This window comes from Arundinibacter roseus, from assembly GCF_004348825.1.
Classification (GTDB): Bacteria; Bacteroidota; Bacteroidia; order Cytophagales; family Spirosomataceae; genus Arundinibacter; species Arundinibacter roseus.
Genome location: NZ_SMJU01000008.1, coordinates 173014 through 288356, shown reverse-complemented (window position 1 = coordinate 288356; position 115343 = coordinate 173014). Strand labels below are relative to the sequence as shown.

100 protein-coding genes and 1 pseudogene (1 of these 101 running past the window's edge) are annotated in these 115343 nt (G+C 46.6%); 47 read left to right on the top strand and 54 right to left on the bottom strand.

The window, feature by feature from the left end:
* A protein-coding gene (locus EZE20_RS14635) for a GNAT family N-acetyltransferase (protein ID WP_132118917.1) crosses the window boundary here: on the top strand, positions 1-517 show its 3' portion. The gene continues 2 nt to the left of window position 1, outside the view; only the last 517 of its 519 coding nucleotides appear in the window; only part of the start codon is in view: it crosses the left edge, with 1 base visible at position 1; its stop codon occupies positions 515-517.
* 120 nt (positions 518-637) lie between these two features.
* Here the strand turns inward: EZE20_RS14635 and EZE20_RS14630 are convergent, their stop codons facing one another.
* The 3 genes and pseudogenes from EZE20_RS14630 to EZE20_RS14620 form a co-directional block, all read right to left on the bottom strand.
* Positions 638-1264, bottom strand: coding sequence for a hypothetical protein (locus tag EZE20_RS14630; RefSeq protein WP_132118915.1), 627 nt, complete (start codon positions 1262-1264; stop codon positions 638-640).
* An 85-nt stretch (positions 1265-1349) separates the two neighbouring features.
* Positions 1350-1927: pseudogene (locus EZE20_RS14625) on the bottom strand (Crp/Fnr family transcriptional regulator).
* A 331-nt stretch (positions 1928-2258) separates the two neighbouring features.
* A complete protein-coding gene (locus EZE20_RS14620) occupies positions 2259-3551 on the bottom strand; it encodes an acetyl-CoA hydrolase/transferase family protein (RefSeq protein WP_132118913.1) in 1293 nt (430 codons plus the stop codon).
* 293 nt (positions 3552-3844) lie between these two features.
* Between EZE20_RS14620 and EZE20_RS14615 the strand changes: the two genes are divergently transcribed.
* Complete coding sequence (locus EZE20_RS14615; protein WP_132118911.1) at positions 3845-6295, top strand: TonB-dependent receptor plug domain-containing protein; 2451 nt, start codon at positions 3845-3847, stop codon at positions 6293-6295.
* A gap of 113 nt (positions 6296-6408) precedes the next feature.
* Positions 6409-7389 (top strand): sugar phosphate isomerase/epimerase family protein, encoded by a 981-nt coding sequence (locus EZE20_RS14610; RefSeq protein ID WP_132118909.1) that lies wholly within the window; start codon positions 6409-6411, stop codon positions 7387-7389.
* A 77-nt stretch (positions 7390-7466) separates the two neighbouring features.
* Here the strand turns inward: EZE20_RS14610 and EZE20_RS14605 are convergent, their stop codons facing one another.
* A complete protein-coding gene (locus EZE20_RS14605; RefSeq protein WP_132118907.1) occupies positions 7467-8618 on the bottom strand; it encodes a Gfo/Idh/MocA family protein in 1152 nt (383 codons plus the stop codon).
* A 188-nt stretch (positions 8619-8806) separates the two neighbouring features.
* Between EZE20_RS14605 and EZE20_RS14600 the strand changes: the two genes are divergently transcribed.
* Positions 8807-11569, top strand: coding sequence for a M14 family metallopeptidase (locus EZE20_RS14600; protein WP_228713765.1), 2763 nt, complete (start codon positions 8807-8809; stop codon positions 11567-11569).
* 75 nt (positions 11570-11644) lie between these two features.
* Here EZE20_RS14600 and EZE20_RS14595 read toward each other — a convergent pair whose 3' ends face one another.
* Positions 11645-11839 (bottom strand): hypothetical protein, encoded by a 195-nt coding sequence (locus EZE20_RS14595; protein ID WP_132118905.1) that lies wholly within the window; start codon positions 11837-11839, stop codon positions 11645-11647.
* 148 nt (positions 11840-11987) lie between these two features.
* Between EZE20_RS14595 and EZE20_RS14590 the strand changes: the two genes are divergently transcribed.
* The 10 genes from EZE20_RS14590 (at position 11988) to EZE20_RS14545 (ending at position 24997) form a co-directional block, all read left to right on the top strand.
* Positions 11988-12422: a CBS domain-containing protein gene (locus tag EZE20_RS14590; protein WP_165933484.1), complete on the top strand. Its 435-nt coding sequence runs from the start codon at positions 11988-11990 to the stop codon at positions 12420-12422.
* 233 nt (positions 12423-12655) lie between these two features.
* Positions 12656-13696 carry a DUF4097 family beta strand repeat-containing protein gene (locus EZE20_RS14585; RefSeq protein ID WP_132118903.1) on the top strand — a complete coding sequence of 347 codons (1041 nt, stop codon included), beginning with the start codon at positions 12656-12658 and terminating at the stop codon, positions 13694-13696.
* A gap of 163 nt (positions 13697-13859) precedes the next feature.
* Positions 13860-16286 (top strand): ABC transporter permease, encoded by a 2427-nt coding sequence (locus tag EZE20_RS14580; protein ID WP_132118901.1) that lies wholly within the window; start codon positions 13860-13862, stop codon positions 16284-16286.
* Positions 16287-16429: 143 nt separating this feature from the next.
* Positions 16430-17815: a GH1 family beta-glucosidase gene (locus EZE20_RS14575; protein ID WP_132118899.1), complete on the top strand. Its 1386-nt coding sequence runs from the start codon at positions 16430-16432 to the stop codon at positions 17813-17815.
* Positions 17816-17888: 73 nt separating this feature from the next.
* Positions 17889-18257, top strand: a complete 369-nt coding sequence (locus EZE20_RS14570; protein WP_132118897.1) for a hypothetical protein — start codon at positions 17889-17891, stop codon at positions 18255-18257.
* A gap of 220 nt (positions 18258-18477) precedes the next feature.
* A complete protein-coding gene (locus EZE20_RS14565) occupies positions 18478-19140 on the top strand; it encodes an ABC transporter ATP-binding protein (RefSeq protein WP_132118895.1) in 663 nt (220 codons plus the stop codon).
* 59 nt (positions 19141-19199) lie between these two features.
* On the top strand, positions 19200-20564 hold the full coding sequence (locus EZE20_RS14560) for a TolC family protein (RefSeq protein ID WP_228713763.1): 1365 nt from the start codon (positions 19200-19202) through the stop codon (positions 20562-20564).
* 261 nt (positions 20565-20825) lie between these two features.
* A complete protein-coding gene (locus EZE20_RS14555; RefSeq protein WP_132118893.1) occupies positions 20826-22577 on the top strand; it encodes a cellulase family glycosylhydrolase in 1752 nt (583 codons plus the stop codon).
* A gap of 236 nt (positions 22578-22813) precedes the next feature.
* Positions 22814-23515: a GDSL-type esterase/lipase family protein gene (locus EZE20_RS14550; protein WP_132118891.1), complete on the top strand. Its 702-nt coding sequence runs from the start codon at positions 22814-22816 to the stop codon at positions 23513-23515.
* Between the two features lie 123 nt (positions 23516-23638).
* Positions 23639-24997, top strand: coding sequence for an FGGY-family carbohydrate kinase (locus tag EZE20_RS14545; protein ID WP_132118889.1), 1359 nt, complete (start codon positions 23639-23641; stop codon positions 24995-24997).
* On the opposite strand, the gene recG is transcribed toward EZE20_RS14545, so the two are convergent.
* Complete coding sequence (gene recG, locus EZE20_RS14540) at positions 24990-27092, bottom strand: ATP-dependent DNA helicase RecG (protein WP_132118887.1); 2103 nt, start codon at positions 27090-27092, stop codon at positions 24990-24992. The two genes, EZE20_RS14545 and recG, sit on opposite strands and share 8 nt — an antisense overlap.
* 158 nt (positions 27093-27250) lie before the next feature.
* On the opposite strand from recG, the gene EZE20_RS14535 reads away from it, so the two are divergent.
* The gene (locus EZE20_RS14535; RefSeq protein WP_132118885.1) at positions 27251-27757 is read left to right on the top strand and encodes a DUF2911 domain-containing protein; all 507 of its coding nucleotides are present in this window, start codon (positions 27251-27253) and stop codon (positions 27755-27757) included.
* Positions 27758-27811: 54 nt separating this feature from the next.
* Here EZE20_RS14535 and EZE20_RS14530 read toward each other — a convergent pair whose 3' ends face one another.
* The 5 genes from EZE20_RS14530 to EZE20_RS14510 form a co-directional block, all read right to left on the bottom strand.
* Positions 27812-28282 carry a hypothetical protein gene (locus EZE20_RS14530; protein ID WP_132118881.1) on the bottom strand — a complete coding sequence of 157 codons (471 nt, stop codon included), beginning with the start codon at positions 28280-28282 and terminating at the stop codon, positions 27812-27814.
* 153 nt (positions 28283-28435) lie between these two features.
* Positions 28436-28813, bottom strand: a complete 378-nt coding sequence (locus tag EZE20_RS14525) for a diacylglycerol kinase family protein (RefSeq protein ID WP_132118879.1) — start codon at positions 28811-28813, stop codon at positions 28436-28438.
* A gap of 22 nt (positions 28814-28835) precedes the next feature.
* Complete coding sequence (locus tag EZE20_RS14520; RefSeq protein ID WP_228713761.1) at positions 28836-29810, bottom strand: SMP-30/gluconolactonase/LRE family protein; 975 nt, start codon at positions 29808-29810, stop codon at positions 28836-28838.
* 73 nt (positions 29811-29883) lie between these two features.
* Positions 29884-30567: a thioredoxin family protein gene (locus EZE20_RS14515; protein ID WP_132118877.1), complete on the bottom strand. Its 684-nt coding sequence runs from the start codon at positions 30565-30567 to the stop codon at positions 29884-29886.
* Between the two features lie 14 nt (positions 30568-30581).
* Positions 30582-31136 (bottom strand): TlpA disulfide reductase family protein, encoded by a 555-nt coding sequence (locus EZE20_RS14510; protein ID WP_165933483.1) that lies wholly within the window; start codon positions 31134-31136, stop codon positions 30582-30584.
* Between the two features lie 203 nt (positions 31137-31339).
* Here EZE20_RS14510 and rplU point away from each other — a divergent pair, with 203 nt between their 5' ends.
* The 3 genes from rplU (at position 31340) to EZE20_RS14495 (ending at position 32724) form a co-directional block, all read left to right on the top strand.
* Positions 31340-31651 carry a 50S ribosomal protein L21 gene (gene rplU / locus EZE20_RS14505; RefSeq protein ID WP_132118873.1) on the top strand — a complete coding sequence of 104 codons (312 nt, stop codon included), beginning with the start codon at positions 31340-31342 and terminating at the stop codon, positions 31649-31651.
* Positions 31652-31705: 54 nt separating this feature from the next.
* Positions 31706-31978, top strand: a complete 273-nt coding sequence (rpmA, locus tag EZE20_RS14500; protein WP_132118871.1) for a 50S ribosomal protein L27 — start codon at positions 31706-31708, stop codon at positions 31976-31978.
* 149 nt (positions 31979-32127) lie between these two features.
* On the top strand, positions 32128-32724 hold the full coding sequence (locus tag EZE20_RS14495; RefSeq protein ID WP_132118869.1) for a NifU family protein: 597 nt from the start codon (positions 32128-32130) through the stop codon (positions 32722-32724).
* Between the two features lie 22 nt (positions 32725-32746).
* Here the strand turns inward: EZE20_RS14495 and EZE20_RS14490 are convergent, their stop codons facing one another.
* Complete coding sequence (locus EZE20_RS14490; protein ID WP_132118867.1) at positions 32747-35143, bottom strand: gliding motility-associated C-terminal domain-containing protein; 2397 nt, start codon at positions 35141-35143, stop codon at positions 32747-32749.
* 211 nt (positions 35144-35354) lie between these two features.
* Between EZE20_RS14490 and EZE20_RS14485 the strand changes: the two genes are divergently transcribed.
* Both EZE20_RS14485 and EZE20_RS14480 read left to right on the top strand, forming a co-directional pair.
* Complete coding sequence (locus tag EZE20_RS14485) at positions 35355-37151, top strand: acyl-CoA dehydrogenase (RefSeq protein WP_132118865.1); 1797 nt, start codon at positions 35355-35357, stop codon at positions 37149-37151.
* Between the two features lie 275 nt (positions 37152-37426).
* Positions 37427-38674: a cation:proton antiporter gene (locus tag EZE20_RS14480; RefSeq protein ID WP_132118863.1), complete on the top strand. Its 1248-nt coding sequence runs from the start codon at positions 37427-37429 to the stop codon at positions 38672-38674.
* A 54-nt stretch (positions 38675-38728) separates the two neighbouring features.
* Here EZE20_RS14480 and EZE20_RS14475 read toward each other — a convergent pair whose 3' ends face one another.
* Positions 38729-39448 (bottom strand): hypothetical protein, encoded by a 720-nt coding sequence (locus EZE20_RS14475; protein WP_132118861.1) that lies wholly within the window; start codon positions 39446-39448, stop codon positions 38729-38731.
* A gap of 75 nt (positions 39449-39523) precedes the next feature.
* Here EZE20_RS14475 and EZE20_RS14470 point away from each other — a divergent pair, with 75 nt between their 5' ends.
* The 3 genes from EZE20_RS14470 (at position 39524) to EZE20_RS14460 (ending at position 42231) form a co-directional block, all read left to right on the top strand.
* Complete coding sequence (locus EZE20_RS14470; RefSeq protein WP_132118859.1) at positions 39524-40627, top strand: hypothetical protein; 1104 nt, start codon at positions 39524-39526, stop codon at positions 40625-40627.
* Between the two features lie 119 nt (positions 40628-40746).
* Positions 40747-41562 carry a nucleoside triphosphate pyrophosphohydrolase gene (gene mazG / locus EZE20_RS14465; protein ID WP_132118857.1) on the top strand — a complete coding sequence of 272 codons (816 nt, stop codon included), beginning with the start codon at positions 40747-40749 and terminating at the stop codon, positions 41560-41562.
* Complete coding sequence (locus tag EZE20_RS14460; RefSeq protein WP_132118855.1) at positions 41563-42231, top strand: thiamine diphosphokinase; 669 nt, start codon at positions 41563-41565, stop codon at positions 42229-42231.
* Here EZE20_RS14460 and EZE20_RS14455 read toward each other — a convergent pair.
* The 3 genes from EZE20_RS14455 to EZE20_RS14445 form a co-directional block, all read right to left on the bottom strand.
* Positions 42205-43380, bottom strand: a complete 1176-nt coding sequence (locus tag EZE20_RS14455) for a hypothetical protein (RefSeq protein ID WP_132118853.1) — start codon at positions 43378-43380, stop codon at positions 42205-42207. The two genes, EZE20_RS14460 and EZE20_RS14455, sit on opposite strands and share 27 nt — an antisense overlap.
* 2 nt (positions 43381-43382) lie before the next feature.
* Complete coding sequence (gene porU2, locus EZE20_RS14450; RefSeq protein WP_132118851.1) at positions 43383-47294, bottom strand: putative type IX secretion system sortase PorU2; 3912 nt, start codon at positions 47292-47294, stop codon at positions 43383-43385.
* A gap of 62 nt (positions 47295-47356) precedes the next feature.
* Positions 47357-47875: a dihydrofolate reductase gene (locus EZE20_RS14445; protein WP_132118849.1), complete on the bottom strand. Its 519-nt coding sequence runs from the start codon at positions 47873-47875 to the stop codon at positions 47357-47359.
* 262 nt (positions 47876-48137) lie between these two features.
* Here EZE20_RS14445 and EZE20_RS14440 point away from each other — a divergent pair, with 262 nt between their 5' ends.
* The 6 genes from EZE20_RS14440 (at position 48138) to EZE20_RS14415 (ending at position 53731) form a co-directional block, all read left to right on the top strand.
* Entirely contained in the window at positions 48138-48497 is a 360-nt protein-coding gene (locus tag EZE20_RS14440; protein WP_132118847.1) for a PadR family transcriptional regulator, read from the top strand.
* A gap of 33 nt (positions 48498-48530) precedes the next feature.
* A complete protein-coding gene (locus tag EZE20_RS14435; RefSeq protein WP_132118845.1) occupies positions 48531-51062 on the top strand; it encodes a PspC domain-containing protein in 2532 nt (843 codons plus the stop codon).
* A gap of 92 nt (positions 51063-51154) precedes the next feature.
* Positions 51155-51847, top strand: a complete 693-nt coding sequence (locus tag EZE20_RS14430) for a head GIN domain-containing protein (RefSeq protein WP_132118843.1) — start codon at positions 51155-51157, stop codon at positions 51845-51847.
* Positions 51848-51888: 41 nt separating this feature from the next.
* Positions 51889-52191, top strand: a complete 303-nt coding sequence (locus EZE20_RS14425) for a nucleotidyltransferase domain-containing protein (protein WP_132118841.1) — start codon at positions 51889-51891, stop codon at positions 52189-52191.
* Between the two features lie 121 nt (positions 52192-52312).
* Positions 52313-53167, top strand: a complete 855-nt coding sequence (locus EZE20_RS14420; protein WP_132118839.1) for an outer membrane beta-barrel protein — start codon at positions 52313-52315, stop codon at positions 53165-53167.
* Positions 53168-53212: 45 nt separating this feature from the next.
* On the top strand, positions 53213-53731 hold the full coding sequence (locus tag EZE20_RS14415; RefSeq protein ID WP_132118837.1) for an acyl-CoA thioesterase: 519 nt from the start codon (positions 53213-53215) through the stop codon (positions 53729-53731).
* A 227-nt stretch (positions 53732-53958) separates the two neighbouring features.
* Here EZE20_RS14415 and EZE20_RS14410 read toward each other — a convergent pair whose 3' ends face one another.
* Both EZE20_RS14410 and EZE20_RS14405 read right to left on the bottom strand, forming a co-directional pair.
* Positions 53959-54525 carry a hypothetical protein gene (locus tag EZE20_RS14410; RefSeq protein ID WP_132118835.1) on the bottom strand — a complete coding sequence of 189 codons (567 nt, stop codon included), beginning with the start codon at positions 54523-54525 and terminating at the stop codon, positions 53959-53961.
* Between the two features lie 130 nt (positions 54526-54655).
* Positions 54656-55414, bottom strand: a complete 759-nt coding sequence (locus tag EZE20_RS14405) for a 3-keto-disaccharide hydrolase (protein WP_132118833.1) — start codon at positions 55412-55414, stop codon at positions 54656-54658.
* Between the two features lie 164 nt (positions 55415-55578).
* Here EZE20_RS14405 and EZE20_RS14400 point away from each other — a divergent pair, with 164 nt between their 5' ends.
* Together EZE20_RS14400 and EZE20_RS14395 are read left to right on the top strand one after the other, a co-directional pair.
* The gene (locus tag EZE20_RS14400; protein ID WP_228713759.1) at positions 55579-57420 is read left to right on the top strand and encodes a family 16 glycoside hydrolase; all 1842 of its coding nucleotides are present in this window, start codon (positions 55579-55581) and stop codon (positions 57418-57420) included.
* A gap of 92 nt (positions 57421-57512) precedes the next feature.
* Entirely contained in the window at positions 57513-59450 is a 1938-nt protein-coding gene (locus EZE20_RS14395) for a c-type cytochrome (protein WP_132118831.1), read from the top strand.
* Positions 59451-59598: 148 nt separating this feature from the next.
* On the opposite strand, the gene EZE20_RS14390 is transcribed toward EZE20_RS14395, so the two are convergent.
* From EZE20_RS14390 to EZE20_RS14370, 5 genes are all read right to left on the bottom strand, one after another.
* Positions 59599-60474: a dienelactone hydrolase family protein gene (locus tag EZE20_RS14390; RefSeq protein WP_132118829.1), complete on the bottom strand. Its 876-nt coding sequence runs from the start codon at positions 60472-60474 to the stop codon at positions 59599-59601.
* A gap of 98 nt (positions 60475-60572) precedes the next feature.
* Complete coding sequence (locus EZE20_RS14385; protein ID WP_132118827.1) at positions 60573-61076, bottom strand: heme-binding domain-containing protein; 504 nt, start codon at positions 61074-61076, stop codon at positions 60573-60575.
* A gap of 138 nt (positions 61077-61214) precedes the next feature.
* Positions 61215-62633: a SusD/RagB family nutrient-binding outer membrane lipoprotein gene (locus EZE20_RS14380; protein ID WP_132118825.1), complete on the bottom strand. Its 1419-nt coding sequence runs from the start codon at positions 62631-62633 to the stop codon at positions 61215-61217.
* Between the two features lie 28 nt (positions 62634-62661).
* The gene (locus EZE20_RS14375; RefSeq protein WP_132118823.1) at positions 62662-65784 is read right to left on the bottom strand and encodes a SusC/RagA family TonB-linked outer membrane protein; all 3123 of its coding nucleotides are present in this window, start codon (positions 65782-65784) and stop codon (positions 62662-62664) included.
* Positions 65785-66025: 241 nt separating this feature from the next.
* Positions 66026-67858, bottom strand: a complete 1833-nt coding sequence (locus tag EZE20_RS14370) for an ABC transporter ATP-binding protein (RefSeq protein ID WP_132118821.1) — start codon at positions 67856-67858, stop codon at positions 66026-66028.
* 155 nt (positions 67859-68013) lie between these two features.
* Here EZE20_RS14370 and EZE20_RS14365 point away from each other — a divergent pair, with 155 nt between their 5' ends.
* Both EZE20_RS14365 and EZE20_RS24400 read left to right on the top strand, forming a co-directional pair.
* Positions 68014-68271, top strand: a complete 258-nt coding sequence (locus EZE20_RS14365) for a DUF6364 family protein (RefSeq protein WP_132118819.1) — start codon at positions 68014-68016, stop codon at positions 68269-68271.
* A 1-nt stretch (position 68272) separates the two neighbouring features.
* Positions 68273-68704, top strand: coding sequence for a type II toxin-antitoxin system VapC family toxin (locus tag EZE20_RS24400; RefSeq protein ID WP_132118817.1), 432 nt, complete (start codon positions 68273-68275; stop codon positions 68702-68704).
* A gap of 30 nt (positions 68705-68734) precedes the next feature.
* Here the strand turns inward: EZE20_RS24400 and EZE20_RS14355 are convergent, their stop codons facing one another.
* From EZE20_RS14355 to EZE20_RS14340, 4 genes are all read right to left on the bottom strand, one after another.
* Entirely contained in the window at positions 68735-69196 is a 462-nt protein-coding gene (locus EZE20_RS14355; RefSeq protein WP_132118815.1) for a DUF4112 domain-containing protein, read from the bottom strand.
* 339 nt (positions 69197-69535) lie between these two features.
* Positions 69536-70615 carry an aminotransferase class V-fold PLP-dependent enzyme gene (locus tag EZE20_RS14350; protein ID WP_132118813.1) on the bottom strand — a complete coding sequence of 360 codons (1080 nt, stop codon included), beginning with the start codon at positions 70613-70615 and terminating at the stop codon, positions 69536-69538.
* Positions 70616-70713: 98 nt separating this feature from the next.
* Positions 70714-72618, bottom strand: coding sequence for a phosphoglycerate dehydrogenase (gene serA, locus EZE20_RS14345; RefSeq protein ID WP_132118811.1), 1905 nt, complete (start codon positions 72616-72618; stop codon positions 70714-70716).
* A gap of 183 nt (positions 72619-72801) precedes the next feature.
* The gene (locus EZE20_RS14340; RefSeq protein ID WP_132118808.1) at positions 72802-73779 is read right to left on the bottom strand and encodes a YheT family hydrolase; all 978 of its coding nucleotides are present in this window, start codon (positions 73777-73779) and stop codon (positions 72802-72804) included.
* A 138-nt stretch (positions 73780-73917) separates the two neighbouring features.
* Between EZE20_RS14340 and EZE20_RS14335 the strand changes: the two genes are divergently transcribed.
* Complete coding sequence (locus tag EZE20_RS14335; RefSeq protein ID WP_132118806.1) at positions 73918-74331, top strand: LolA-like protein; 414 nt, start codon at positions 73918-73920, stop codon at positions 74329-74331.
* On the opposite strand, the gene EZE20_RS14330 is transcribed toward EZE20_RS14335, so the two are convergent.
* From EZE20_RS14330 to EZE20_RS14285, 10 genes are all read right to left on the bottom strand, one after another.
* The gene (locus EZE20_RS14330; protein WP_132118804.1) at positions 74332-74757 is read right to left on the bottom strand and encodes a DUF4174 domain-containing protein; all 426 of its coding nucleotides are present in this window, start codon (positions 74755-74757) and stop codon (positions 74332-74334) included.
* Between the two features lie 23 nt (positions 74758-74780).
* Positions 74781-75161 carry a co-chaperone GroES gene (locus EZE20_RS14325; RefSeq protein WP_132118802.1) on the bottom strand — a complete coding sequence of 127 codons (381 nt, stop codon included), beginning with the start codon at positions 75159-75161 and terminating at the stop codon, positions 74781-74783.
* A gap of 118 nt (positions 75162-75279) precedes the next feature.
* The gene (locus EZE20_RS14320) at positions 75280-76749 is read right to left on the bottom strand and encodes an MBOAT family O-acyltransferase (RefSeq protein WP_132118800.1); all 1470 of its coding nucleotides are present in this window, start codon (positions 76747-76749) and stop codon (positions 75280-75282) included.
* Positions 76739-77701 carry a glycosyltransferase family 2 protein gene (locus tag EZE20_RS14315; RefSeq protein ID WP_132118798.1) on the bottom strand — a complete coding sequence of 321 codons (963 nt, stop codon included), beginning with the start codon at positions 77699-77701 and terminating at the stop codon, positions 76739-76741. Before EZE20_RS14315 ends, EZE20_RS14320 begins: the two co-directional genes overlap by 11 nt.
* Before the next feature lie 63 nt (positions 77702-77764).
* Positions 77765-79468 (bottom strand): hypothetical protein, encoded by a 1704-nt coding sequence (locus EZE20_RS14310; protein ID WP_132118796.1) that lies wholly within the window; start codon positions 79466-79468, stop codon positions 77765-77767.
* Positions 79452-80897, bottom strand: coding sequence for a hypothetical protein (locus EZE20_RS14305; protein ID WP_132118794.1), 1446 nt, complete (start codon positions 80895-80897; stop codon positions 79452-79454). The genes EZE20_RS14310 and EZE20_RS14305 overlap by 17 nt, the downstream gene beginning before the upstream one ends.
* Positions 80890-81840: a glycosyltransferase family 2 protein gene (locus EZE20_RS14300; protein WP_132118792.1), complete on the bottom strand. Its 951-nt coding sequence runs from the start codon at positions 81838-81840 to the stop codon at positions 80890-80892. The genes EZE20_RS14305 and EZE20_RS14300 overlap by 8 nt, the downstream gene beginning before the upstream one ends.
* A 109-nt stretch (positions 81841-81949) precedes the next feature.
* A complete protein-coding gene (locus tag EZE20_RS14295; RefSeq protein WP_132118790.1) occupies positions 81950-82846 on the bottom strand; it encodes a DMT family transporter in 897 nt (298 codons plus the stop codon).
* On the bottom strand, positions 82843-83925 hold the full coding sequence (locus tag EZE20_RS14290; RefSeq protein WP_132118788.1) for an LptF/LptG family permease: 1083 nt from the start codon (positions 83923-83925) through the stop codon (positions 82843-82845). Before EZE20_RS14290 ends, EZE20_RS14295 begins: the two co-directional genes overlap by 4 nt.
* 15 nt (positions 83926-83940) lie before the next feature.
* Positions 83941-84627, bottom strand: coding sequence for a metal-dependent transcriptional regulator (locus EZE20_RS14285; RefSeq protein ID WP_228713757.1), 687 nt, complete (start codon positions 84625-84627; stop codon positions 83941-83943).
* A gap of 253 nt (positions 84628-84880) precedes the next feature.
* Here EZE20_RS14285 and EZE20_RS14280 point away from each other — a divergent pair, with 253 nt between their 5' ends.
* Positions 84881-86821 (top strand): KUP/HAK/KT family potassium transporter, encoded by a 1941-nt coding sequence (locus EZE20_RS14280; protein ID WP_132118786.1) that lies wholly within the window; start codon positions 84881-84883, stop codon positions 86819-86821.
* Positions 86822-86833: 12 nt separating this feature from the next.
* On the opposite strand, the gene EZE20_RS14275 is transcribed toward EZE20_RS14280, so the two are convergent.
* The gene (locus EZE20_RS14275) at positions 86834-87787 is read right to left on the bottom strand and encodes an aldo/keto reductase (protein WP_132118784.1); all 954 of its coding nucleotides are present in this window, start codon (positions 87785-87787) and stop codon (positions 86834-86836) included.
* 193 nt (positions 87788-87980) lie between these two features.
* Between EZE20_RS14275 and EZE20_RS14270 the strand changes: the two genes are divergently transcribed.
* Together EZE20_RS14270 and EZE20_RS14265 are read left to right on the top strand one after the other, a co-directional pair.
* Entirely contained in the window at positions 87981-89042 is a 1062-nt protein-coding gene (locus tag EZE20_RS14270; protein WP_132118782.1) for an NAD-dependent epimerase/dehydratase family protein, read from the top strand.
* A gap of 60 nt (positions 89043-89102) precedes the next feature.
* Positions 89103-89948, top strand: coding sequence for a hydroxymethylglutaryl-CoA lyase (locus tag EZE20_RS14265; protein ID WP_132118780.1), 846 nt, complete (start codon positions 89103-89105; stop codon positions 89946-89948).
* A gap of 32 nt (positions 89949-89980) precedes the next feature.
* Here EZE20_RS14265 and EZE20_RS14260 read toward each other — a convergent pair whose 3' ends face one another.
* The 3 genes from EZE20_RS14260 to EZE20_RS14250 form a co-directional block, all read right to left on the bottom strand.
* Entirely contained in the window at positions 89981-91540 is a 1560-nt protein-coding gene (locus tag EZE20_RS14260; RefSeq protein WP_132118778.1) for an Rne/Rng family ribonuclease, read from the bottom strand.
* Positions 91541-91832: 292 nt separating this feature from the next.
* Positions 91833-92684: a tetratricopeptide repeat protein gene (locus EZE20_RS14255; RefSeq protein WP_132118776.1), complete on the bottom strand. Its 852-nt coding sequence runs from the start codon at positions 92682-92684 to the stop codon at positions 91833-91835.
* Between the two features lie 36 nt (positions 92685-92720).
* Complete coding sequence (locus EZE20_RS14250; RefSeq protein WP_132118774.1) at positions 92721-93026, bottom strand: HU family DNA-binding protein; 306 nt, start codon at positions 93024-93026, stop codon at positions 92721-92723.
* Between the two features lie 173 nt (positions 93027-93199).
* Here EZE20_RS14250 and mutY point away from each other — a divergent pair, with 173 nt between their 5' ends.
* The 4 genes from mutY to guaB all read left to right on the top strand — a co-directional run bounded on the left by mutY (position 93200) and on the right by guaB (position 97904).
* Complete coding sequence (gene mutY / locus EZE20_RS14245) at positions 93200-94282, top strand: A/G-specific adenine glycosylase (protein WP_132118772.1); 1083 nt, start codon at positions 93200-93202, stop codon at positions 94280-94282.
* 72 nt (positions 94283-94354) lie between these two features.
* On the top strand, positions 94355-94822 hold the full coding sequence (locus EZE20_RS14240) for a single-stranded DNA-binding protein (RefSeq protein ID WP_132118770.1): 468 nt from the start codon (positions 94355-94357) through the stop codon (positions 94820-94822).
* A 181-nt stretch (positions 94823-95003) separates the two neighbouring features.
* Positions 95004-96326: a transporter associated domain-containing protein gene (locus EZE20_RS24395; protein ID WP_228713754.1), complete on the top strand. Its 1323-nt coding sequence runs from the start codon at positions 95004-95006 to the stop codon at positions 96324-96326.
* A 105-nt stretch (positions 96327-96431) separates the two neighbouring features.
* A complete protein-coding gene (gene guaB / locus EZE20_RS14230; protein ID WP_132118768.1) occupies positions 96432-97904 on the top strand; it encodes an IMP dehydrogenase in 1473 nt (490 codons plus the stop codon).
* A 75-nt stretch (positions 97905-97979) separates the two neighbouring features.
* Here the strand turns inward: guaB and EZE20_RS14225 are convergent, their stop codons facing one another.
* The 5 genes from EZE20_RS14225 to EZE20_RS14205 all read right to left on the bottom strand — a co-directional run bounded on the left by EZE20_RS14225 (position 97980) and on the right by EZE20_RS14205 (position 102610).
* Positions 97980-98891, bottom strand: coding sequence for an SDR family oxidoreductase (locus tag EZE20_RS14225; RefSeq protein ID WP_132118766.1), 912 nt, complete (start codon positions 98889-98891; stop codon positions 97980-97982).
* Positions 98892-98924: 33 nt separating this feature from the next.
* A complete protein-coding gene (locus EZE20_RS14220; protein ID WP_132118764.1) occupies positions 98925-99647 on the bottom strand; it encodes a peptidylprolyl isomerase in 723 nt (240 codons plus the stop codon).
* A 2-nt stretch (positions 99648-99649) separates the two neighbouring features.
* The gene (locus tag EZE20_RS14215) at positions 99650-100252 is read right to left on the bottom strand and encodes a hypothetical protein (protein ID WP_132118762.1); all 603 of its coding nucleotides are present in this window, start codon (positions 100250-100252) and stop codon (positions 99650-99652) included.
* Positions 100253-100320: 68 nt separating this feature from the next.
* The gene (locus EZE20_RS14210; RefSeq protein WP_132118760.1) at positions 100321-101760 is read right to left on the bottom strand and encodes a BamA/TamA family outer membrane protein; all 1440 of its coding nucleotides are present in this window, start codon (positions 101758-101760) and stop codon (positions 100321-100323) included.
* A gap of 211 nt (positions 101761-101971) precedes the next feature.
* Complete coding sequence (locus EZE20_RS14205; RefSeq protein WP_132118758.1) at positions 101972-102610, bottom strand: carbohydrate-binding family 9-like protein; 639 nt, start codon at positions 102608-102610, stop codon at positions 101972-101974.
* A 194-nt stretch (positions 102611-102804) separates the two neighbouring features.
* Here EZE20_RS14205 and EZE20_RS14200 point away from each other — a divergent pair, with 194 nt between their 5' ends.
* Complete coding sequence (locus EZE20_RS14200; RefSeq protein WP_132118756.1) at positions 102805-103746, top strand: carbohydrate kinase family protein; 942 nt, start codon at positions 102805-102807, stop codon at positions 103744-103746.
* Positions 103747-103818: 72 nt separating this feature from the next.
* On the opposite strand, the gene EZE20_RS14195 is transcribed toward EZE20_RS14200, so the two are convergent.
* Positions 103819-104421, bottom strand: a complete 603-nt coding sequence (locus EZE20_RS14195; RefSeq protein ID WP_132118754.1) for a hypothetical protein — start codon at positions 104419-104421, stop codon at positions 103819-103821.
* Between the two features lie 128 nt (positions 104422-104549).
* On the bottom strand, positions 104550-105386 hold the full coding sequence (gene lgt / locus EZE20_RS14190) for a prolipoprotein diacylglyceryl transferase (protein WP_132118752.1): 837 nt from the start codon (positions 105384-105386) through the stop codon (positions 104550-104552).
* 120 nt (positions 105387-105506) lie between these two features.
* Here lgt and yidD point away from each other — a divergent pair, with 120 nt between their 5' ends.
* The gene (gene yidD, locus EZE20_RS14185) at positions 105507-105716 is read left to right on the top strand and encodes a membrane protein insertion efficiency factor YidD (RefSeq protein ID WP_132118750.1); all 210 of its coding nucleotides are present in this window, start codon (positions 105507-105509) and stop codon (positions 105714-105716) included.
* A gap of 85 nt (positions 105717-105801) precedes the next feature.
* On the opposite strand, the gene EZE20_RS14180 is transcribed toward yidD, so the two are convergent.
* Together EZE20_RS14180 and prmC are read right to left on the bottom strand one after the other, a co-directional pair.
* Positions 105802-106758, bottom strand: a complete 957-nt coding sequence (locus EZE20_RS14180) for an AAA family ATPase (RefSeq protein ID WP_132118748.1) — start codon at positions 106756-106758, stop codon at positions 105802-105804.
* A gap of 97 nt (positions 106759-106855) precedes the next feature.
* Positions 106856-107716, bottom strand: coding sequence for a peptide chain release factor N(5)-glutamine methyltransferase (gene prmC, locus EZE20_RS14175; protein WP_132118746.1), 861 nt, complete (start codon positions 107714-107716; stop codon positions 106856-106858).
* Between the two features lie 170 nt (positions 107717-107886).
* Here prmC and ribD point away from each other — a divergent pair, with 170 nt between their 5' ends.
* Positions 107887-108972 (top strand): bifunctional diaminohydroxyphosphoribosylaminopyrimidine deaminase/5-amino-6-(5-phosphoribosylamino)uracil reductase RibD, encoded by a 1086-nt coding sequence (gene ribD, locus EZE20_RS14170; RefSeq protein ID WP_132118744.1) that lies wholly within the window; start codon positions 107887-107889, stop codon positions 108970-108972.
* Positions 108973-108979: 7 nt separating this feature from the next.
* On the opposite strand, the gene nagA is transcribed toward ribD, so the two are convergent.
* The 4 genes from nagA to EZE20_RS14150 all read right to left on the bottom strand — a co-directional run bounded on the left by nagA (position 108980) and on the right by EZE20_RS14150 (position 112479).
* A complete protein-coding gene (gene nagA, locus EZE20_RS14165; protein WP_132118742.1) occupies positions 108980-110119 on the bottom strand; it encodes an N-acetylglucosamine-6-phosphate deacetylase in 1140 nt (379 codons plus the stop codon).
* A complete protein-coding gene (locus tag EZE20_RS14160) occupies positions 110107-110880 on the bottom strand; it encodes a shikimate dehydrogenase family protein (protein WP_132118740.1) in 774 nt (257 codons plus the stop codon). The genes nagA and EZE20_RS14160 overlap by 13 nt, the downstream gene beginning before the upstream one ends.
* Before the next feature lie 172 nt (positions 110881-111052).
* Complete coding sequence (locus tag EZE20_RS14155) at positions 111053-111706, bottom strand: DedA family protein (RefSeq protein WP_132118738.1); 654 nt, start codon at positions 111704-111706, stop codon at positions 111053-111055.
* Positions 111685-112479: a phosphosulfolactate synthase gene (locus EZE20_RS14150; RefSeq protein WP_132118736.1), complete on the bottom strand. Its 795-nt coding sequence runs from the start codon at positions 112477-112479 to the stop codon at positions 111685-111687. Before EZE20_RS14150 ends, EZE20_RS14155 begins: the two co-directional genes overlap by 22 nt.
* A gap of 173 nt (positions 112480-112652) precedes the next feature.
* Here EZE20_RS14150 and EZE20_RS14145 point away from each other — a divergent pair, with 173 nt between their 5' ends.
* The 3 genes from EZE20_RS14145 (at position 112653) to EZE20_RS14135 (ending at position 115295) form a co-directional block, all read left to right on the top strand.
* Positions 112653-113111 carry a PaaI family thioesterase gene (locus EZE20_RS14145; protein WP_132118734.1) on the top strand — a complete coding sequence of 153 codons (459 nt, stop codon included), beginning with the start codon at positions 112653-112655 and terminating at the stop codon, positions 113109-113111.
* Between the two features lie 102 nt (positions 113112-113213).
* A complete protein-coding gene (locus EZE20_RS14140) occupies positions 113214-113831 on the top strand; it encodes a TetR/AcrR family transcriptional regulator (RefSeq protein ID WP_132118732.1) in 618 nt (205 codons plus the stop codon).
* A 93-nt stretch (positions 113832-113924) separates the two neighbouring features.
* Positions 113925-115295, top strand: coding sequence for a TolC family protein (locus tag EZE20_RS14135; RefSeq protein ID WP_132118730.1), 1371 nt, complete (start codon positions 113925-113927; stop codon positions 115293-115295).
* The last annotated feature ends 48 nt before the right edge of the window (positions 115296-115343 follow it).

Here is a 115343-nt window from a genome sequence, read left to right as displayed (position 1 = left end):
GGAACTTGTCCTCGAAACCGAACGATTGCTTTTACGAAAACTTACTTCTACCACCGACACGGCCTTCGTGCTCGAACTATTGAATAGCCCGGGGTATTTGCAATTTATTGGCGACAAAAATGTAAAAACGACCGAGCAGGCAGCACAATTTTTGGAAAATGGACCGCTCAAAAGCTACCGGGAAAACGGATTTGGTATGTACGCCGTAGTACAAAAAGAAAGTCAAATTCCGATTGGAATGTGTGGCCTTCTCAAACGGGATTTGCTCGCACACCCGGATCTGGGCTATGCCTTTCTGCCCGGATTTCATGGAAAAGGCTACGCTTTGGAAGCTGCACGGGCAACTCTGAGCATAGCCTTCGATAGTTTTAAAATTCCACTTGTATATGCCTTTACCGATCCCGACAATGCACATTCTATCGGCTTGTTGGGTAAACTTGGCATGCAGTATCAGGGCCCATTTTTTTATACGGACAAAAATAAAGAGCTAAATCTGTACGCTGTTTCAGTTTTGTAATGGATAAATTAACGTGAAAATCATTTGCTAAAAGGAACTATATTTTAGTTTGGCATTTGGTAAATTTTACCGTTTCATTGTTTTGCAGATTCGCATGTCAGTGCATGTTGCCACTAGTTTTTAAAAATTAAACCCAAAATGAAATCCCGGTTCTCCAATGATGAACTTAGACCATTTGTCATCCAACTGCTTAAATCCATCAGGTAATTTCGTGTGATAGGCACGGTGTGTAATTGCTACGGAAGGTTGAATAAAGAACCTGTCTCTAAAAAGTTTGATGTGATAACCAACACGGTAGGTATTGAAAATCTGAAAACCAGAATCAATTTTCTTGCCGTCCATATTCACAAAATCCTGCAAAGAAGGCATTACATTAAGTTCGGCATATAATCCTTTCCACAAAAATCGTTGGTAAGCCACCGACAAGCCATACTCACGAACATATCCCGGAAATTGTTCTTCCGGCTTTCCGTACGCTTTATTTAAAAAGGGATGAATGCCATTGGGCCAGGCATATTTCCAGGTTTTTGGTTCTAATGTAATTACATCTTTTCCGGTAATCCGGTAACCGACATTGAGTTGAGCGAAGTTTGGTGGGTTTACCGGTGCTAAATTACCTAATATAAAGATAGTGCTACCCACGAACCACCGTTTGTATGTGCTGTCAGTCTTACTATATTGTGCTTGTAGATTCAGTGAAAAAGCACCTAAAAGCGCAATGACGAGAATAATTTTTTTCTTTTGCATATCTATTTTTGCTGATTTTAAATGATCCTGCAAAAGTAGATGGGCGAAATGCCCTAACTCCTTCACCTAAGTTAAGAAATACGTTTTAGCCCTTTTTTTCAAGAATCCTTGCTCTTAATCTACTCAATGACTGAGGCTTAATGCCTAAAAAGCTCGCTAATTGGTGCTGTGGTACACGCTGAATAAGGTCAGGTCTTTTTTGCAATAAGTTCAGGTATCGTTGTTCGGGGGATGAAGTCTTAAACTCGTCAAAAGTGATTTGTTGTTTGGCTAATAACTCTTCCGAAAATAGTCTACACATGATTTCAAACTTTGGAAATTTGCTGTTTATTTCTGCTTCTATATCAGAATTTGAAACGAGAAGTATACTATCTTCAACACAACTAATGTAATAGTCAGAAGGAGTTTTATTTATAACGCAATGAGGTGTCAAAGCTTCCATTTCTGTAAAAAATGCGGTAGTTTTTTCTTCACCATCTATGATGTAGTATTTCCGAATACAGCCTTTTAAAACAAAGTAGCTATCATTGATTTTTGTCCTTCTTTGAGTAAAGCCGTCCCTTTCTTTACCGCATGAAAGAGGTCTAGCGAAAGTAAAGCGTTCTTCTCATCATCTGTTAGAGAAATGTATTTTGAAATAAAGTCGAATAGTATGTCCTGCATTGTTTTTGTCGTGTTTTTATTTTCTGGTACACTTGTTGCCAGCCTTTTGTTATGGCTTGGTGAAGGTGAGGATTTTCAGTATTTGATGATATATGATTGGACTTTTAAAGAAAAATATAGGGTTTGACTGACTTCGACTTCGCTCAGCCTGACAAATTTCCTGAACTTTATACTTTCTTTACAAATCTACTCACGTATCAATAATTTAATTCACTCATCAATAACAGTCGTCTAAGAATATTCCCGACTTCTCTACAGTAATCTCTACCCAAAGACGTATAAAAATCTTCGGGTAGAGTAGGAGGAGGGCTGTTTCGTCAAAAAAAATAGACTAGGAAAAAGAAATTAATTCAGGCCCGAAGCGGGTAAAGGCTGCCTTTTCCAGGGCCTCCTGATGGTCTGCGTGGGCAATGGCAATCAACGCCTGCGCGCGTTGTTTCAGGGTTTTTCCGTACAAATCGGCCACGCCATTTTCTGTGACAATGTAGTGGGCATGCGCTCGTGTTGTAACCACTCCGGCGCCTTCTTTTAAAAGCTGCACAATCTTGGATTCACCCCTTGACGTGACGGAAGGCAACGCAATAATCGGCTTGCCACCTGCCGAAAGTGAGGCGCCACGAATAAAATCCATTTGTCCGCCAACACCCGAATAAAGCCGTGTACCGATAGAGTCCGCACAGATTTGCCCGGTAAGGTCCACCTCAATTGCGCTGTTGATGGCCGTCACGCGCGGGTTGGTCCGGATCACGGCGGTATCGTTGGTGTAGGAGGCTTCCAGCATCGAAATCATCGGATTGTCGTCCATGAACTTGTAGAGTCGTTGGCTGCCTACGGCAAAACTTGAAACGAGTTTGCCCCGGTGCTTTTTCTTCTGACTGCCATTGATAATCCCTTTTTCGACGAGATCAATAATGCCATCCGAAAACATTTCGGTGTGCAGACCCAGATTTTTGTGATTGTGCAGGTATCGCAGCGTAGCGTTGGGAATGCCGCCAATGCCGACTTGCAGCGTGGCGCCGTCTTCTACCAATTCCGCCACATTGCGCCCAATCGCCATTTCCAGCGGGGTTGGCTCGGTTGGTTCGTGGGCATATATTGGCGTTTCGTGAAAACAAAGGGCTGTAAATTTACTGACATGTACTTGTCCGTCGCCGTGGGTGCGGGGCATTTGTGGGTTCACCATCGCAATCACCGTCGGGGCGGTATCAACTGCCGCGCGGGCTACGTCTACGGACACACCCAAAGAACAAAATCCATGCTGATCGGGTGGCGAAACCTGCACAAGGGCTACGTCGAGCGGCCAGATATTATGACGAAAAAGCAGCGGAGCTTCGCTCAAAAAAATGGGCATATAACTAGCCCGACCGGCGGCTACTGCTGCCCGCAAATTGGCTCCAATAAACAGCGCGTTGGGGTGAAAAGACTCCTCGTTTCCGGCATCGGCCAGCGGCATCGGGCCTTCCAGGTGTAGGTGGATGGTTTGTACATTTCGCAACTCAGAGGCGCGGGCGGCCAACGCCTGCAACAAATGCGTAGGTGTGGCTGCTGCACCGTGTACAAAAACCCGGTCGTTGCTCTTTATGAGCGAAACAGCTTTTTCAACAGATATAAATGAATAATTCATGGCAATTTTAGTTGGTAAATAAAACAGAATTTCGATCAGTTTTGTGACTGCAAAGCACTATAATTAAGTAGGTAACCTGTATGACGCAGGTCATGTTTTGGACTGCGCCGTCGCCTTGCTGTTTACCCTTTATTTTTGCACACAGATGCCGTTTTAGTACCTTTTTTTCGTTTAGAAATCAATAAGTATAATTTGGTGAATAAAAAAATAGTGATTATTTCGCATCCAATTGTCTGCCTTTTTTGTGTAAAAGGTAACATGTGTTTTTTCATCTATCCCTAACTATTTCGTCTATGTTTTTCCCTACCTCTCTATTCAAAAGCAGTCTTATCGTTTTGGGCCTGGTTTTCTTCATGGCTTTTCGGTGGCTCGACGATGATTTCTCTCAGCAGGTTCTTGAAAAAATCAAAACCTACCGGGAAATGTTCCCGCAGGAAAAAGCCTATTTGCATCTTGATAAATCGACTTATATCGCTGGCGATACGCTGTGGTTCAGGGCTTACCTTGCCGAGGGCGCCGGCCATCAGATTGATAGCGTGAGTCGCGTGGTTTATGTTGACCTTGTCGAAAAGCAATCCGGGAAAATCATGACCGTTCGACAAATCAGGATGGAAGAGGCAGCGGGGCGCGGCGACATCCCCTTACCTGATAGCCTGCGGGCGGGTTTTTATACGGTTCGTGCCTATACAAACTGGATGCGCAACTTTTCGGATGATTTCTTTTTTCAGAAAGACATCCGGGTCGTGCGTACGGGAGAGGAAATGGCAGCGACAGCGGCAGTTACGCCTGCACCTGATGTTCAGTTTTTTCCTGAAGGCGGACAGTTGGTTGCCGGCTTGCAGGGACGTGTAGGTTTTAAGGCTATTGATGCATCCGGGCTTGGGGTAGACGTGGAGGGTTTTATTCTCAATCAAAAAAATGATACGATCTCAGGATTCAGCAGTAAGATTAGGGGTATGGGCCTGATGAACTTCAAACCTATGCCCGATCAGCGTTATAAGGCTATGATCAAACGCTCCGACGGAAGTTTTGCAACCTACGATTTTCCGGCGGTACAGCCCGAGGGCTACGTCATGATGGTCGATAATGTTTCGAATCCCAACACAATGCGGGTGTTTATTTACAACAACCGACCAACAGGAGTCACGGGACAACTTACCTTGCTGGGCCACACCCGCGGATTGGTAGCTTTTGCGGCCAAAGGCGACGTAACCCGAAAGTCATTTATCATTACGATACCCAAAAAAGAACTGACGGAAGGGATTCTTCATCTTACCTTATTCAACGAGAATAATAAGCCTGTGTGTGAGCGGCTAGCGTTTATAAATCATCAAAATCAGCTAAAAATAGCAGTCAAACCATCAAAACAGGTATATGCGCCACGAGAAAAAACGGAGGTAGAGCTTATGGTGACGGATTCTGCCGGGCAACCCGTACAAACCACGCTCTCGGTGGCAGCGGTGGATGCTGCCCAAGCGGGAAAAACACCTTTTGAAATGAATATGGTGTCCTATATGTTGCTTACCTCAGACCTGAAAGGATACGTGGAAGAACCATCCTACTACCTCGATGGTGGCTTGGCAGATGCCAAAATTAATGTGGATATTCTGATGATGACTCAGGGATGGCGGCGGTTTCGGTGGGAAGATGTTTTTGTTGAAAACCTGCCCACGCCCAGTTATTTTGTGGAGCAAAGCCTGGTGTTAAAAGGAAAGGTAATGAAGCTAAATCGGAAGGAACCCGGCGAAGTAGATTTGTCGCTGATTCTGACCATCGACGGTGCCAAGGCGTTCTCAGAAGCCACCACTGACGCTTCCGGCGATTTTCTTATTAGCGGTCTGACCAATCAGGATACTGCGCGGGTGCTGATTCAGGCGGCTACCAAAAAAGGGAATAAGAGCCTTTTGATTGAAGTTGATGAGTTTTCTGCACCCAAAGCCCAGCCCAAACCGCTGGATATAGCCTTGTTTTTGCGGAATAATCTGGACAAAGAACGGCAGAAAAAAACGCAGGAGTACCTGGATATTGAACGGCAGATTCGCCAAAATCGAGAAAAACTTTTACAGGAAGTGGTCATTAAAGGCAAAAAAGAAAAAGAACCCGATTCCCGAAAATTATACACCCGCGCCGATGCGACTATCACACCAAACCTGGGTATGACCGCCGGAGCCTTGACGATTTTTGACATGTTGCGTGGACGCGTAGCGGGCTTGCAGATTACGGGAGCCGGCCAAAACGTGACGGTGCAGATTCGGGGCTCTACCAACCTGAGTGGGGTAGTGGAGCCACTCTTTTTACTCGATGGTATGCCCGTTGACAAAGAAGCAATGTATTCCATTTCGGTGCAGGATGTAGAGTCTATTGACGTACTGAAAGGACCGTCGGCTGCTATCTATGGAAGTCGGGGAGGTGGCGGGGTCATTGCTGTATTGACCAAACGGGGCAATAGTAACTACGACTATACACAGGAAGCCTCCGAAGGAGTGAAAGTAGTGAAAATGCCGGGTTTTAGCCGTGAGCGTGAATTTTATGCACCAAAGTATGATGTAGTCCGTCCGGAGCACGTTCGGCCCGATTTCCGCTCGACGCTTCTGTGGATGCCTATGGTCAAAACCAATGCCGAAGGAAAAGCGACAATCAGCTATTATAATTCTGATGCGGCCACAGACGTACTCATTCAGGCGGAAGGGCTTACATGGCAGGGTTTGCCCGGCTCAACTACTGCGACCTATCAAGTAAGGTAACCCGTTTTTACTTTGTGAAGGAATAAAAAAAGATTTTTGATTAAGTCCCGGCGGATCGTGTCTTATATGAAAAGGAGAACATTATCTTTTTCAATAGCAATCATATTAATCCTATGGAATCTAAGGACATTTCCCGTCGGGGCTTTCTCAGCGGTTCGCTAGCGGTACTTTCAGGTGCTTTGCTGGTTTCTGACAACGCATTTGGCCTGCCGGCCTACATCAAAAATCTGGGCAAACCCAATTCGCTTTTCAACGGAGTGCAGGTTGGCGTCATCAGTTATTCATGGCGAAGCCTGCCAAGCAGCGCCGAGCAAGTGCTGCAATACTGCATCGACTCCAACATCAGCGCCATAGAACTAATGGGTCCGGCGGCTGAATCTTTTGCCGGAGCGCCCGAATCCCCTGCCTTTATCCGGGGAAATCTGACGGATCAGCAAAAAGCAGAACGTGCCGAGTACGCAAAAAAAATGGCCGAATGGCGGGCATCAGTTTCGATGGATAAATTTGTGCAGCTGAGGAAAATGTACAAAAATGCCGGAGTAAGTATTTATGGCTACAAACCCAATGCGTTAGGGCCAAATAATACCGATGCGGAAGTTGATTACACCTTCCGCGCAGCCAAGGCACTTGGAGCCAATCAGGCGACGGTGGAGCTACCCACGGATTCTGCCCAAAGCAAACGGCTGGGGTTGATTGCCGCCAAACATAAGATTTATGTGGGCTATCACGGACATTTGCAGCAAACCTATACCGCATGGGACGAAGCTATCCAACAATCCAAATATAACGCCATGAATTTTGACATGGGGCATTACGTAGCCGCAGGCCATGACCCCATCCCGCTATTGACGGATAAGCATCAGCACATTGTCAGTATGCACACCAAAGACCGCAAATCCAAAGCAAATGGAGGCGCCAATGTGCCCTGGGGCGAGGGCGATACGCCAATCGTGGAGGTTTTGCAGATGATGCGTAAAAATAAATACAAGTTTCCGGCAACCATTGAGCTGGAATATCCCGTGCCCGATGGGTCGGACGCGGTGAAAGAAACCGCCAAATGCGTGGAATATGCACGTAAAGCGCTGGGAGCGTAAGTTTTTATTGCTAATAAATTACAACAAAGTCCCGGCGTTTGCGCCGGGACTTTGAATTAAAAAACAATAGCCATTTTTTACTTCGGCAACGTTACTTTTTGTGCCTGAGCCTGCGCTTTCAGGGCGAGCTCGGTGGCCAGAAAACAATGCGCCTGGGACATGGCGGTTTCGGTGCGATTCACAATGTCATCTACAAGTTGTCGTCCGTAGGGTAGGTCAACGTCCTTGGAATCAATATAGTTGGTTCCTTCCTGATTGACCAGGAACAGGTGGTTGGAACCTTCACGTCCGCCAATATCAATATTTTTACGAATTTCAATAAAGCCCTCGGTGCCAAGAATCGTGAGTCGGCCATCGCCCCATGTTTTGAGGCCATCGGGCGTAAACCAATCCACCCGGATATAGCCCATGCCGCCATTGCCACGCAGCATGGCATCGCCAAAATCCTGCAAGCCGGGATACTGCGGATGGTTCACATTTCCGACTTGTGAAGCCACAATGTCGGCTTCCGTGGAGCCCGTAAAATGAAGGTACTGATCAAACTGATGCGAGGCAATGTCACAGATAATGCCGCCGTAGCTTTCGAGGTCAAAAAACCATTCGGGGCGTGTTTTGGGATTCATGCGGTGCGGCCCGAGCCCGATGGTCTGCACCACTTTGCCGATAGCCCCGGCTCGTATGAGCTCCCCGGCTTTTACGGTAGCCCGGTTTTCGAGCCGTTCGCTGTACATAATGGAGTAAATTCGATTGGTCGCTTTCTGCACTTTTCGAACTTCCGCCAATTGTGCCAAAGTAGTAATTCCGGGTTTATCCGACATATAATCTTTGCCACTTTGCATCACCCGAATTCCCAGGGGCGCACGATCTTTGGGGATACCCGCACTCACCACGAGTTGTAGCGAACTATCTTTCAGTATTTCTTCTTCACTCGCGGCGGCTTTTGCCTGCGGATATCGTTTTTGAAAAGCCGTCCGCAAATCTGCCTCTTTGGCATAGTAGGAAACGAGCTCTCCGCCACCCCGAATAACGGCCTCTACCTGCGAGTAAATATGGCCGTGATTCATGCCAATTACCGAAAAGCGTATGCGCGGAGCCGCCCACTGAACGGCTTTGGCCGGGTGCGTTGCCGACAGCGCCGCCTTTCCTGCGAGAGGAATAAGCATAAGCCCGGCAGCCGATTGCATGGTGTTTAACAGAAATTTACGGCGATTTTCATTTTCAATTTTCATACAGGAATATGGTTTTTAAATAATAAGGTCACAAGGATAAAATTTCTGTGGGCAGGAATAATTTTATTCATAAGGTACCTGAACCATAATTATTACTTAAAAATATGAAGATTTGTACGGGCAGGCGGGCAGCTTTGCTATATTTGTTTAGTTGATAAAACAAGTATTTATAACCTGACTAAACCGATATGCAGCTGCTGAAAATGACCGTTCGGGGAGTGTTTTTCCTGATGATGACCCTAACCCTGGCCAACGCCCAGAAAATCCCTGCTCCCAAAGAACATTTTGGGTTTAGCATTGGAGACGACTATCACCTGGCTACCTACACCCAAACCGAGGCGTACTTCAAAAAACTGGCGGCTGCCTCCAATCGGGCAAAACTCGTGGACATGGGCCTGACCGAAGAAGGGCGGCATCAGTACATGATGGTGGTTTCTTCTCCTGAAAACCTCAAAAAACTGGATCAGTACAAAACCATTTCTCAAAAACTCGCCCGTGCTGAGGGTGTAACCGAAGCGCAGGCACGCACGCTGTCGCTGGAAGGAAAAGCCGTTATCTGGATTGACGGTGGCCTGCACGCGACCGAAACCGTAGGCGCTCATCAGTTGATCGAAACGATGTATCAACTCGTCAGCCGTCAGGATGCTGAAACAAAACGTATACTGGACGAGGTCATTATTCTCCTGGCTCATGCCAACCCCGACGGGCAGGAATTGGTAAGCTCGTGGTACATGCGGGAAGAAAAACCTGAGAAACGAACGCTGGATTTTCTGCCGAAGTTGTACCAAAAATATATCGGCCACGACAACAACCGAGATTTTTTCATGATGAACATGAAAGAATCCTGGAACATTGGCCGTCAACTGTACGTCGAGTGGATTCCGCAAGTGGTTTACAATCATCATCAGGCAGGCCCGGCGGGCTCGGTAGTGGCTGGTCCGCCCTACCGTGATCCGTTCAATCATGTGTATGACCCGCTCATTATCACGAGTTTGGATGCTTTGGGAGCGGCCATGAACTCACGCCTCAATGCCGAAGGCAAGCCCGGCTATACGCAACGCGCAGGCTCGGTGTATTCTACGTGGTGGAACGGCGGCTTGCGCACGGCTCCTTATTTTCATAACATGATCGGAATCCTAACCGAAATTATTGGCAGTCCCACGCCTTCTGAAATTCCATTAGTTCCACAGCGACTGATTCCAAATGGTGCTACACCTTTCCCGATTACTCCCCAAAAGTGGCACTTCCGGCAGTCAATTGATTACTCAGTGTCACTTAATTATGCCGTATTAAACTATGCCGCCCGCCACCGTGACGAACTGCTTTACAACAGCTATCGCATGGGAAAAAATGCCGTAGACCGGGGAGCTAAAGATACCTGGACATCCTATCCCAAGCGCGTAGAGGAGATTACGAAAGCCTATCGGGAAGATCAGAAAAAAGCAAAGGTTGTTTCGGCGGGTTCGGGCATCCCGTCCAAATACTACGACAGTGTCATGACGAATCCGTCCTTGCGCGATCCACGGGGCTATATTTTGTCAGCCGCTCAGCCTGATTTTCCTACGGTTGCCAAATTCATGAACGCTCTCATTAAGTCTGGCGTACAGGTACATCAGGCCACGGCGGCCTTTGATGTAGCTGGCAAAAGCTATCCAGCGGGCTCGTATGTGGTCAAAACCGGGCAGGCGTTTCGACCACACGTGCTGGATATGTTTGAGCCGCAGGATCATCCCAACGATTTTCAGTATCCCGGCGGCCCGCCCGTGCGGCCCTACGATGCCGCAGGCTGGACATTGGCTTATCAAATGGGCGTACAGTTTGACCGGATTCTGGATGCATTTGATGGTCCTTTCCGGGCGCTACCCTACGGTGAACTGCAATATCCCAAAGCAAATCTTGTGAGTAAAGCCGGACTTACAGGCTACACGCTTGACCCCCAAATTAACGATTCGTATACGGTTGTAAATGATTTACTTCGTGAAAAAATTGATGTGTATCGAACCTCCACCGGAAGCTTTTTTGTCCCGGCAACAGATCAATCGAAACAACTGCTGGAAAAAACAGCCTCGCCGCTTGGAGTGGCAGTTACCGGCGTCTCCGAACGCCCTGCGGGCACGCTGGAAAAAATCAGCGCTCTGCGGGTTGGTTTATGGGATACGTACGGCGGTTCTATGCCTTCGGGCTGGGTACGGTGGCTCACGGAGCAGTTTCATTTTCCGGTGGAAGTGGTTTTTCCTAATACGCTCAATGCCGGAGAGTTATCAAAGAAATTTGACGTACTGGTATTCGTGACGGGTGCAATTCCCGCGGTTGCCGGTGGCGATAGCGGCGGGCGAAGTTATACCCGAAAAGAACCTAAGGAAAGTGAAATTCCGGAAGAATATCGCGGAATGTTAGGGAAGATTTCGGCAGATACTACGCTGGTTCATTTACAAAAATTCATGCAGGATGGCGGTACGGTATTTACCATTGGGAGCAGTACAAACCTGGCTTTTCACCTCAAATTGCCCGTACGAAATGCCCTTGTCGAGATTATGCCGGATGGAACCGAAAAACGCCTTGTGAGTGAAAAGTACTTTATTCCCGGAAGTATCCTGCGTGTGCAGGTAGATTCTACGCAGTCGGTCAGTTGGGGAATGCCCGGCTCCTGTGATGTCTATTTTGACAACAGTCCGGTGTTTAGCATTGCACCCGATGCCCTGGCAAAACAGACCGTTAGGCCTTTGATGTGGTTTGCCAACGGCACGCCGCTCCGGAGTGGCTGGGCCTGGGGGCAAGCCTACTTGCAGGGCGGAGTAGCGGCCTTTGAAGCTTCGGTTGGTGCCGGAAAACTATATGCTTTTGGCCCCGAAATTACCTTTCGGGCGCAGTCACACGGTACGTTCAAGCTGTTGTTTAATGTGATGTATTCCAGCAAAAAAGCTGGTGGCATGACAGCTACCGGGGAGTAGGCAGAGAAAAAAGGGAATCCTATTTCCTGAAAAAAGTAGCGCAGGTTCGTTGATTTCAAAACGACCTGCGCTTTTTTATTTCTCTTCCGCACAGGCTTCGCCTGCGGTGCGTCCACACACTCCGCACGTAGCGCCGCTGTTCTGCAGGTACGGGTTGTTGTTGGCACAGGTTCCTTTAAATTCGCCGTTTTTTACAAAAAGCAGTCGCACGCTAAACAGAAAAAAGCCTGCTGCTACGAGTACAATGGAAAGGATTACTATCGGAATCATACTATTTTTTTATTTACAAGATACAAAAAATACAATGGAAGAAAAAATCTGATTCTATTTTTCGTAGAAAAACTTGTAATTAAAATAGCAAATTGATATATTGATGTATCAAATCTATTCCTACATCTGCTCAAAAAAACTTTTACGTATGATCTCTGTAAAGAAAATTCTGGAAGACAAACCAATCTCGGTTGTATTTAGTGTGCCCCCCACGGCCACAGTTATTGAAACGCTGCATTTGATGGCAGAAAAAAATATTGGTGCGGTGGTTGTCCTTGAAAATGAAAACCTTGTCGGTATTTTTTCGGAGCGGGACTACGCACGGAAGGGGATTATTCAGGGAAGAAAAGCGAAAAGTACGCCGATTTCGGAGGTTATGACGCCCAAAGTTTTTACGGTTTCGTGTGATATGAGCATTCAGGAATGTATGCAGCTATTTAGCCAAAAGAAAATCAGGCACTTGCCCGTTGTCGAAAACGATCGGGTGGTGGGAGTTTTAAGCATTGGCGATATTGTGAATTCGATCATGTTTGAACAAAAGGTACATATTCAGTTTCTGGAACAATATATTACCCAATCCTGAGTCTAAATTAGCGTTTTTGTAAAGTGTATTTTTTGATGGAGCTCAGCTGATGAGCTCCATTTTGTTGAAATGTAGAAACGAAAATTTTGCGTCTCTACGAATGAATCAACATAAAAATTATTTTAACTAATTGAAAATAAGGATATTATAAATAATTTATTAAAAAACTAACTTCTGGTGCAACGTCAGTGGCGGCTTTTTCATCATTAAGAAAAACCATAATCGTATAGACCATGAAAAACGTAAAATTTTACCTGCTCCTGAGCCTTGCGCTCCTTTTTCTACATGCCGAAGCACAAAAAAGGGACGATACACCCTACATGACCAAAGACTTTGCCGAGAATAACCTGAGCAACCTGCGCGTACAAACATCAGGTGGTTCCATTCAGGTAGAAGGCACCCGAAACAGCGGTGTACGGGTAGAAATGTACATACGGGGCAACAGCTGGAACGGAAACGATATTAGCGACGAAGAACTTAAAGAACGCCTTGACGACTACGAACTCGTCGTACGCCGCGAAGGTACCACGGTAGTAGCAATGGCCCGTCCGAAAGACTCGAATGGCATGAACTGGAAAAAAGGTTTGTCGATTTCGTTTAAAGTTTTTACGCCCCGCAGCATGACCACCGATCTCAAAACAAGCGGTGGTAGTATTCGCATGGCTTCTCTGGAAGGCGAGCATTCTTTCAAAACGAGCGGTGGCAGTATTAAAATTAAGGATATGAAAGGCAAGATGCAGGGACGTACCTCCGGCGGTAGCATTGAGGCCTACGACTGCTCCGACGAAGTAGATTTGATTACGAGCGGCGGTAGTATTAAAGCAGGTAGTATGATCGGGAACATTCGTCTCGTAACTTCCGGCGGCAGCATCACGCTGGGACAAATGGATGGAAATGTAGTGGCAGCTACAAGCGGCGGAAGCATCAAAGGCGACGATATTACGGGTGAGCTTGATGCCAAAACTTCGGGAGGGTCGATTCGCCTGACTAAAATGGCAGCAAGTGTGAAAGCCCGCACGAGCGCCGGCAGCATCGACGCTGATTTTGACTCACTTGGTAAGTATTTGAGCTTATCGACTTCCGCCGGTAGTGTCAACGTTTCTATGCCACTCAACAAAGGAATGGACCTGGATTTGCGGGGAAATAAGGTGTCAATTCCTTTGAGAAACTTTAATGGAACCTCCGAAAAAAACCGGGTGCAGGGAAGCATGAACGGCGGCGGGATTTCGGTTCAGCTGTCAGCAAGCAGCGGCAGCGTGAATGTAAATCAATAAGTTAAGCAGCCATTTTTTAGTAAATCAAAAGCCGTTCATACCCGAACAGAAGTGTCCAATTGCGGACACTTCTGTTTTTTGTTTGGAAAGTAATTTATTGAAAATAAGGAAGTTGAACTTTTGGCATGGCTTTTTCATCTATTTAAGCAAACATCTATTAGCCATGATACAAAACTACCTGAAAATCGCTTTCCGAAATCTGCTGCGCAACAAAGTGTACACGTTTATTCACGTCCTCGGACTAGGACTCGGAATTTCGGCCTTTGTGTTTATTCTGGAATATGTGAGCCTTGAAAAAAGCGTCAATCAGTTTCACACCAACGTTGACCGCATGTACCGCCTGGTAAATGTAGCCACCGACGGAGCGTCGTGGGGCGAGGTGGAGCCGGGCTGGGCGGCTTTGGCTAAGGAACGATTTCCGGAAATTGAAGACTACTGCCGCTTTGCCGACGGAATCGCCTCGGGCGTGATGCAAAAAGCGGAGGGAGGAGAGTCATTTAAGGAAGAAAGCATTGGGTATGTGGAAGGGAATTTCTTTGAATTTTTTACTTTTCCCTTGCTTAAAGGTTCCGCAGAAGCGCTGAAACAACCCAACGTGATTTTTTTATCTGAAAGTACGGCTGCCAAATATTTCGGAAAAACCGAAGCGCCAGGCAAGACCTTGCTGCTTCATAATCAGTTTGGCAAAACGACTTTTACTGTCGGAGGAATTTATAAAGACATGACCGATTTGTCAGATATTCGATATGACATGGTTTTGTCTCTGGAAACACTGAAAAGTCCGGCAAATACCAACGGTAACGATTGGGTTCGGCTGGATAATCTTGATAATCAATACATCAACGCTTTTTTTCTGGTGCGGGAACAGGCAAATTATCAGGAGCTGGAAGCAAAATTTAATACCTTACGGAACGAACTGAGTCAGGAAAACGACGGCATAGTGTTTCGGTTGCAGGCTGCTACCAACATTCACCTGGCGCCTTCGCTCAACGACCCGCTGCTGACCACCGGAAACGTCAAATATGTGTACATGCTGGCCGGAATCGCTCTGCTAATTTTACTCATTGCCTGGTTCAACTACATCAATCTTTCAACGGCCAATGCCCTCAAACGCGCCAACGAAGTCGGGGTTCGGAAAGTCATTGGCGCTACGCAGGCCCATCTCATCGGGCAGTTTCTGGGTGAGTCGCTGCTTACCAACGGCCTGGGTTTTTGCTTTGCTCTGATGCTGGTAGGTACCTTGCAGCCGCTGTTTGCCGAGTTGATCGGGAAACAGGTTTCACTACAAATTCTTGGGAACACGCCGTTTTGGATGTACGGCCTTGGGCTTCTTTTGGCTGGTTCGGTGCTTTCGGGGCTGTATTCGGCCTGGATATTGTCTCGATTTAAAGTAATTGAAACCCTGAAAGGAAAACGCACGAGCAATAGTCGGGGTATTTGGCTGAGGAAAGGGCTGGTAGTGGGTCAATTTGTTATTTCAACCAGCCTGATTCTGGCCACAATCGTGATTTATAGTCAGTTACGCCACTTACAAACCGGAGAGCTGGGCATCAACACGGAACAGCTTCTGGTAGTTTCGGGACCGCAGATTGGCAAGGATAGCACCTTTGCAACCCGCAGCAATGCGTTTGTTCAGACGCTGGCGGAGCAAAGTTTTGTACAGGAATATGCCACTTCTAATGTCGTGCCAAGTCGTTATTATAACTTTCGTACATCAGGCTTTACACAACCCGGCTCGAAGCCCAAAGATGAACTGAAATCGTATGCGTTTGCTGTGATTGGCGACCGGTACCTCAAAACCTACGGAATAAGTATAAAAGCTGGCCGGAATTTTACGCCTCAGGAAACCGATGTCGAATGGAACAATAATTCCAAGGTAATGCTCAACGAACGGGCCGTGGCAGAACTCGGATTTTCCTCGCCAGAAGAAGCCATACAAACCAAAATTAAATGGGACGAACGCTACCTGGAAGTGATTGGCGTGGTGGCTGACTATCATCATACAAGCCTGAAAAACAGCATTGATCCCATTATTTTTTATCCACAAAAATCAGCGGTTTATTACAGCATTCGTCTGACGCCCGAAGGGATGGGCGATAAAGTAGCCAAACTCGAAAAATTGTACAAAACGAGCTTTCCCGGAAATCCTTTTGATTTTTTCTTTATGGACGAAAATTATCAGAAAGCGTACTACGAAGAGCAACAGTACGGTAAGCTTTTTACGACCGCTTCATTACTGGCAGTTTTTATTGCCTGCTTGGGTTTGTTCGGATTGGCTACCTACACGGTTGAGTCACGAACTAAGGAAATTGGTGTGCGGAAAGTGCTGGGTGCAAGTGTGTCGAGCGTGGTGATGCTCCTCAGCAAAGATTTCCTGGCCTTAGTTGGAGTGGCGATTTTGATTGCATCGCCCGTGGCGGCATATTTTCTGAATCAATGGTTGCAGGATTTTCCCTACCGGATTGCGATGGAATGGTGGATTTTTGTAGCAGCAGCGGGTTTGGCGCTTCTCATTGCTTTTGTTACCGTCGGTTTTCAGTCAGTTAAAGCAGGCTTGATGAATCCGGTAGATTCGCTGCGATCTGAATAGCAGAATCGTGGCTCTATGAGAGCCAATGTTAAATTTTTAGCAATGTTACCAAATTGTTAAGAAAAGCGAAATTAATCACCTCGGGAATGCGTTTTTAACTTCCATGCTCACCATCGAGCAGCTCAAAAAATGCATCATTACTTGTGGAATTAGTTGATTATACCCGTGCAAATTCGTTCTGTGCCGACCCGGAAGGTGTTGAGACAACCTTTACAAGAAACGATTTTGGAAAAGATTTCTACTGGGGAACTGCCACCTCAGCATTTCAAATAGAAGGCGCCGCTGCTGATTATGGACGCGGACCTTCTATTTGGGATAAGTTCACCAAACTCCCCGGAAAAATAAAAAACAATGCCTGCGCCACCCGCGCCTGCGACCACTACCACCGCTACGAAGAAGATCTTGATCTGCTCAAAACGCTGGGTTTTACATCCTATCGTTTTTCCTTATCCTGGTCGCGGATTTTTCCTGACGGCACCGGGCGCATAAACCCCGAAGGAGTCGCTTTTTATCATCGGCTCATTGATGCCTGCCATGAACGTGGCATTGAACCCTGGATTACGCTCTATCACTGGGATTTGCCGCAGGCGTTGCAAGATCGGGGCGGATGGGAAAGCCGGCAAATTCTGAATTGGTTTGCGGAGTATGTTTCCTTCTGTGCGACCGAATTTGGCGATATAGTAAAAAAGTGGATCGTACTAAACGAACCCATGGCGGTGGCGGCTTTGGGCTACACAAGCGGGCTGCACGCGCCGGGGCGTAAGGGCCTGCACCGTTTTCTGCCCGTTGTGCATCATTTGGCGTTGTGCCAGGCCGAAGGGGGGCGTTTGCTGCGGCAGTTGGTACCCGGAGCTTATGTGGGCACCACTTTTTCGTGTTCGCCGGTGCTGCCCCACTCGCCTTCTCCGCGCGACGTCCGGGCGGCCAAACGGCTGGATGCTTTGCTTAATCGGCTGTTCGTAGAGCCCACACTCGGTATGGGCTACCCAACCGACGCCTTTCCATTTTTGAAAAATATCAGGTACTTTATGAAACCCGGCGATGCCGAAAAACTAGCCTTTGATTTTGATTTTATAGGTCTGCAAAACTACTTTCAGGTGGTGGTTCGGCATTCGTGGAAAAAGCCCCTGCTGTGGGCCGAGGAAGTAAAACCAACCGGAACTCGTACTGCAATGGGTTGGGGTGTTGCGCCCGAAGGTTTGTATAAAATCCTGACACAATTTGGGGCTTACGAGGGCATTAAAGAGCTCATTATCTCTGAAAATGGTGCGGCTTTTCATGATGAAATAAAGAATGGCGAAGTGCATGACCCCCAACGGATCGGTTTTTTTAGAGATTATCTGGAAAACGTGCTGCGTGCCCGGCAGGAAGGCGTGCCGGTAAACGGCTATTTTGCCTGGTCATTGCTCGATAATTTTGAGTGGGCCGAAGGATACGACGCTCGATTTGGGCTGGTGCACGTGGACTACGCAACGCAAAAGAGAACCATCAAAAGTTCGGGCTATTGGTTCGCTGAGTTTTTGGCATAATTAATCTCGGGTCATTCCAACCTTTCAGTCCGTTGATCGGGTCTTTATGTATTATGAATGAACCAAAAAAGCTATGAAAAAGATACTGTTTGTTATACTAATGCTGGCCGTATTTGGCTGTGAAAAAGAGGAACCTATCCCGACAGGTGAGGTGTTTGAAACATCGGCCAAACTTGTGAACGATCTTGCCGTTGATGGTTGCGATTGGCACTTTCAGATTGTTCAAAGTGATTCCATTCAAATCACAATAGTAGTGCCAACTCGGGCTACGGAAGCAAAAGTGAAGGATGCTTTGCCTGAATACGGTACCGTTAATAGCTATTCATTTACACCTGTTCAACTAAAATATCGCCCTACGGGAACCAAACGCACCATTTCCTGTGGTTGGGGCCAAACACCCGAAGTGGATGAAATTGAGGTGATTGAGGTTAGTAAAAAATAGAGTAGGGAGCCGGGTATTGTCAAAAAGACGAATGCTCAACGCAAAGTGCCGAACGTCCGAAAGTGTACAAATACTGTACGCTTTCGGACGATTTTTTTTGTTAAATTATTGTAATTAATTGATAGTCAGCACTTTTTTACTGCTGGTACGCATTTAGCTTATTTAACTATAAATACATCTACCGTAGATTTTGTAAATCTTTCTATTGAAAACTCCAATCATGATTAAGCTTAACCAAATTGCCAAACATTACCCGGCCGGATTCGGGAAAGTATATGTTCTCCGTCAAATAGATCTCACGATTCAGGAAGGAGAATTTGTGTCGATCATGGGGCCTTCCGGTTCGGGCAAATCTACCCTGCTCCATATTCTGGGCCTGCTCGAAGAACCCTCCGAAGGTGAGTATCGCTTTCTGGATGAACCCGTACAAAAACTGAGCGAGAAAAAACGAACCGAACTGCACCGGCACCACATCGGGTTTGTGTTTCAGGCCTACCATCTCATTGACGAACTGACAGTTTATGAAAACATCGAAACGCCGCTGCTGTACAAGGGCGTGTCGGGCTCGGAGCGCAAAAGTCGGGTAGCTGAACTGCTGGATCGATTCAATATGGTAGCCAAAAAAGACCTTTTTCCCAGTCAGTTGTCAGGCGGACAGCAACAGCTTGTGGGCGTGGCGCGGGCGCTGGTCCATCAACCCAAAGTGATTTTTGCCGACGAACCCACCGGCAATCTTCATTCTGAGCAGGCGGACGAGATTATGGAGCTTTTTCAAAAATTAAATAAAGAAGATAAAGTAACGATTGTGCAGGTAACCCACTCCGAAAAAAACGCTACTTATGGTACTCGCACCATTCGTCTGAAAGATGGCTGGATGGCCTAGTAAGAAGGAATAGCGTGCCAGTTTTTTTTCCAAATAATGTATAATTCCTGTCAAAAGCCATGATTTACCTGATTCAGTATTTAGTAAAATTTTTCTTAATCCGGCCCGGACTACCAATGCTTGCGGGTAGTTTAATTCTAACCGTTTTGCCGGCTGTGGCTCAGCAGTCAATCGGTTTAAAAGAGTGCGTAGAACTCCTGACAAAAAATAACCTGACCTACCGCGAAGGAATGTTGCAGGCCGAAGCGGCGCATGCCAACTGGCGGCAGGCGCGCTCGCAGCAACTGCCCCAAATGAGCCTGGATGTGGGCCAAAGTGTCAATTTGGGCAGGAGTATCGACCGTTTCACCAATGCTTACATTGATCAGCTCTATAATTCCAATTATGTAGGAGCAGGCGTGCAGGTGCCTATTTTTCAGGGTTTTAGAATGCAACACCAAATTAGGCAAAATCAACTGCTCAAAGAGGCGTCGCTCGAAAATACGTCTGCCGTGCTGAACCTGCAAATCCTGAATATGATGCAGGCTTACGTACAGGTACTAGCCTCGCAGGCGCTCCATAAAGCGGCGCAACAACAGGTAGCTTCGTCAAAAGAGCAGGTGCATCGGGTTCAGAAACAGGTTGATGCCGGGGTCGTTGGCGGCAATGCACTTTATGATATTAAAGCGCAGCTCAGCATTGATACCTTCGACGAAGTGACGGCCTTGAACACCTACCGCATGGCTCGTTTAGCGCTCTTTCAATTATTAAATATTTCCCCAAACGATACGCTGGAATTGCAGCCTTTGGATGTTCCTAAGAATGTATCAGGAGCGGCAATGGACGCAGAAACGATGTATACAGAAGCGCAGCGACTTTTCCCGGATATTCGGGGAGCCGAGTTGAGTCGGCAGAGTTTTGCCTATCAGGCCAAGGCGATCAGAGCGCTTAACCTGCCTTCTCTAAATGTTGCTACTAGTTTGGGCGCATTTTATGCCTCAACCAACGCCAACCTCGACTACTTCAAACAGCTGAATGCTACCCGAAACGGATCTTTGAGTCTTGGCCTTTCGATTCCGATTTTGGGCCGTTGGCAAACCGGCCCACGGGTAGAGTCTGTAAAAGTGCAGGAGCGTCTGGCTCAAAATCAGTTGGATGTTAGCAAGTTGCAGCTTCGTCAGGCCATTGAGCAATGCGTACTTGACGTTACGGCTTCTGCCGAAAGATATCAGGTAGCAAGCGAACAGTTTGAGGCACTTTCGGCGAGCTATGCCCTGGTAGAAAGTCGCCTGAATGCAGGAACGGCCACACTGTTTGAGTATTCGCTGTCCAAAGCAAACCTGGCGCGGGCGCAGGCCAACGCCATTCGGTCGGGTTATGAGTACGTGATGAACCAAAAAAAGCTTCGCTACTATCAGCAGGGAAACTGGAATGGGATTTTGTAATGATAAGGAATTTTTTTTGAGAATGTTAAACTGAATAGTATTGAAAAGAGCAGGTCGTTGGCCTGCTCTTTTTTTTTGGTTTGCTTTAAAAAAGGCTTGGAAGATTTTCTTATTTGCAATTCAATTATACGTTTTCCTACACGGGTAATAGAACTGTGAAGGTGTCAAAACTTGCTGATTTTTAAACCATATTCCAGGTTGCCCATAGGTAAGTTGATCTATAATTCCCCTACATTTGAAAGTAAAAACAACGAAAAAGTCATGCGATATTTTGGAGTACTGATCCTGGGAATAGGGCTTGTGCTGAGCGGATACACAACCCATGCACAGCGTACGGCTTTTGAGCTCAATAAAGCCCTGGGTCGTGGCATCAACATGGGCAACATGTTTGAGGCACCCACCGAAACAGCCTGGGGCAATCCCTATCGCGCCGATTATTTTCAGCGAATCCGTACACTTGGTTTTCAGCACGTACGAATTCCGGTTCGCTGGGATACACCCGAACGTACTTCATTTACAGAGCCTTACAGGGTTGATCAAACGTTTTTGAATCGACTCAGGCTAGTTGTGGATGAGGCGCTGCGGCAGGATCTGCACGTAATCATCAACATGCATCATCACGACGAACTTTTTTCAAACCCCACGGGTGCAAAACCCCGCTTTCTGGCGCAGTGGCGGCAGATTGCCGATTACTTCAAGGGCTATGATCAACGTCTGCTTTTTGAGGTGCTCAACGAACCGCACGATCAGCTCACACCTACGCTCTGGAACGAGTTTTTCGCCGAAGCCTTGCAGCAAATCCGGGTGTACAGTCCCACGCGGGCGGTGCTCATGGGGGCGCCTCTTTTTGGCGGACTTGCCGGAGTACCATTCCTGCAACTGCCCGATGACAACTACCTGATCGTGTCGCCGCATTTTTATAATCCGTTTCGTTTTACGCATCAGGGCGCCGAGTGGGTGGGCGAAGAAGCGCAGTCGTGGCTGGGCACGGCCTGGCGGGACCTTTCTACGGAGCGGGAAGTGCTGATACAGGAATTTGAGCCCGTGCTGGCTTTTCAGAAACAACACAATGTGCCCATTCATATTGGGGAATTTGGCGCTTATAGTACAGCCGATTTAGCGAGCCGAGTCCGCTGGACTACTTTTCTGGCCCGTTGGTTTGAATCCCAGGGATTTAGTTGGGCGTACTGGGAATTCAGTGCAGGATTTGGGATTTTTAATCCTGTCACGAATCAATACGTACAGCCGCTGGTCGATGCGCTGCTTTCCAATCCGTTGCCGCAGCCCGTGGAGCCGCTCACGACGGTGGTGTATTCGTCGGATGATGCCTATTCGGGGTGGAATGTGTACGTTAACAGTGGTGCAGAAGCTACTCGGAGTACTGTCGAAGGCCAACTTAGGATTCAGATTAACAAAAAAGGAACGGAAGATTGGCACGTACAGGTAGTCAAAGGAAACATACCTCTCCAAAAAGACGTGCTGTATCGCGTTCGGTTTAAGGCTGTTTCTTCGGCGGCTTCACCGCATCCCGTGACGGTCTATACAGGCAGGTCAGTATCTCCCTGGGACAGCTATTCAGGATATAGTCGGGTGGAGATAGGGGCGCAGGAAAAAGAATACGCCATCATGTTTGATATGAAAAATGAAACAGATCTCACGGCTCGCCTGGTGTTGGATGCCGGGAGTACGGAAGGACTGTTATCTGTGAGGGATGTCGTGGTAGAGCAAGTTTGGCTGGATGTAGACGTGCTGACTTCTTTGCCGGCTCAGGAGTTTTTACCGCCGGTTTTATACCCGCTGCCCGCCACCGATCTGGTGACGATAGTCCACGGATGCTTGTATGATGCGCTGAACGTATATGATGCCCGTGGGCTTTCTGTTTTTGACAAAAAATTATCAAAAGATTTAGAATGCAAAGTTGCACTGGACGTTCGCAACTGGCCGGCGGGACAGTATTATTTTTACTTTATTTCAAACGAAAAAACTACCGTTAGAAAATTCATTAAATATTGAGGATTCAATACGTAGACAGTCAATCTGCACGCTGTCAATCTCGGACAGTTTCGTTGAGTAATGAAATTTTCACGAAAATCACTCACCATTATTTATCTTTTGGAAAAGCCCATCGTTTGGTAAGCATTATAATTTACGCCTAATCACCTTTGGATAAATGGCAGGTTCTGTTTGTAGGCCTCACGTTTTCTATGTTTCAAGAGGTAAAATCATCTCAATTATCAATTAAGTTTTTCATGAAAAAATACAGCACAATTTTATTTGCAATAGCCCTTTGCTCGTTCGTGGCGTGCCACAAACCTTCCTATCAGCAAATGGCCCCACCCTGGGAACCGGATTTTGCCATTGACCGATTTGAAAAGGAAATTAAGGATTTTGAAGCAGAGGATGCCCAAAAAATGCCCGCTGCTGGCGGCATTGTCATGACGGGCAGTTCGAGCTTTCGACTCTGGAAAACAGCCGAAGAGGACCTGGCCCCGCTGCCGATTATTAACCGGGGATTTGGCGGCTCTACGCTTTCCGAAGTCCTGCACTACACCGACCGCACGGTGTTGAAATACAAGCCTGCTACCATTGTGGTGTACTGCGAAAATGATCAGTTTGGCAAAAAACCTAAAACTCCGGAACAAACACGTGATACTTACGTAACATTTACCCAGAAAGTACGCGCTCAACTGCCTGACGTACAGATGTATTTTGTGTCTTTGAAACCGTCTCCTTCCCGATGGGACCGGCGCGAAGAAGTGAAAAGAACGAATCAGTTAATCAGGGAGTTTGTCAAATCTGACCGTCATCATGAGTACGTTGATGTGTGGCCAACGATGCTAAAAGATGGACGCCCTGACGGCAGTATTTATGTAAAAGATAGCCTGCACATGAATGCCGAAGGCTATCGCCGCTGGACCGAAGTGATTAAGCCGGTGTTGAGTAAAAAGTAAATTTCGGATCATCATACCGGCGTACAGTCAATCTGACCACAATCATGACGGCTTTTTAACCGAAAGTACTTATCTTAACCACCGAAATAATTAACCTCTAACACCAAGTCTTACACTAATCTAATGAAAGTAACCGCTGTATTTGATATTGGCCGGACCAACAAGAAATACATCCTATTCGACGAGTCGTTTCAGGTCGTGAGAGAAATTAAGGAGGTACTGCCCGAAACTACCGATGAAGACGGCTTTGCCTGTGAAGATATTACGCTGCTGACTCAGTGGGTTCAGAAGCACTGGGAGGAATTGAAGCACGACGATAGTTTCGAGATTCAGGCTGTAAATGTTTCGGGCTATGGCGCAAGTTTCGTTCATCTGGACGCGCGCGATCAGCCTGTGGCCCCGCTTTACTCGTACCTCAAACCTTTTCCGGAAGCCCTGGCAGCGCAATTTTATAGCGAGTACGGCGAGCCGATGCGCCTGGCGCTGCAAACGGGATCGCCGCCTATGGGCTTGTTAAATTCCGGCCTGCAAATGTATTGGCTAAAATATGCCCGACCCGAAACCTACGCTCAGGTCAGAACGTCGCTGCATTTGCCGCAGTATATCCTGTTCCTGCTAACGGGCCGCAAGGTAAGTGATTTTACTTCTTTGGGGTGTCACACGGCCCTGTGGAGTTTTGAAATGATGGACTACCACGAATGGGTAAAAGCCGAAGGTATCCATAAAAAAATGGCGTCTTTGCTGGCAGCCTCGTCGTTTATTTATCGTTTTGACAACAAAGTAATTCAGTCAGGATTTGGCCTGCATGACAGTTCGGCGGCGCTTGTTCCGTATCGGATGGCGTTCAAAAAACCGTTTATTCTGTTATCAACGGGAACGTGGTGCGTCAATTTTAATCCTTTTGCCAACAATCCTTTAACGTCCGATCAGCTCGAACGCGATTGCCTGCATTTTATGACACCCGAGGGCAGTGGCGTCAAAGCTTCGCGGGTTTTTATGGGCCGTGAGCACGATTTTCAGGTGGTTCGCATTGCGGAATATTTCAAAGTTGCTCCTGATTTTTATCGCTCCATAACTTTCAATCCGGCAGAGCTAAAGGCGGATGCTCCGCCGTTTTATCCGGCCTGCATGGAAGGTAACGGTCCGTTCCCTGAGCACCAACCCGGCGAATGGCAGATCAGTGCCTTTGCTACGGCAGAATCAGCCTATCATCAATTGATGATTGCCCTGACGCATATCGTAGCCACTTCGCTCAAACTCATTGGAGCCGAAGATGTACCGACGCTATTTGTGGATGGTGGTTTTGCCAAAAATCAGATTTTTACGCAATTGCTGGCGCGGCATTTCCCCTCGCACGAAGTATATACTACGCTGTTACCTTATGCGGCTGCCTTAGGCGCGGCGCTACACGTAACCCGCCCGCAGACGTTTGAATTTCCGGGCGAAATCGTTAAAGTTGAAGTACTTGACTCCGTTAGCTGATCCGGCTCCAATTGGTTTCGGACTGCCGCATATTATCCAAATGTCCCCGAATGGCTGCGTGTTGGGGAGTTTCTAATTCTGGATCTTCTTCTAAAATGGCCTGGGCAGACGCCCGGGCCGCTTTTAGTATTTCACCATCTTTGGCCAAATCCGCAATCAATAAATCCATTATCCCGCTTTGTTGTGTACCCGTCAGGTCGCCGGGGCCCCGCAGTTGCAGGTCTACTTCCGCAATTTCAAAACCGTTATTGGTTCGGCACATGGTGTCGAGCCGGGTGCGGGTTTCTTTGCTGAGTTTAAAATCCGTCATCAGTACACAAAACGACTGTTCGGCTCCGCGGCCTACCCGGCCACGCAGCTGATGCAGCTGAGAAAGGCCAAAACGCTCGGCGTTTTCAATGACCATCACGGAGGCATTGGGCACATTTACGCCAACCTCGATAACCGTCGTAGCCACCATAATTTTGGTTTCATTTTTTACAAAACGCCCCATTTCATACTCCTTATCGACGGGCTTCATTTTTCCATGAAGAATACTGATCGGGACATCCGGAAAGGAACGACTGATGCTTTCGTAGCCATCAGTAAGGTCTTTCAAATCCATTTTCTCGGATTCTTCAATCAGCGGGTACACAATATAGACCTGCCTCCCTTTGGCGATTTCATCCTTTAAAAAACCAAAAATAGTGGCTCGGTGCGCATCGTAGCGATGCACGGTCTTGATGGGCTTCCGCCCGGCCGGAAGTTCGTCAATGACTGAAATGTCCAAATCTCCATAAAGCGTCATGGCCAATGTACGGGGAATAGGCGTGGCGGTCATGACCAGAATATGCGGATGAATGCGTTCATTTTTGGCCCAAAGCCGGGACCGCTGCGCCACGCCAAACCGGTGCTGTTCGTCAATGACGCACAGGCCGAGGTTCTGAAACTGTACTTCGTCTTCGATGAGCGCGTGAGTGCCGACCAAAATATGCAAACTGCCATCCCGCAAAGCTTCATGCAGTACGGTTCGTTCCTTTTTTTTGGTAGAACCAGTCAGTTTTGCAATCGTTACACCGAGCAGATCTGCGTATTGTTTGAGCCCTTGAAAATGCTGATCGGCAAGAATTTCGGTAGGCGCCATCAGACAGGCCTGGGCATCGTTGTCGAGCGCCATAAGCATGGCGATAAACGCCACGATGGTTTTTCCCGAGCCTACATCGCCCTGCAAGAGGCGGTTCATCTGCTTTCCTTTTTGAAAATCTTCCTTAATTTCCTGTAAGACCCTGTGTTGAGCATTGGTCAGGGCAAAGGGCATATGCTTTTCATGAAAGACGGTCGTGCGGTCGGTCTGATCAAAAATCTGACCCGGAAATTCGTTTTGGAGCAGAATTTTGCTCTTGATCAGCCGCAACTGATTGTAGAAAAGTTCTTCAAATTTGAGCCGGCGCGTAGCCTGATGCAAATGCGCCGGACTTGGTGGAATATGAATGGACCACAGCGCGTCGGCTTTGGGCATCAGGCGGTATTTCGTCAACAACCAATCGGGAAGCGTTTCGCGGATATGCGGCGTGGACAATTCGAGCAGCGTACGTACCCATCGGCCAATGCTCCGGCTGTCTACAAATCGTTTTTTTAGTTTTTCAGTCAGGTGATAAACCGGCTGCCAGGTGCCCGCCTTTTCATTTTCGGGGGTAAGTGGGTCAATCTCGGGGTGCGTGATGCTGTATCTTCCATTAAAAAAAATGGGCTTTCCGTAGACGACGTATTCGCTGTTTCGGCGGAGTACTTTTTCAAACCACGGAATACTTTGAAACCATACGAGCTCCATACTGCCGGTGCTGTCGGTAAAACTCGCCACCATTCTTTTTTTGTGGCCTTCGCCCAGCACCGTCCAGTCTTTCAGCCGGCCTTTGATCTGCACGGCGGGGAGTTCTTCCGAAATAGCCTGAATATAATGAAATTGGGAGCGGTCTTCGTGCCTGAATGGATAATACTGAATCAGGTCACCGTAGGTAAAAATGGACAATTCTTTATTAAGCAGGGGGCCACGCTGCGGCCCAACTCCTTTCAGGAATTCAATTTTTGTTTCAAAAAAAGTACTTCGTTCAGACATGGCAAGCGTATACTGATTAGTCAAAGTTAAGAAAAAAGAGCTTCGTAAGTTTGATTGTTGGAGCCTGATCCGGCGTTTTGTTGGCGACTTTACAACTTTTTGGAAGGCAGTAACGTTTGTTCAGAAATAACAACTAAACTACATTCATTTAATCGATCATGAGAAAAACAGGAGTACTCTTCATTTTGGCGTTATTTGCCGTTTCAGCCGCATTTGCCCAAAAGCCCAGCCCAAAAGTGACCGCCGAAGGCAAAAATGTAAGTATCGTTTACGGCCAACCTTCTAAAAAAGGCCGCGTGATTTTTGGTGCCGATGGAAGCAATAGCCTCGAAAAGTATGGAAAAGTATGGCGCACCGGCGCTAACGAAGCTACCGAAATTACATTCAAAAAAGACGGTACGTTTGGTGGAAAGCCTGTAAAGGCCGGAACTTATACCTTGTTCTCAATTCCCGGAGAAAAAGACTGGACCATTATCCTGAACAGCGAATTGAAGCAGTGGGGTGCTTATGGCTATGACAAAGTAAAAGATAAAAATGTTCTGGAAGTAACCGTACCAACCAAAACTTACAAAGATGCAGCCGAGCAGCTGAATTTTACTGTAAAAGATAACATGATTGGTTTTCAGTGGGATACCATGGGTTTTGAAGTGCCCGTGAAATTCTAAAAACGAAATGTTTTCACTAATTCGAGCCTGATTCTGAAAAGAGTCAGGCTCGTGTTATTTTTGGCTTTCGCTAAAAATCATGGCATCACGATTGCGAAGCCAAACCGCCTGATTGAGCTGAGCATTGGCGCGACTGTTGAGTGCGCCGGAAGCAAGCCCTGTTCCCAAAGACACCCAAAAGAAGGTACGGAAAGCATCGCGATTGCCCGAAACCAATGTGTAAATTGTACCTGCTGAGCCTGCTAATGAAAACACAAGCGCAATGGAGCGAGTGCGCCGTGAGCGAACGTACAGCTGCATCCCGCCCGGCGAAATCATGAACTCGCGTCGGAGCTGATTCCCGCCGGCGTACACCATATTATTGCGTACGTAACGATTAGGACTAAGCAAATATATCGTTTCCCGGTCGTACCATTGTTTGGCCGGATCGGGAGTAATAGCTCCCTGTCCAAAGCAAGTCTGATGAAGACTTAAACCAAGAAACAGGAACGGAAAAATCAACCAGCGAAGAATAGAAAATAGCATGCACTTTTTTTATTATAATTTTGGCAAAGGTATACACGTGAAACTCTATTTTGGGGCTGCAACGTAAACTCACAGGCGAAGCTTGTTGGTTGCGTGTGATCCAGCAGTTGCTATTACACAAAACCCTTAATCTGCTTAAATTCTTAATGGGTACTAGATAAAATACTGAGCCAATTTTGGAAAAAAAATCAGCAGGCCTACAACTACTGCCGAAATCGCCATGATCAGTACTGCGCCTGCAGCCAGATCTTTCACAGACTTTATAAGCGGATGATACTCAGGCGAAACTACGTCAGCTAATTTTTCCAGCGCTGTATTGAAAGCCTCAGCGGCAACTACCAGAGCGATTTGGGTCACAATCAAAGCCCATTCGAGCGAAGAAATGTGAAGAAAAAAACCTAAAATTATGGCCAGAATCGCTGCCACGAAGTGAATCCGGGCATTGTTTTCAACTTGAAAAAGGGAAATAATTCCCTGAAAAGCATATCGAAAACTTCGCAGAGCCTTGCGAACCTGAATGGGTGGCGTCATATCTATTTTTGGGGCTATCCGGTTAGTTGGGCTTTTTTGTAAACTCACGCATCATGACCCATTCCCGGCCAGGATTCTTGACCGAAAATGTTTCCAGACATCCCCGATCCTGTAAAGTAACGTAACAGGTTTTTCCTTTCCGGCCACCAAAACAAATATTTGATACCTTTTTACCAATTGTCTTAATCGTAGAAAGTGCCTTGCCCTCAGGCGATATTACGGCTACTTCGCCCTTGCCATGCCGCGCAATGTATAAGTCGCCGCTAGCTGAGCAGCGCATGCCATCCATGCCGCCATCTTCAAATTCGTGCAGCAGTCGTTTGTTGCTAAGCGTGCCGTCGGGAGCCAGGTCAAACGCCCACACCTTGCGTTGCACACTTTCATTGACGTACAGCGTTTTTTCGTCCGGACTGACCTCGATGCCATTGGTTGTTCCCATGTTTTCAGCCACCAGCCGGACGGTTCCGGCAGGACTTACGTGCCAGACTTGTCCGGTACTTTTTTCCCAATTCGGATCTGAACAAAAAATATGTCCGGAGCGGGTAATCGCCAGGTCGTTTGGTTGATTCATGCGGGGCTCGTGCGCAAATACTGTTACTTCGCGTGTGTTCAGGTCTGCTTTCAAAACATTATGTCCGGTGAAGTCGGCAATGTAAAAAGTATTTTTATCACCAAACCGAATGCCATTTCCGGTACTTCCTTTGGGCAATGTAATAAAAAAACTTGTGCTGCCACGGCGGCTGATTTGGGCAATTGTACCATCCTGAGCAAAATTGACGGCATAGATGTTTCCCTCAGCGTCTACGGCGGGGCCTTCACAGTTGGCCGTAAATTCTCCTTCGTTGGTGAAGGTTTTACTTTGGGCGTAGGTCAGTTGAGAGAGTACAAGCAGGCTCCACAGACCGCCAAGGGTGAGGAAGGTTTTTTGGGTAGCAATCATAGGACTAAATGCTTTACGGATGAGCTGGAATCGTGTTTCAAGATATTGAGTAATCATGAAATGTCAAAAAAACCGGGACGATTGCGTCCCGGTTTCCGGTATTTTTTTAAAGAATAAAATCTAAAAACAATTAGACATCTTTCCACTTAATGGCACAGCCAATCGCCTTTGTGGTCGTAGTAACGACGGGCTTACCTGCCAGCAGATTTGTCACGGCGTCGTCAACATAGCGCTTCGACACGCCGGAAGGATCCTGCGGGTTGTCGTCAATTGTTCCAATGTAACGCACGGTAAAAGTGCCGTTGTTATTTGTTAAAACGAAAACGTGCGGAGTACGAGTCGCACCAAAGGCTTTTGCTACCGTTTGGGTAGCGTCGACCAGGTACGGGTACGTAAATCCTTTGGACCTGGCGCGCGCCTGCATTTGTTCAAACGTATCATCTTCATAGGCAGCGGGATCGGTAGGATTGATGGCAATTACGGGAAAACCCTGACCGCCAAATTTACGATCCAGAGCAATGACCCGCTCTTCATACGCTTTGGCAAACGGGCAGTGATTGCAGCTAAAAACCACAATAACGCCTTTTTGCGACGAATAATCTGAAAGAGAAATCATTCGACTGTCCACATTTTTTAAACGAAAATTGCTGACGGCATCGCCAATCTGATAGCCTTCTGAGAGGACTTTTGAATTTTGGCTGGCAGAAAATCGCTCGCTCGCAGTCGAGAAAGAAACACTTCCGATTGCCACAAGCAGAAGTAAAACTCCAAAAAAGCTTACGTATTTTTTTATAAGAAATGCGTCATACTTCATAGTTCTTTTGACGGTTAATAGTCTAAAAAGTAGCTTAAATCCCGCGCCAGGGTTTCGTAATCCAATGCTTTTTCATAGAATACCTTCCGGGAACGTGCCGGATTAATAATCAAGGTAGCCGGTAAAGCACCTGTCCAGGTCGAATCTACCCGTTCAATCCAGCTGTTGGCGTCGGGTTCGTTGAGCAGCCAAACCGGATTGGTAAGTTTCATACGTTCCACAAAAGGAATCACGCGGTCTTCCATATCTTTTACAAAATCCATGCTCACCAGCACAACTTTGACTTTTTGGCTGGCATAATGACGGTTCACGGCTTCAAAATGCGGCAGTTCGGCTACGCACGGCCGGCACCAGGTTGCCCAGAAATTAAGCACGTACGTGGTGTCAGAGGAAGAGGAAAGAATATTCTGCAAAGCATTCCACTTTACTTCGGCCACAAGTGGCTGAGCCGTCGAAACGTCAGACAAACCACCTGACTCCTGAGTTTGGGTACTTTCAAGTGAAGCAGTTTCCTGAGCAAACGAAGTGTGTGCGATGGCTAAAAGCCAGAGTATGAGTAGTTTTTTCATGGGTGCTGTCATTCATTTCGTATGAGTACTTAATGGGTAACTCAAACACCATGCCGAAAATATCAGGCAACTAAGATACGTAAATTTGGGGTTGGAATTGTGCTGATAATCAAAATAATTCGTAGTAAACCATTGGGAATTAATGGGGGAGTGGCTATCTTTGCACCTCATTTCAAAAAACGAAGTTTAACGAATTTATAACCATGTACGCAATCGTAGAAATCGCAGGTCAGCAATTTAAAGTTGAGAAGGGTCGCGAAGTCTTCACGCATAGGCTTGAAGGTGACGCGGACGCTGCACTTGTATTCGACAAAGTCCTACTCGTTGATAACGAAGGCACGATTCAGATTGGCGCTCCTGTATTGGCAGGTGCCTCTGTAAACGCAACCATTATTGAGCACCTGAAAGGGGAGAAGATCATCATCTTCAAAAAGAAACGCCGGAAAGGATATCGCGTTAAAAACGGACACCGTCAGTATCTGACTAAAATCCGGATCGACGAGATCATTTTTTAAGTTTAGGAGTTTTTTAGGTTAAGAAATTACGTATCAGATAAATACAAAGAAAACATGGCACATAAGAAAGGTGTAGGTAGCTCCAAAAACGGCCGGGATTCAATGAGTAAGCGCCTTGGCGTAAAACTTTTTGGAGGTCAGGTAGCCAAAGCTGGTAACATTATTGTTCGTCAGCGCGGTACAAAACACAACCCAGGCCGCAACGTAGGTGTTGGCCGGGATCATACGTTGTTCGCTCTTGTAGACGGCCACGTGGTATTTAAGAAAAAAGCAGGTAACAAATCATACGTTTCTATCGAACCCGTAGTTGTTGCCGCAGAAGCATAAGTTTTTATCAACTTTTGGATAAAATATTTTTTGCCGAAAGAAAAGCCCGCTCCGATGCGGGCTTTTTTGCGTATAAACCAAATCCGCCCTTTTGGTGTTCTCTGGAAGATATAAACAATCCTTTTACTTTATTACCCCATCGAAAACATATGTTAGCGCGTCCAATTTATATTTATACGGAGTTGAGTCCCAATCCGAATTCAATGAAATTTGTCCTGAATTTTGAATTGGTTCCCGACGGTCTATCGTTTGACTATCCTTCACAGGCAGCCGCCCTCGAACCCGGCAAAGCGTCTCCCCTGGCGGCTGATTTATTTCAGTTTCCGCACGTACAGCGGGTTTTTATTGCCAGCAATTTTATTACGATCACCAAGTCCGAAGATTTGCCCTGGGAGGAAGTGCTGCCGGATACCAAGAAATTCCTTAAAATATATTTTGACGAAAATCAGCCGGTATTTGAGCCGCAGACCATCGAGAACAATACGCTGATCGTTGACGCAAACGACACGGAATCTGTGCAGAAGATCAAAGCGGTGCTTGATCAATACGTGCGCCCGGCGGTAGAATCTGACGGTGGAGCCATCAATTTTCATTCATATGATGAAGAATCAGGTGCAGTTAAAGTTTTATTGCAGGGCTCGTGCAGCGGCTGTCCGTCTTCTACCTTAACGCTAAAAGCGGGTATCGAAAATCTTCTGACCCGCATGGTGCCGGGAGTTAAAACCGTAGTAGCCGAGGGAGTTTAAGCAGGAAAAATAAGCTTTTTTGTTACCGGAAAATCGTGATACTCCCACTTCGCACGGGTAAGTCCGGATGAAGTTTGATGACATAATAATAGGTGGCAGCGGGCAGGTCTTCCTGCCCAAACTGCCCATTCCAGGGCGTTTGGTAGCCGTTGGACGAAAATACCCGGTTGCCCCATCGATTGAAAACGCTTACTTCACAGGCAGGGTAGGCTTCGCTGTTTTCCAGAATCCAGGTATCATTGGCGCCATCACCGTTGGGTGTAAAGCCATTGGGGATTTTTACGAGGGGCAAAACTTCAATCCGAATTTGGCTTTCCGAAAAACAACCATTTGCGGTTGTTACACGTAGTGTATAGGTGGTTGATTGGGCTGGTGAGGCGGTCGGTTGCGCGATTGTCGTGTTGCTTAGCCCTTCTCCGGGTGTCCACTCATAGATAGCATCGGGGGTTACAGAGCTTCGCAACTGTACGCTGTCGCCTGCCAGAATCACCCGGTCATTTCCTACAATCGCCCGGGGCGCGGCAACGACCTGTGCCATTTGGGCAGCCGTGCCGGTGCAGCCATTAGGCGACGTATACCGATAGGTGATTTCATGACTGCCAATTCCGGCTACGAATGCGTCAAATAACGATCCGGTAATTCCTTTGCCCTCAAAAACGCCACCTGCGGGTGTACCGATCAAGTCAATTTGGGCGAACCCCTGCCCGCAAAGCACCGGAATTGAATCCAGGGTAATTTGCGGAACAGGCCGCACTAAAAGTGTCAACGAATCGGATTGACGGGTACAGCCCGTGGCGGTATCCGTAACGAGTACCGAATAAAGACCTGGCAAGGAAACTACCTGAGAGGCAGACAAAGCAGTAGGAAGCGGGAAATCGTCCCGATACCATACATAGGTTAAATTACTTCCTGAATTGATTAGCAGCATACTCGAATCGCCTTCACAGAATTCCAGCTTGCTTGCCGTGAGGTTTGCGGGCGGGCGTGGATTTTGACTTACCGCTACGGTGTCTGCACTGACACAGCCACTGACTACATGAAACCCGTGTACGCTATATGAACCCGGTTCCTGAATCGCACTTAATTGATTTTGAGTAGCATTGGTGAGTAAAACTCCATCTTTTTTCCATTGAAAAGTCCAGTCCGGTGCGTTTGCGTTTACGGCCAAATCCAGCGGACTACCCTCACAAATACTGGCTTTGGGGCCGGGGGTGATGGCCAAAGGCACCAAAGAACGGTACGTTACCCGAAACTTTTCGCCCAGTACGCTGGCATTGCCACAGCGGTCGGCAAAAGTTTTCACAACAGAATAGACTCCTTCCTGCGTAATTTGAATAGCCGGACCAACGCCATCATCCAAATTAACGCCATTGCGCTGCCATTGATAAAACCAACGGCTGTCTTCCTCGGCTTTTAGGGAAATTGTATCGCCGCTGCAAATGCCCACCTCGATTGTGTCACCCGGAACAATAGACGTGCCGGGCGGGTAAAGTGCCTCGGTAAGCGAAACGGGCGGCGGATTTTCGTCGGAGCAGTCAATGACCAGCAGCTGATAGTCCCGGTGCACTTCGCCAATTTTTTGTCCATTTCTGAATTCTTCCACCACAACCCGATACACAAAAAGGCCGGTTTGAGTAGGAGTAAAACTAATTTGCCCGCTTTGTGGGTCGAGCCGAAACGAGGGACTGCCCGGTACGGGTGTTGATGTTTGAAAGCCATCGGCCCATTCACTTCTGAGATAAGGGCCGGTAGTGGGTGGTGCGAGTGGATCAATGCCAAAGGGTGGGCGCGTGCTATTAAAAGGAGTTTCAAGACGATAGCTCAGGCGATCGCCATCGGCGTCTGTTGCGCCTGATTCGAAGGTGTAGGGAGTGTTTGTGCATAAAATCTCTCCGTTGGCCGGGCGAAATTCCGGGCTATGATTGACCTGACTGAGTGGGGGGAATTCGGTGTAAAGGACCAATGAAGACGTTCCGGCACCTTTCAGATTACTGACATCTCCGCTACGACAGCAGCGCTCCCAGCTCAAATAGTAACCTTCTGCATCGGCGAATTGCGAGGGTGACAGCCGAATGTCTGCGGCAAACTTCACCACATTTATTTCAAGATTTCGGGATTGGGCACAGCCGGGGTTTGTAAATGCGAGCGGCTCTTTGCTGACAAGTTTCAGACGCAAATCCTGTTGGCGGGCGTTATCCCGTTTCCTGAAAAAAGAAACAGTAAGCTCACTCTGTTCTGCGTTTGGGTCGGTACTGTTGGCGTCGTAGTAAAGAACTACACAGACCGTGTAGAAGCCCGGACTCCCGGTTTTTGGATTTAGCGTAATGTTCCCTCCAACAATATGTGCGCCATGAGCAGTGCCTGCCAGCCCACAAAAAACCAGGATCATCCACCACATCCAAACCTGCGCTCGCTTCATTTTCTTGATTGTTTCCAGGAGAATTTTACAAATTCAGTGCCAATGTACTCAAAATGTGGTGAAGGTAAAACGCCTGAAAAGAAGGATATTCTCAATTTTTTTCAAAAAATAGTACAAAACGCAGATATTTTAAAAAGGAATTGTATATTTGACTAATAGTATGCTTGCATACCTATTAAAATAGACCTTATAATTTAGCTCCTATAAATTCATGGCAACCTATTTCAGCAGACGAAATCTTGACTTTCTATTATACGAAGTATTTCATGCTACCGAGCTAACAAAATATCCTTACTTTGAGGCGCATGATCGCGAGACTTTTGACATGGTGCTGGACTCAGCTACGCATATTGCTGACACGCTCATGTATCCGTATTATCGTGATGTGGACCGAAATCAGCCGGAATTGAAGGCCGGAAAAGTAACGGTTCATCCAAAAATAAAAGAATTTCTTACGGCCGTGGGCGATGCCGGGCTTATTGGCGCAAGTTTCCCGTTTGAACAGGGAGGGCAGCAATTACCCGAACTGATTGGTTCGTGCATGGGCTTTATAAAAATGGCAGCCAATAACGGCATGATGTACATCGGCCTGACGTCGGGCGCGGCTAATCTGATTACTACCTTTGGCTCCGAAAACCTCATTTCTACCTATGTACCCCATTTATTGAGCGGGAAATGGCAAGGTACCATGGCTCTGACCGAACCGCAGGCAGGAAGCTCACTGTCGGACATCACGACCTCTGCCGAGCCACTTGAAAATGGATCGTACCTGATAAAGGGTCAAAAGGTGTTTATTTCGGCGGGTGACCACGATGCCGTGGATAACGTCGTGCACCTGATGCTGGCGCGAATCAAGGGAGCACCCAAAGGAACCAAAGGCATTTCGTTGTTTGTGGTGCCAAAATCGCGACTAACGGACGACGGCACTTTTGTAGATAACGACGTGGCTTCTACCGGGATTTATCATAAACTCGGGCAACGAGGCACACCGGCGATGCACCTCACAATGGGTGAGGAAGATAACTGCTACGGATGGCTCGTGGGAGAACCCAACCGTGGGCTGAACTACATGTTTCAGATGATGAATGAAGCCCGGATCGGAGTTGGTATGACAGGGGCGGCTATCGCCTCAGCGGCTTATTATGCTTCGCTGGAATATGCCAAAGAACGTCCTCAGAGCCGTCGGCTCAATGAAAAAAATCTGCTGGATAGCCCGCAAACGATGATCATCAATCACCCGGATGTGAAGCGGATGCTTCTGTTTCAAAAGGCAGTAGTAGAAGGTTCACTTTCTCTGCTGATGGAATGCGCCCGTTTGTCGGATTTGGTACACGTTACGGAAGGAGAAGAAAAAGAAAACTATGAACTTCTGCTTGATTTACTGACGCCCGTAGCCAAAACTTTCCCAACCGAAATGGGCGTGCGCGCTGTAAGTGAGGGCTTGCAGGTTCTGGGCGGCTATGGATTTACAGAAGATTTTCCGCTGGAACAAATGTACCGCGATATTCGGATTACCCCTATTTATGAAGGAACTACGGGAATTCAATCACAGGATTTGCTGGGACGAAAAATGACCATAAAGAATGGGAAAGCACCTCGACTGCTGTTTGCAGAAATTGCCAAAACGCTCGAAGAAGCCCAAACTTATGATGAACTGAAACCCTATGCTGAACGTCTAAGAAAAGAAACCGGACGGATTCAGGAAGTAACGGCTTCTCTGCTGCCTTTTGCTATGCAGGGCAACATCGAGCGGTTTTTGATGGATGCCACACTTTACATGGAAATGTTCGGGATTGTGACGGTAGCCTGGCAGTGGCTAAAACAGGGAATTGCAGCCAAAAAAGCGCAGCTTACGCTGGGAGATACCGAAGACGCTTTTTACGAAAGCAAACTGCACACCATGAAATTTTATTTTCATTACGAAGTTCCCAAAACCAAAGGGCTCGCTACGAGGTTATTAGATACCGAAGTGCTGACGCTGGAAACTGGAAAAGAAGTCATTCTTTAATTTGATAAATCACGTATTTTCTTAACCTAAACTATATACAGGTTTTCTCAACAACAACAACTAAAACCATTGATAAGAAAAATAGACCCCGCTTTTGGCGGGGTTTTATTTTTGTGTAAAACCTGAATATTTATTTTTTGTCAGAAATTCTGATAGCCTGATCTGCCCGCAATCAATAAACAATTCAGGAATTAAAAGAAAGTTGCCCAAGATAAATGCCCTATATTTGGTCTGTTTAAAAAGAAAAAATACGTCAAGCAAAACCTCGTTTACTGATGGATCTATTTACCATAATTGCCATTCTGACCACCATTTGCGCCTTGTTTGCCTATGTCAATTTTAGGTTTTTAAAACTCCCAACCACCATCGGCCTCATGCTGATCGCGCTCATCAGTTCAATTCTGATTATGATTGTGGGGCAGTTTAATACCTTTGTCCTTGAAGAAGTTACGCTGTTAATCAGTAATATAGATTTCCCGCAGGTACTGCTGGAAGTCCTGCTGAGTTTTCTGCTTTTTGCAGGTGCCCTGCATACCGACATGGACCTGATGCGGGAGCAAAAGTGGAGTATCCTAAGCTTTGCTACGTTGGGAGTTCTGATATCAACGTTTTTGATGGGCGGGCTCTTTTTTTATATTCTGCCCATTTTAGGTTTTCAATTGCCATTCATTCATTGTCTGCTGCTCGGAGCACTGCTTTCGCCCACGGATCCTATTGCCGTTCTCGGGATTTTGAAAGAAGCTAAAATTCCTAAAAAACTCGAAATTGTAGTAACCGGCGAGTCGCTGTTTAATGACGGTGTGGGTGTTGTCATTTTTCTCACAATCCTGCAAATTGCCACCTTAGGCCCAACGGAGGTAACTCCCGCCGAAGTGGCTTTACTATTTGGCGAAGAAGTAGGTGGCGGAATTGTCCTGGGTTTTGGCCTGGGGTATATCACCTATCTGCTGATGCGTTCCATTGACCATTACCAAACGGAAGTACTGCTCTCGCTGGCACTTGTAATGGGCGGTTACTCCCTTGCTTCGGCTCTTCATTTTTCGGGGCCATTAGCGGTTGTAGTAGCCGGACTTTTTATAGGAAACCGAGGACGGGCAGAGGCTATGTCCAGCGAAACGGTCGAGTATCTGGATAAATTTTGGGAGCTCGTGGACGAATCGCTCAATGCGCTTTTGTTTGTTTTGATTGGCCTGGAAATGGTCATTATTCCTTTTTTGGAAAATTACTGGATTGCAGGCCTTGTTGGCATTGTCATTGGTTTGGCAGCCCGCTTCGTGTCGGTTTATTTGCCAATTTTGTTCTTGCGCCGATCCGTAAATTTTATGCCTCGCACGCCGCTTATTATGACCTGGGGTGGGCTGCGCGGAGGAATTTCCATCGCGTTGGCGCTGTCGCTACCGTTGGCTATGGACCGTGGAATAATATTATCAATTACGTATTCCGTTGTGATATTTTCAATTCTTATTCAGGGGCTTACCCTTGGGCCAATTGTCAAGCAGATCAAAGTTAAATATGGGTTGTGAGCCAGAGAAAGGCGTTTTATGTTTGTTTTAGGGGAAAAATGTAAAACTTTTACCCTAAAACAAAAAGCTAAATCCACCACCTAGCGTCAGCAATCCGGTTGGTTGGCTGGACGGCAGGATTTCGGTAGAAAGCTGCGAACCAACCTGAATTTCCTGAACAAGATTGTCATATTTCAGATCTGCCGTGATGTACTGCGCCGTGGCCTGAAGCGCCAGCCAACGGTTGAGTTTGAAACGGGCCGTAAAACCAGCTCCTGCCGCCAAAGCGCGGGTGGTTTTGGAAGGCGTTGTGAAAGTTAGCGGTATTTGCTGATACTCGGTATTCATTTCCATGTGCGAACTTTTGGCCTGCGCCAGTCCACCTGAAAGTTGGAAATCAAAGATGAATCGTCCGGCAGGTACGCTGAGCAGAGGTCCCACCATCAGGCTTTGAAAGGTACAGTTGGTGGCTTGTGCATTCCAGGTAGATTCGAGATCGTTGGCGAGCGAATGAATCATGACATCCTTACGAATGGTATTGGTCTTGTACGAATACGAACCGGCAATGCCGAGTAGTCGCCCAAACCGATAACCCATCGAAGCCTGCGCTGACTGACCATTGCCCATGAGGTTTTGAGAGTTTTTACCAAAGACCGAAAATGTAGGCATACTGTTACCTGCCGTTACATTTATAAAGCCTCTATGGTCAATTCTTGATAAAATAAACGATTGTTGCGCACTGGCTTTTCCGGTAAAGATTGCCGCAATTCCAAACAGAAGTAGTAGTCGTTTCATAGCAGAAATACATAAATGGGTTCAGAGTTATTTAGTTTTAAACAATTTCTGTGCCAATTTTATAAATAACTGAATATGAGTAGTTTGATAGACTTTTTTATTCGTAAGATTGAAAATGAGCAGTCGGCAGGAACAGCCATTTTTCCGGCGGGGCTTTTTCCTGCCCATCGTTCCAATGATTTGATCGGTTACTCTCGTCCGGATACCACGCTGTTTTTTTCTACAATTATCTGCTTTACCTTACAGAAAATTTTCCACGATTTACCAGAAGTTTATCAGGAAAGAATTCGAAAGGTTGTGGACAAGGTGACGCCCAACTACGAAGATTTTAAAAACAAAGACGGTTTAAAAACCTATAATTTTTGGAAAACCAAGCCCTCACGACACTTTCCGAATGGCTATCTGTTCCGGCATTTTGAACATTTTCGTATTCCCGACGACCTGGACGATACCGCTTTTGTGTACCTGACGACGGCACCGTCCGGGGATGAACTGCTTTGGCTTAAACAAAAATTGACTCAACACGCCAACGGCCACAGGCAGTGGATACGCAATACCTATCCGGAATATAAACCCCTGCGCGCGTACTCCACCTGGTTTGGCAAAAACATGTACATAGAGTTCGATGCCTGTGTACTGAGCAATATGCTCTACCTGATTTTTGAGCGTAAACTTCCCCTCAATGACCATGACCAAGACAGCCTGACGTACATTCGGTCGGTGGTCGAAACCAGGCGTTACTTGCGGGAACCGTTTCGCTGTGCGCATCAGTACCCGCACACGGCGCTGATCATCTACCACGTGGCCCGACTTATGGCTGCTTTTGATCCCCCTGAATTGCAGCCTGTCAAGTCAAGATTGATCGCAGATTGCCGTGCGTTGCTACAAACCGAACCGCACGTGATGTGCAGAATACTGCTGGCAAGTTCGCTGCTGCGGCTGGGCGAAATGGCGCCAAAAATAGATGTATCTACTTTTACGGAAGAGACCTTCAAAGGCTTTTATTTCTTTATTGCCGGTTTGCTTACCGCTTATGAACATCCGCTGCTCTATCGGTTGGCATCCAATCGTCTTTTCCACATGTACTGGACGTGCCCGGCCCATGCCTGGGTTTTATTGCTTGAATACGAAGTACTTTATGAAAAAAGTCAGGTATTTCCGGCGAAAATAACGGCCTGATTGGCTGATTTTCCAGTACTCAGCTGGATTTTAGTACCTTTGAAATGCCGGATGTTCTACCCAAACAGTAGTTTTTTTGGCACCACATGCAGGGCGTGAACTCTGCTTTATTTTATCGTATGGAAAAACAATTTAATCAATTAACCCCTCGCCGTCAGGAACAACTGATGGCTTTTGAGCGCCTGCTGACAATCATGGACGATCTTCGCGAGAAATGTCCGTGGGATCGGAAACAAACGCTGGAAAGTCTGCGGCATTTGACCATTGAAGAAACCTATGAACTATCGGATGCGATTCTGGAAAATGATCTGCCCGAAATTCGGAAAGAGATTGGCGATTTGATGCTGCACATGGTTTTTTATGCAAAAATCGGATCAGAAACCAACCATTTCGATATGGCTGATGTACTGCATGGAATTTGTGAAAAATTGATTTCCCGTCATCCGCATATTTATGGAAATGTAGTGGCCGAAACCGAAGAACAGGTCAAGCAGAATTGGGAGCAACTTAAACTTAAAGAAGGAAATCGCTCTGTATTTTCAGGCGTGCCGCAATCATTACCGGCCCTGGTAAAAGCCATGCGAATTCAGGAAAAAGCTCGTGGGGCAGGATTTGACTGGGACGAAAAACGGCAGGTTTGGGAAAAAGTAGAGGAAGAAATGCAGGAGTTTAAAGCGCACATCGATCTCGAAAATGGAGAAGTGCTGGATGCCAAAGAAGCCGAAGCTGAGTTTGGCGACCTGCTGTTTTCGTTGGTAAATTATGCCCGCTTCGTAAACCTGAACCCCGAAACGGCGCTGGAAAGAACGAATAAAAAATTTATCAAACGCTTTCAGTTTATGGAAGAACACGCGTTGGCAGATGGCAAAAACCTGTCGGATATGACGCTGCCCGAAATGGATCATTACTGGAACCGCGCCAAAACAGAAGCCTGAATGTCGTCGCATCATATTGTCAGAGAAAAACAGGAACCGGCCCTGATCATTGCCAACGGAGAAGCCTGTTCGGAAGAGCTGCTGGGACAACTGCTGGAATGGAGTCCGTACGTGGTAGTGCTAGACCATGCCATGCACCGAGTGCTGGATTTGGGAATAAAAGTAGACGCCTGGCTGGGTGATTTTGACCAAACGCAGGATTTTGAATACGTACGTGAGCGGCAGCATCCGCTGGAAATTATTCATACGCCCGATCAGGATAAAACGGATCTGGAAAAAGGAATTGATTTCCTGATTGAGCGGGGCTTTCCGGCTGCCAACATTGTGTGGGCCACCGGTCGCCGCGCCGACCATTCGATCACGAATATGACCAATTTGGTTCGTTACAAGCACCGCATTCGGTTGGTTATGTTTGACGATTATTCCCGAATTTTTCCGATTACGGATACTTTTGAAAAGTGGTATACTGCCGGCACGCCTCTTTCGCTTATTCCGGTGGGAGAGGTGCAGGGAATTACTACAACAGGTTTAAAATATAATCTTTCCAGCGAAAGTCTGACGTTGGGCTACCGGTCGGGAAACAGCAACGAGGCCGATAAAGATGGGTTTGTGCATATTCGCGTTCAAAAGGGCGATTTGCTGCTAATGGAATGCCAGGATTTGCCTTAATAGCGCAGCTCCGGCGGCGAGTTTGGTATTCAGGTTAGTTTGGGGGAGAATATGTAGCCAGGATAAAAGGAGTAAACCAATTGCTGCCCAGCTGCTGGTTTTTGTAAAATTAAAACTTTCCAGTTTAAACATAATTCCCCAATAAACTAAAAAAGAAAGTGGCGAAAGTAAGCGGAAGCCGGGTGCGTCAAAAGGACTGATTAACCGCAGAATCAACAAAAAAATGAGGTAGAAAAAAGCCGGAATACTTACAAATTGCGGTGGTTTTGGCCAAAAATGCGTTGCACGCCATTGGTTTATCAGAATAGAAAATAGTAAGATTTGGGCAAGTAGTGCCAGCCAGAAAAGCAGATCAGGCGAAGTGAAATCGCTATCACGTGCCAGCAAAAGTTCGTTGAGCAGGCCTTTTCCAAAAAGCAGGAATGTATCGCTTAGCGGGACATCGCCACTAAATCGCTCACCACCAAACCACAAACCACTTTTCTGAAAATTTAATACTAAATAACTCCCAAAAAAAACCAACCATATGAGCGTCAAACCCAGGCGAATTTTACCAACGTTTACGCGCATTTGACGAAAATCCTGAATAGCCATCAGCCCACTCAACGAAATAATGAATAGTCCCGCATAGCGCACTAAAATCAAGGACAAACCCAGAAAAAAAAGGGGTAAGTAGTGGGACGGATGGTTAAAAAACAGATAGGCCCAGCCAAACAAAAGAACCAGAAACAAAGGCTCCGACCAGGTATGCGCCCACAGTTTGAGAAAAGGTCCCAAAAGTAAAATCAGGCCGGAGAAAACAGCCCGGCGTGTTCCAAACCAACGGTAAAGAAGTCCTAAAAAGGTGCCCGAAGCCAGCAGATTGACCGCCTTTGACGCCCACAGAACTGGCAGCCCGCTCAGCCACGAAACCGCAGCAATAGCAGCCGAATAACCCATCGGAAAGATTCCATTCCAAATCAGTTGTCCCTGATCTAGATACGTATATCCTTTTCCCTGCAAAAGCATGGAGGCCGATTGCAGGTAAAATCCGGAGTCAATTGTGGTGAAATGATTGGGATTAATAGCCGTTAGAAAAAGCACAAAACTGACCTGAACCAGCCATAGAACCACTAATGGAAGCGGATTTTGTTGATTCAGGAGTTTCATAATCAATGAGATACCAGAATTTTACCTTGTTCTACGGCCGCCGTTGGCCACTCCGCGCCTTCCAGAAACAGGGAGTAAAAATACAGACCGGCGGCCAGGCCGGCAGGTTCCCAAAGGAGTTCATTTAACCCCAAATGCGCAGGTTTTGAAAGGTTGGCAATGCTTTTTCCATTTGAATCATATACCTGAACATGCCAGCGGGAAGGTGAACTTTTGCCTTCCAGATTCAATGAGAAAGTAACCCATTTTGTAACAGGATTAGGCGATGCGATAACGGCAATAACCTGATTTTTGTCCGCAATTCTGAATTGAATCTGATAGGTAGCGGCGTTGCCGAAGGCGTCTTTTCCTTCTATATTCAACTCATAGTCACCTGCGGCTAATGCAGGAAGATTGGTTTCAAGCTGAATAGTAGTTGGTGAAAGTCGGGTTAAAAGTGCATTTTGAAGTTCGATTTCTACCAGCGCACAGCCCGCACAAAGCGGAAGAATTTGTACGTTAAAACCAGAAACATCCGTTGGAAGTGCAAAAGGATTTGCATCTGTTAACCGAATCTGAACCGTAGCCTGTGACGAAATAGCCTCCCGATTGGTCAGCCGTCGGCCATCTACTGTTACATCCAACACCGGCAGGCTACGGTCGGGGAGCACCGTGTAGCGCAGACCAATGCTGTTATTTGAGTACAGTTGTTCGGGAAGTTGTGTGGTATTAAAGGTGATAAAAATCTGCTGCAACCCTGAAAATCCGGCGGTAGCGCGGCTAATTTTGAATGAGCTTTTCCCCAGCCCGGCCACAGGCGCAATTGCGAAGGTGTCTGTTAGCCAGCGCCCCGCTCTAAACTCCCGGCTTTGTATTTGAATTGAATCTTTGAATGCTTCCTGACTACTATTTTCAAATGTTACCTGTGTTTCAAACGGGGCTCCTTCGGTTAGTTCCAGGGGAGAGATTGGCGTGGCATACGCAATCCCTTCGGGAAGCTGCGGCGTAGCGGCCAAATCGTCGCCAAAGCGGAATGAGCGGAGGCGTTGCGCAGAATCTCCTTTCATAAAAACCCGCCAGAAAATCCGGGCAGAATCCGGTAGGATGAGCGTGTGCCGGACAATTCGGGCGTTGGTGGTATAGCTCGCCTGACCCATTAGTTTTTGGAAATCAGCTTCCGTTGCCCATTCAAAAACCACTTCTTCGCCCAGTCTTTCTTCCGGAATTTGCGCTACCAGAAGGATTGGTGAGCGATCGATACGCGCACCGTCTTCGGGCAGCAGCGGCACGGCGCCGCCTTCACCAATTTCTACCGGTATTGAAATTTCATTATTGTTTTCGTCCTCTTCATCAATCTCATTTTCAGGATCCAGCGAAAGTTGCCAAAGTTCGGTTCCGGATTGTCGGCTCAGGTTTGGTATGGTAAAGTTTAGTGTGTCGCGAATGTAAATAGGTTGTTGATGAAGTAAAATTTCATCCAAAAGCGCATCGCCCAAACTTCGACGGAGGCGAACAGTATAGGTCTGTTGCCGAAACCGGCCATTGTTTTGCACCACTGCCTGCACCCGCAGAGAATCGTCCAGCGCCGTGAGTGCGGTGCCTCTAAAATTTGAAATCCGCAACGAGGGTTCGTCCCACTGATAATCGGGTCGGGTAGCTGGAAAAATCCGAATCGCAGGATCGCCCTGAAGGTTCATTTGCTGCACCGTGATGCGGTCGGTTAGTAAAGTTCGTGACCGCATGTAGCGCCGCACGGCTTCTTTCATGATGGTTCCAAAAGGCAGGCTCGTAAAAGCAGAATCAGCGAGTACTTCATACATCCATTGACTATACGCGTGCATCGGCCCCACGAGTCCATTGTGGGTGTGTGCCAGAAATAGAATAGCTCCCCGATTGGGCGTCAAAACCCAGTCGGTGCTTAGGGGAGTAGGGCCAAAGTAAAAATTCCCAACGGCGCATCCATTGGCAATAACCGCCGGATAGCGCCCCTGATTGCGATAGCCGAGGGCATCGTTTGAAGCAAAACCTACGTCAATGTCAGTGACGGTAAGGCTCGAATGCCCAAAAAGTGTGACTAAGGCTAACCCTTGATTAACCAGTGGCGCAATGTCAAACTTCTCCACCGGATCGGTGGTTTGTTTGGAGATTGTCTGTACGGCGGGGGCCAGGCCGGAAGCAATGATTTTGGATTGATAGGTATTCACGAATCCTTTAAAATTACTAAGCTCAGGTACCGAACGCCCGCCGCTGAGGTGCAGGATATTTTTGCGCCAGGGAGCCGTCGAAGGCGCTGATTCATGCTGTTTTACCTTTTGGAAATAATCCCAGACATTTTGGGAGGTGTAGGCATTCAACCGACCAATAGGAACCAACGGTACATTCGGGTTAGCGGCGTCAAGATTCATACCCAGCGCAATGTCCGAATCGGGCCAACCAGCGCTTGGCACCATGTCTTCCTCGCGGGCGTTGGTTTGCGGGCGTACAATTTGAGGCGACCGTGAGCGGCCAATGATAAACATAAATTCCAGTTTTCCCTGTTCATGCAGCCAACGCAGTGCGCGCCGGATTCCCAACGGTCCGGGCTCCCCGTAGTTAAATCGATCCGCTACTTCGTCAGCATTCAGAATCAAAGGAGAAAAATTTCCCCCGGCAGTACTTGCCCGGTAGGCTGCATAATCGGCCACGGGATCGGCGCTACCAGCCACGGGCTTTCGCATCAGCGGATGCGTCAGGATGAGGTAATTATAATTTGCAGCAAGAACCGTTTTAAACTCAACTTTCCGCAGATTTGTAACAGCAAGCGGCTGCGAAACCAGCAAAATATCCCGATCATTTTGGGGAGAAAAGCGAATACCAGTTGAGGTAGAATTGTACAAAAGTTGCCGTGGATTTTCAGGATTTGACACATCAAAAAAACGCACATCCTCAGAGATATTCTCAAAGGATAAATCTCCACTTCCTGTCGGATAAAAGTGTTTTTGAGAAGTATTTTCAGGAAGCAAAAGTTGCTGCGGATATTCCCAGGCAACGTACGAAGCTGACACCGATTCGCCGGGTTTTCGAGGGACAAAAGAAATTTGTACCGTACCATCGTCAAGTAAATCCTGCGGTTGAAGCGAAGCCTGAAAAAGAGTTGTATTGTAATCTTTCCACGAAATTTCGCCCAATTTCCGGCTTTGTTTCGTGGCATTTCCTACCCAAACCTCCACGAGGTGTTCGCCTGCAAAGCGCCCAACAAACAGGATTTTAACCCGGGCCTGAGCAAATGCCTCACGCAGCGGATTGACCGTTTGCAGCCGAAGCGTTTCCCATTGATTGGTTCCTCGTGCCGGGCCGGTCCAGCCTTCGCCTACGTCGTAGGGAGTTAGAATGTAGCCATCGTCATACCACGCCCCGTAGGGATAAATGGCACCGGCGGGGTAATCTCTCGTAAAAATCTGCCGTACTTTTTCGGTATGAAAGGAAGCTTTTTCAGCGGTTGCAGAAACCGCAGTTGTGGTGATTCTTCGGCCGGGCAGTGCATCAGTTCGCCAGGTCAGGAAATAGGCGGCGGTATCAGAGTAAAGACTGTAATGCGGATGCGGCATGGCCGCTGAATTTACATATAGAAGAGAATCGGGTTGCCCGTCGTTGGATTGGCCATAAAACTCAATAAAATCTTCGGAATCCAATTGCCCGTCGGCTTCGCCCTTCACATGAATAGCCACTTCCTTTCCCCGGCGAAAAAGTTGCAGCGAATGCGCCGGAATGGAATCAGGATGGAACCCATGTTTGCGCAAATCCGCCACTCCCAGCCGATACCAGCCTTCCTGCCTGATGCCCAGCCGCAGGTAGTTTTGCTCCGGGTTGATCCATTCGTTTCCGTACGGTGCCTGGGCAATAGCCTGAAAGCCAACGAATAAAAAACATAAAAACAAACGGAAGGCCAGGGGCATGGGAGTGAGAATTTATTTAAATTCCTGTAAAATAATGGAATGAATTGTTTTAAATGTACGGATTATTTTTTCCTGCGAACATACTGATTCATCGAAAAAGCATAGGAATGTTCCGCATCTGCTTCATGAAAAATATGCTGCGTCAGCTGCCAGTCTTCCCAGTTTATTTCCGGAAAATAGACATCTCCTTCAATGACAGTATGAACAATGGAAAGATATAATTTTTGTACATGAGGGAGCAGTTCTTCAAAAACCGCTACACCGCCCAGTACAAAAATCTCTTTTTCGTTTGCTAACAGATCAAACGCTTCATCCAGACTTTGGGCCTGTTCAGTTGGGCCGGTTAGTTTTAATGATTTTCGCTTGCTTAGCACCACATTACGGTAGGAAGAATACAGGCCATCGGGTGATTCGTAGCTCCGGCGACCCATCAGAAAAGGGGCGCCGTCGGTCACCTGTTTAAAGTACGCCCATTCGTCGGGTAGCCGCCACGGCAGGTGGTTGTTTTGTCCAATACAGCGATTTTCGCTCATCGCTACAATGATGGATACGGTCGCCGGAGGGGGAATGGAAAAGGCCATAATCAGGTAGAAATAATTCAACTCAACAAATTTAACCATCTAACCCTTTTTTTCAACCATTCATCATAACGGAATCTCAAATTCAACCAAGTACCTTGCATAGCAAAGTACCTTTGCATACCTTTGTAAAGTCGGAAAGAAGGAGGGAATTATTTTGCAGTATAGCTCTTCTAAAACCGACATCTAATTAGCCATGAAAAAAATTAAAATGATCATTTTGGATTAACCCGTGCGCAAGCACCCTCAAACTCATGAAACACATATGAACATCGAGAACGCCCAAGTGCAAATGCGGAAAGGGATTTTGGAATTCTGCATTCTGCACGTCATCTCGCGCGGAGAGGTGTACGCTTCCGACATGTTGGACGAGCTGACCTCAGCCCGGATCATGGTGGTGGAAGGAACCCTATACCCGCTGCTGACCCGGCTCAAAAACGCCGGACTTTTGGATTACAAGTGGGTGGAATCCTCGTCGGGACCGCCGCGTAAATACTACGTGCTTACCGATGATGGAAAGCAGTTTTTAACGGCAATGCAGGAAACATGGCTGGATTTGGCCGACTCCGTGCAAACGATTATTCGAAAGACCAATGACGCCATTCAGACTCAAAAAACGTCCTGATCCTGTTCACCCTGACATTCAGTAAAAATCACCATGAAAAAAACTATTAGTATCAATATAGGCGGTATCATTTTTCATATTGAGGAAGATGGATACGAAAAGCTTAAAAGTTATTTAGGCTCTATTCAACGCTATTTTTCGTCCTTTGCCGATAGCAAAGAAATCCTGTCTGACATAGAAGGACGTATTGCCGAGCGTTTTCTGGCGCGTCAAAAAGCTGATAACAAGCAGGCTATTTCCCTGGAAGATGTTGAAGAGCTCATCGCAGCTATGGGTACGGTGGCTGACTTTGAAGCCATTGAGCAGGCCGAAGATTTACTGACCGAGCCGCTTCAGGCCGCTACGCCGGGAAGCAGCTCTACCGGGTATCAGCCACCAGTATCTTCATTTGATCCTGCTTCGGAAAAGAAAACAGCTACTCCCAATCCACGGCGGCTCTTCCGCGACATGCAGCGTAAGCTGATTGGTGGTGTGGCTTCGGGGCTTGCGCACTATTTCACCATTGATCCTCTGTGGGTTCGGTTGTTATTCTTGTTTTTTGTCATTGGCCTGCCAGCCAGCAGTGGTATTTTTGATGCCGAGGATGTTTTCGGACCGCTCAGCGGCATAGTGGTTATCCTGTACATTGCCATGTGGGTGGCGTTTCCGGGTTCGGTTACGCTGGAAGAAGACAAAAGCATCAAGAAATTTTTCCGCGATCCCGACCGCAAAGTTGTGGGTGGTGTGGCGGCCGGTGTGGCTTCTTACTTTGGAGTAGATGTAGGCGTGGTGCGGTTTCTGTGGGTACTTTCTATCTTCTTTTTCGGAACCGGTTTTCTGATTTATATCATCTTGTGGATTATTGCGCCAGCGGCAAATACCCTGACCGAAAAAATGGAAATGCAGGGCGAGCCTATTACACTCACCAACATTGAATCAAATATTAAACGGGGTCTTAATCTGGAAGAAACCGCCAGCGGCGAACCTCCTTTAACCCGATTGTTGCTATTTCCTTTTCGTGCCATTGCCATTATAATCAGTGGATTAGGGAAATTGCTTAAAGGGATAGGACCTATTTTACGGGTTATAATCGGTGCGCTGCTGATTGCCTCGGCGGTGGCTTCTCTGCTCGGAATTTTGATTGGTGGAGGAGTAGGGCTAGGTATGCGGAATATGCTTCCTTTTGGAGAAATTCCTCCCCTCTTGCTTTTGCAGGAAGCGCCTTCCACGCTCATCTTGTCTATTGTCCTGTTGGTAACAATTCCCTTTATCGTAATTCTATTACTCGGTCTCACGCTCATCGCCAATCGCCGTGTGGCAAGCGGAACTCTTTGGCTGACGTTGGCGGGCCTTTGGGTGGTAGGCATTATCGGGGCGGCTATTTCTGGTGGTGTGTATCAGCAAAAATTCTCTAAACGAGGCGAAATTCAGCAGGTAGATCTTTTTCCCTGGATCGGAACGCCAATTCTGGATGAATACGACAACGACGAAAGCAATGATTTTGACTGGAATATCCGCATGGTGATTGAAGGATATACCGGCGACAGTATCAAGATTGAGCGTGAAATTACTTCTCGCGGTAGCTCTACACAGGATGCACGCAGCAACGCCATGGATATGACCTACCGGGTTGTTCAGAAAGATTCGGTGATCCGGTTTGATGAAGAACCAACGTTGAATTCTGACGGACGTTTCCGTAATCAGCGGGTAAATATGCGATTGCTGATGCCGTATGATCGACCATTCATTATTTCTCCGGAGTTCTTTTATGGAAAGTTTACCGATTGGCGTACCCGCGATAAATACCGCGAAATGTTTGACGATCAGGAGGGAACTGACTGGCGGCAACTCCGCTGGGCAATCAAAGCTGACTCAGGGCTTGTGTGCCTCAATATGCCCGCCAAATATTTGAAATCACTGGAAGAAAACACGGAAAGTGAAGAAGATGATAGTTACGAAGAAAGCGAGAACAATGAAATTGGAAGCCTGAATCTGGGAGAGCGTGGAGAACATGTAAGGCAATTTTCGGCCAATAATTTTCAACGAATAGAAGTTGGCGGCGCCTATGCCATCGAAATCCGCAAGGGAAATGACTTTTCGGTAGCAGCGGATGGCAAACGAGAAGACGTGGAAAGCCTGGAAGTCTATGTCAAAAATGGAACGCTCCACGTAGAAAAACCCGGAGAATTTAATTTCTTCAAAGATCGCTCCAAGAGAATCGGGTTGGTTATCACGATGCCAACACTTCGTGGAGTTCAGCTATCGGGTGCCACTCAATCCCGCATTTCGGGTTTTGAGAGTTTGGATCGTCTGGATGTAGATCTATCGGGCGCTACAATATCTGAGATTGATGTAAAGACGAACCAACTGGATCTCAGCCTTACGGGCGCGTCGAGTGCGAGGCTGCGAGGCAGCGCGCGTACCGCCGATTTTGCCCTCACCGGTGCTTGTGAATTGAATGCCAAAGCCATGACAATTGACGAAGCCGATGTAGATGCAACAGGCGCGAGTCGGGCGGTTTTGGGGAAAGTGCGGTCGATTCGGAAAATGACGACAGGTGCAAGCCGGATCGATACCGAACAATAAAAAAAAGAGTACGTGCAACTTTTTACAGGGAAGCTGCATCTTTTGCCAAACCAATTGATTTGTCATAAACCTGAAATTACAACTAAAAGACCATGAAAAAACTACTTGCTCTTACCCTGATCTGGCTGTCGGCCACTGCCTTTGCCTGGGCCCAAACCACTACCCGCACGCTCAAAGTATCTGATTTTTCCAAACTTTCCATGGGAAGTGCTTTTCGGGTGGATGTAAAAAAAGGAAGTTCGTACAAAGTAACGGTAGCGGGCAGAAGCGAAGACCTGAACGACCTGGAACACAGCGTAAGTCGGGGAGTTTTTCAATTGGGCTATAAGAATAACGGCTGGAAGAAAAATCGCGAACGCGTGGATGTAACAATCACAATGCCCGCTTTGGATGGTGTCGATTTTTCGGGAGCTTCCATCGTGCGTGTCAATGGCTTTGAAGGCGGCAGGGCCATGGCCATAGAGGTTTCCGGTGCTTCCAAGGTAGAAATGAACTTTTCAGCATCCAAAGTTACCGTAGACTTGTCCGGTGCTTCAAAGCTCATGTTGATTGGCAAAGCGGACATTCTGAATGGCGATCTGTCTGGTGCGTCGCAGTTTAACGGCAAGGACTTTCCGGTAAAAGAAGCTAATCTGGAAGCTTCCGGTGCGAGCAGTGCTTCGGTGGTGGCCAATTCTACCCTGACTGCCGACGCAAGTGGTGCCAGCAAGATTAGCTATGCTGGAAGTGCGCGCGATGTTCGTTCCAGTTCGTCAGGGGCTAGTTCTATCCGACGCGCTAATTAATAAAATCAGGTGTTCCATCCGTGTAACCCGCCTGTATTACTATGGATAGAAACGAAGCTATTGCCAAAGTAAAAGCTTATAAGCAATTACTTGAAAGCCATTTCCACCTCGAACAGGTCTATCTGTTTGGCCCGTATGCCTCCAATACACAGGCTGCCGATAGTGATATTGACGTTGCGGTGGTTGTAAAATGCATCGAAGGCGACTATTTTTCAGTGAGTCCTTTGTTGTGGAAATTAAGAAAACAGATTGACGATCGTATCGAACCTATTCTGATTGAAAGAGAATTTGATGACGCTGTTTTTCTGGGAGAAGTACGAAAATACGGGATCGAAATTCCCTGATATTTCTCACCTGAAAAAACGACAAAAGCCGGAAATATTCCGGCTTTTGTCGTTTTTTGGCAAAATACACCTCATATTTACAGGACACTTCGTTTCAACTGAAAGAAAATCCCGCACAGACATGAAACATTTTTTACCTGTCATTCTGCTCAGTACGTTCGGCTTTTTTGGCCCAAAAACGATCCCTGCACTCGCGCAGGCCCGCATTGAAGGCCTTGGGAGCCATATTCCGGCGCGGGGAGTTATTAGCCTTACAGGCGGCGCCGGAGTCGCCTACTATATGGGCGACCTCATCGACGGCGTCGATTTTGATAATTTAGGTTTGGGGCCATCCATTTCATTAGGAGCCCTGTATCGCATGTCCGAACACCTCAGCCTGCGCTCCGAAGTTCGTTGGTATCAGGTGCAGGCCGACCAGAAGTTTTCCCGCAATTTTGTCAATAACCTTTCTTTCCGAACCCGAAATCCTGACTTTTATATAGGTGGGCAGGCCGATCTTTTTTCATTTTCCAGGCAGGCACCCGTTAATCCTTACTTCATGGCAGGCGTTGGCTTTACGTACCTTTCTCCCAAAGCCAATCTGAACGGCGAATGGATTAGCCTGGCGCCGCTTACAACGGAAGCGGTCAAGTATTCCCGTACACCCCTGCTGGTCATGGCGGGCATTGGCGTGGCGTTTAAACTGACCGACCGGTGGGGATTGGGCGTTGAGCTGTGCAATAATTTTCTGAATTCGGATTATCTCGACGACGTAAGTAGTTTTTACCCTCAACCCGATGCTCTGCCTAATGATCTTGCCCGGCAATTGTCAGACCGCAGCCCTGAAATCGGTGAACCTGCCCGGCAACCCGGCTGGCAGCGGGGCAATCCCGGTGTGAAGGATACTTATATCTTCATGAGCCTGAAAGCTAACTATCTGCTCACTACCCGATTTTTAGCCCAACAACGCAAAAAGACGCGCTGCCCGCGCCTGTAAATTTCTGTTTTACAAAATTCACTCATCAATTTTTCTTTCCATTACATGCCAAAGCCCAAAAAAGCCCACGAGTCCGAAGTTACTATGACCGAGATGGTTTTACCCAACGATACCAACACGCTGAACAACCTAATGGGAGGCCGCCTGTTGCATTGGATGGATATTTGCGCAGCTATTTCTGCCCAACGCCATTCTAACCGGATCGTTGTGACTGCCTCGGTGGACAATGTGTCTTTCAGCGAACCCATTAGACTCGGCAATATCGTAACCATGAAAGCCCGGGTTACCCGCTCGTTCAACTCTTCTATGGAAGTATTTCTGGAAGTGTGGGCTGAGGATATTCCGGCGGGAGAGCGGCTCAGCACCAACCGGGCCTTTTACACCTTTGTTGCCGTTGATCAAAACGGCCGGCCTATTGAAGTACCTGAACTGATACCGGAAACGGATGAAGATAACGAGTTGTTTGCGAGTGCTTTGCGTAGAAGGCAGTTGCGGCTTGTATTGGCCGGCCGCATGAATCCCGGCGATGCAACGGAGCTCAAAGCTTTGTTTGATTTGCCCTGAGTATTATCAGATTCAATCCATGTAAACAGGAGCATCTCTATGAAGGGAGTTAGCTCCTGTTTTTGTTTGTGGCAAGGTTGCTTTATGAAAATTCCTGGAAATGAATCAGTTTTGCTTTTTTGTAAAATACTTTTTCAGGAACCATAATCCTGCAAAAAAACCTACTAAAAAAAGTATAGCCGTAATCATAATCTGATAATTTGGTAGTTTGTCCGGTTGTAACTTAGCTAGGTTAACCGACGAATCATGAGACTATTGACAAGTTGATAAAAAGCGTGGGGCTGCATCGTGCGCCAATGTTCAAGTTGGAGCGTACCGCCAAAGTTAAGGTAATAGTCCAGCCGAAAGCGTTTCCATTGCTGCTCCACATGCTCCCGAAAACTAACAGCAGCAATCCAGCCATCTTCCACATCCTCAAACCATTCGGCATAGTAATCGTCTTCTGCACCATGGAAATCCAGGACATTTTCGCCAATCAAAATGAACTGCCTGATTCCTGCTGCTACAAACTCATCAACCACGTTTCGTTTCAGAAACATGATGTCATTGTGCAGCGTGTCGTTCCATTCGCCAAAAAGCTCGATGACCACAAAGTGTTGCTTATAGTCAGCAAAAAGTACTTTTACATAGAGTGTTTCTGAACCGATTTCGTCCCAAAGCGGATGAATGTAGTAGCCATAAATATCATTTTCGTACTGATTCAGATTTGGTTCACGGCCAAAGAAAGGGGATTTATTGTCGCGATTAGACACATAATGCTTTTCCCAGTTATAGAAAGGTTCAATATCCTGCATGAAGATTTTACTATCGGTTGCTGTTTTGGACGATAACGAAAAAAGCCCCGGCTACATTCCCCTAGGGTGGCCAAAAAAAGAGTCATTCCCAATATTTGAGAATGACTCCTTCGTAGTTTTTTTAAGAATGTTACAATTCACGAATCCAGATATTTCGGAAACTTGTGGGATTGCCGTGGTCTTGTAATTTGATAGGACCACGTCCGTGGGGCTGAATCGTCGGGCGTCCCACGTAGGGCGTTGTGCCCTGAATCTGCGTGTGATTCTGAATCAAAACACCGTTGTGAATAACCGTTATATAGGCCGGAATCAGAATTTGCCCGTCTTTATTAAACCGTGGGGCCGTGTAAACTACATCGTAGGTTTGCCATTCGCCGGGGCCTTTGGTGGCATTCACGAGCGGCATCGTTTGCTTATATATTGAGCCGGCCTGTCCGTTGGAATACGTGCGGTTGTTGTAGCTGTCAAGTACTTGTAGCTCATAGACACCTTGCATAAAAATGCCACTATTGCCCCGGCCTTGCCCATTGCCTTTTACTTCGGATGGGGCACGCCATTCGATGTGCAGCTGAAAATCGCCAAATTCCTGTTTGGTTTGAATGTCGCCCGCACGTGGTGTTACGGTCATAGCGCCATCGGCAACAGTCCATGCCGGGGCGGCGCCATTGGTCGCTTGCCATTTGTCCAGATTTTTTCCGTCAAAGAGTACAATTGCGTCAGAGGGTGCAGTAAAACCTGAGACGGCATTTGACATGCCACCGGGAGTAACAATTCGGGGCACGGGGCTCCATATTTCGCTGGATTCAGGAGTCATTTTGGAAGGCTGTAGCTGCGCTTGTGCTGTAAGAAGGGAGCCAAAAGCAGCAGCGAAAAGAAATACTTTTTTCATAGGTACTAATTATTTTGAATAAAAAAATGCGGGTAGAGGACTAATTTTGACTGCAAAAGTCAGCAACTTTGACATTCTAACCAACTTGGGTATCGAATTCCGGATTCTTCCTTGTAATTTTCGTTTTTAAATTTTTTTCATAAATATCTAAGCTAAAATAGTGTATGCTTAAACGTAAAGTTTTTTTGTTAAAAGGGTTGATTTTTGGTGCGGGCCTGATGGCAAGTCAGGCACTTTATGCCCAAAAGCTGCCTTTAAACGATCTTTCGGCATTTACCGTCAAGTCCGACAACTGGCGCATTGTTGGAGATGCCACGGTGGATATTTCAAAAGCGAATACCCTGACAACCGCTCCCGGCAAAGGAGTATTGGCTTGCATTCATAAGCAGGGGACCTACGGAAATCAGTACGAACTGATCTCTAACTTCACACATGGCGACCTCGACATTGAGATGGATTTTATGCTGGCCAAAGGATCCAACTCCGGGATTTATCTACAAGGAAACTATGAGATACAACTTTTTGATAGCTGGGGTAAAAAATCAGCCAAATACAACGACTGCGGAGGGATTTATGAGCGCTGGGATGACTCCAAACCCGAAGGCCAAAAAGGCTATGAAGGCTATGCGCCCCGCCTGAATGTAGCCAAAGCGCCGGGCTTGTGGCAGCACATAAAAATCTCGTATCAGGCGCCGCGCTTCGATGCCGCCGGAAAGAAAATTTCTAATGCTGTTTTTCTGAATGTAGAGCTAAACGGCATTACGATTCACGAAAATGTGGAGGTAAGCGGACCTACGCGTGGCGCGCTGTCGGCAGATGTGCCCATGGGCCCGCTTCGTATTCAGGGTGATCACGGCTCGCTGGCAATCCGGAATATGGTTGTGAATAATTTTGATAAAAAACCCGGTACACTCACCAACCTGACTTACAAAACCTACTACGGAAATTATTCGCAGGATCTTGACCCGGCTACGCTAACCGTAGCCGAAACCGGAAAAAGCGAAGCCCTCACCTGGGATGTACTCAAAGAAAATAATAACTATGTGCTGGTTTATACCGGAACGTACAATGCCCCAACGGCAGGTGACTACACGTTCAAAATTCAGGCATCGGGCAATAGCTACCTCAAAATTGACGGTAAAGAAATTCTGCCCAACGAATGGAAAACGGCCAATGATTTTCGGATTGGGAAAACATCGCTAACGGCGGGCGATCATTCTGTTTCTATTTATTTGAATAAGCGTGACGGCTGGCTCAAACCTGTTTTGGGTATGTGGGTAGCCGGGCCGGGCTTCCGGGAGGTTGCCTACCATAGCCTGGGTTCTACACTGGGTGGCAGCCCCGCTGACCCGATTCTGGTTCATGCCGCTACCAACACCGTGCTGCGTAGTTTTATGGATGTTCGCCCTGCGGACGGAAAACGTCAGCGGATTGTGCACAACGTAAACGTGGGCAGTCCTGCCAATCTGCACTACTCCTATGACCTCGACAAAGGTTCGGTGTTTCAGGTGTGGCGCGGGGAGTTTCTGGACGCCTCGCCGATGTGGAACGACCGGGGCGATGGTTCTTCGCGGCCACGTGGCAGTGTGACGCTGCTGAACGATGCGCTTCTACTGGGAAAAGCTACGGGCCAATCGGCCTGGAATACCGATACGACGGGGAGCGGCTTCCGTCCCAAAGGGTATTCGTTAGATGAAAATGACCTGCCAACGTTTCACTATGAAGCTTTTGGAACTTCCGTTTCGGACCAGGTAAAAATTGTGGATGGCGCACATTTTGACCGTACTGTAAAACTGTCTAAGCCTGTGAAAGGATTGATGGCTCGTCTGGGCGAAGGAAAGTCTATTGAAAAAGTTTCGGACGGTCTGTATGCGTTTGATGATAAATCATACTACATACAGGTTCCCGCTACTGCGGCTGCACCGGTGATTCGGGAAGTAAACGGAAAGAAAGAATTGCTGGTACCTTTTGAAAAAGAGCAGCTAAACTACGCTATTCTTTTCTAAACCGCATAATAAGAACCTTTTCACTGAACATTCAGTAAATCATCCATTCAAGCCCGTCGTTGGTTCGGGACAAAAATTTTTAACTAAAAGAAATGAAGAAAATTATTCAAATCACCTGTTTGATTCTGGCGGCTTTTACGGTTTTGAAAGCGCAGGAATCGCCTAAGGAAGAGGATTTTTACAAAATTCTTACTCCGCCAATTCCCGAAGGAATTATCCTGGAAGTGGGCGGCCTTACCACCTTACCTAACGGTTCGCTCGGTATGTCCACGCGCCGGGGTGAAGTGTGGATCATGGAAAATCCAACGAGCCGCACGCCTTATTTCCGGAAATTTGCGAGCGGTTTGCACGAAATTCTGGGCCTTGCCTGGAAAGACGGCGCCCTCTATTGTGCGCAACGCGGCGAGCTGACCAAGCTGATTGATAAAGATGGCGACGGCAAGGCCGACGTCTACGAAACGGTGTATGCATGGCCGGTTTCGGGACATTACCATGAGTATTCGTTTGGGCCAAAAATTGCGCCCGACGGCAGCTTTTTTGTCAGTGGAAACGTAGCCTTTGGTGATGAAGAATGGTGGCGGGGCGAAAGCCGCGTACCAAGCCGTGGCTGGATATTCAGGATTACACCCGATGGAAAATACGAACCCTATGCAACGGGCGTGCGCTCTCCGGCAGGAATCAGTATGCTGGATGGCGAGCTTTTTTATACCGACAATCAGGGCGATTGGATGGGTACAGGTGGTATTTTTCATGTAAAAAAAGGGAGCTTCATGGGCCACCCGGCAGGTTTGAAATGGGCCAAAGAAAATGGCTCACCAGTAACGCTGACTGAGGAGCAGTTTTTTAGTGAAATTGACAACCGTAAAGTGAAAGATGCCAACGGGCGGTACATCAAACCCGAAAATATTGCCGATGAGGCAAATCCCCGGATGCTGTATCAGTTGAAGGAAAAATACCCTTCCGTGCAACTTCCAGCGGTGTGGTTGCCCTATGGTGTACACGGCGTGTCGACGGCAGAAATTATCAAAGATGACACGCAGGGCGGTTTTGGGCCCTTTGCCGGACAATTTTTTGTGGGCGATCAGGGACAAAGCAAAATCATGCGGGTGTTTCTTGAAAAAGTAAACGGCGAATATCAGGGTGCGTCTTTTGATTTCAGAAGTGGGTTTCAGTCGGGTGTGCTGCGGATGTCGTACGCCAAAGATGGCTCCATGTTTATCGGCGAAACCAACCGTGGCTGGGGCTCGGCGGGAGACGCCAATCAGGGATTGCAGCGCCTGGTGTGGAATGGCAAAATGCCCTTTGAAATGTACACCGTGAAAGCAATGCCCGATGGCTTTGAAGTGAATTTTACTCTGCCCGTTGACCGCAAGTCTGCCGAAAACCCGGCGTCTTATTCGCTGACGAGCTACATTTACAAGCATCATGCGGTGTATGGCAGCCCACCGATCAATCAGAAAGAAGTGGCGATCAAGGGAATTAAAATTTCGGAAGATGGAAAAACCATTCGTATCGTAACCGACGGCCTGCGTCAGTACTATGTGCATCACCTCAATCTGGACGGAATCCGGGCGGCAGGTACGTACTACTCACTGGTGCATCCTTCTGCCTACTATACGTTGAACAATATTCCGACGGGAGAAAAATTAAAAGTGTCCGAACTGAAAACATTCAGTGCCGGAACAACCAAAGCCGCCGCTGCCGCCAAAGCCGCTGAGCACGTGTCGCCCGATGCAAAAAATAAAGCCACAGCAGCTACCGGCGGCAAAGTGCCAACGTATGCAGAAGTGAAGCCACTTTTGGAAAAGAATACCTGTTTGGCCTGTCATGCGGTTGATAAGCGTGTGGTTGGCCCGGCTTACGTTGATGTAGCCAAGCGGAAATATTCAAATGAGAAAATTGTAGATTTGATTTATAATCCCAAGCCCGAAAACTGGCCGGATTATGCCACCCCCATGGCTGCAATGCCTCAGGTGCCAAAGGCTGATGCCATGAAGATTGCTGCCTGGATTAATTCGTTAAATAAATAACATTCCAGATATTCTTAGTTTAGCCCAATAAGGTTTCAAAAGAAATCTTATTGGGCTTTTTTTGTGAATTAGCAGTGGTATTTTTCGCCACAAAAAAGGCCCACAAAGTTTCAAAAACTTTATGGGCCCACTTCATAAAAAATAGCATCTACACCTTCAGGCGTTTCTTCAAATAGCTCAGCGCCATGCCGTAGGCTTCTTTGGCACCGGCTTCGTCGAATTTTGGGTTACTCGGATTGGCAAAACCATGTACACCGGGAAAAATCTTGTAGGTCAGGGTTTTACCGGCTTTCTTCATGTTGGCATCAAACTGCGCGATTACCTCTTTTGAAATCCGCTGCTCGGTAGCAAAAAGCCCCAATACATCGCTGTTGAGCGTTTGTAGCCATTCGGTATCCTGCGTAGGCATGCCGTAGTACATCACCGAACCCACGTTATTTTTGCCGCCAAGCAAAGCTGAGCGCAGCGACCACCCGCCACCAAAACACCAGCCAACGCTTGCTACCTGCGCTTTGGTGCCGGCATAGGCATAGCCACCCTGTACGATACTCGTCAGGCGGGTTTCGCTCGTACCAGACATTAATTTGCCGGCTTCCTGCGGATTATCTGTCGATTGGCCATCGTACATATCCAATGCAAGTACGTTTACATCTTCGCCCAGATCTTTGTAAAATGTATCCGATTGTCGCCGAATGTAGTCATTGAGTCCCCACCATTCCTGATACACAAAAAGCCATTTGTCGCTTTTCTTTTTGGCCTTGATAAAATAGCCGGAAGCGTCTTTTCCGTCGGGAGCAGTAAAGGTTATCTTTTTGCCAATGCCCTCATAGTCAAGCGGTAGTGGGGTGAGGTGAAGCGCCTGAAAAGCCGGATCGAGCGCAAATTGCTTCATGCCATCGGTTTCAGGTAGAATGGTATGACAAATCGGAATTGGTGCCGAATCGGCATCGGGCTGCCCGGGCATGAAAATGATCCCAAAAGTGCTGATCAGAAACAGCGGAATGAGCGCAAGAATTTTTGTCATAAGGTCGGTTGTGATTTAAATGATTTACCAGTGCTTTCCAAACTACTTATTTAGAAACTTTTTGTTTAAAACACCACATTTGCCTTCCCGGAAAAAACTCAAGAAGTAGGCTTGCGGGGCTTCATTTTAAGACTATCGGCGGGATAGTTAGCCTTCAAAGTGTCCATTTGCGCGCGTGCCCACTGAATAATGGCCTGCCGCTGCTCGTAGGTGATTTTTGCCTCTGGATGTAACCCAAAATTGGTGTACGATTTCAGCGGCATTTCTCCCGCTTCTACCATTTCGAGGGTTTCTTCCAGCTTATGGTTCTGAACGGCAATCGGAAGTTTGGTAAAGGTCGAAAAGTTAAGATGCCGCTTTCCGTCCTGCACATGATCGTCCAGAAACCACGCCACGGGCTGAATCTCAGCGTACCACGGGTAGCGGGTTTTGTTGCTGTGGCAGTCGTTACAGGCCACTTCGAGGGTGTTTGCCACATCGTCCGGAATAGCGTAGGCCGTCGAAATATCATAGGTGCGGTCATCCGAAACGTTCTTTTCAGGCCGAATAAACTGGATCATCACCAAAATGGCGAGCAGGCCAAGAGCTATTTTCTTAATCATAACAAAGAAGAAGGTTAAGTGAGAGTTAGGTAGAAATGTAGGTAAAAGCCGCCACCAAAAAAAATCTATGCTTTTGGGAAAGGAAAACAACTCCTTTTTCCAAAAGCATAGAGATTCAATTTACCTGAAAGCAGGCTGTTACTTATCCCACCAAAGCTCATCCGAAAGTGCTCCCACGTCGGGTACATTTTGCCCGTTTTCGGCCAATTCGGCACTTGGATATGCTACCCTGCGGATAAACGTTGGCAATGCTGCATTTACTGGCAACGTGAAATCTTTGTACTGATAGTCAAACCGGCGGGCGTCGTTCCAGGCTTCGGGATTAAGGTAAGTTACTACGTATTTTTCCTTAAAAATCAGCGCCAAAGATAGCGCTCCGGCGCCAGGCGTAACGGTCGGATTGGCGAGGTACCCGTCAATAGCCGCAGCTGCTACCTGCAACTTTTCCATGTGCGCGCGAATTCCTTCCTGATAGGCGGCATAGGCACGGGCGCGATCTCCGGCCCGGAAGGCCGCTTCTGCTTCGACCATCTTCATTTCGGCGTAGGTCACGATCAACAGCGGGGAGTCGTCGCCGGTTAATGGTGAGTTCAAAGAAATATAGCTTTCATCTTTCACCGTATTATTTCCTCCTACATTGCCTTGTCCATTCACGGTTCCTTTATAGACATCATTGATTGTTTTGTCCGTAATTTTTTCAATTCTTGGATCAAACACCCCGTAGGTAGTCCCGTTCAGATGATCGACGAGTTGCTCCGAAAGCCATCCATTCAGCACCAAAGCAGCATTGTTTCGGGCAACCTGTGCCCATGGATTGCGTAATAAGAAAGTGCTCATCTGCGCGTCGTCGGCCTTGGATGTATAGGATTTTTCCACGGCAGCCAGAACCGCCTGCGGGTTGTAGGCACTTTGGCCGGAGATTTTGTTAAGCATCCGGGCTTTGAGGGCGTAGGCCGTTTTGATCCATTTGGCAATGTTTCCCTGATGAATAAGGTCGTCGGCAGCACTTAGCCGAATATTTGAATCCGTGCGCGACAGCTCGGTTATTGCGTTATCAAGCAATCCCATAGCCGTGGTGTACATTTCTTCTTCCGAATCGTAGGGCGGAATCAGCGGGTCTCCCGTGAAAGCAGCACTGAACGGCCCGCTGCCAAAACTATCAGCGATGAGATTGAGATGATAAGCCAGCAACACATTGGCTACGCCTGCGTACTCAGCGGCATTTTGCTCGTCGGCTAGCCGTTTCATATCGGTCAGGTCGGCCATTGCGTAGTAAATAGCGTCCCAGGTGCCTGTATAGTCGGTTTCCTGATACGTATCGGTAGATCCACCCGAGCCCGGACTTGCCAGATATTGCACAAAGTAAGAGGTGATATTAGCCATACTTTGCGAGTTTAGTGCCGTCTTTTGAGTAGTTGTAGACAGCAGCGAATTGAGCGGCGGGTTAGAAATCAGGTTTGGATTTTCGTTTAAATCAAAGTAATTCTCGCAGCCGCTGAGCCCAGCTGTGAGGAGCAACGCGAGCGTAAGCAGTATATATTGACTATATTTTTTCATAAGATCAATTTTTTTCAAAAATGAATTTTTAGAATCCTACATTTAGCGTAAACAAAAAGCTACGCACTGCGGGATAGGTAAAACCGCTGAAACCGTCTACGTTGCTGCCACTGGAATTGGAACTTGTTTCGGGGTCGTAGCCTGTGTACTTAGTGCCAAGCCAAAGATTGTTTCCGGTTACGCTCAGCTGAATACTACGAAACAGACTCTTTTCCAATAAACTTCCGGGCAAATTGTACGCAAGCCGCAGCGACCGCAGCCGTACCCACGATGCATCTTCAATGAAGTTTTCGGACAGCGTTCGGTGTACGTTTCGGTAGTAGCCGTTGCCATAATTAACGCCATCGGGCCCAACGCCCTGTCCCAAAAAGACAGGTTTTGTATTGGGTGTGCCATCGGCCAAAACCCCATCAAATACGATAGTTTCGTCGCGATTTTCGGTATACTTTGCAATACCAAAGGCCGAGAAGAAATTGCCCAACTGATTGTAACGCTCCTGTCCTACGCGGGCGTCAAACAAGGCTGAAAGCGTGAAGTCGCGGTAGCGGAAATTGTTGTTGAGGCCGCCAATCCAGTCGGGCAGCGAGTTGCCAAGAAGTTTTTGGGTAGTATTACGCACCGGAAATCCATTGGCACCAATGACGATTGGCCGGCTTCGGTCCAAAAGCAGCGGATCTTCTTCGGCGCTGTTTTCGTAGTAGCGCTGCATGCTCGTCCCGTATAGATTTCCGTAGGCTTGCCCAGCCAGGAGTTTCATGGTCGTGGTAGCACCCGAATAGCCAAATTGCGACGCATAAGTTATTTCAGTAAGCCCCTCGCGAATGCTCAGAATTTTGTTACGATTGGCGGAGAAATTTAAGTTTACATCCCACGAAAAGTTCGTTTTCTGGATCGGTCGACCGCGCAGGACAAGTTCCACTCCCTGATTTCGCATGGTGCCTGAGTTAATTGCTGCGCGAACATAACCTGTTGATGAAGAAACATTTACATTGATTATCTGATCTTTACTCAACGAATGATAGTACGTCAAATCAACGCCCAGTCGATTTCCGAAAAAGCCCAGTTCAAGTCCGGTTTCGAGAGTTTCAGTAAATTCCGGCCGTAGGTTAGGATCGCCTAGCAGGGCGCCGCGGGTAAAGCCCGTCAGGCCGGTGGGGAGGTTGGTATATGACGCAAAGCCCGTGGTTGTAGAGTAGGGGAGCGCATCTTTTCCGATTTTGGCATACGAAGCCCGCACTTTCCCAAGACTTAGGTAAGTAGGTAAATCAAAGTGCTGTGAGAAGACATACCCAACGCTCGCGGAAGGATAAAAGAAAGAATTATTGGGCTGCCGAAGCGATGAGGTAATGTCATTTCGTCCTGTAAAAGTGAGGTATAAGAAATCTTTGTAATCAAAAGTTAATTCACCAAAAACCCCCATCAACCGGTAATCTTCTGCCCCTTGTGCGGGTGTGATAGTCTTGGCGTTTCGGAGATCAAAATAATTGTAAACCGTTAGTTCGTTGCCTTCTGCTCCAAAGCTGCGAATGCGGCGTTCGTACAAATCATGTCCTAAACGCAGCGTTCCTTTTAGGTTTTCGCCCAGCTGTGTGGTGCCGCTTGCGGTAAAAGTTGACGTCAGCGACCGGAAGGAGGTATTGTACTGATACACAAAACCCATACCGTTGTCTTCGTACACATATTCATCCGCAAATCCTCTTGGACCGGGTGCAGTACGAGTCCGGTTTTCTGAGTAAGTGTCGATACCGACCCGGTAGTTGAATGATAGCCAATTGAGGGGAGAGTAATTAAAATTGAGCCCGCCAATGAGTCGGTTTACGTTGTCTTCCAGCTTGTTAGTCAGTGCGCCATAGAGCGGATTATTGTTGCCATAGGTGTTCATCGTACCGTCGGGTTTGATATAATCGCGCACATCGTAGCGAGGCGACCAATAGCTGAGGCTTTCACTGAACCGATCGGCATTGTAGCGCTCACCACCCGAATTTACAAAATTAAGATTGGCACTTGTGGAGAATTTTTCGGTGAACTTTACCTGCGTATTTAGCCGTATGGAGTATTTGTCGAAGCTCGTAAACGGAATAACCCCTTCGTGGTGGAGATGTGAAAGCGACGAAAGGAACGTTACTTTATCGGTTCCGCCGGAGAACGAAAGATTATTCTGAAACTGCTTTCCGGTTTGGTAGGCATCCTTAAAATGGTTGTATAGTTTTTCAGGATGCGTGGGATCAATCTGCCGGGCTTCGGCGATAGTTGGTCCCCAGGAAGGGAAAAAATCCTGTGGATTATATACCCCGCTATAACCGATTGTGTACTTATCTTGTACTTCCGGAAATTTATTAACGTTTTCTGTGCCAAAAGTGCTGCTGAAATTGGCCCGAAGCGAACCGGATTTTCCCGATTTTGTCGTAATAACTACTACACCATTGGCTCCCCGCAGACCGTAAAGTGCCGTTGCGGCACCACCTTTAAGTATATTTATGGTTTCAATATCGTCAGGATTTATATCTGCGGCACGGTTGGACATGCCCCGAAGTTCGGCACTTTGGCCAAAGGTCGAGGTGCTGTTGTCGAGCAGGATTCCATCAATTACAAACAGCGGCTGATTGTCGCGGTTGACGTCGATTGAGTTAATCCCCCGAATCAAAATCCGGGCACCTTGTCCCGGTGCGCCGCCCGTACTTGTGATCGTTACGCCGGCGACTTTCCCTTGCAGGGCATTTACAAGGTTGGGCTGCCGGTTTTGGACAAGTTCCTCGCTGTCTACCTGTTGCGATGCGTAGCCGAGCGCTTTCTTTTCCCGGCTGATACCCAATGCCGTAACTACCACTTCATTCAGGATTTTGGCATCTTCGGCCAGCGAAATCGTGAACGACGTGCGGGTCCCGACGGGCTCTTCTTTGGATATAAATCCAATGGAACTGAAAACCAAAATAGCGTTGGAATTAGGTACCATTAGCCGGAAATTTCCATTTTCATCGGTCAGTGTTCCCTGCGATGTGCCTTTGATTCCTACACTAACACCGGGCAGCGTAGAGCCGTCTTTTTCGGTGGTGACCTTGCCCGTTACGTTGATCTGCCCTTGCTGCGCCAGGGCAATTGGCCCCAACAGCAGAAGCAGGCAACTCATGCAAAACTGTACAATTTTCTTCATGTGCTTGTTTAGTTTGGATGAATTTTAAATAAAAAAATGGTTTCAAATATAGTGAAATGTATTGTTTAAGTTAAAAAAGGTTTCAAAAATTAGCAAAAAGTCCATCATTTGTATCGGCAAATCGAGTATTTCCCCAAATATTATACGGAGAATGGAAATTGTATTACTAAAAAAGTCTGCCAATCCAGACGGAATCAGCAGACTTTCGTGCATGTGTTATTTTCTCAAAACATCGAGGATTCTACAAATACCCCTGCGCCTGCAAATGAAATAGTTCGGCGTATTTCCCATTTAGTAGTAGTAGTTCTTCGTGAGAACCGAATTCGAGCAATGTGCCATTTTCCAGAAATAAAATCCGGTCAGCCATGCGGACGGTCGAAAAACGGTGGGAAATAAGTACCGCCATTTTGCCTTTTATTAAGGTACTAAACCGCTGAAAAACCTCATGTTCGGCACGGGCGTCAAGAGCTGAGGTGGGTTCGTCGAGTACCACAAGTTGTGCGTTGCGCATGTAGGCACGGGCGAGCGCCACTTTTTGCCATTGCCCGCCCGATAGCTCCTGTCCATCTTTGAATCGTTTGCCCAAAACCTGCTGAAAACCAGCGGGTAGCTGAGCGACAACATCGCTTGCAAGGCTCTTTTGGGCTGAATCGGCAATGAGTTCTTCGTCGAGCCGATGATCAATATCGCCGACGGCGATGTTTTCGGCCACGGTCATTTCGTAGCGAATAAAATCCTGGAAAATAATTCCAATGTTAGCCCTAAGATCAGCCAGACTATAAGCATCCAGGGGAAGGCCATCGAGCAGAATTTGGCCTTCGGTAGGAAGGTAGAGCCGGGCCAGTAACTTGACGAGTGTTGTTTTTCCAGCCCCGTTTTCGCCCACAAGTGCCAGTTTTTCATTTGGATTTAGCGTAAAACTCAGGTTTCGTATTGCCCAGCGCTCGCTATCCGGATATTTGAAACTGACATTCTCAAACCGAAATCCTTTTTCAATCGGATCCGGTATTTTCAGACCAGCCGCATTGGCCGTAATCGTTGGCTCTATGGCGAAGAAATCAAATAAATCCTGTAAGTAAAGCGCACTTTCGGCAATACTCGAAAACCGGCTCATGATACCCTGCAACATGCCGTGCATGCGTTGAAAAGAACCCGATAAAAACGTCATAGTTCCGACCGTCAGGAGCCCGCTGATGGTTTGAAAAAGCACAAATACGTAGGCACCGTAGTACGCAAACGTTCCGAGTGCAGCGAGCAAATAGCCCCAAAAAGCCCGGCTAATGGCTATTTTTCGATTTTCGAGATAGTATTTATCCGAAAGCATTTTGAATCGTTCGGTCAGGTATTTTTCCAAACCAAACACCTTGATTTCTTTGGCAGTTTCGGCGCTAGCACCGATGTAGCGCAGGTAGTCCAGCTCGCGTCGCTCGGGTGTCCAGCTGCGGGTAAGGGAGTAGCTGCGTTCGTTGAAATGGGTTTCGCCCAAAAAAGAAGGAATGACAGCTACCACCAGTATGAGGATTAACCACGGACTGAATGCAATTAATCCGGCGCCAAGCAGTAGCAGGGAAAGGATATCCTGCATCTGCGACAACACCTGCGAGAGCAACACCGTGCGGCTCGTGGTTTGACGGCGGGCACGTTCGAGTTTATCGTAAAATACGGGATTTTCAAACTGATACAGGTCGAGCCGGGCGGCGTGATGCACCAGGTCTACGGATGTTTTATTGGCGACAAGATCGCCCAACAAGCTGTCGCAAAGGCCAATCAGGCGGTTTAGTATATCTGAGAAAACCGTCAGGCCGAGTTCGGCAGCTACCATCATCCACAGATACCGCTGTGAGCCGCCTGCATCCAGCAGGCGAATAATTTCGTCAATAATTTCCTTGCCGATGTACAGCATGGCCAACGGAATTCCCGATTTCAGCAGTCGAAACAGGATGTTTCCCAATGTCAGCGATTTGTTGGTATTCCAGACTAATCGGAAAAAGGGCGGTAAATTTTGCAGGGCCGAAAAACGCTTTCGCAATGACTGCGTAGTAGAGTCTTTTTTAGGGGGTAAATTGGGACGCAAATAGGTGATGATTAGTACTATTAAATTAAATCAATTGTAGGGTGGAAAAGTTCGGGATGGGGGTTCTATCCCAGTATTCCAGATCTTTCTAATTTTTCACTCTTGATACATCGAAAATTATACGTATCTTTCAACATAACTTACACGTGTTACTTATGTCGACTAAACTAACGCTAACGCTTGAAAAAGAGGTGATTGAGAAAGCAAAAGAATATGCTCACGAACAAAAGCGCAGCTTATCGAACCTGATTGAAGAATATCTTCGCAGTATTACGGAAGGTAAAGAAGCGAAAGATATTGAATTAACGCCACTTGTGAAATCTTTAAAAGGGTCCGTGAAAATTCCGGAGTCCGGATCGTTTGATGAAAAGCAAATACTTGAAGATGAATTGATTAAAAAATATTTGGGTTAAGATGAAAGAGGCAGTTTTTGTAGATACTGATGTCATCGTAGACTTTTTGATAGATCGCGTGCCTTTTTCTCAGAAATCTGCTGAGGTATTTGTATTGGCAGAAAAGGAAGAAATAGTAATTTATGTGTCTTCGCTTTGCTACTCAAATATCTTCTACATTTTGCGAAAATTGGCGGGATTAAAAAAAGCAATGGAACTGTTACAAAAACTAGAAAGCCTGACAGAGATTTTACCCGTAGGCAAAATAATCATTCGACAGGCTTTGGCCGAACGATTTGAAGATTTTGAAGATGGTATTCAGAATTTTACAGCCCTGCAAGAGCCTCTCATCAGGAAAATAATTACGCGGAATGTCAAAGATTTCAAAAAGAGCGAATTGAGTATTGTAACTCCGGATGAATATATTTCTATGTATTTGAGTGGAAAGAAGTGAGACAACCGCAAAAGTCAGCAACTCAAAAAACTAATTGACAACCCACATGATAAGTGTATAGCTTAGCCATGCCAACGCTCCCAACGCTAAAATTAACACTCCCAAAACAGGAACTACAATTTTCCAGGCTCCTCCCTGATGCCGGCCTTCCACGTAGTGTTCCCGCATGAGCTTAACGTTGCGTAAATTTGCTTTGAAGGCTACATCAAAAATATCACCCACCAAAGGAATCGATCCCAAAAGTGCATCAATCAAAATGTTGAGAGCCATTCGGGCAATGATAAAATTGCTTGCTCCGTTCCGGGCCAAAATCGTAACCATATAGCCCGATACGCACAAAGTGGCAAAGTCGCCGGCGCCGGGGACAAGCCCCAAAAGGGGATCCAAACCGAACCGAATGTTGGTGCCGGGGATTCTAAATCTGGAATCCATTAGACGAGCCAATGATTCCATGTTCGCTATGGATGACTTTTGTTCTGATAGTGCCTTCATAGGTAGTTGTATCAGGTTAGTAACAACAGGTTTTTTGCACGATTAATTTATTTCCATGCCGAGTCAACTATTTATAGTTCATTGGTTTAATAAACTAAACTCCGTCAAGAGTAGCTCAAAGTTGTTGCAAATGGGCCACTCCTAACGGAGTTGAATGGGATTTACAGGGCTACACTCTACAAACGTATCGCCTCGCTGAGGCTATTTTCATGTAAATTGATAAACCCTTAAAAAGTATACCTGTTCCTTTATTCCACAGAAAATGTTTTTTCCAACTGCCCCTATTAATTAAATAAGATACATTCCATTTAAAAAACCACAACATCTACCCTGCGGCCCTTACACCTCGTTCAATGCGCGGGCAAGTGTATCAATTTGCTCGAAAGAGGTTGCCGGGAAATTGGCAATCCGGATTTGCTTTCCTTTGTATGGGCCATAGCCACTACCTACCATCATTCCTTTCCCTTTCAAATTGCTGATTACTACCGACGAGTCTTTGCGCGTGTTGGCCACTACAACCGTTTGGGACTGATGCCGGGTTTCGGTCACGAAGGGATCAAAAACGCTGCTATTTTTTAGGGTATTGTATAAAATTGCGGCTTTTTGTTCGGTTTCTTTCCGTATCGTTTCAATACCGATTCGGTTCAAATCCTCCGCTATTTTTCCTAATAAATAGATACTCATCACGTTAGGCGTGGCGGGCGTTTCGTTCTTCTCTGCGTTTTTCCACAGCGTAGGCAGGTCATGATGTGCCCCAATCGTGAGGCTATCATACTGTCGCAGGCGCTCGGCTTTGGCCAAACAGGCTTCATTCACAATCCAAACACCCAAACCGGCCGGAAGTCCAAACGCTTTCTGAACGGAGAAAAACGCAGTATCGACCAAACCAAAATCCAAAGCCGGATAGGGCGCCGATGATACCATATCTACCGCTATCAGCTTATCCGGATGGCGATTTTTCAGTTTATGGATATCGGCAGGCTTCATCTGCACTCCGGCGCTTGTTTCGTTGTGCGTGGTACAGATTAGCTCAGCGTAGGCCGGGACTTCGATTTCAGCGGCATCAAAGCCCTCACCCATGGGTTTCTCGTAGATGTGCGCAAACTTGTGCAGCGCCTGAGCGTAATCGTAGAACTTCCGCGAAAACGAACCGTTGACCAAATGAAAACTTTCGTGCTCTACACAATTCAGCAAAATGCGTTCCCAGGCTTCGGAAGCTGATCCCAAAAACAATACCTGATGCGTAGTTGGAATCGACAGGAGCGTACGTAGTTGCTCCACGGTAAAGCGATGCAGGTCGCGGTATTGCTGACTACGATGGGAAATAGAACCCAACTGCCGGTCAATAAATGATTTTATGTGTTTTTCAAACGTGGGGTAAAGAGCCGCCGGGCCGGGAGTAAAGTAGATGTTTTGCATAATGTCTATAAATGCGGAAAGGAATGAAGCGGGCAAATCGGAAACGCCTGTTCCCTGCTTTGGTCTCTCATTCCTTTCCTGCGGTTATTTTGTATTTTCTAATAAAGCATTCTAAACCGGATCGTACCTTCTACGGCTTTTATTTCCTGAATAAATTCTTCGGTATATGTTTTTGAAATATCAACGATTACATAGCCAATCTGCTCATTGGTTTTGAGATATTGGCCCGTAATATTGATATGATGTTTGGCAAAAATACTGTTCAATTTGGCCAGAACTCCCGGAACGTTCGCATGAATATGCAGCAGCCGATGCGAGTCTCCCAACTTGGGCAGTTGCACTTCGGGGAAATTAACGCTGCCATACGAACTGCCGTTGTTGATGTATTCGAGCAATTTCCCCGGCACAAAGTAGCCAATATTCGCCTGCGCTTCCTCGGTACTTCCGCCAATATGTGGAGAAAGAATTACGTTGGAAAGACCCACCAATTCGCTTTCAAAAGCTTCATCGTTGGTTTTGGGCTCTTTAGGGAAAACATCCACGGCAGCACCTGCCACTTTTCCACTCCGAATCGCTTCGGCCAGGGCAGGAATATCCACCACATGCCCACGGGCAAGGTTCATGAAAATCACGCCGTCTTTCATTTGCTCAAATTCCTTTTTGCCAATGATGTTGGTGTTTTCCTTGCGGCCATCTACGTGCATACTCACGACATCTGCCAGATTCAGTAACTCTTCCAGGCTGCGTACTTTCCGGGCATTTCCGATCGCTAGTTTTTCCACAACGTCATAGAAATAAACTTCCATGCCGAGCGCCTCAGCCACCACCGAAAGCTGCGTACCGATGTTGCCGTAGCCTACAAGGCCAAGTTTTTTTCCACGTACTTCAAAGCTTCCGTTGGCCGATTTGTCCCAGATTCCCTGATGCATCTGATTGCTCTTGGTCACGATATTTCGGATCAGCAGGATCATTTCACCAATTGCGAGCTCTACTACGGAGCGGGTGTTGCTATATGGTGCGTTAAAAACGGCCACGCCGCGTTCAGTTGCCGTTTCGAGGTCAATTTGGTTGGTGCCAATGCAAAACGCTCCAATCGCCATCAATCGGTTGGCGCTTTCGAGCACGCGCTTGGTGATGATGGTTTTGGAACGAATCCCGATGATCGATACATCTTTGATGCGTTCGCAAAGTTCATCTTCGTCCAGGGCCCCTTTTACAAATTCCACCTTAAAGCCTTCATCTTCAAACGCCTTTACGGCTGCCGGATGCACATTTTCCAACAATAAGACTTTGATACGGCTTTTGGGATACGATTGGCTGCGGCTCAGTCGGTTGTCGTACAGAAACTCGTCGAGAGAACCCGACACGTGGTCGGCCACTTCAACAACGCGCGGGCGATTTACATTTTCAGTAAAGGCATAAAAACGGTTGGCAAGGCCCGATTCACGAAGTTCGTAGTCGGTATAGCCGTCGCCAATTACGTACACATCGCCCGTCAGGTTGAGGCTACGAAGCAGCTTGATTTTGCCGCCATCACTTGCCAGTACGTTCGCTTCGTCGATGCCGATTATCGTACCATCGGCATCAAATATAAATTCGTTGGCAAAGACGTGATCTTCCCGCACGCCCAATTCCGTAACGATTGGCACGATAAACTCTTTAAAACCGCTGGAAACCACATAAATATGGTCGGTATTGTCGGCTATAAACGCTTTGTTTCGTTGAAAAGAATCCGAAATTTTGGTTCGTAAGTACTCAATCAGAAGGTCAATGTGCGAGCGGTTTCCCGAAAGCAGGCTAATGCGACGGCGCAGACCATCGGCAAAAGACATTTCGCCGTTCATGCCTTTGTCGGTTAAGTCGCGGATTTGCTGAACCAGATTTTCGCGGTCAGGATGACCCGCCAAAGCAATGTGGGCCAGCTCGTCGAGGCCTTCCACTTTGGTAAATGTGCTGTCAAAATCAATGACAATGTACGTGGGATTGAGTGTTTGCGTTAGCATGCAGGATGGTAAAAATGGGTAAGCTACCTCGTTAATTTGGAATGACTACTACTATTCATGCAAAATTACAAAACCTATGTAGAACTGACTATAATTTAGTGGGTTTAGTACTAATCCGCTGAGTTATATTCAATTAAATAGTCTATTAGTATAAAAACAGACGGCAATAGAAATTTAATTTTTTCAAATTTCACTTGAATCCAGAAAATTTAACGCTCTTTGCTCAGACCAGTACAGGCCATCAACAACCCGCTGTGGCCTGAAACCACAATGCCCGCCGGCTTCGGTAAGTTCCAGCCATACATGTTTGAGTTGGTTAATTTCTTTTTGGGGCAAGCTGTCGGGAGGTACCAGCGGGTCGTTTAAGGCATTGACAATGAGCGTAGGAATTGAAATATCCTGCACAAAAAAGCGTGCGCTGTTTCGGGTATAGTAGTCGTCGGCTCCGGCGAATCCGTGCAGGGCGGCGGTGTACAGGTGGTCAAAATCATAAAAAGTCTTTACCTGTGCGTAGGTTTCCAGGCTGATCTTATCGGGAAAAAGTTTTGCTTTGGCACTCACTTTGGGTTTAAGGGAGGAAAGAAACCGACGGAGATAAAGTATGTTTTCAGGCTTTTCAATGGCCCGGCTGCACGCCAGCAAATCCATCGGTACACTAAATACAACGGCTTTTTTTATTTCCGGTGTGAGGGCATTTCCTTGTTCCCCGAGATATTTCAGCGTAAGATTTCCGCCCAGACTAAACCCCATCAGGTGCAGTGTTTTGTAGCCTTTTTGCCGGGCATACTGTATCACAAAATCGAGATCGTCGGTGGCTCCGCTGTGATAAAACCGCAGCTGTTGGTTCATTTCTCCGCCGCAACTTCGGTAATTCCACGCCAGGCAGTCGTAGCCGTGGCGGGTGAGGCCGCGCACCATGCCCAGAATGTACTGCCGTTGGCTGTCACCTTCCAGCCCGTGCGACAAAATTACGAGACCTTTGGCGGCCTGCGACGTACGAGCCCAATCCAGGTTTAGAAAATCGTCGTCAGGCGTACGTATTTTTTCACGAGAGTAGGCCACATCTGTAATTTTTCGAAACAGAGATGGGTAAATGCTTTGAAAATGACCATTGGGAAGCCAGGAAGGCGCGCGGTGAGTGTGTGTGAAAATTACGGGCATACAAAAAATGTGCTACTTTTTGGCAAAGATACACGGATTGAAGTCAACTTCCGGGCCTTTGCATCTAACTGACTTTTTCCAAGTCCTGTTCCAACTTTTGTTCACAAATCCGACTCTCATACAGGAAAGCAAAAGATTATGAAAAAGATAGCGTTAGTATTTGCTCTGATGAGCCTGCTCGGATGCAGTCGGGAAGAAGCCACTCCCGAAGAAAGGTTAATTTATGGCAAGTGGCAGCTGTTGGAGTTTTGTGTGAGTCCGGGAAATGGAAGCTGCGATCCACAACAAGCGACCGCAGTGAGAACCCAAAGTCTGGAATTCAAGAAAAATGGCTCTTTCATTCAACGCATTCCGCAGCCCGGCCAATTTTCAACACCCATCGTAAGTTCGGGGGATTTTAGCATTAAAACACCGGGCCGAATCAATTTTAATTTTGACAATAAAACCACTTTTAAAGAAGAAGTTAGCTGGCTTTATGAGCTTTCGGATACCCTGCTGACGATTCGGCCTCAGTGCATTGAAGGTTGTGCCTATACCTACGAGCGGCAGTAATTATTTGGGATCATTGCGGCGAGCCTTTTCGCTCTGCCGCATCGGCATGCTGTCGATCAGCGCCCAGAATTTTTCGGCAGGTACAGTGCTGGAACTGCTCAGCTTGGTACCGCCATCTTTTCCTACAAGCCACACGCCAAAGCGGGTAAGATCGTGGTTGAAATGGCGGTTTATATACACTTTGTCTTCCCTGGTCAGTTTTGAACTGAGGCACTCGATAATCACAAGATCACGTTCTTTTTGCTGCGCAAGGGTATTGGCCAAAAGCTGCCGTTGCTGGTTCAATTCCAGGTTTCCGGACTCAGGGGCATAAATTACTATCACCCGATTTTTCCAGGCAAGTCGTTCCATTTTTTCCCAGAGAGGGGCATCCGTTCCAGACATCCAAAGCGAGGCAATAAGCGTGAGACCAAAGAATGAGAACATACGCAGGGCCGTTTTAATGAGATTTAATCGAATAGATTTTCAGTTCGATCCAGCATCAGGATAGATGCCTGTGGTAGAATAACGTACTTTTCGCCATCATATTCCAGATCAATGGCGTTGCGCTGCAAATAAATGGCAAGGTCGCCCTCCTTGGCTTGCAGCGGCATATACTTCACTTTTTCTTCGGTTTCTTTCCAGGGCTCGTCTTCTGACGAAGAGGGAATAGGATAGCCGGGGCCGACTTTTATGACGTAACCCGTCTGAACCTGCTCTTTTTCCGTAACTGTGGGAGGCAGATAAAGACCGCTGTTGGTTCGGTCGGTTGGGCTTTTGGGTTTAATAAGGACGCGGTCGCCCACGACAATCAGACTGCGTAAGCGGTTATCAGAGGTTATTTCAATCATTGCAAAAGGTGATTTTTATAAAGTGAGAATTTTTAAACCCGCCAAACGGGCCAACAAGTGCCTTTTCACAATTCAGAAAAAATTGTACGACCCCGACTAAAATGTCAAAATGTCAGAATCAAAACTGGAAATAGATGAATTGGTTGGAAGTAAACACGCCAAAGAAGTAAATGATTACGCACAAAACCCCAAGAATCAGGTAGAATGAACCGGTGTTTTGGGTCGGGATTTTGAGGTAAAAATGCTCTTTGAGCAGTAAGAAAGCAATCAGAAAAACGCAGAACCACATTTCGACGGAGTTGAGTGGCGAGCGCAGGGTTTCATTCCAGGAGAGCGTTGCTATTTTGCCTAAAATATCAAAAGCCTGCTTAACGGGCGCTTTGTCGTTTCGGAAAAAGACCCACGTGAGAGCAACCAGGAAAAAGGTAATCAGGACATTAAAAAACCGCAAAACTGGATGTTGTGGAATTTCAATACCCAATTTTTTTAACCACTTGTCACGTACCACCGCCGCTACGAGATAAAACCCGTGGAGCCCGCCCCAAATGATGTAGTTCCAGCTTGCTCCGTGCCACAATCCGCTGACCAGAAATACGGTAAATTGGTTAAAATACCGCCTGAATTCTCCCTTGCGGTTGCCGCCGAGAGGAATGTATAAATAGTCGCGAAACCAGGTGGAAAGCGAAATGTGCCAGCGTGACCAGAATTCTGAGATAGAGGCAGCTTCGTAGGGTGTGCGGAAGTTTTCCATCAATGTAAAACCCATTACCCGCGCTGCCCCAATGGCAATGTCGGAATAGCCGGAAAAATCGCAGTAAATCCGGAAGGTAAAAAACAAGGTGGCAACCAGCAGCGTAAGCCCATTTTGCTCGTAGGGATTGGTGTAGGCATAGTCTACGACAAGTGCCAGGCGGTCACCGACCACTACTTTTTTGAACATACCAAAAGCCATTTGCATCAGACCGGCTTTTACCTGTTCAAAATCATATTTGAAATAGGAGTGAAACTGAAAGAGCATGTTTTGGGGCCGCTCGATTGGGCCCGCCACGAGTTGCGGATAAAACATGACATACAGAGCATAAATGCCGAAATGATGCTCAGCAGGCTGATTTTTACGGTACACCTCAATAGTGTAGCTCATGGCCTGAAACGTGTGAAACGATAGACCGATGGGAAGCAGCACTTTGCCAGCGCCGTTGGTCATCCATTCGGCCAAAGCCTGAGGCACAAGCCCACCCAAAGGAGGAACAAACGGGGGAAGGTTGGTCAGGCTAAGAAAACCATTGACCGAATCGGCCAGAAAATCGTAGTATTTGAAGAATGCCAGAATGCCAATATTGGAAATAAGACTGATTACGAGCAAGGCTTTTCGCCTCGGCTGATCCTCCGTTTTTTCAATCCAAAGGCCTGCGTAGTAGTCAATAATGATGGTGCCAAACAGGATCAGAATGTACACGGGTTTGAACACCATGTAAAAATAGCAGCTCGCCGCCAGCAGCAACATCCATCGTCCGCGCCACGACAGGCTGAAATAAGCAACCGTGACGACGAGAAAAAAAATCAGAAATTGGAGGGAGTTAAACAGCATCTCTTCCTACGTACGCTCGGTTGACGATTTCTTCTTTAATGATAAACAGGGGACGATTTTTGGACTGAAAGAAAATGCGAAGGACGTATTCGCCGATGATTCCCAGCGCCAGCAGCTGTACGCCACTAAACAAAATGACCACGAAAAGCAAAGCTGTGAATCCTTCGATTACTTCGGTAAAGAATAATTTTTTTATCACAACGGTAATAAAATAAATCAGGGAAATAAGAATGGACAGCGCACCTGTGCGGGTCATGAATTTTATGGGAAATTCGCTGAAATTAAAGATTCCGTTATAGGCGAGCCCAAACAGCAGTTTGAAGGAATATTTTGACTCGCCCGCAATTCGCTCGTCGCGTTCGTATTCAAATCCTTTTTGCTTGAAACCTACCCACGAACGCATACCGCGCAGGTAGCGACTCTCTTCGGGCATCTGAATGAGCACATCGGCTACGCGGCGACTGATCAGGGCAAAATCGCCGCTATCGAGCGGAATTTCTACGTAAGAAATTGATTTGAGCAGGCGGTAAAAAAGGTAATAGGCTGTTTTTTTGACGATATTTTCCTTCCGTTTTCGGCGTACTGCGTACACCACGTCGTTGCCATCACAAAGTTCTTTATAGAAATCCGGCAGTAACTCGGGAGGATCCTGCAAATCTCCATCAATGATAAACAAAGCCTCACTTGCCCGCGCCGAGGCAATGCCCGCCGTGAGCGCCAGCTGATGTCCATGGTTGCGGGAAAGAAATACGCAGTGGTAGCGGTCATCCAAAAGTGCCAGCTGACGCATGAGCACCGGGGTGTTGTCGCGGCTGCCATCGTCTACCAGCACCACTTCGATTCGAAGGGAAAGGTTGTCCATGAGCGTATTGAGCCGTTCCACAAGGTGCGGAAAAGAATCGGACTCATTATAGAGCGGCGCAATAATGGAGATTTGTGGCAATGTTTTCAAAGGAATAAAATAGAAATCAGGTTCCGTGGACAAAAATACGTGTTACGATTCGTAAGATGTTTTCTAAGGTAAGGTTATTGTGCCAACGACACCAGCCGTTTCTTTTTCTGCATCATGAATCAGCACGCCCCATTCGTACGTACCCGCAGGTATGGCAGCTGTTGGGACGGTTACTTCCAGACCTTCGTCATAGCGAATGAGGAGGTTTCTACCAGTATATTTTTGTTGATTTAGCTTAAAAACGTAAATCTTTTCAGCCCTACGAAAAAAGACATACCCACCCGTAGCGTAGCCCGAAGGTATCACCGCCGCAGGCTCCGTAACTGCTAACCCATCGGCAACCGGGCTGAGCGAAAATTGAAGCGAATCAGGCAACGCTTGCTTTACCGTTTGCATGCGTTGAATGTATGGATTCAGTTCGTTTGGAAACTGATAGATGTTTCGGGAAGTAGTGAAATTTGCTAATGAATCAATGTAAACGGCTGCTTTTGAACCCGGTTGATAGCCTAGCCCAAAGGCATGCTGCTGCTGATTATAGGCATTGACAAGCAGGTACTTGCGGCGCTCCGAAATGGCAGGACCGTAATGAATCAGCGTTAGTACCCAAATACCTACGCTCAAAACGAGGCCTGCCTTAAAACCAGTTGGACGAGTACCCTTTGCGCTGGCGGATAAAAAGGAAAGGTACGTAACGGTCAGAAATAAAGCCGGATAGAGCTTATAATTGCTAACAACCATGACGTAAAACCCAAAGCGTGGACGCAGCAGGGCGATCACGGCAGCATTGGCCAGAACAAAGAGCATTATGCCCAGTGAAAAATAGCCTAACTGCTCAAATTGGGGTTTTATACCAAAGTTTAACCAACGGTTTGAAGTAAAAGCAGGTCGCTTGAAAACGTCGCCCAACCAGCCCGCAACGATACTGAATAGCCAGAGAAGTACCCAAATCATGAGCAAAAAAGCCATGAGAATTGGCAGCGCCGTTCGTACCTCAATGGTTCGGTCGGGCGCAAAATCGAAGAGACCACCTAAAAATGCAAAAAAGCCCAGAAATGATAGATGTGGATTGGCCAGAAGAAATTCAATGCTGGATTCGTTGCCCATCGTGGTCATACCCGAAAAATAAAGCAGAATAGCCGCTCCACTGCTCACGCACCAGATTGCGAGCCATTTGTACCTAGTCTGAAATAGCAGAATGGCAGCACCGCCGACCCATACAAACAAGCCATTGCTCATGGCAAAGTTGGCACAAAAAGCCGCCAGAATAGCCCAGCCAGGCTTTTGTTTGGCCAATAGAAACATAGTCAGACAAACAAAAAATACGACTGGCTGATGCTGCAAACCGCAAATCGCCCATAGCGAAATGAGATGGTATTGCAACTGAAAAAGCAGAAAAGGAACGGGTAAAAAATAGTAGGCCGGAAGCCTGGTTGAGCGAAATGCCCGCCAGGAAAGCCATAAGGTACCCAACGTAAAGGAAATACCGGCCAGGTGCAGAAAAGTAAAATTGAGCGTTCCGGTTATGGCGTAGTACAACGCCGTAATGCCTTTTCCGAAAACCATTCGGTGTTCGTTGTTGGGCTGAAAAAGCAGGGAAACTTTTTCACTGAAACGAGTGCTTGTAATCCATTTTCTCAAAAAATCAGGAAACGGGTCAAAGTCATCAAACCAGGGGACATTAACGGAATAGTGGTAGGTGATCCCGATAAAAAAAAGGACGGGAAAAAGCCCCAGCACCCAAACAAAACGATTACGGAGTGAGCTCATGGGAGGTGTCTTTTTCCTGAATTAAATAAATAGCACTTTTTCCAAAATAACCAGCCGTGCATTTGTTCCATAAATGAACGGGATTGGTTTGAATGTCTTCGACAAAAAGCGTTTGCGGAAGATTTTTAAGCGCCGGAACCGCCACCACCGATTCGCTCGAAGCATGAATGAGATCGTAGCGGGCGTACATCTCTTTATTATAGGCCGAGGCTTTTCCACGCAGCCAATCGGAATAGATAGTACGCAGCGATTGATTTTTATACATAAAAAACAAAAGGCCGGGAACCAGAAGTGCCACCAGCACAGGTTGATACATAGTATTCAGAGTGCTCATTGTCCGTTTCTGACTTATCCAATAATAGCCTGCCCCCACCATATAAAACCAACCCAAAAGGAAATATAAATAGACCGAATTGAGCACGCGGGGCGCAGGTTCTACTTCTATGGAAATGGCATAATACGAAGGGAAAATCTGAGCCGCAAGTATTCCTGTGTAAAGTAAAGCCATGTAAAAAAAAGGTACTTTAAAATGCTTTAGGGCCTGAGGCGTAATGGTGGAAAGAACGTAAATCCAGGCAGCTGTAAGGAGTAAAAGCGGGGTGCGAAAAATCCAGTCAAACGAAAGTATAGCCAATTTACGAAAAGCATACAGAACTGATTCGGGGATGTTTCCGCTGACGGGATTGCCGCCCATGCGGGCTTCGTTGCCGGGCGCCGAAAAAAACAGATAGAGTGAAAGACCAGCCACCGCGGCCAGCCAGGCCATGAGTCCATCGGTTTTTCGTTGAAAAATAAGACGATACCCCCACCAACCTGCCAACAAAAGCGACTGAACCAGCAGGTTTATCTCGCTGCTACCCATAATGGCGAAGGTCAGAAAACCGGCAAAAATTCCAGTTAAAACCTTCATCTGCATAGTTTCGAGCCGGTACCAGCGAATCATCACCACAAGCCAGAGAATAGTAAGGGTGTTGGGTACAGTGTAGGTAACGAATGCCGCCATCCAGTAAAAAGCCTCGGCAATGTTGGGAAGTTTGGTAATATATAGGAAAAGCAAAACGCCCGTAAATCCTGCATGTGCCTTACGCGACAGCGTGGGCGTCAGTTGTCGGAAAAGCACGTAAAGTGCTCCTGAAAAACTCAGAATTAAAACAATTGGTAAAATCTTGAATCCTGCTACTGATCGGATTATAAGAGGATTGGAGTGGTTGAGCAAAATACCAAAATACCGGCCCGTCCAACCAATGTAGTAATGATGCATCCCTTCCATCCAGCCATATTTGAACACCGTATCAATGAAGCAATAGTCGTCGGCGGCAGACGGGTGATTATAAAAAGAAAGGGCAATAAGTGGAATCAGAACGAGTGCCAAAAGCGCCATGTTGAGTCCGTTGCCGACGATACGGTACGTATTTTGACGTTTATTCATTCACTATTTTTTCTATAATATAGCGGGGACGTGCTTTCACTTCCTCGTAAATTTTGCCAATGTATTCACCAATTAAACCCAGCGCCATCATATTGGAGCCACTAAAAAATGTAATTGGAAGCATGGTGGAGGTCCAGCCCGGCACGGTAAACCCAAATGCATAGGATACCAGAATATATCCGAAAATGGCCATGGCAACAATAAAATTGAAAAGACCGAAATAAAGGACCAACCGCATGGGAAAGGTTGAAAAAGAGGTGATGCCATTCCAGGCAAAGAGCACCATTTTTTTGAGCGGATATTTGGTTTCGCCTGCGGTGCGTTCGAGTCTTTTGTAAAAAACTTTATCGCTTTGAAAACCAATCAGCGGCACAATGCCCCGCAGGAAGAGGTTGATTTCCCGAAAATCGCCTAATTCAATCAGCACCCGTTTGTCCATCAATCTGAAATCGGCGTGATTAAACACCACGGGGACACCCATTTTCTGCATCATTTTATAGAAACCTTCTGCTGTAAACCGCTTGAACCAGCTGTCAGAACTGCGGTCGTTGCGTACGCCATATACAATCATGGCGCCGTCGCGGTGTTTTTCGATCATGGCCGTCATGGCCTGAATGTCATCCTGTAAGTCAGCGTCAATCGTTATGAAGCAGTCGTAACCAGCCACGTGCGTTTCAAGACCGGCCAGAATTGCGCTTTGATGGCCAAAATTGCGGGAAAGTTTGATGCCGACTACCGAAGAATCCTGTTGACAAAGTGTGTCTATGATTTCCCAGGTTTTGTCCCGGCTTCCATCATTCACATAACAGATTTTGCTTTGATAGTCAATTAGTTTACGATTTTTCAAATCAGCAAGATACTGCACTAGTTGCGCGTGAGTTTGATGTAAAATCGCCTCTTCATTATAACAGGGAATGACAAGCAGCAAGCGCGCTGGATTCATAGTATGGTCATAGTTTGGTGGGGCAAAAATAACAGGAATTGCCAATAAGTAGTAAAATATGCCCGATGGATAAGTGAAAGGCCATCTGTTTGGCCAGGCGAAAGCAAGTTCAACCGGTTGTCTGTTTCTTTCGTTGCAAGATAGGATAAAGTACTACGGCCAGCAATATAACGAGCGTACCGAGGTAGAATCCGGGTTTCATGCGTTCTTTTTCACCAAAAATAAAAAAGGCGAGTGCAATGCCATACACGGGTTCGAGGTTGACAGTCAGATTGACCATATAGGCCGAAAATTCTTTCATTAAATGCGTGCCCATCGAGTAGGCATAGACGGTACAAACCCAGGCAAGAATCAGAATCCAGGGCCAGTCGCTGGTTTTGGGCCAAAGCGGCAGGCCATTATTTAAGGCCAAAGATTCAAATAAAAGCATGCACAAAAAGGAACCGATACTTGCGCCGATCATTTCATAAAATGTAATGACAAAGGCATCGGTTTTTTTTACAAAATGGCTATTTGCTACCGTAAAAAGTGCCGCTAGAAAAGCCGAACCCAGCGCCAGCACAAGCCCGAGTGCATGGTCAAATTCAAACCGAAACACCAGGTAAAGCCCGGCTACGGCTACGAGGCCCAGAAAAACTTCCAGCGGACGAACGCGTTGCCGGTTTACCAAAGGCTCAACCAGGCTTGTCCAGAGAGAAGTAGTTGACATGCCCGCCAGGCAAACCGACGCCGTGGAAATGCGGGCGGAGGCAAAAAATAAAATCCAATGAGCCGAAAGGAGCAAACCGACGAGCATCATCCTGACAATCTGCGCAGGTTCGACCCGAAAGCTTTTTCCCCGAATCCAGATAAAAAGCGCCAGGCCTGCCACGGCCAAACTCGTACGAAAAAAGACGAGGGAAGTGGGGGCAATGGAAACCAATAGGCCCAAAATGGCCGTAAAGCCCCAGATCAGTACCAGAAAATGAAGTTGTAAATAGGCGCTCAGTGGCGGATTTTTTTTCATCGGGGGAGGGTTTTGTACAGTCCGATTCCGACAAATGTAAATACGATGTTGGGCAACCAAACGGCCAGCAACGTATTTATATTCCCTGATTCGGCCACGCCTTTTGAGAGTAGAAAGAAAAGGATGTAAATGAACGCGAGCATAAAACCAAGGGCGATTTGCCAGCCTACGCCGCGGCGACTTTTGCGGGCAGAGACAATGACGCCAATAGCCGTCAGGATTAAAATGGCGAAGGGTTGGGTAAAGCGGGTATATTTTTCGATTAGGTAAACTTCCAGCCCGTCTGCTCCCCGGCTGCGCAAAAGTTCAATGTAATCGTTCAGTTCGGGTAAAGTAAAGGTTTCAAAAATATTGTAATCGCTTTCAAAATCCTTGGGACGCAGATTAATGGTTGTGTCAAGTTCCTGTCCAAACGAAAGGCTTTCTTTCAGTCCTTCCAGCGAGCGGATGCGGTAATTGTGGACGGTCCATTTATTTTTTTCCTCGTGCCACACAATACGTTCTGCGGTCAGTTTGTGTTTCAGGTTGTTTTCCTGCACGGTTTCGAGGGTAAATTTATTTCCCGTTTTGGTTGTGACATTATAGCTTTCTAGGTAGGCGTACACCTCCGGGGCTATTTTTATGTGAACATTTCTACCATCATAATAAAATTCATCTTTGATATAAGTCTGTTCAAACGAATTACGGATTTTGTTAGCCTTAGGCAGAATCCAGCCTACGAGCAAAAACATAATGGCACCTAAAATTGATGCGCCCATCATATACGGCACAAGCATGCGCCCAAAACTAATGCCGCTGCTAAGCATTGCCACAATTTCTGTACGGGCTGCGATGCGCGATGTGAAAAAAACAGTGGCAATGAAGACCATCAGCGGACTAATGTAATTGATCCAGTAGGGGATAAAGTTGAGGTAGTATTCCAACAGAATCGCTCGCCCGGGTGCTTTCTTCTCAATAAAGTCATCGATTTTTTCCGTGTAGTCAATCATGCAGATAATCAGCACAATCACGAAGGCTACAAAAAGGTAGGTAATCAGGAAGTTTTTGAGCAAATAGCGATCAAGGATCTTTAATTTCATGGGGGGAGGGGAGCCTTAGCAGCGTTGAACGAGTAGGTTTTTGGAGACTTCCTGACTGATAAAAAGCGTTTTAGTTTTGTCAATCAGTACGAGTGCAGACTTGTCATATTCATTGATTTCCTGTACCGCAATTTCACAACCCAACATAATGCCGGAGCGGTCGAGGTGCTGCAAAAAAGCCGGTGCATGCTCAGTTACGCCCATCATCAGGACGGTGTCGCCCGCTGCAACATCCGAAAGTTTGAGGTAGTCCGACAGTGGCATATTTCCTTTGGCATCTGGAATCGGGTCGCCGTGGGGGTCAAAGCGCGGAGTTCCCAGGAATGTATCCAAACGTTCTACGAGCCGATCTGACGGAATATGTTCCAGCTCTTCGGCAATGTCGTGCACTTCATCCCAGCCAAATCCAAGTTTTTCTACCAAAAAAACCTCCCACAAACGATGCCGCCTGATAACTTTCAGAGCTACTTTTTCTCCTTTGGGCGTAAGGCGTACTCCCTGATATTTTTTATAATGAATAAGGTCTTTTTCGGCAAGTTTTTTGAGCATGTCCGTCACGGAGGCCGCACGTGTAGCCGTACCCTCTGCGAGGGCATTGGTACTTACCTCGGCACCCTCAGGACCGGATAGGCTATGAATGATTTTAAGATAGTTTTCTTCGGTGAATGAATTTTGCATGGCACTTGCAACAGGGCTGTTCATTACGTACGTGGGACTTTATAACGCAAAAATACGCTTTACTTATTGTATTTTAAAAAGTTTAGCGTCATCCCAACCCATCAGCTCTGCATTCGGTCCGACATCGTTCCGGTTTCAACCGCTATCTTTTATTAATCGAAATATAATCAGTAGATTGGCTTCGACATAAGGGTATATTTTCTAATTTTGGCGACTTTTTGCTAATTAACTTACCCTATACTAATCTAACAACCTTACATGTTGCCAGTTAAAATCAATGGATAATCATAAACATGTAGATAAAGTCTCCGCTGCCGGGCTATTGGTCGCTTTGGGGATTATTTTTGGTGATATTGGTACATCTCCGCTCTATGTACTTCGTGCCATTGCCAGCTCTGAAACTATCTCTAATGAACTCATTTTGGGGGCTTTGTCCTGCGTATTCTGGACGCTGACACTCCAAACAACGGTAAAATATGTAATCCTGATTTTACGGGCTGACAACAAAGGGGAAGGAGGAATTTTCGCCCTGTTTGCTCTTGTGCGGCGTCATGCCAAATGGCTGACCGTGCCCGCAATTATCGGAGGTAGTACCCTGCTCTCCGATAGCATCATCACTCCGCCAATCTCGGTTTCTTCCGCTGTGGAAGGTATCCGAACCATCTATCCTTCCATCGAAACCATCCCGATTGTACTGGTCATTCTGGCCATTTTGTTCATGGTGCAGGTATTCGGAACCAACCGGGTAGGAGCCGCTTTTGGGCCGGTCATGTTGGTGTGGTTCTGTATGCTGGGTTCAGTAGGGTTGCTGTCGCTAATGAAGGATCCAACGGTTTTGCGGGCCATGAATCCTTACTATGCGTACCAGTTTTTGGTGGTACATCCGGGTGGTTTTTGGCTATTGGGGGCAGTTTTTCTATGTACAACGGGCGCAGAAGCACTCTACTCAGACCTGGGGCATTGTGGCCGGGCGAATATTCGGTTTAGCTGGATTTTTGTTAAGATCTGCCTGCTGCTCAATTACTTCGGGCAGGGCGTGTATGTACTACAATTTAATGGTCAGATGCTCGGAGAGCGTAATCCGTTCTACGAAATTATGCCGCTCTGGTTTTTGCCTTTCGGAATTGCCATTGCTACCATCGCAACGGTGATAGCGAGTCAGGCTATGCTAAGCGGGGCTTTTACGCTCATCAGCGAAGCCATTCGCCTAAATTTCTGGCCTAAGGTACGGTTGGTATATCCATCCAATCAAAAAGGACAGCTGTATGTACCAAGCATCAATTTTCTTTTGTTTGCAGGATGCGTAGCTGTTGTTTTGTATTTCAAGGAGTCTACAAACATGGAAGCCGCCTATGGCCTCGCCATTACCATGACCATGATGATGAATACCATTTTGTTTGGCTATTATCTTTATGTAAAAAAGGTGAACATGTGGTGGGTGGCCGCTTTCGTCGGGTTTTACCTCATTATCGAAAGTAGTTTTTTGGTCGCCAATATGTTGAAATTTATGCACGGTGGCTGGGTTACGGTGCTGATTGCAAGTATTATGGGCAGCCTGATGTTTGTATGGCTTAAAGCATTTTACATCAAACTCCGACTTACAGAATATGTACGCCTGGAAACCTACCTGCCAGCCTTGCGCGAGCTGAGCCGCGACATTAGTATTCCAAAATACGCTACCCACCTGATTTTTATGAGCAATGCCTCACGCGTGAGCGAAATAGAAACCAAGGTTATTTATTCTATCTTTCAAAAACGCCCCAAACGAGCTGATATATATTGGTTTGTCCATGTAGATACGCTCGATGATCCTTATACGATGGAATACAAGGTGGACGTAATTGAGCCGGATGATGTCATCAAAGTTACGTTTCGCCTGGGATTCAGGGTGGAGCAGCGTATCAACCTGTTTTTTCGGCGGGTTATTGAAGACATGGTGAAAAATAAGGAGGTCGATATTACGAGCCGCTACGAATCACTCAGCCGGCAAAATATGACGGGTGATTTTCGATTCGTAGTACTCGAACGTTTCCTTTCGTTTGAAAACGACCTCCCTTATTTTGAGCGTATTGTAATGAAAGCGTATTTTTTCGTTAAAGATTTTACGACTCCCGAAGACAAGTGGTTTGGCCTTGACAGCAGCTCGGTTAAAATCGAAAAAGTACCGCTGGTGATTCGTCCTGCCGAAAACGTCAAACTAAAAAGGGTATATAGTTAACAGCGCAACAGACTATTCATCCCACAAATTTGCGAGCGTATAGTCGGTGTCCGGATGGGCCCATGTACTGCCATTGATGTAGCGAAAGTGCAGGTCCATTTCGCTGATTCGCGCCATATCGTCGGCATCCAAATCGATTTCTGCTGCTTCCAGATTTTGTTGCAAACGATCCGGATTTACTGATTTTGGAATGACCGCCACGTTGCGGTTAATGGCCCACGCCAGCAAAACCTGCGCCCATGTACAGCTATATTTTTCGGCAATTTCCAGAATCGTTGAATGGTCACGCAGAGCAGGGTCATCGGCTTTTTTGAGTCGTTCGGGCCGGTCGCCGGAACCAAGGGGTGAATAGGCTGTCAATTGGATATTTCGATCCTGACAAAACTTTACCAGCGTATTTTGTTGTAAAAAAGGGTGTAATTCTACCTGAAGCATGGCCGGATTAATCCGCGCTGTTTCCAGGAGTTGCTCAATTTTTTTTATGCTAAAATTTGAAACCCCAATAGTTCGTGTCAATCCTGCATCTACACAATCTTCCATGCCTTGCCAGGTTTGAGAAAGTGGTACTTCGCTCAAATTCAGGAAGTCAGAGCCATCTGCCGGAAAACCAACGCCTTCTTTGAGTGCCACCGGCCAGTGAATCAGGTAAAGATCCAGGTAGTCGAGCTGCAAATCGCTCAGGGTTTTTGCCAATGCGGGCTGCACCTGCTCAGGTCGGTGCGAATTATTCCAGAGCTTGGAAGTAATCCACAATTCTTCACGAGTTACTACTCCCGACGATAGTACGTCATGAAGGGCCTGCCCGATTTCTCTTTCATTGCCATATATAGCTGCGCAATCAATGTGCCTGTATCCGATAGAGATGGCCTCAGTGACGGCTTTGTAAACTTCGCCTTCGGCCGATTTCCAGGTGCCAAGCCCCAAAATAGGCAGATTGGCGCCTGGGGCAAGTGGTAGTGTTTTCATAAATGTTTGTTGAAGTAACTTAAAAATAATTGTTCACAAAAGGCAGCTTATGCCAATTTCTTATCTAAATAGAAGTCAATACCGATCAAAATAGTTTAACAAAAATGACATCCTGATAAAAATCAGCATAGAATTTCTGTGGATTAGTTGAATGACCTTACCTTTGACTTTTGAAAAAAACAGGTACACATTCATGAAACTACTAATTACAGGCGGTGCGGGTTTTGTTGGGTCTTCGTTAGCTATTGCTCTGAAAATGAATTATCCCGATTATGAGATCTTTGCGATGGACAATCTGAAACGACGAGGGTCTGAGCTAAATCTATCCCGATTAAAAAAGCAGGGCGTAGAATTTATTCACGGAGATATTCGTAGCAAGGAAGATTTTGACGCGCTTCCGGGCGTAGATGCGGTCATTGAGGCCTCCGCCGAGCCGTCGGTATTGGCTGGCCTGGATGGTACGCCTGATTATTTGATTAATACCAATTTGTTTGGGACTGTCAACTGCCTGAACTATGCGCTGAAACACAAAGCAGCTTTCCTTTTTCTTTCCACAAGCCGGGTTTACCCGATCAAAACGCTGGAAGGACTGAATTTCGTGGAAGAAGAAACCCGTTTCGCACTTGCTGATGAACAGCCGGTACCGGGAGCCTCCTCCAAAGGCATTGCCGAAGATTTTCCGCTGGATGGCCCACGTTCGCTCTATGGCACCACCAAGCTGGCTTCTGAACTTCTGATTCAGGAGTATAATGAGTTTTATGGTCTCAAAACGGTTATTAATCGGTGTGGCGTAATCACCGGTCCCTGGCAAATGGGTAAGGTCGATCAGGGTGTAATGGTACTATGGATTGCCAAGCATTATTTTGACCAGCAGTTGGGTTATTTTGGCTACGGTGGTACTGGTAAGCAGATTAGAGATATGTTGCACGTAGCAGATTTGTATCGACTGATTGATTGGCAATTACACAATCTGGATCAGGTAAACGGTCAGATTCTGAACGCCGGTGGAGGCCTTGAAAGCAGCGCTTCGTTGCAAGAGCTAACAAAGATTTGTCAGGAAGTAACCGGAAAAACGATTCCCATTAAGGCCGTTGCCGAAACACGTACAGCCGATATCCGGCTTTACGTAACTGATAACACCAAAGTGACAGCCTTGACCGGCTGGAAACCCGAAATCGGGATCCGACAAATAGTAGAGGAAATTGCCGCGTGGCTGGCCGAAAATGAAGAGGATTTGAAGCCAATTTTGATGTAAAATTGATTGAAGAAAGGCGCTTCCCGGCGCCTTTCGTTTTTACTTAACGCACATTCACCTATGAAACTCATTGAATGTCCGCGGGATGCCTGGCAGGGGCATCATCCATTTATTTCGACAGATCAAAAAATTGAGTATTTGAATCTGTTGCTGGAAGTAGGATTTGATACCCTGGATTTCGGCAGTTTTGTGTCACCGGCGGCTATGCCTCAGGTAAGCGATACGGCAGAAGTTCTGGAAGGACTAAATCTTCATGATACGTCAACCCGGCTTTTGTCCATTGTGGCCAATGTCCGTGGAGCACAGCAGGCCTGCGCTTTTGAACAAATTCAGTACATAGGCTTTCCCTTTTCGATATCTGAGACCTTTCAGCTACGCAATACCAATTCGACAATTGCCCAGTCAGTGGAGCGGGTGCGTGAGATTCAGTCACTTTGTCAAGCATACGGGAAAGAGTTGGTGGCGTATCTTTCAATGGGTTTTGGTAATCCTTACAGTGACCCGTGGAGTCCGGCACTTGCCCGGCAATGGGTAGATGAGCTGGCAGGTATGGGCGTAAGGATTTTCTCGCTGTCCGATACGGTCGGAGTGGCAAAGCCGGAAGATGTTTACGCTATTTTTCAGGAATTGATTTCTACCCGTCCTACGCTCGAATTTGGGGGGCATTTTCATACACTACCCCAGGAATGGCGTTTTAAAGTAGAGGCTGCCTATGAAGCGGGCTGTCGGCGCTTTGATGGCGCTTTGCTGGGTTTTGGGGGCTGCCCGATGGCGCAGGATTCGCTCGTAGGAAATATGCCTACGGAGCGCTTAATTGAATTTGGTCAGGAGAAACAGCAGCAGCAGACGTTAAATCTGGAAAAATTGAACGAAGCTACAATTCTGTTCAAAAAAATAATCGGGTGAAGTAAAAACTACCTCACCCGACTGAAAAATCTTTACTGTGCATTCAGCTCAATGACCTCCCCGAACTTGTTGTGAAAGGTAAAATCAACAACGCCAAGCGACGAGTCTTTGATAAGCGAAACCCAGGTCTTATACGTAAAAAACCATTTCATCTGCTGCGAGATTAGGCCCTTTGTGAAATAGGCGTGCAGAAAAGGATGCAGGGAAATACTGATTCGGCTTTCGTTTTGTTTCGTCAGAATATAATCCAGATTGTTCAGAATAATGTCCGTAATCAGGATACTTGCCTGAATCGTGCCGGTTCCCCCGCAGGTTGGGCAGGTTTCGCGCGTCACGATATTCATTTCGGGCCTTACCCGCTGCCGGGTAATCTGCATCAGGCCAAATTTTGAAAGCGGAAGCACGGTATACTTCGAGCGGTCCGACTTCATTTCTTCCCGCATCACATCGTGAATCTTCCGTTTATTATCAGCCTTTTTAAGATCAATAAAATCAATCACAATGATTCCACCCATGTCGCGCAGGCGCAGCTGACGGGCAATTTCCTTAGCCGCTTCGCTGTTCACACTCAGGGCAGTAGCTTCCTGATCTTCTTCACTATTGGATTTGTTCCCACTATTTACGTCAATGACGTGAAGGGCTTCTGTATGCTCAATGATGAGGTAGCCGCCGCCGGGAAGACTCACCGAACGGCCAAACAGCGATTTAATTTGTTTTTCAAGCCCAAACTGTTCAAAGACTTTATTCTTGCCATTGTGCAGTTTGAGAATGTTTTCCTTATCCGGGGCAATTGTCCGGATGTAGGATTTAATATCTTCAAATACGTCTTTGGAGTCAACCGTAATGCTGTCAAACGACTCGTTGAGCATGTCACGGATGATGGAAGACGCACGGTTCATTTCGCCAATGACTCGGTCACGAGGTTTGGCATCTCGCAGGAGTTTTATCCCTTTCTCCCACTTTTCCAGGCAGTTTTGCAGATCCTTGTCGAGTTCCTCAACATCTCTGCTTTGAGCGACTGTTCGCACAATCACCCCAAAGTTGGCCGGCTTTATAGAAGACATCAGTCTTTGCAAGCGTGTTCGTTCCTGTTTGTCTGTAATTTTTTTGGATAAATTAACAGAATTTGAAAATGGAACTAACACAATGTACCGGCCTGCTATCGAAATATCACACGAAAGACGGGGGCCTTTGGTCGAAATTGGTTCTTTCACAATCTGAACCAGAATTGGCTGATTCTTTACCAGTACTTTATCAATTTTCCCGAGTTTTTCGATCTCGGGTTCCATCTTAAAGGCACTTAGCTTGCCAGAATTCGCTCGTTTTGAAATTACATCCTTCGTAAATTTATTGAGCGAATTAATGTTTGGTCCCAGGTCCAGATAGTGCAGAAAGGCATCTTTTTCGTAGCCCACGTCAACAAATGCCGCATTGAGCCCTGTCACCAGTTTGCGGACGGTTCCGAGATAAATATCTCCAACCGTAAAACTGTGATCGGGCTCCTCTACGTGATATTCAAGAAGGCGCTTATCCTGCAAAAGGGCTATACGTTCCCCCTTTTGAGTAGAATTTATTACTAATTCGTTACTCAATGTATAACCAATTAATTGGTCTTGACTAATTGAAATAATGTAGACGCAGGTTTCCTGTTTAGAATTTGGTACAGGTGTACGTCAGAAATAATTGAGAAGAAGATGAAAAGGTAATAAAGCAGATTAAACCGGAAAAGAAGTTTCTTCCCCGGTTTAATCAATACTTTTACTTTTTCTTATGTCTGTTTTTTCTTAAACGCTTCTTTCTTTTGTGGGTCGCAATCTTGTGACGTTTTCTTTTCTTTCCGCAAGGCATAGCTTTTGACGGTTAATAAGGTGAAAAATAACTATTTTATTTTTTTAGCCGCTGTTCCAGCTCGCCAATTGCTTGCTGAATCACCGGATCTTTTTCCTTCTTTTTTACATCAGCGAGTACCTCAGAGGCCTCTTCGTCACGGCCCAACTCTACGAGACATACGCCTAGGTAAAACTGAGCTTTTGTATTGGAAGGATGATTGAGAAGAATTTGACGGAAACGCTCCACCGCTTTGGTGTACTGATTGGAGCGCATCGAAAGAATTCCTAAATTGAACAAAGCCAACTCATTCGTTGGGTCTGCGTCAAGCACTTCTCGCAAAAGCATAATTCCCTGCATCGGTGAAGCGGTGTTGACATAGGTCATCGCCATGTTCGCTTTGGCAGAGAGTAGCTCAGGATTCTGATCGAGTGCTTTCTTGTAATACGTGCGGGTTTTTTCACCCAATGTTTTGGCTTTTTCTTCATCTACCGCAAAACCGTACGCTTCGTAATAGCGATCTGCTGTACGAATCTGATTTTCAAGGGATGGATCAAGAATTGCGGCCTGCTCGGCGTAATAGGCTGCACTATCAAATTTCTGGAATTGCCCAAAGGTCTCCGAAAGTTTAATGGCCGCCTGCATTTTGGCATCGGCAGTAGCCTGTACAAAAGAAGCACGCAGAGGATCAATAACCTGTTTTTGTTCAGGCGTCAGGGACTGATTGAAGTGTTCTGATTCAGAATTTGAACCGGACGCACCCGTCGATTCACCACCTGACGCCTGTTCGGTTTGCTGTCCGCCTTCTACATCCTGGGATTTTGAATTGACCACGATTTTGGGTAAACTGTACAGTGTACCCACCAATGCAATGGCCAAAACACATACCAGAATTATAGTCTTCTTCATGCTACGCCGATTAATTGTTTGTACTAATCTGAAAGATTATTTCTCAACAACAGATTTTAGAGAATCGCTGCTTTTTACCTGCTCTACAAAAACCTTTGCAGGCTTGAAGCTGGGAACAAAGTGCTCATCAATGATCATTGAGGTACCCTGTGAAATATTCCGGGCCACTTTCCGGGCACGCTTCTTGTTAATGAAGCTGCCAAATCCTCTCACATAAAGATTTTCGCCATCAGCGAGTGAATCTTTAACCACGGTGAAGAAAGTTTCGAGAGTTTGCTGTACATCAGCTTTTTCAACACCTGTTTTCTCAGAAATCTGTGCGATTACGTCTGCCTTAGTCACTGTATATATTAACTTTTAAGTGTATATTGTTTCGTTTACAATACTACCCATCTGATTTTTGGGAGTACAAAGGTAGCGTAATTTTACTAAAATTTAAAAGGCATTCTTTTCCCTTTTTTTTCTAAACCATTAAAAAACAGGAACTAACCCGTTGATTTAGGGAGTAATCTAGTATGAAAGTGACAGATTTTAGCAGTAAATTAATTCATTGGTACCATCATCATCACCGCGATTTGCCCTGGCGGCACACCTCAGATCCCTACCAAATCTGGCTTTCGGAAGTGATTCTGCAACAAACCCGAGTGGCTCAGGGCTTGCCTTATTACCTGCGATTTGTTGAGAAATATCCTACCGTACAAGCAATGGCAGAAGCCGACGAACAGGATATTTTGCGGACCTGGCAGGGGCTCGGCTACTATTCCCGGGCCCGAAATATGCATCAGACTGCCCGGCAGATCGTACAGGAGTTTAATGGAGTTTTTCCCAATTCGTATGAACAGCTGTTGCGATTGAAAGGGGTTGGCAACTACACCGCTGCTGCGATTGCCTCTTTTGCGTTTGGCGAAGCCGTACCGGCAGTTGATGGAAATGTGTACCGGGTATTGGCCCGACTCTTTGGAATAAAAACCGATATTGCCTCGCATGCTGCCAAAAAAGAGTTTTTTGAGTTAGCCAAAACCCTGATTCCTGCCGACAATGCGGCGTTTTTTAATCAGGCAATGATAGAATTTGGGGCAATTCAGTGTCAGCCCGTAGCGCCTGATTGTCTTTTGTGCCCTTTTCAGGATTCGTGTTATGCGTTTCAAAATGGTCAACAGTCCGTTTTACCTGTAAAGGCGAAAAAAGCAAAAGTGCGGAATCGATTTCTAAACTATCTGGTACTTGAATGGAACGGGAAGTTGGCCATGAACCTGCGAGGCGGCAAGGATGTTTGGCAGGGATTGTATGATTTTTTTCTGATAGAAACACTTCAATTACCCGAAAGTCCGGATGAATTTATGGAGCAGCCGACGGTTCACTCGTGGTTTTTGGAAAGTGAGATTCAAGTGCCTCAGAAAACCTACGTTCATTTGTTATCTCATCAGAAACTTCATGTGCAGTTTTGGCGTCTAAGGTTTGCGGATTCGGCAAACATGGCTTTGCCTGACAATTTGTCGTTTTTCTCATTCGATCAGGTGGAGCAGCTTCCTAAACCAATTTTGATAGATAGTTTCCTGAAAGAGCATTATTTTAGTAATTTTATTTCACCAAATTAAAAATAAAAGTGCCTAAAATAATCTATAAATACTCTGGTTTATAATTAGTTATAATTTAAAAATTCGATTCCTATGGCTGGTAGTGTAAATAAAGTAATCCTGATTGGAAATCTTGGAAGTGACCCGGAAGTGCGGTATCTGGAAGGTGGCTCTTCGGTGGCACGATTCAATATAGCAACTTCCGAATCGTATACGAATAAAAATGGCGAACGTGTTGAACAAACCGAATGGCACCGTATTGAACTCTGGGACCGGCTGGCTCAAATAGCGGAAAAATATCTTCGTAAAGGTAACGCCGTGTATATTGAAGGGAAAATTAGAAGTGAAAACTGGACGGATAAAGAAGGGCAGCAACGCAGCGGAATAACAATCCGGGCCAATAACATGACTCTACTTGGTGGAGGCGGGACAGGCGGGACTACTGAAAATAGCCCGCAGCAACCCGCTGCGAGGCAGCCGGTCACGACGACCCCTCGCGCCAACGATCCGGTGCCGCCGACGATGGCAGCTGGTGGCGATGACGATGATTTGCCATTTTGATTTTACAGCAAAGCCTCATGTAATGACATGGGGCTTTTTTTGAAATTGGGGAATTGTTCAATACAATTTTGTCATACTACCCTGAAAAAAGCGCATTTTTGACCAAAAATTGGTGGTTGGTACAATTTTATAGAAATAATTGTTTTACTTCCATCCGAAAAAATAATTTACCCTAAAAGCAGTGAAAGAACCAAAAGACAGCGATGACCCTGGGCCCCGAACGATTGGGCGAAGTCGTACAGAACTTCGTCAACTAGCGCCCCTCGCCCTGGGTACGGATCAACTTACAAGCCAAATAGACTTGCTTTCTGTAAGTATTTTGTTCGGATTATTACTACTCTCCCTGGTATTTTCTGCAATTCGGGCCGCCTATGCGACCGTTCCTTCCTCAGATTCTCCCTGGGAAAAAAAGCATCGGACAGACGGCCTTACCTTTCCACAAAAACTTACACTATCCCTGCTTCAGCGTGCTGCCACGCTGGTTGCATTTTTATGGGCATCCCGGCTGTTGTGGCTGTTGCAACTTGAATCTTCCTCCGATGTGCCTGGAAAAATCTTCTTTGGTGGTTTGCTTGGCTGGATATTTCTGGATGCACTGGTGCGTTATTTGGCCGGGCGGCATGCGACCGTACTCACACCCTGGTTAACTCCAATCGTAAAAGTAGCGCTGAAAGCACTTGCCCCACTGACAAGAGGCTTCACCTTTTTACGCACCAAATGGGGGGTATTATTACCCGAAGAAATCGAATCCCGTGCGGAGTCTTCTGACAATGAGGATAACAACGAAGAGGAAAGAGATTTGCTGCGTGGGTTGGCCACTTTTGGGCAAACAACCGCACGACAGGCTATGCAGCCGCGACTAAACATTACGGCAGTTGATATTGATCTTGATTTCCATGAATTAATGGATAAAATAAATAAATCAGGATATTCCCGGATTCCTGTATATCAGGATACACTAGACTCGGTGGAAGGGTTGCTGTATGTCAAAGATTTGCTGCCACATCTGCATCGTGACGAGCATTTTGGCTGGCAAAAACTTCTTAGAAAGGCGTATTTTATTCCCGAAAGTAAGCGGCTGGATGATCTGTTGCACGAATTTCAAAACCGCCGCGTACACATGGCCGTGGTTGTTGATGAATATGGAGGGACAAACGGCCTCATTACTCTGGAAGATATTATTGAAGAAATTTTTGGGGATATTAACGACGAATACGACGACGATGAGGAAGTGAACTTTACACGGGTAGATGACAAAACGTTTATTTTTGAAGGCAAAGTTCTCATCAATGACTTTTGTAAAATCCTGTCTCTTGAACCCGATTATTTTGATGAAGTCCGGGGTAACAGCGAATCGCTGGGAGGCCTTTTGCTGGAACTTTACTCCCGTCTGCCCCGCACAGGAGAGCAAATTACGCATCGGGAGGTAACGTTTAAAGTACAATCGGCAGATAAAAAACGGATCAAGAAAGTACGCGTATTGCTGGGTCAGGCTGTTCAATAAAATTGGCTTCACCAAAAAATATTAGTTGCAAGAACAACAAAAGCCTTTGTCATCTGCTCAGTTCTATCTAATTTTGCCCTGCAAATAACTACTGTTTATTTGCACATGAGCACAAACCCATCCAAAGTCCTTTACGAGGCACTTACTTACGACGACGTTCTGCTATTGCCTGCCTATTCGGAGGTTCTTCCGCGCGACGCAAATACCACTACCTGGCTTACCCGCAACATCCAACTAAATATTCCGCTCATTTCGGCGGCTATGGATACCGTTACTGAATACGACCTGGCTATTGCTATGGCTCAGGAAGGAGGCATCGGGATGATCCACAAAAACATGAGCCTGGAAGCACAGGCTGAGCAAGTACGAAAAGTAAAACGCTCAGAAAGCGGAATGATCCTTGACCCTATAACACTCTCCGAAGGTGCAAACCTGGGCGATGCGCAGCAGATCATGCGGGAGTTTAAAATCGGTGGGATTCCAGTGGTAGACAGCAATCGCAAACTTATCGGAATATTGACTAACCGTGATCTGCGTTTTCAGCGTGACATGAGCCGGCCGGTTGTCGAAATTATGACGCGCGAAAACCTGATTACCGCCTCCGAAGGACTTTCTTTACACGATGCCGAGTCAATTTTACAGGAATATAAAATTGAAAAACTTCCCATCGTAGATAAAGAATATCGGCTTACGGGCTTAATTACCTATAAGGATATTCTGAAACGCAAATCGCATCCCAATGCCTGTAAAGATGAGTATGGACGGTTGCGTGTAGGGGCGGCGGTTGGTGTAACTGCGGACCTGATACAGCGTGTAGAAGCGTTGCTCAAAGCAGGTGTAGACGTAGTGAGCCTTGATACGGCGCACGGCCACTCGCGTGGAGTTATAGAAGCGGCCAAAGCAATTAAAGAGAAATTTCCCAAATTGGATGTCATTGCTGGCAATATCGCAACTGGCGAAGCTGCTAAAGCATTGGCCAACGCCGGAGTCGACGCCGTAAAAGTAGGCGTAGGGCCGGGCAGTATCTGTACCACGCGCATCATTGCGGGAATCGGTGTTCCACAGCTTTCGGCTGTAATGGAAGCCGCCGAGGCCCTTAAAGGAACGGGTGTGCCGGTTATTGCGGATGGTGGAATCCGGTATTCAGGCGATGTAACCAAAGCCATTGCCGGTGGCGCAAGTACGGTCATGATTGGCTCTATGCTGGCCGGAACTGACGAAGCTCCGGGTGAAATTGTAATCTATGAAGGACGGAAATTCAAAGCTTACCGGGGCATGGGCTCCGTGGAGGCAATGGAAGAAGGATCAAAGGATCGGTATTTTCAGGATGCAGAAGACGACGTCAAAAAGCTCGTTCCCGAGGGAATTGTAGGTCGGGTTCCGTTCAAAGGGAAGGTGTCCGAAATTCTTTACCAAATGGTGGGCGGCCTGAAAGCAGGGATGGGCTACTGCGGAGCGGGCGATATTGCGGCGTTGCACAAAGCTCAGTTTGTGAAAATAACCAGTGCCGGTGTTCGTGAAAGCCATCCGCACGACATTATGATTCAGAAAGAAGCACCCAACTATTCGTCTAGATAGTACCAGGTTGAATCCAAAATATAAACCCCGGCAAGAGGAATCCTGTCGGGGTTTTCTAGTATAATAATTTGAAAATCAATTGGCCTGAATCTGTTGAGCCAAACGTGCAATTCCTTCTTTGAAACTATGCGGCGCATAGCCCAGAACTTGCTGCGATTTGTCAAGATTAAAACCTGTCCGCGCTGGCCGGCGGGCGGGTTGGGTAAAAGTGGACGAATCAGCTTCGGAGATGAGAGACTTATCCAAACCAAAAAAATCGGCGGTCATCATCGCCATTTCGTGGGGAGTAAGCAGGTCTTTTCCCGAAATATTGAAAACCCCTTCTGCTTCCTGCATGGCAATTAAAAAACAACCTGTGGCCAAATCTTCGGCAAGGGTAGGCGTGCGCCATTGGTCTGTTACTACCTTAATGGGCTTGCCATCTTCCAATGATTTCTTTACCCATAAAATAATATTGCTGCGGCTCATGTCGTGCGCAATGCCATACACGAGCACCGTACGCGCAATGGCCCAACGAATACCGCTGTTCATTACTGCTTTTTCGGCGGCATATTTACTCCACCCGTAAAAACTCAGCGGATTGGCTTCCGCAAGTTCGTCGTAAGGCCCGTGTGCTCCATCAAAAATAAAATCGGTTGAAAGATGCAACAGAAAAACCTCATGCTTGCGGCAGGATTCGATCAGATATTCTACTGATTTCACATTTTGTGCCCAGCAATTTTCTTTTTCAAATTCGCATTGATCTACATTAGTCATAGCTGCTGTATGAATCACTACGTCGGGCAAGGTGCGGGCAATAACTTCTTCTATCTGATCAGCTTGTGTAATGTCAAGGCTGTGGAATTCGTAGCCTCCAGTCTGCGGTAGCCGATTGGCGCCGCGCGCCGTTGCGAGGGTAACTATTGCAGGCTGCTGACTAAGGAGTTCTACTAATTTTTGTCCCAAAAGTCCATTGGAACCGGTGATTAATACACGTTTAGCACTCAAAATGATTCGGGTTAAAAGAGTTTATAAAACAACTTACTGGAAAGTGTAGCCGTAGCGTTTGGTGATGTTCTTTTTCTTCATCCATTCTGCTGATACCGACATGGGAATATCTTTCATCGGCCGGTCGCGCGGGTCTTTGGCTTGTGCAGCAATCGAATCAACTACCGCAAGTCCATCAATCACTTGACCAAAAACGGTATATCCTCCGTCAAGGTGGGGTGTTCCGCCTAATTTTTGATACACTTCTTTTTGTGTTTCCGTAGGTTTTCGGGGAATACGGTCCAGCTTTCGTTCGAGCTGCCTTTGGAGATCTGCGCTATTCAGCGTTTTTCCCTGAACAATATAAAACTGACAACCGCTTGATGCTTTCTCTGGATTATTGTCACGAGCGGCGGCCAATGCGCCTTTTTGATGAAATAGATCGGGATGAAATTCAGCCGGGATTTTATAGCCAACATCACCATTTCCCAGAGCTTTGCCTTTCTCAGCATTTCGGGAGTTAGGATCGCCACCTTGTACCATAAACCCTTCTATGATGCGGTGAAAAAGCAGACCGTCATAAAATTTTTCTTTGGTCAATTTTATAAAATTCGCTTTATGAAGGGGTGTTTGGTCAAATAGTATAAGTTTCATAGCGCCATAAGGTGTGGAAAGAGTAATGAGATAATCCTTCTTTTGGGCCCGTTGCGACCATCCCGGACTGGCAATCAGAAAACAGCAAAGTATCAGCGGTAGTATCAGAAAACGTTTTTTCATTATCAGCGAGAGGCGAGAATTGTTTTATCAGTTGGTTCAAAAATCAGCTTTACACCATAATCTTTTCCATCAGATACTTCCTCCATCACCAACCGTACCGGGCTTTTTTTCCAACTCAGTTGTTTTGATTTGTCAGTCAGCGGTCGGCCATATTTCTCAGTAAATTCCAGGCGTGCCGTTTGCCAAAACTGACGGGTGGCGGCTTCGCTATTGAGATATACATCAACGGTAATTTTGGAAATAAGTCGTTCCTCAGGATTAAAGTAGTACAGTACATCAATCGTTTCAAGCTGTGCGGTCTCGTAGGTAAATCCTATGTGATTGGCCGAATCCTCAAACATTTCGAAGCTTTCCGAAGCCTTCACTTTACTTAGCGGATCACCAAAGTTTATTCCCCGAAGGATTCCTTCGCTCGTGGTGCCCAGCAATGTTTGGAACAATTCGGATTGATCGCTGTTAATTTCGCTTGCCGCAGGATCAGGCAAAAGTAGAGAGTCGGTAGGAACAGTGGCTTCTTCGGGAGTAGTTTTGGTTTGGCAACTAAGAAAAAGGCCGGTGAGAAACAGGAGCGTAGAAAAAAAACGTATAGCCGTTTTGTAAATCATAAAATGTGTCTGTTTTTGGATGTTTTGCAAAATTAATAATTATCCTGTTGAATATCGGCCCCATTGGATCACAATACCCGCCCGATTTGAAAAAAGAAGCGGTCCTGACCCAGGCCATTGATTGTATAGTTGAAGCGGAAAACCATGTTATAAAACGTAGCCACATCGAGTCCAACGCCTGCCCCGGAAAGCAGTGTGTTGCCTAGTTTGGTATTGCTCAATTCAGGATAATAATTTTGAACATACCCCAAATCAGCAAAAGAGTTGAGATAGGCAGTAATGGGAATTGTGCTGAACTGCCGTACGGGAATCCAGGGAAAGGTCTTTTGAAAGCTGAAAAGCTTGTATTTCAATTCATTTTCCCACAAAAAATAATGCTGACCGTCAATCACATACAACTCATAGCCCCGGACGAGTTTCATGCGATAGCCGAGCCCAAGGGTTTGCGGATATGGTTGCCGCACCGGCGCTGACATCCTGCCGGTAATGCCACTGTTGAAAAACCATCGTTTATTGATTGGAATAAAATGCTTGTACCAGCCGTAGAGATAGGTTTGATTGGTATTGTCAGTTGGCAACAAGCCAAGTTTACTGACCTGTAACCCATAATTAAAACCTTCCAGCGGGTACTGTACGTTGTCGCGACGATCGTAATTGTACGTATAGGTAAGCTGAAAATAATTTTGACTTTTGCGCGATTGAAGAAGGTACTCGGGATTCAGCCGGGCAAGCGTATCTGATAATTGAAGATAATTCCAGCGAAGATCCAGGGAGTGAAAGCTGTAAAATTTGTTTCTCCGGGTAAAATTTACAAAGGTATAAAAGCGCTCGCGGTTGAGACTTTCGCTGTTGAAATAATCGAGTTTATCATTCCAGGTTCGGTACGGAAGCGTTTTGTTCGTGGTATAAGACATACCGGCAGTTACTCCCGTTTTTTGTGCTTTATCAATATATGGTACCGAATAGGAGATTTCGTATTTGGGAATAAAGCCAAACTCAGCCAGTAAGCGGAGCTTATCTGCCCGACCCGTCAGGTTGTTGTAACTCATGTACAATCCGTAAGTAATTCGTTTCAGGTCGCGGTCGCGGTCATACCACCATTCATTAAAATTTCGGTCAGCCAATTGAAACACCGGAACAATCACAAAGTACCAGCGTTCTTTCACCACCACCCGAATATTCACCAGCGTACTGTCTTCATTATCTGGAAAATGAAGCATGTCTACGGTAACAAAAAGATTGGTGTTGACAATTTTTCTACGGTCAATTTCCAGCCGCTCATCCAGCTGATTTGCCTGAACTGAATCTCCGGCTCGTAAGGCCATTTCCCGGAGAATAATGGTCGTTCGGGTCCGGTAGTTTCCTTCCACGCTCACGCTGCCGATGGTAATAAATGCGGGAATGTCGGCCGTAGCGCTTGTATCTATTGGTGTTGGATGCGCACGCAGACAGAAAGAGGAGCCTAATCCTGCCAAAATCAATACACAAATCCTGAAAAAATACACCATTGAACTCCTTTTAAGCTTCTTTATCACTATAAAACGCTGAATTACAATAAAAATGTTTTACTGCGGGCTTTTATCAAAAGTACGTCTTCTTTATACGGTTTGGTGAAGGTGCCCCAATTTTTACTATCCGCCTACTGCTCTTCAATTGTTATACCTACGCTTTATAGATGATTTTGGTTGAATAACCGGGCTTTTGAAAATTACACTTATTTTAATCAAACATAAGCTTCCCAAAACTTTCCGGACGATGGAATCGGGGTGTAACTCCGCTGTGGGTGGAGCGCCAGCATTGAAACGAGGAATTGTCCGGGGAGCAGATCCAGGCAGGATCGGTTTGGGGTTTTAATAAAATAATCCGATAAAAATTTAGCCGATACACACGGCCTCCCTTGCCTATGAGCGCAAACGGAATTTGAAGTTCGCCTGTCCACAAATCGTTGGTTTTTTGGATAATATGATGAACAATTCCTGTTTTCTCGTAAGGAATCAGATCAAGATTCATTCCGTCGCCTTCTCCGGTCGGATTGTCGATCCAGCCGGCAAACAACGCATTGTTGGGATTTATTTCAAGTTCCAGATAGCGCGTTGGTGTGGAGCTGCCTTCGGCAATAAATACTTCAAAAACCTCCTGTTTCCAAAGATCTTCGTTGTGTTCGGTGAGGGTGTTTTGATGGACGAGGGGGTTTTGCCGGCATTCAAATGAAATTCGTAAGGTCTCGTGTTCCAGCAGTAAACGCACCACGGTTTCCTGAGGCATTTCGGCACCAGTTGTTGCCTCAAAAAAATGGTTGTGGGGTAGGTTTTTCCACTGATTCGGTAAAAGGTAAATCGTAGATTCGTCAGGTTGCATAAATGAGAGTGATAAATATGATTCAGGAATGGTTCAGGATGGAAGTCCTTCTGGGTTTTGAGGTTAAATTTCACAAAAAAATCCGAACTTGCGAGCTTTCAGCAATGCTAAACCTCACTGAATTTCTGTCGTGAAGTGCTTTGATTATTAACAACTCACAACCCTCATTGTCAAAAAAATCCTCAACTTAACTCATGTATATAAGCACCACTTCTAAAAAATACGGTTTACTTGCGGCCGGTGAACTCCTGGCTGATCTGATCGGATGTCAGTTTAGCCCCGACCTGCTAACCACCACCGAATTCCGCCGTTTGGCGGGAGGAAGTCCGGCCAATTTGGCCTCCAATATGGCTCGTCTCGGTCACAGCACGGCGTTGGTTGCCTGTGTGGGGGCCGACAATGTAGGTAAATTTCTCATGGACGAAGTTGCTAAAACCGGTGTACAAACCAGTTTTATTGCCGTTGACGGCCACCAACCTACAAGCATAGTTCTGGTATCACGTACCAAAGGCACTCCCGATTTTATTGCATACAGGCAGGCTGATACGCAGCTTCATGAGCACCATTTTCCTGAAACACTGTTGGGTGAAACAGCCATTTTTCATACTACTTGTTTTGCACTGAGTCGGGAGCCTGCCCGTAGGAGTTTGTTGAAGGCCGCTCAGCAGGCGCGCGAGTTAGGAGCGATCATCAGTATAGATGCCAATTACGCACCATCCATTTGGCCGGATCGGACGGAAGCGCAGCGAGTGATAGCAGAGTATGTACAGGGCGGTTTGGTAAAGTTGAGTTCAGATGATGCCGAACGTATATTTGGCCGAACCGTGGAGCCTCAGGAGGTTTTTACATTCTTTTTTGCTCAGGGTGTGCAGCTGATTTGCTACACGCTTGGGGCAGAAGGGAGTATTCTGGCCTGGGAAAAAGGCGCTAAGATTCAGCATTTTCCGGTAGAGGCAGTAGAAGTAAAAGACGCTACCGGCGCCGGAGATGCCTTTTGGGCTGGATTTCTTTCTGCTTTCCTCAACAGATACAACCCGGAAGTATGTGCCCGTGCGGGTGCCCGAATGGCCGCCAGAAAAATCAGCTCGGTAGAACCACTTCCATCTACTTTGGATCCTGCCTTTTTGTACGCATAAAAAAAAGGGGCAAAAGCCCCTTTTTAAACAACATCTACTTTACAAACGTGTGTATAGTACAGTTTGATGCTGTTATTCCAGACCTCCCAGTTTATCGAGATCAATATCTCCCAGGGTGTCTTTGAGCTGATCCATCGTTACGTTGCGGCCTTTCACATTAACCACAAAGCGGTCGGCTACAATGATGTTGAGTTCTCCGTTTTTTCTTTCATTATCGTATTTTTCAAAGGCTTTATTGCCGTCAATCCGGGTAGTTTTTTCGTAACCTGTGGCGGTTTCTTTGTCTACTTCCGCAATAGTCCAGGCAGCCAGGCCCATCATTCCCATGCCGCCAATGCCTCCGGTATCCATGAGCTCTATTTCGATGCTCGATTCTTCGTTGCTATATTGTCCCTGCGCCTGCGAAATGCTAAAGCCCATCGCTCCGTTTTTTTCGCCCGTGGCTTCGGTGCGGGTCATTCCTCCGGCATTTTCGGGGAGTAGTTCTTTCAGCGACCGAAAATCTACCGGGTCAACCGGTCCTTTTTTCTGCATTTCTTCGGCCTTTTCGGCCATTTGCTGCATCGCTTCGAAGGCGTTTTTGGGTTCTTCTTTTTGCTCTTCTTCTTTTCCGCCGCAATTCCACAGTAGTATAGAGGTAGCCAACAGGCTGGCACGTAAAAAGCTTCTGGTCATAGTATAAATGGTTTTAGGTAAGGAATTTAACGCAATTTAAATTTTTATTTACTAAAAAAGAACCCGGCTCCGTACATTCTATTGAACGTCAGGCCGGGTTCGATAACTGGTAGTTTTGAGTGAGTAGTTTACGCAGCAACAGCGTCTTTCTGAGTGCTTCGCAAGGCACGGCTTACAAGATAAATTCCAAGTAATACGGCTGGTATACTTAAAAATTGACCCATGTTAAGCGGCAATGTATCTTCAAACGAAACCTGATTTTCCTTCAAAAATTCGTACATAAACCGCAGTCCGAAAATCCAGATCAGGAAGATACCCAACAACAGGCCGGGAGGCGTTGCGGCCTTGCGTTTGTTCCAGATTACAAATAGCACAATTGTCAGAATAAAGCACGTAATTGACTCATAAAGCTGCGACGGATGCCGTGGATACTGACTGTATTCCAAGTTTTGCATAAAAATAAAGCCCCAGGGTTTGTCCGTAATTGTACCCACAATTTCGGAATTCATTAGGTTGCCAAAGCGGATAAACGCTCCACCCAGGGCGGCCACAATCACCATTCGGTCAGTTAGCCACAGGTACGTTTGTCCGGTAGCTTTGCGGCTGCGGGTGTACAGCCACAGTCCGAACAAAATTCCGATGAGTGCGCCGTGACTCGCCAGTCCGGCATAGGGCGGCAACAGTACTTCTAATGGATTGGTAAAAAGTACGGAGGGTTCATAAAACAGAAAATGCCCGATCCGGGCACCAAGTACCGTAGAGGCAACCATCACGAGGGTTAACGAGTCAATATCCGCAAGGGGTTTGCCTTCTTTTTTGAAAATATGAGCCATAATTTGCTGGCCAATCAGAAACCCGGCAGCGAACAGTAGTCCATACCAACGAATAGTCAGAGGGCCAATCCCCCAGAATTCGGGAATCGTAAAAATATCAGGACTGGCATTCCAGGTGATGTATGCGATCATGTGAAGTGTTTGGTAATGAATGATTCAAAAATAGGTTCAGAAACGATGAAAAGCGTAAATCAGGGTTTGAACGGTCGATTGAGTATATTTGGCAAAGTTAAGATTTTCGGTCAAACCCCTATGAAATTTTTGCTCATAACCCTGGTCAAAGTATATCAGGCAGTTTTGTCGCCCTATTTACCCAATTCATGCCGCTACACACCCACCTGTTCGCAGTACATGGTGGAAGCCGTAACCAAACATGGAGCTCTGAAAGGAGGATGGATGGGGCTGAAACGGCTATCTAAATGCCATCCGTGGGGCGGCAGCGGCTTTGATCCGGTGCCTTAAACGGATAATCAACTAAGGGTGCAAGTATTTGATTATCCGTATAGTATAAAAACTAATTGCTGCCAACCCAAAAGCTGACAGCTTCTTACCCGCCAATAGCGACTTTTCGTAGAATAGAATCGATAATTGTGCTGGTGCGCACGCCGTCGGCTTCGGCTTCGTAATTAAGCAAAATGCGGTGATTCATGATGTCCGGCGCGAGTTCCTTTATATCCTCCGGCAGCACATAATCCCGGCCTTCGAGGTAGGCGAGGGCTTTGGCCGCCAAATTGAGATAAATAGTTGCGCGTGGCGAAACACCAAATTGAATGTAGCGGGCTTCGTCGCGCAGGTTGTAGTCAAGCGGGCGGCGGGTAGCAAAAACGAGTTCGATTATGTAGCGTTCGAGCGTGTCAGAAATAGTTACTTTATTAACTTCGTTGCGAATCGCAAAAATTTCTTCCTTACTCATCACGGCCTTGACCGGGTGATTGAAATTAAGGTCAGCCATTCGGCGCATCACTTCCAGTTCCTGCGGTTTGTCCAGATAATCAACATATACTTTCATCATGAAGCGGTCGAGTTGAGCTTCGGGCAGCGGATACGTACCTTCCTGTTCCACAGGATTTTGAGTAGCCAAAACCAGAAACGGACGGTCGAGCAGGTAGGTTTCGTTTCCAATCGTCACCTGTTTTTCCTGCATTGCTTCCAATAGCGCTGATTGCACCTTTGCGGGTGAGCGATTGACTTCATCGGCAAGTATGATGTTGGCAAAGATAGGCCCTCTTTTTACCTCATAATCACCAATTTGGGGTTTATAGATCATCGTACCGACCAGGTCAGCCGGGAGCAGGTCAGGGGTAAACTGAATCCGATGAAAATTAAGATCCAGAACTTTGGCGAGTGTATTGATCGTTAGGGTTTTGGCCAGGCCGGGAACACCTTCCAGCAACACGTGCCCTCCTGTAAATAGGCTGATAAGCAGTCGGTTCAGGAGCTTTTCCTGTCCAACGACCACCTTGCCCATTTCGTCCAGAAGTTCTTTTATTTTGGGTAAATACATAGGAGCCAGTTCTATAAAAATGCTTTATCAGGAAAAATTACTAAAAACAAAATGAAGCTAAGTCTCGTCAGGTTAGCAGGTGATCAGCTTCTATTGATTACCCACAAACGGCCCGGATAAAGCGATTTTTTCCATGAATATCTTTCAAAATCTCTACATTTTTATACCCTCTTTCCTCAAAAACATTCTGAGTTTCAGGGCCAAAATGTTCGTTGATTTCCACGTAACAGCGCCCGTCACTTTTGAGGTGATGTTTGCCAAAATCGGCAATCGCCTTGTAAAAAAGCAGCGGGTCGCTGTCTTCTACAAAAAGTGCTTCATGCGGCTCAAAACGCAACACGTTGGGCCGCATGTGGTCGGCTTCTGAATAAGTAACATAGGGGGGATTGCTCACAATACAATCAAATTGTTCGGGGGCGTCGGGCAGTGGAAAGCTCACGTTTAGCATATCCTGCCGGGCAAAGCGAACATCGGCCATGAGCTGCCGGGCATTCTCGCGCGCTACTTCGAGGGCTTCGTCGCTTACGTCCCAGGCATGCACATTGGCATGAGGCAGAAAACGCGCCAGCACAATGGCGATACAGCCACTGCCGGTACCAATATCCAGAATTGATGGTTTTTCGTCGGGTTCAGCGTAATCTCTTGTAACCAAACGAACCAATTCTTCGGTTTCGGGGCGGGGAATAAGCACAGAGGCGGAAACCTGAAACGTAAGTCCGCAAAACTCAGTAGAGCCAATAATATGCTGAATCGGCTCGTTGCGGTTGAGCCGGTCAATGATTTCGTCCCAATTGGGCTGAATCTGCGTATCAGGAATAGGGCGATCTACGAGTACATCTACGTTTCGTAGCCGTAGATAATGCTCCAAAAGCATGAAGGCAATCGCCTGAGTTTCTTTGAGCGGATACACTGTAATCCGTCGGGTGAGTTGTTGATAAAGCTGACGAGCCGAGGTCATGTTGTGAAAATTTCGATTCTTTGGCGTGAAAGTTAGTAAATTTAGTAGAGATGCTGAACCGCCCCCGTCAAGTTTTCTTATTTTGATGCAAATCTCATGGCAATTTTCAACCCTGAATTTCAAATTCCCTATTTGATGCACCTGCTGCAAAACCCGCTTATCTTTGCAGGATGACGGAAAAGGATGAACTTTACATGCAACGGGCGTTTCAACTGGCCGAATATGGCCGGGGAAGCGTAAGCCCGAATCCTATGGTGGGCTGTGTACTCGTAGCTGAGGGGCAAATTATTGGCGAAGGATGGCATCGGAAATACGGAGGTCCGCACGCCGAAGTAGAAGCGGTTCGGGATGCGAGCCGGCGTGGATTTGAGCATCTTCTGCCCAAAGCAACGGCCTACGTTACGTTGGAACCCTGCGCACATTTTGGTAAAACACCCCCTTGTGCTAAACTTTTAGTTGAAAAAAAAATACATCGGGCAGTAGTTGCCAACGACGACCCCAATCCGCTCGTGTCCGGGCGGGGCTATGCACTTATGCAGGAGGCTGGAATTGAGGTACATCGGGGGCTTTTGGCAGAAAAAGGATACGAGTTGAATAGTCGTTTTTTTACTTTTTTTACCGAAAAAAGACCCTACATTATTTTGAAATGGGCTGAAACCGCCAATGGATTTATTGCGGCAGCGGGCGGGCGTCCGGTACAAATCAGCGGCCCGGCTTCCAGTCAGATGGTTCACCGTTGGCGCTCGGAGGAAGATGCTATCTTGGTTGGACGGCAAACGGCCCAAACCGATAATCCTGCGTTAAATGTGCGGCATTGGACAGGCCAAAATCCCGTTCGGGTGGTGTTGGATCGTCAATTGAATTTGCCGAACTCTCTGGCAATTTTTGACAAAACACAACCGACTATTTGCTACAATTATATGCACACAACCGACTCAGCAATTTTCCCGGAACGCTATGCTGAATTTCCTGAAATTTCTTTCGTAAAGATTCAGCCGGGAGAAGATGAATTGCATCAGGTACTGAATGATCTATACGCCCGTAAAATTCAATCGGTGCTTGTAGAAGGCGGGGCTCAAATTTTGCAGGCATTTTTACAGGCCGGGCTTTGGAACGAAATCCGTCGCTGTCAAAGTCCGCTTACGCTACCTTTGGGTGTTGTAGCACCCGTGATACACGGGGCTACACTTAAATATACCGAGTTTCTTGCGCAGGATATTTGGACGTATTACATCCCGAACCATCAGACAACCTAGCGAAAAATTACTGTTGAGCAACTCCGTTTACCCATACCTGTTGAAGGCTGAGGTCAGGGCTTAGCGCTATGATATTGGCGGCAAAGCCAGGTTTGAGATAGCCAAGCTGATGATCCAATTTCAGCTGTTTGGCAGGATAAGCCGAAGCCATGCGAAACGCTTCATCGGGTGCAATGTGTACCTGCTGAATGCAATTTCTGACCGCATCAAGCAGCGTAATGGCTGAACCAGCCAACGCACCGGCGTCATTCACAAAGCGTTCTCCGTCGTAGTTGAGCGTAAAGTCTTCAAACACAAATCGCCCGCCGGTGTACCTGGCAAATGTTGCGTCAGAAATCAGGAACAGACGTTCACCCAGTAGTTTTTTGGCAATTCTTACGGCACCATAATCACAGTGAAAACCATCGACAATAATGCTTGCATGAATGTCCTCCCGCTCAAAGATAGTACCGACAACGCCCAATTCCCGGCTTTCGAGCGGGCGCATCGCGTTGTATAGATGCGTGGCAATGCTAAATCCTTTATCGAAATATTCATTTAACTGGGCAGAAGTAGCGTTGGTATGCCCGGCTGAAATAGCCCAGCCACTGCTACGGAGTAAAGCAAGCAGAGAATCTTCAAAACATTCGGGGGCAATCGTCATCACTTTTATAACATCCCGTCCTTTTTCCATCAATTCTGAGAGCTCGTCGTAGGTTGGCGGTCGCACCATTTTGTCACTATGTGCCCCTCTTTTGACAGGATTAATAAATGGGCCCTCTACATGCAGTCCGGCCACACCCGGCAGTCCCTGCTTCCAATACGAATGAACGGCTTCTATTGCGGCCAGAATCCGTTCTTTGGAAGTCGAATATACCGTCGGTACAATCGTCGTGGTACCGTCGAGCAGGTGCGTTTCGTACATGTTAGTAAGCGAATCTACCGATCCATCACGGGTTAAAAAACCGCTATTGCCACCGTACAGCTGAAAATCAATGAAGCCGGGCGCAAGCCACGCACCGGTCAAATCTAGCGTTGAAACCTGCTCAGGGATTTCTGAAACAGGCATAATTGCGTGTATTTTACCGTTTTGCATCCACAGGGCATGATCGTGCAAAACAGCTTCACCCGTAAAAATGGTGGTATTTGTTAGTATCAACGATTCCATAAATCTTCTTCGTGGGTCCAGATTTCCCAGGCTTTTTCAGCCTGCAACTCCAACATTTTTAGTCCATTGTGGGTTTGGGCGCCTTTTGCTTTTCCTTTTTGGATAAAAGCCGTTTCGAGCGGATTATATACCAAATCGTATAAAAAATGCCTGGAATTCAACAACTCATACGGAATTGGTGGAGCAGCCTCCACCTTTGGAAACATTCCCAGGGGCGTTGTATTTATTATCAGCCGATGCTCCTGCATGAGTTCTGATGTCAATTCTTCATAGGAAAGTGCGGATTCTGAACTAGTTCGTGAAACCAGCTGATAATCAGCTTTTAAATCTGTTAACGCTGCGCATACAGCCTTGGCAGCACCGCCATTTCCGAGCACCAGCGCTTTCAGATTTGCACAGGATTCTCCCCGATGATCGAGCCATTCTTCTACCGATTGCCTGAATCCGTAATAGTCCGTGTTGTAGCCTTTTGTCGAGCCATCTGCAAAAATCTTGATGGTATTGACCGCCCCAATTCTTCCGGCAGATGCTTCGTCCAAATCGTCCAGAAAAGGAATAACTTCCTGCTTAAATGGAATCGTTACGTTGAGTCCACGCAGGCCGGGAGTTTGTTCAAGAATGCCGGGAAGCTCCTTAATGCCGGGGATTTCATACAAATCGTATCGGCTTCCGGTAATATGCTCTTTCACAAATTTCTCGGCAAAGTATTTTTTTGAAAAGGAATGGCTTAACGGAAAACCAATGAGTCCATAGAGGTTCATAGTAGTTCAAAAAAGTTTAAAAGTAGTAGGTTTATGGGTGTGTCGAAAGTTCAAGGTAGCAAAAACTACCGTTCGTCGCTATATGTTTTGGTAGTAAAACAACAAAAACCCCGATCTGTTTGGATCGGGGTTTAGAGGTAACATGCTTATTATATTTCCTGCGATCATTAATCTAAACCGCTTTGGGCTTCATAAACCGGCTTTTCACAAATTCCCAAAGAATGGGTAGAACAGAAAGCCCGATGATACCGAAAATGACAACTTCAAAGTTGTTTTTCACAAAAGGAATATTTCCAAAGAAATAGCCGAGGAGCGTAAGTGACGGTACCCACAAAAAAGCACCCATGATACAATAGACAATGTACTTAGAGTAAGTCATGCTGCCCGCACCTGCTACAAAAGGCGCAACGGTACGGATGATCGGAATGAACCGCGCCATAATCACGGTACGGCCACCGTGTTTGGCATAAAACTCTTCGGTACGTTCCAAATATTCACGCTTGAAGAACAGAATCCGTTCGCGTTGTTTGATTTGCGTTCCAAGATATTTTCCTACAAAATAATTGACGTTGTCGCCCATCAGCGCCGCAATAATCAGCAGTACAATAATGAGCCACACGTTGAGCGCACCCGTAGAAGCAGCCAAAGCGCCTGCCGCAAAAAGCAGCGAATCGCCCGGAAGTAAGGGCATAAATACAAGCCCTGTTTCAGTGAAGACAATCAAAAAGAGAATCAGGTACGTAAGCGTACCGTACTCGTTGATGATGTCAAACAAGTGTTTATCCAGATGAAGAAAGAAATCTATTATTTGGCTGATAATTTCCATTTTTGTTTGGTTTCCTGGTTTAAAAAATGTGAAAAAGTATCACCCCTAAGCCCCAAACGGATGGTTTCGAGCGGGATGATATCATTTGAAGCAATATTTCCCAAATTTACATTTGCACCCAAAAGCTTAACAAACCATACCTGTTGAGCTTTTTGCGGGGCTTCCCACAGAATTTTTTCGTTCGGAATCTGTGTCAGAATTTCTTCCACCAATCCCTGCCGAACTTCACCGCTCGACCGAAACAACCCTACGTTACCGGCTTCCCGGGCTTCGCCAATGACCTTCCAGGCACCGGCTTCCAGCTCCGATTTCATGAGCTGAATCCACTTATAAGGAGGAATAATTTTTTCTTCGTCCTTAGAACCAACCTCCGACAATACCGTTACTTCCTTTGCCAGCGTACGAATATATTCGCATTTTTCATCCTGATGCATATCCACAGAACCATCCGAAACCTCGGCATAGCTCAGTTTGTATCGGTCGAGAAGGCGACGGAAATCGTCAAATTGATTCCGAACCACGAAAGCCTCAAAAAGGGTTCCTCCAAAGTAAACCGGAATATTTGCCGCCCGATAAACAGCTAGTTTTTCATCCAGGTTAGGCGTTACAAAAGAAGTGGCCCAGCCGAGCTTGACAATATCAATGTGTGGTTGAGAAACGGAGATCATATTTTCGACCTCCCGGACACTCAATCCTTTGTCCATAACCATTGTTAGTCCTTCTTCGCGTGGTTGAGAGGTGCGTTCTGGAACTTGTGATAAATTATAATTCATATATTAGAGCAACGAAATGACCGTTTAAAATCGCTCAAAGGTAGTAATAACCGTGGATACATACGTAATAAAATACATGATTTACAGACTTATTTGCCTATAAATCTATGATTATTCCTATTTTTTGACTGAACGGCATTTTTAATTTACATCCATTTAACCACTATTTACTGATGATTACTGATCCGGCACACATGAACCCTCGTCTGGAATTTTTCCGCACCCAATTGGGAAATGATATGAGTAGCAGCATTTCTCCGATGGGCCGTTGGCTCAATGGAATTGTAAGAAAAGTAGAGTACGGACAACTTAGCATAGAGTTTACCGTGCGTGAAGATATGACCAATCCTATGGGTGTGCTGCACGGAGGTGCGGCCTCTGCTATGATGGACGATGTAGTAGGGGCAATGGTATTTGCCCTGGGCCGTGAGTTTGGCTATACTTCCGTGAACCTGAATTGTGATTTTTTAAGTCCTGCCCGTCTGGGTGACGTCCTTACGGCGCACGCACAGGTAGTTAGAGCGGGTAAAAATATCATTCATTGTGCCTGCGAAATTGTATCAGATGAAGGAAAGATCATTGCCAAATGCGCTACGAACCTCGTTCAAACCGGTATCAGGCTGCCTGTATAAGTACAGAATCAGTGTCTGGAAATTTATTTTTAAAAAATAACTTCGATAAATTATTGTCAATAAACACTGTTCATTATATTTGTAGTGTATTTAGAATAAACCATGGGAATAGTCGAACGAAAAGAACGGGACAGGGAAGAAATGCGCGACTTGATTCTGGAAGCTGCCCGAACGTTATTTTTGACCAAAGGATACGAAAAAACAAGTATTCGTAATATCGCCGACGCCATAGAATATAGTCCGGGTACTATTTATTTGTACTATAAAGACAAGAATGAGCTTCTTTTTGCTTTACACGAAGCGGCTTTCCGCAAAATGACGCTCGAACTTTCGCAGGTAAACGACATCAGTGATCCTTTTGCAAGGCTTGTCGAAATGGGACATCGGTATATAAAATATGCAGTTGAAAATCCTGAAATGTATGACCTGATGTTTGTCATGAAAGGACCTATGCAGGATTTGGCCTGCCGCGATGAGGTGTGGGAGGATGGATTGAAAGCCTTTTCTTTGCTGGAATACGTGATAACAGACTGTATTAAAGCGGGTTATTTCAAAGAGTTGGATGTAGAAACGGCTGCTCTGACAATTTGGAGCTATATGCACGGATTGGTTATAATTTTTTTGAAAGATCGGATGAAGATGTTTAATGACAATCGGGAAAAAGAGCGAATGCAACAATCCTATGCGCTGTTTGTCAAGATGATGCGCTCTTCTTTTTGAGAATCAGTAGTACCTTTTACTAGGAGTATACCTTGTGCAGCTTGCTGCACTACTTTTTTAACTCTATAATGAACACTGTTTAGTGTATGAACTATGGTTATTAAGAAATTCTACTTTGTGCTTTTGGGTTGTATGGTCTTCTTTCCCGCAGTTGCTCAACGCTCTGATATTCTGGAAGAGTATGTTCGGGAAGGGTTAGAGAAAAATTTATCGCTTCAACAGGAAACTCTGGAAATTGCCCGGGTTGCGGAGAATATCCGGCAGGCGCGGGCTTTATTTTACCCTCAGGTAACCTTTGCGCCTACCTACTCGCTCGCCGCCGGTGGCCGTCGGTTGCAGTTTCCGGTCGGTGATTTATTAAATCCTGTGTACAGCACGCTGAACGAAATGACACAGTCCAACCGTTTTCCACAGATTCAAAACGTGGACGAACAGCTGGCGCCCAATAATTTCCATGATACAAAAATCAGCTTTCAGTATTCAATCTATAATCCTGAAATTCAGTACAATTACCTGATTCAGCAAAATTTGCTTTCGGCACAGGAAGCAAAGAAAAAAGTGGTTGCCAACGAGCTGCGCTATACCATTGAAACGGCCTACTATCAGTATGCGCAAACGCTGGAAGCAAGCCGGATTTTTGAAAATAGCCTGCGCGTAATGCAGGAATTGATCCGACTGAACCAAAAATTGGTAGCCAACAATGTAGTAACCAAAGATGCGGTGCTATCGGCAGAATATGAGTTCAGTAAGCTGGATCAACAACTGGCTGAGGCTACCAAAAATCAACAGATTGCCCAGGCTTATTTCAACTTTATTCTTAACCGCAACTTACAGGAACCCATTGCCATCGACACGGCGCTGCCAGGGAAATTGTCCACAACTAATTTGACTACCAGTGATTTATCTGGCCTGACAGGTGAGGCAGTTCAAGATCGTCAAGAGCTAAAGCAGCTGGATTATTCAATTACTGCGGCCCAAAATGCTTTGCGAATGCAGGAAGTTGCCGGGCGTTTACCCTCCGTTTTTGTGGGAGGAAATACCGGTTTTCAGGGCTTCGGCTATACGTTCAGCGGTCAGGCGTATTTGGTAGCGCAGGTAGGTCTGAGCTGGGATTTGTTCAAAGGCTACGAACGAAAATCCAGGACACAACAGGCTAAAATCCAAACAGATGTGCTCAAAGTAAAGCATCAGGAAGTAGAGAGACAAATTGCTCTGCAGGTTACTCAGGCGTATTACGAGCTCATGGCTACGCGTCAGAATCTGCGCGCAACGGAGGTTGGGTTGAGCAAGGCAAGTCAGTATTTTCAGGTCATTGACAGTCGGTATCGGAACGGAAATGTACTACTGATTGAGTTTATCAAAGCCCAAAACGATTTGCTTACGGCCCGCTTGCAACAGTCGCTTTCGCGCTACGATGTACTTATCAAAACCTCCCTTTTGAACAAAACAATCTATAAACCCTGAGCCATTTCAGTGATTTGATTTATTCTATTTGTTAAAAAACAGACACTC

Excerpts from the sequence above, each read along its gene's own strand:
- EZE20_RS14460 (WP_132118855.1), top strand. The coding sequence starts at position 41,563 with ATGTCGTCGCATCATATTGTCAGAGAAAAACAGGAACCGGCCCTGATC.
- EZE20_RS14220 (WP_132118764.1), bottom strand. The coding sequence starts at position 99,647 with ATGAAAAAACGTTTTCTGATACTACCGCTGATACTTTGCTGTTTTCTG.
- EZE20_RS14355 (WP_132118815.1), bottom strand. The coding sequence starts at position 69,196 with ATGAAGGCACTATCAGAACAAAAGTCATCCATAGCGAACATGGAATCA.
- EZE20_RS14610 (WP_132118909.1), top strand. The coding sequence starts at position 6,409 with ATGGAATCTAAGGACATTTCCCGTCGGGGCTTTCTCAGCGGTTCGCTA.
- EZE20_RS14265 (WP_132118780.1), top strand. The coding sequence starts at position 89,103 with ATGAAACTCATTGAATGTCCGCGGGATGCCTGGCAGGGGCATCATCCA.
- EZE20_RS14435 (WP_132118845.1), top strand. The coding sequence starts at position 48,531 with ATGAAAAAAACTATTAGTATCAATATAGGCGGTATCATTTTTCATATT.
- EZE20_RS14525 (WP_132118879.1), bottom strand. The coding sequence starts at position 28,813 with ATGACGCCACCCATTCAGGTTCGCAAGGCTCTGCGAAGTTTTCGATAT.
- EZE20_RS14350 (WP_132118813.1), bottom strand. The coding sequence starts at position 70,615 with ATGCAAAACATCTACTTTACTCCCGGCCCGGCGGCTCTTTACCCCACG.
- EZE20_RS14205 (WP_132118758.1), bottom strand. The coding sequence starts at position 102,610 with ATGCAACCTGACGAATCTACGATTTACCTTTTACCGAATCAGTGGAAA.
- EZE20_RS14570 (WP_132118897.1), top strand. The coding sequence starts at position 17,889 with ATGAAAAAGATACTGTTTGTTATACTAATGCTGGCCGTATTTGGCTGT.
- EZE20_RS14420 (WP_132118839.1), top strand. The coding sequence starts at position 52,313 with ATGAAACATTTTTTACCTGTCATTCTGCTCAGTACGTTCGGCTTTTTT.
- EZE20_RS14255 (WP_132118776.1), bottom strand. The coding sequence starts at position 92,684 with ATGAAGAAGACTATAATTCTGGTATGTGTTTTGGCCATTGCATTGGTG.
- rplU (WP_132118873.1), top strand. The coding sequence starts at position 31,340 with ATGTACGCAATCGTAGAAATCGCAGGTCAGCAATTTAAAGTTGAGAAG.
- rpmA (WP_132118871.1), top strand. The coding sequence starts at position 31,706 with ATGGCACATAAGAAAGGTGTAGGTAGCTCCAAAAACGGCCGGGATTCA.
- EZE20_RS14365 (WP_132118819.1), top strand. The coding sequence starts at position 68,014 with ATGTCGACTAAACTAACGCTAACGCTTGAAAAAGAGGTGATTGAGAAA.
- EZE20_RS14535 (WP_132118885.1), top strand. The coding sequence starts at position 27,251 with ATGAGAAAAACAGGAGTACTCTTCATTTTGGCGTTATTTGCCGTTTCA.
- EZE20_RS14145 (WP_132118734.1), top strand. The coding sequence starts at position 112,653 with ATGATTACTGATCCGGCACACATGAACCCTCGTCTGGAATTTTTCCGC.
- EZE20_RS14470 (WP_132118859.1), top strand. The coding sequence starts at position 39,524 with ATGAGTAGTTTGATAGACTTTTTTATTCGTAAGATTGAAAATGAGCAG.
- EZE20_RS14310 (WP_132118796.1), bottom strand. The coding sequence starts at position 79,468 with ATGAGCTCACTCCGTAATCGTTTTGTTTGGGTGCTGGGGCTTTTTCCC.
- EZE20_RS14405 (WP_132118833.1), bottom strand. The coding sequence starts at position 55,414 with ATGAAAAAAGTATTTCTTTTCGCTGCTGCTTTTGGCTCCCTTCTTACA.
- mutY (WP_132118772.1), top strand. The coding sequence starts at position 93,200 with ATGAAAGTGACAGATTTTAGCAGTAAATTAATTCATTGGTACCATCAT.
- EZE20_RS14195 (WP_132118754.1), bottom strand. The coding sequence starts at position 104,421 with ATGACCAGAAGCTTTTTACGTGCCAGCCTGTTGGCTACCTCTATACTA.
- EZE20_RS14580 (WP_132118901.1), top strand. The coding sequence starts at position 13,860 with ATGATACAAAACTACCTGAAAATCGCTTTCCGAAATCTGCTGCGCAAC.
- EZE20_RS14585 (WP_132118903.1), top strand. The coding sequence starts at position 12,656 with ATGAAAAACGTAAAATTTTACCTGCTCCTGAGCCTTGCGCTCCTTTTT.
- EZE20_RS14160 (WP_132118740.1), bottom strand. The coding sequence starts at position 110,880 with ATGAACCTCTATGGACTCATTGGTTTTCCGTTAAGCCATTCCTTTTCA.
- EZE20_RS14425 (WP_132118841.1), top strand. The coding sequence starts at position 51,889 with ATGGATAGAAACGAAGCTATTGCCAAAGTAAAAGCTTATAAGCAATTA.
- EZE20_RS14210 (WP_132118760.1), bottom strand. The coding sequence starts at position 101,760 with ATGGTGTATTTTTTCAGGATTTGTGTATTGATTTTGGCAGGATTAGGC.
- EZE20_RS14295 (WP_132118790.1), bottom strand. The coding sequence starts at position 82,846 with ATGAAAAAAAATCCGCCACTGAGCGCCTATTTACAACTTCATTTTCTG.
- EZE20_RS14335 (WP_132118806.1), top strand. The coding sequence starts at position 73,918 with ATGAAAAAGATAGCGTTAGTATTTGCTCTGATGAGCCTGCTCGGATGC.
- EZE20_RS14135 (WP_132118730.1), top strand. The coding sequence starts at position 113,925 with ATGGTTATTAAGAAATTCTACTTTGTGCTTTTGGGTTGTATGGTCTTC.
- EZE20_RS14325 (WP_132118802.1), bottom strand. The coding sequence starts at position 75,161 with ATGATTGAAATAACCTCTGATAACCGCTTACGCAGTCTGATTGTCGTG.
- EZE20_RS14320 (WP_132118800.1), bottom strand. The coding sequence starts at position 76,749 with ATGCTGTTTAACTCCCTCCAATTTCTGATTTTTTTTCTCGTCGTCACG.
- EZE20_RS14275 (WP_132118784.1), bottom strand. The coding sequence starts at position 87,787 with ATGAAAACACTACCACTTGCCCCAGGCGCCAATCTGCCTATTTTGGGG.
- EZE20_RS14590 (WP_165933484.1), top strand. The coding sequence starts at position 11,988 with ATGATCTCTGTAAAGAAAATTCTGGAAGACAAACCAATCTCGGTTGTA.
- EZE20_RS14520 (WP_228713761.1), bottom strand. The coding sequence starts at position 29,810 with ATGATTACTCAATATCTTGAAACACGATTCCAGCTCATCCGTAAAGCA.
- EZE20_RS14300 (WP_132118792.1), bottom strand. The coding sequence starts at position 81,840 with ATGAATCCAGCGCGCTTGCTGCTTGTCATTCCCTGTTATAATGAAGAG.
- lgt (WP_132118752.1), bottom strand. The coding sequence starts at position 105,386 with ATGATCGCATACATCACCTGGAATGCCAGTCCTGATATTTTTACGATT.
- EZE20_RS14445 (WP_132118849.1), bottom strand. The coding sequence starts at position 47,875 with ATGGCCTTTTCCATTCCCCCTCCGGCGACCGTATCCATCATTGTAGCG.
- EZE20_RS14630 (WP_132118915.1), bottom strand. The coding sequence starts at position 1,264 with ATGCAAAAGAAAAAAATTATTCTCGTCATTGCGCTTTTAGGTGCTTTT.
- EZE20_RS14615 (WP_132118911.1), top strand. The coding sequence starts at position 3,845 with ATGTTTTTCCCTACCTCTCTATTCAAAAGCAGTCTTATCGTTTTGGGC.
- EZE20_RS14560 (WP_228713763.1), top strand. The coding sequence starts at position 19,200 with ATGATTTACCTGATTCAGTATTTAGTAAAATTTTTCTTAATCCGGCCC.
- EZE20_RS14150 (WP_132118736.1), bottom strand. The coding sequence starts at position 112,479 with ATGAATTATAATTTATCACAAGTTCCAGAACGCACCTCTCAACCACGC.
- EZE20_RS14155 (WP_132118738.1), bottom strand. The coding sequence starts at position 111,706 with ATGGAAATTATCAGCCAAATAATAGATTTCTTTCTTCATCTGGATAAA.
- nagA (WP_132118742.1), bottom strand. The coding sequence starts at position 110,119 with ATGGAATCGTTGATACTAACAAATACCACCATTTTTACGGGTGAAGCT.
- EZE20_RS14475 (WP_132118861.1), bottom strand. The coding sequence starts at position 39,448 with ATGAAACGACTACTACTTCTGTTTGGAATTGCGGCAATCTTTACCGGA.
- EZE20_RS14380 (WP_132118825.1), bottom strand. The coding sequence starts at position 62,633 with ATGAAAAAATATAGTCAATATATACTGCTTACGCTCGCGTTGCTCCTC.
- EZE20_RS14330 (WP_132118804.1), bottom strand. The coding sequence starts at position 74,757 with ATGTTCTCATTCTTTGGTCTCACGCTTATTGCCTCGCTTTGGATGTCT.
- EZE20_RS14410 (WP_132118835.1), bottom strand. The coding sequence starts at position 54,525 with ATGCAGGATATTGAACCTTTCTATAACTGGGAAAAGCATTATGTGTCT.
- EZE20_RS14565 (WP_132118895.1), top strand. The coding sequence starts at position 18,478 with ATGATTAAGCTTAACCAAATTGCCAAACATTACCCGGCCGGATTCGGG.
- EZE20_RS14305 (WP_132118794.1), bottom strand. The coding sequence starts at position 80,897 with ATGAATAAACGTCAAAATACGTACCGTATCGTCGGCAACGGACTCAAC.
- EZE20_RS14285 (WP_228713757.1), bottom strand. The coding sequence starts at position 84,627 with ATGAACAGCCCTGTTGCAAGTGCCATGCAAAATTCATTCACCGAAGAA.
- EZE20_RS14620 (WP_132118913.1), bottom strand. The coding sequence starts at position 3,551 with ATGAATTATTCATTTATATCTGTTGAAAAAGCTGTTTCGCTCATAAAG.
- serA (WP_132118811.1), bottom strand. The coding sequence starts at position 72,618 with ATGCTAACGCAAACACTCAATCCCACGTACATTGTCATTGATTTTGAC.
- EZE20_RS14215 (WP_132118762.1), bottom strand. The coding sequence starts at position 100,252 with ATGATTTACAAAACGGCTATACGTTTTTTTTCTACGCTCCTGTTTCTC.
- EZE20_RS14440 (WP_132118847.1), top strand. The coding sequence starts at position 48,138 with ATGAACATCGAGAACGCCCAAGTGCAAATGCGGAAAGGGATTTTGGAA.
- EZE20_RS14605 (WP_132118907.1), bottom strand. The coding sequence starts at position 8,618 with ATGAAAATTGAAAATGAAAATCGCCGTAAATTTCTGTTAAACACCATG.
- EZE20_RS14240 (WP_132118770.1), top strand. The coding sequence starts at position 94,355 with ATGGCTGGTAGTGTAAATAAAGTAATCCTGATTGGAAATCTTGGAAGT.
- mazG (WP_132118857.1), top strand. The coding sequence starts at position 40,747 with ATGGAAAAACAATTTAATCAATTAACCCCTCGCCGTCAGGAACAACTG.
- guaB (WP_132118768.1), top strand. The coding sequence starts at position 96,432 with ATGAGCACAAACCCATCCAAAGTCCTTTACGAGGCACTTACTTACGAC.
- recG (WP_132118887.1), bottom strand. The coding sequence starts at position 27,092 with ATGTCTGAACGAAGTACTTTTTTTGAAACAAAAATTGAATTCCTGAAA.
- EZE20_RS14375 (WP_132118823.1), bottom strand. The coding sequence starts at position 65,784 with ATGAAGAAAATTGTACAGTTTTGCATGAGTTGCCTGCTTCTGCTGTTG.
- EZE20_RS14200 (WP_132118756.1), top strand. The coding sequence starts at position 102,805 with ATGTATATAAGCACCACTTCTAAAAAATACGGTTTACTTGCGGCCGGT.
- EZE20_RS14400 (WP_228713759.1), top strand. The coding sequence starts at position 55,579 with ATGCTTAAACGTAAAGTTTTTTTGTTAAAAGGGTTGATTTTTGGTGCG.
- EZE20_RS14515 (WP_132118877.1), bottom strand. The coding sequence starts at position 30,567 with ATGAAGTATGACGCATTTCTTATAAAAAAATACGTAAGCTTTTTTGGA.
- EZE20_RS14280 (WP_132118786.1), top strand. The coding sequence starts at position 84,881 with ATGGATAATCATAAACATGTAGATAAAGTCTCCGCTGCCGGGCTATTG.
- prmC (WP_132118746.1), bottom strand. The coding sequence starts at position 107,716 with ATGACCTCGGCTCGTCAGCTTTATCAACAACTCACCCGACGGATTACA.
- ribD (WP_132118744.1), top strand. The coding sequence starts at position 107,887 with ATGACGGAAAAGGATGAACTTTACATGCAACGGGCGTTTCAACTGGCC.
- porU2 (WP_132118851.1), bottom strand. The coding sequence starts at position 47,294 with ATGCCCCTGGCCTTCCGTTTGTTTTTATGTTTTTTATTCGTTGGCTTT.
- EZE20_RS14490 (WP_132118867.1), bottom strand. The coding sequence starts at position 35,143 with ATGAAGCGAGCGCAGGTTTGGATGTGGTGGATGATCCTGGTTTTTTGT.
- EZE20_RS14480 (WP_132118863.1), top strand. The coding sequence starts at position 37,427 with ATGGATCTATTTACCATAATTGCCATTCTGACCACCATTTGCGCCTTG.
- EZE20_RS14510 (WP_165933483.1), bottom strand. The coding sequence starts at position 31,136 with ATGAAAAAACTACTCATACTCTGGCTTTTAGCCATCGCACACACTTCG.
- EZE20_RS14595 (WP_132118905.1), bottom strand. The coding sequence starts at position 11,839 with ATGATTCCGATAGTAATCCTTTCCATTGTACTCGTAGCAGCAGGCTTT.
- EZE20_RS14340 (WP_132118808.1), bottom strand. The coding sequence starts at position 73,779 with ATGCCCGTAATTTTCACACACACTCACCGCGCGCCTTCCTGGCTTCCC.
- EZE20_RS14385 (WP_132118827.1), bottom strand. The coding sequence starts at position 61,076 with ATGATTAAGAAAATAGCTCTTGGCCTGCTCGCCATTTTGGTGATGATC.
- EZE20_RS14140 (WP_132118732.1), top strand. The coding sequence starts at position 113,214 with ATGGGAATAGTCGAACGAAAAGAACGGGACAGGGAAGAAATGCGCGAC.
- EZE20_RS14270 (WP_132118782.1), top strand. The coding sequence starts at position 87,981 with ATGAAACTACTAATTACAGGCGGTGCGGGTTTTGTTGGGTCTTCGTTA.
- EZE20_RS14390 (WP_132118829.1), bottom strand. The coding sequence starts at position 60,474 with ATGACAAAAATTCTTGCGCTCATTCCGCTGTTTCTGATCAGCACTTTT.
- EZE20_RS24400 (WP_132118817.1), top strand. The coding sequence starts at position 68,273 with ATGAAAGAGGCAGTTTTTGTAGATACTGATGTCATCGTAGACTTTTTG.
- EZE20_RS14290 (WP_132118788.1), bottom strand. The coding sequence starts at position 83,925 with ATGAAATTAAAGATCCTTGATCGCTATTTGCTCAAAAACTTCCTGATT.
- EZE20_RS14600 (WP_228713765.1), top strand. The coding sequence starts at position 8,807 with ATGCAGCTGCTGAAAATGACCGTTCGGGGAGTGTTTTTCCTGATGATG.
- EZE20_RS14395 (WP_132118831.1), top strand. The coding sequence starts at position 57,513 with ATGAAGAAAATTATTCAAATCACCTGTTTGATTCTGGCGGCTTTTACG.
- EZE20_RS14530 (WP_132118881.1), bottom strand. The coding sequence starts at position 28,282 with ATGCTATTTTCTATTCTTCGCTGGTTGATTTTTCCGTTCCTGTTTCTT.
- EZE20_RS14495 (WP_132118869.1), top strand. The coding sequence starts at position 32,128 with ATGTTAGCGCGTCCAATTTATATTTATACGGAGTTGAGTCCCAATCCG.
- EZE20_RS14555 (WP_132118893.1), top strand. The coding sequence starts at position 20,826 with ATGCGATATTTTGGAGTACTGATCCTGGGAATAGGGCTTGTGCTGAGC.
- EZE20_RS14545 (WP_132118889.1), top strand. The coding sequence starts at position 23,639 with ATGAAAGTAACCGCTGTATTTGATATTGGCCGGACCAACAAGAAATAC.
- EZE20_RS14180 (WP_132118748.1), bottom strand. The coding sequence starts at position 106,758 with ATGTATTTACCCAAAATAAAAGAACTTCTGGACGAAATGGGCAAGGTG.
- EZE20_RS14415 (WP_132118837.1), top strand. The coding sequence starts at position 53,213 with ATGCCAAAGCCCAAAAAAGCCCACGAGTCCGAAGTTACTATGACCGAG.
- EZE20_RS14485 (WP_132118865.1), top strand. The coding sequence starts at position 35,355 with ATGGCAACCTATTTCAGCAGACGAAATCTTGACTTTCTATTATACGAA.
- EZE20_RS14455 (WP_132118853.1), bottom strand. The coding sequence starts at position 43,380 with ATGAAACTCCTGAATCAACAAAATCCGCTTCCATTAGTGGTTCTATGG.
- EZE20_RS14430 (WP_132118843.1), top strand. The coding sequence starts at position 51,155 with ATGAAAAAACTACTTGCTCTTACCCTGATCTGGCTGTCGGCCACTGCC.
- EZE20_RS14550 (WP_132118891.1), top strand. The coding sequence starts at position 22,814 with ATGAAAAAATACAGCACAATTTTATTTGCAATAGCCCTTTGCTCGTTC.
- yidD (WP_132118750.1), top strand. The coding sequence starts at position 105,507 with ATGAAATTTTTGCTCATAACCCTGGTCAAAGTATATCAGGCAGTTTTG.